General features: G+C 36.6%; 115 protein-coding genes, 5 tRNA genes, 1 pseudogene and 1 CRISPR repeat array (1 of these 122 running past the window's edge). Of the genes and pseudogenes, 65 read left to right on the forward strand and 56 right to left on the reverse strand.

The window, feature by feature from the left end; all coding sequences use genetic code 11:
- Nucleotides 1-168: 168 nt before the first annotated feature.
- Nucleotides 169-4,137 carry a hypothetical protein gene (locus ACZBKJ_RS02115; protein ID WP_463199272.1) on the reverse strand — a complete coding sequence of 1,323 codons (3,969 nt, stop codon included), beginning with the start codon at nucleotides 4,135-4,137 and terminating at the stop codon, nucleotides 169-171.
- Nucleotides 4,138-4,411: 274 nt separating this feature from the next.
- Here ACZBKJ_RS02115 and ACZBKJ_RS02120 point away from each other — a divergent pair, with 274 nt between their 5' ends.
- The 31 genes from ACZBKJ_RS02120 (at nucleotide 4,412) to ACZBKJ_RS02270 (ending at nucleotide 21,230) form a co-directional block, all read left to right on the forward strand.
- Complete coding sequence (locus ACZBKJ_RS02120) at nucleotides 4,412-4,600, forward strand: hypothetical protein (RefSeq protein WP_463199273.1); 189 nt, start codon at nucleotides 4,412-4,414, stop codon at nucleotides 4,598-4,600.
- A 78-nt stretch (nucleotides 4,601-4,678) separates the two neighbouring features.
- Nucleotides 4,679-4,876: a hypothetical protein gene (locus ACZBKJ_RS02125; RefSeq protein WP_463199274.1), complete on the forward strand. Its 198-nt coding sequence runs from the start codon at nucleotides 4,679-4,681 to the stop codon at nucleotides 4,874-4,876.
- A gap of 58 nt (nucleotides 4,877-4,934) precedes the next feature.
- A complete protein-coding gene (locus tag ACZBKJ_RS02130; RefSeq protein ID WP_463199275.1) occupies nucleotides 4,935-5,588 on the forward strand; it encodes a Rha family transcriptional regulator in 654 nt (217 codons plus the stop codon).
- Nucleotides 5,589-5,607: 19 nt separating this feature from the next.
- Nucleotides 5,608-6,624 carry an RNA ligase family protein gene (locus ACZBKJ_RS02135; protein ID WP_463199276.1) on the forward strand — a complete coding sequence of 339 codons (1,017 nt, stop codon included), beginning with the start codon at nucleotides 5,608-5,610 and terminating at the stop codon, nucleotides 6,622-6,624.
- Nucleotide 6,625: 1 nt separating this feature from the next.
- Nucleotides 6,626-7,042 carry a DUF551 domain-containing protein gene (locus ACZBKJ_RS02140; protein ID WP_463199277.1) on the forward strand — a complete coding sequence of 139 codons (417 nt, stop codon included), beginning with the start codon at nucleotides 6,626-6,628 and terminating at the stop codon, nucleotides 7,040-7,042.
- Nucleotides 7,043-7,116: 74 nt separating this feature from the next.
- Entirely contained in the window at nucleotides 7,117-7,623 is a 507-nt protein-coding gene (locus tag ACZBKJ_RS02145) for a hypothetical protein (protein ID WP_463199278.1), read from the forward strand.
- A gap of 85 nt (nucleotides 7,624-7,708) precedes the next feature.
- Complete coding sequence (locus ACZBKJ_RS02150) at nucleotides 7,709-8,125, forward strand: hypothetical protein (RefSeq protein ID WP_463199279.1); 417 nt, start codon at nucleotides 7,709-7,711, stop codon at nucleotides 8,123-8,125.
- The gene (locus ACZBKJ_RS02155; RefSeq protein WP_463199280.1) at nucleotides 8,125-8,328 is read left to right on the forward strand and encodes a hypothetical protein; all 204 of its coding nucleotides are present in this window, start codon (nucleotides 8,125-8,127) and stop codon (nucleotides 8,326-8,328) included. Before ACZBKJ_RS02150 ends, ACZBKJ_RS02155 begins: the two co-directional genes overlap by 1 nt.
- Nucleotides 8,328-8,804 (forward strand): WDGH domain-containing protein, encoded by a 477-nt coding sequence (locus ACZBKJ_RS02160; RefSeq protein ID WP_463199281.1) that lies wholly within the window; start codon nucleotides 8,328-8,330, stop codon nucleotides 8,802-8,804. Before ACZBKJ_RS02155 ends, ACZBKJ_RS02160 begins: the two co-directional genes overlap by 1 nt.
- A 2-nt stretch (nucleotides 8,805-8,806) precedes the next feature.
- Nucleotides 8,807-8,992 (forward strand): hypothetical protein, encoded by a 186-nt coding sequence (locus ACZBKJ_RS02165; RefSeq protein ID WP_463199282.1) that lies wholly within the window; start codon nucleotides 8,807-8,809, stop codon nucleotides 8,990-8,992.
- Nucleotides 8,989-9,708 carry an FAD-dependent thymidylate synthase gene (gene thyX, locus ACZBKJ_RS02170; protein WP_463199283.1) on the forward strand — a complete coding sequence of 240 codons (720 nt, stop codon included), beginning with the start codon at nucleotides 8,989-8,991 and terminating at the stop codon, nucleotides 9,706-9,708. The genes ACZBKJ_RS02165 and thyX overlap by 4 nt, the downstream gene beginning before the upstream one ends.
- A gap of 128 nt (nucleotides 9,709-9,836) precedes the next feature.
- Entirely contained in the window at nucleotides 9,837-10,070 is a 234-nt protein-coding gene (locus ACZBKJ_RS02175; protein WP_463199284.1) for a hypothetical protein, read from the forward strand.
- Nucleotides 10,067-10,396 (forward strand): hypothetical protein, encoded by a 330-nt coding sequence (locus tag ACZBKJ_RS02180; RefSeq protein ID WP_463199285.1) that lies wholly within the window; start codon nucleotides 10,067-10,069, stop codon nucleotides 10,394-10,396. The genes ACZBKJ_RS02175 and ACZBKJ_RS02180 overlap by 4 nt, the downstream gene beginning before the upstream one ends.
- Nucleotides 10,393-10,623, forward strand: a complete 231-nt coding sequence (locus ACZBKJ_RS02185; RefSeq protein ID WP_463199286.1) for a hypothetical protein — start codon at nucleotides 10,393-10,395, stop codon at nucleotides 10,621-10,623. Before ACZBKJ_RS02180 ends, ACZBKJ_RS02185 begins: the two co-directional genes overlap by 4 nt.
- Nucleotides 10,624-10,821 (forward strand): DUF3310 domain-containing protein, encoded by a 198-nt coding sequence (locus ACZBKJ_RS02190; protein WP_463199287.1) that lies wholly within the window; start codon nucleotides 10,624-10,626, stop codon nucleotides 10,819-10,821. It begins immediately after the preceding gene.
- 69 nt (nucleotides 10,822-10,890) lie between these two features.
- Nucleotides 10,891-11,847 (forward strand): PD-(D/E)XK nuclease family protein, encoded by a 957-nt coding sequence (locus ACZBKJ_RS02195; RefSeq protein WP_463199288.1) that lies wholly within the window; start codon nucleotides 10,891-10,893, stop codon nucleotides 11,845-11,847.
- A 42-nt stretch (nucleotides 11,848-11,889) separates the two neighbouring features.
- Nucleotides 11,890-12,306: a hypothetical protein gene (locus ACZBKJ_RS02200; protein ID WP_463199289.1), complete on the forward strand. Its 417-nt coding sequence runs from the start codon at nucleotides 11,890-11,892 to the stop codon at nucleotides 12,304-12,306.
- Nucleotides 12,307-12,309: 3 nt separating this feature from the next.
- Nucleotides 12,310-12,948, forward strand: a complete 639-nt coding sequence (locus tag ACZBKJ_RS02205) for a Rha family transcriptional regulator (RefSeq protein WP_463199290.1) — start codon at nucleotides 12,310-12,312, stop codon at nucleotides 12,946-12,948.
- Between the two features lie 8 nt (nucleotides 12,949-12,956).
- Nucleotides 12,957-15,107, forward strand: a complete 2,151-nt coding sequence (locus ACZBKJ_RS02210) for a DUF3987 domain-containing protein (protein WP_463199291.1) — start codon at nucleotides 12,957-12,959, stop codon at nucleotides 15,105-15,107.
- Between the two features lie 103 nt (nucleotides 15,108-15,210).
- Nucleotides 15,211-15,528 carry a DUF2829 domain-containing protein gene (locus ACZBKJ_RS02215; RefSeq protein ID WP_463199292.1) on the forward strand — a complete coding sequence of 106 codons (318 nt, stop codon included), beginning with the start codon at nucleotides 15,211-15,213 and terminating at the stop codon, nucleotides 15,526-15,528.
- Nucleotides 15,529-15,572: 44 nt separating this feature from the next.
- Nucleotides 15,573-16,295, forward strand: a complete 723-nt coding sequence (locus ACZBKJ_RS02220; RefSeq protein ID WP_463199293.1) for an antA/AntB antirepressor family protein — start codon at nucleotides 15,573-15,575, stop codon at nucleotides 16,293-16,295.
- 7 nt (nucleotides 16,296-16,302) lie between these two features.
- Complete coding sequence (locus ACZBKJ_RS02225; protein ID WP_463199294.1) at nucleotides 16,303-17,016, forward strand: AAA family ATPase; 714 nt, start codon at nucleotides 16,303-16,305, stop codon at nucleotides 17,014-17,016.
- Nucleotides 17,000-17,494, forward strand: a complete 495-nt coding sequence (locus ACZBKJ_RS02230; RefSeq protein ID WP_463199295.1) for an HNH endonuclease signature motif containing protein — start codon at nucleotides 17,000-17,002, stop codon at nucleotides 17,492-17,494. Before ACZBKJ_RS02225 ends, ACZBKJ_RS02230 begins: the two co-directional genes overlap by 17 nt.
- A 3-nt stretch (nucleotides 17,495-17,497) precedes the next feature.
- On the forward strand, nucleotides 17,498-18,199 hold the full coding sequence (locus ACZBKJ_RS02235; RefSeq protein ID WP_463199296.1) for a hypothetical protein: 702 nt from the start codon (nucleotides 17,498-17,500) through the stop codon (nucleotides 18,197-18,199).
- Nucleotides 18,200-18,262: 63 nt separating this feature from the next.
- Nucleotides 18,263-18,457 carry a hypothetical protein gene (locus ACZBKJ_RS02240; RefSeq protein ID WP_463199297.1) on the forward strand — a complete coding sequence of 65 codons (195 nt, stop codon included), beginning with the start codon at nucleotides 18,263-18,265 and terminating at the stop codon, nucleotides 18,455-18,457.
- Nucleotides 18,458-18,507: 50 nt separating this feature from the next.
- A complete protein-coding gene (locus ACZBKJ_RS02245) occupies nucleotides 18,508-18,861 on the forward strand; it encodes a hypothetical protein (protein ID WP_463199298.1) in 354 nt (117 codons plus the stop codon).
- Between the two features lie 56 nt (nucleotides 18,862-18,917).
- The gene (locus tag ACZBKJ_RS02250; protein WP_463199299.1) at nucleotides 18,918-19,283 is read left to right on the forward strand and encodes a hypothetical protein; all 366 of its coding nucleotides are present in this window, start codon (nucleotides 18,918-18,920) and stop codon (nucleotides 19,281-19,283) included.
- On the forward strand, nucleotides 19,280-19,762 hold the full coding sequence (locus ACZBKJ_RS02255; protein ID WP_463199300.1) for a RuvC family protein: 483 nt from the start codon (nucleotides 19,280-19,282) through the stop codon (nucleotides 19,760-19,762). Before ACZBKJ_RS02250 ends, ACZBKJ_RS02255 begins: the two co-directional genes overlap by 4 nt.
- 37 nt (nucleotides 19,763-19,799) lie before the next feature.
- On the forward strand, nucleotides 19,800-20,093 hold the full coding sequence (locus tag ACZBKJ_RS02260; protein ID WP_463199301.1) for a hypothetical protein: 294 nt from the start codon (nucleotides 19,800-19,802) through the stop codon (nucleotides 20,091-20,093).
- Between the two features lie 11 nt (nucleotides 20,094-20,104).
- Nucleotides 20,105-20,311, forward strand: a complete 207-nt coding sequence (locus tag ACZBKJ_RS02265; protein ID WP_463199302.1) for a hypothetical protein — start codon at nucleotides 20,105-20,107, stop codon at nucleotides 20,309-20,311.
- Nucleotides 20,312-20,369: 58 nt separating this feature from the next.
- On the forward strand, nucleotides 20,370-21,230 hold the full coding sequence (locus ACZBKJ_RS02270; RefSeq protein WP_463199303.1) for a tyrosine-type recombinase/integrase: 861 nt from the start codon (nucleotides 20,370-20,372) through the stop codon (nucleotides 21,228-21,230).
- 15 nt (nucleotides 21,231-21,245) lie between these two features.
- On the opposite strand, the gene ACZBKJ_RS02275 is transcribed toward ACZBKJ_RS02270, so the two are convergent.
- From ACZBKJ_RS02275 to lolA, 21 genes are all read right to left on the reverse strand, one after another.
- Nucleotides 21,246-21,330, reverse strand: a tRNA-Leu gene (locus ACZBKJ_RS02275).
- 138 nt (nucleotides 21,331-21,468) lie between these two features.
- The gene (pncA, locus tag ACZBKJ_RS02280; RefSeq protein WP_463199304.1) at nucleotides 21,469-22,092 is read right to left on the reverse strand and encodes a bifunctional nicotinamidase/pyrazinamidase; all 624 of its coding nucleotides are present in this window, start codon (nucleotides 22,090-22,092) and stop codon (nucleotides 21,469-21,471) included.
- A 6-nt stretch (nucleotides 22,093-22,098) separates the two neighbouring features.
- A complete protein-coding gene (locus ACZBKJ_RS02285) occupies nucleotides 22,099-22,881 on the reverse strand; it encodes a ferredoxin--NADP reductase (protein ID WP_463199305.1) in 783 nt (260 codons plus the stop codon).
- Nucleotides 22,882-23,014: 133 nt separating this feature from the next.
- Nucleotides 23,015-24,496 carry an NADH-quinone oxidoreductase subunit N gene (locus tag ACZBKJ_RS02290; protein WP_463199306.1) on the reverse strand — a complete coding sequence of 494 codons (1,482 nt, stop codon included), beginning with the start codon at nucleotides 24,494-24,496 and terminating at the stop codon, nucleotides 23,015-23,017.
- A 2-nt stretch (nucleotides 24,497-24,498) separates the two neighbouring features.
- Complete coding sequence (gene nuoM, locus ACZBKJ_RS02295; RefSeq protein WP_463199307.1) at nucleotides 24,499-26,211, reverse strand: NADH-quinone oxidoreductase subunit M; 1,713 nt, start codon at nucleotides 26,209-26,211, stop codon at nucleotides 24,499-24,501.
- A 1-nt stretch (nucleotide 26,212) separates the two neighbouring features.
- Nucleotides 26,213-28,075: an NADH-quinone oxidoreductase subunit L gene (gene nuoL, locus ACZBKJ_RS02300; RefSeq protein ID WP_463199308.1), complete on the reverse strand. Its 1,863-nt coding sequence runs from the start codon at nucleotides 28,073-28,075 to the stop codon at nucleotides 26,213-26,215.
- Between the two features lie 3 nt (nucleotides 28,076-28,078).
- Entirely contained in the window at nucleotides 28,079-28,417 is a 339-nt protein-coding gene (gene nuoK / locus ACZBKJ_RS02305) for an NADH-quinone oxidoreductase subunit NuoK (protein ID WP_463199435.1), read from the reverse strand.
- A gap of 2 nt (nucleotides 28,418-28,419) precedes the next feature.
- Nucleotides 28,420-28,998: an NADH-quinone oxidoreductase subunit J gene (nuoJ, locus tag ACZBKJ_RS02310; RefSeq protein ID WP_463199309.1), complete on the reverse strand. Its 579-nt coding sequence runs from the start codon at nucleotides 28,996-28,998 to the stop codon at nucleotides 28,420-28,422.
- On the reverse strand, nucleotides 28,995-29,543 hold the full coding sequence (gene nuoI, locus ACZBKJ_RS02315; RefSeq protein WP_463199310.1) for an NADH-quinone oxidoreductase subunit NuoI: 549 nt from the start codon (nucleotides 29,541-29,543) through the stop codon (nucleotides 28,995-28,997). Before nuoI ends, nuoJ begins: the two co-directional genes overlap by 4 nt.
- A gap of 1 nt (nucleotide 29,544) precedes the next feature.
- Nucleotides 29,545-30,585, reverse strand: coding sequence for an NADH-quinone oxidoreductase subunit NuoH (gene nuoH, locus ACZBKJ_RS02320; protein ID WP_463199311.1), 1,041 nt, complete (start codon nucleotides 30,583-30,585; stop codon nucleotides 29,545-29,547).
- On the reverse strand, nucleotides 30,585-33,554 hold the full coding sequence (nuoG, locus tag ACZBKJ_RS02325) for an NADH-quinone oxidoreductase subunit NuoG (RefSeq protein WP_463199312.1): 2,970 nt from the start codon (nucleotides 33,552-33,554) through the stop codon (nucleotides 30,585-30,587). The genes nuoH and nuoG overlap by 1 nt, the downstream gene beginning before the upstream one ends.
- Nucleotides 33,555-33,571: 17 nt before the next feature.
- Nucleotides 33,572-34,960, reverse strand: a complete 1,389-nt coding sequence (gene nuoF, locus ACZBKJ_RS02330; protein ID WP_463199313.1) for an NADH-quinone oxidoreductase subunit NuoF — start codon at nucleotides 34,958-34,960, stop codon at nucleotides 33,572-33,574.
- 62 nt (nucleotides 34,961-35,022) lie between these two features.
- Entirely contained in the window at nucleotides 35,023-35,532 is a 510-nt protein-coding gene (gene nuoE, locus ACZBKJ_RS02335; RefSeq protein WP_463199314.1) for an NADH-quinone oxidoreductase subunit NuoE, read from the reverse strand.
- Between the two features lie 283 nt (nucleotides 35,533-35,815).
- Entirely contained in the window at nucleotides 35,816-37,009 is a 1,194-nt protein-coding gene (locus ACZBKJ_RS02340; RefSeq protein ID WP_463199315.1) for a PilT/PilU family type 4a pilus ATPase, read from the reverse strand.
- 79 nt (nucleotides 37,010-37,088) lie between these two features.
- Nucleotides 37,089-37,715 (reverse strand): LysE family translocator, encoded by a 627-nt coding sequence (locus tag ACZBKJ_RS02345; protein WP_463199316.1) that lies wholly within the window; start codon nucleotides 37,713-37,715, stop codon nucleotides 37,089-37,091.
- A gap of 1 nt (nucleotide 37,716) precedes the next feature.
- Nucleotides 37,717-38,445: a YqcI/YcgG family protein gene (locus tag ACZBKJ_RS02350; RefSeq protein ID WP_463199317.1), complete on the reverse strand. Its 729-nt coding sequence runs from the start codon at nucleotides 38,443-38,445 to the stop codon at nucleotides 37,717-37,719.
- Nucleotides 38,446-38,450: 5 nt separating this feature from the next.
- On the reverse strand, nucleotides 38,451-40,196 hold the full coding sequence (gene nuoC / locus ACZBKJ_RS02355) for an NADH-quinone oxidoreductase subunit C/D (RefSeq protein ID WP_463199318.1): 1,746 nt from the start codon (nucleotides 40,194-40,196) through the stop codon (nucleotides 38,451-38,453).
- Between the two features lie 87 nt (nucleotides 40,197-40,283).
- Nucleotides 40,284-40,754 carry a hypothetical protein gene (locus ACZBKJ_RS02360; protein WP_463199319.1) on the reverse strand — a complete coding sequence of 157 codons (471 nt, stop codon included), beginning with the start codon at nucleotides 40,752-40,754 and terminating at the stop codon, nucleotides 40,284-40,286.
- 21 nt (nucleotides 40,755-40,775) lie between these two features.
- Entirely contained in the window at nucleotides 40,776-41,441 is a 666-nt protein-coding gene (locus ACZBKJ_RS02365; protein ID WP_463199320.1) for a NuoB/complex I 20 kDa subunit family protein, read from the reverse strand.
- A 117-nt stretch (nucleotides 41,442-41,558) separates the two neighbouring features.
- Entirely contained in the window at nucleotides 41,559-42,191 is a 633-nt protein-coding gene (gene ndhC / locus ACZBKJ_RS02370) for an NADH-quinone oxidoreductase subunit A (RefSeq protein ID WP_463199321.1), read from the reverse strand.
- 209 nt (nucleotides 42,192-42,400) lie between these two features.
- Nucleotides 42,401-43,060: an outer membrane lipoprotein periplasmic chaperone LolA gene (gene lolA / locus ACZBKJ_RS02375; RefSeq protein ID WP_463199322.1), complete on the reverse strand. Its 660-nt coding sequence runs from the start codon at nucleotides 43,058-43,060 to the stop codon at nucleotides 42,401-42,403.
- A 199-nt stretch (nucleotides 43,061-43,259) separates the two neighbouring features.
- Between lolA and ACZBKJ_RS02380 the strand changes: the two genes are divergently transcribed.
- A complete protein-coding gene (locus tag ACZBKJ_RS02380; RefSeq protein WP_463199323.1) occupies nucleotides 43,260-43,565 on the forward strand; it encodes a CopG family transcriptional regulator in 306 nt (101 codons plus the stop codon).
- A gap of 7 nt (nucleotides 43,566-43,572) precedes the next feature.
- Here ACZBKJ_RS02380 and ACZBKJ_RS02385 read toward each other — a convergent pair whose 3' ends face one another.
- The 6 genes from ACZBKJ_RS02385 to ACZBKJ_RS02410 form a co-directional block, all read right to left on the reverse strand.
- A complete protein-coding gene (locus ACZBKJ_RS02385; protein ID WP_463199324.1) occupies nucleotides 43,573-45,141 on the reverse strand; it encodes a D-alanyl-D-alanine carboxypeptidase/D-alanyl-D-alanine-endopeptidase in 1,569 nt (522 codons plus the stop codon).
- Complete coding sequence (locus ACZBKJ_RS02390) at nucleotides 45,141-45,428, reverse strand: polyhydroxyalkanoic acid system family protein (protein WP_463199325.1); 288 nt, start codon at nucleotides 45,426-45,428, stop codon at nucleotides 45,141-45,143. Before ACZBKJ_RS02390 ends, ACZBKJ_RS02385 begins: the two co-directional genes overlap by 1 nt.
- A gap of 29 nt (nucleotides 45,429-45,457) precedes the next feature.
- Nucleotides 45,458-46,027 (reverse strand): dCTP deaminase, encoded by a 570-nt coding sequence (gene dcd / locus ACZBKJ_RS02395; RefSeq protein ID WP_463199326.1) that lies wholly within the window; start codon nucleotides 46,025-46,027, stop codon nucleotides 45,458-45,460.
- 128 nt (nucleotides 46,028-46,155) lie between these two features.
- A complete protein-coding gene (gene grxD, locus ACZBKJ_RS02400) occupies nucleotides 46,156-46,497 on the reverse strand; it encodes a Grx4 family monothiol glutaredoxin (protein WP_463199327.1) in 342 nt (113 codons plus the stop codon).
- A gap of 61 nt (nucleotides 46,498-46,558) precedes the next feature.
- Nucleotides 46,559-47,035, reverse strand: coding sequence for a 2-C-methyl-D-erythritol 2,4-cyclodiphosphate synthase (ispF, locus tag ACZBKJ_RS02405; protein ID WP_463199328.1), 477 nt, complete (start codon nucleotides 47,033-47,035; stop codon nucleotides 46,559-46,561).
- A 19-nt stretch (nucleotides 47,036-47,054) separates the two neighbouring features.
- Nucleotides 47,055-47,426 (reverse strand): hypothetical protein, encoded by a 372-nt coding sequence (locus ACZBKJ_RS02410; protein WP_463199329.1) that lies wholly within the window; start codon nucleotides 47,424-47,426, stop codon nucleotides 47,055-47,057.
- 99 nt (nucleotides 47,427-47,525) lie between these two features.
- Here ACZBKJ_RS02410 and mnmA point away from each other — a divergent pair, with 99 nt between their 5' ends.
- Entirely contained in the window at nucleotides 47,526-48,692 is a 1,167-nt protein-coding gene (gene mnmA, locus ACZBKJ_RS02415; protein ID WP_463199330.1) for a tRNA 2-thiouridine(34) synthase MnmA, read from the forward strand.
- A 110-nt stretch (nucleotides 48,693-48,802) separates the two neighbouring features.
- Nucleotides 48,803-51,002: direct repeats of the CRISPR family, unit length 28 nt; unit sequence TTTCTAAGCCACCTATGCGGTGTATAAC.
- Nucleotides 51,003-51,163: 161 nt separating this feature from the next.
- Here mnmA and cas6f read toward each other — a convergent pair.
- From cas6f to ACZBKJ_RS02465, 10 genes and pseudogenes are all read right to left on the reverse strand, one after another.
- Entirely contained in the window at nucleotides 51,164-51,766 is a 603-nt protein-coding gene (gene cas6f / locus ACZBKJ_RS02420) for a type I-F CRISPR-associated endoribonuclease Cas6/Csy4 (protein WP_463199331.1), read from the reverse strand.
- A 100-nt stretch (nucleotides 51,767-51,866) separates the two neighbouring features.
- Nucleotides 51,867-52,883, reverse strand: a complete 1,017-nt coding sequence (csy3, locus tag ACZBKJ_RS02425; protein WP_463199332.1) for a type I-F CRISPR-associated protein Csy3 — start codon at nucleotides 52,881-52,883, stop codon at nucleotides 51,867-51,869.
- A 35-nt stretch (nucleotides 52,884-52,918) separates the two neighbouring features.
- Nucleotides 52,919-53,869 carry a type I-F CRISPR-associated protein Csy2 gene (gene csy2, locus ACZBKJ_RS02430; RefSeq protein ID WP_463199333.1) on the reverse strand — a complete coding sequence of 317 codons (951 nt, stop codon included), beginning with the start codon at nucleotides 53,867-53,869 and terminating at the stop codon, nucleotides 52,919-52,921.
- A pseudogene (gene csy1, locus ACZBKJ_RS02435) lies at nucleotides 53,866-55,008 on the reverse strand (type I-F CRISPR-associated protein Csy1); the annotation flags it as partial. The gene csy2 and the pseudogene csy1, both read right to left, overlap by 4 nt.
- Nucleotides 55,009-55,020: 12 nt before the next feature.
- Complete coding sequence (locus ACZBKJ_RS02440) at nucleotides 55,021-55,239, reverse strand: hypothetical protein (RefSeq protein WP_463199334.1); 219 nt, start codon at nucleotides 55,237-55,239, stop codon at nucleotides 55,021-55,023.
- Between the two features lie 38 nt (nucleotides 55,240-55,277).
- Nucleotides 55,278-58,676: a type I-F CRISPR-associated helicase Cas3f gene (cas3f, locus tag ACZBKJ_RS02445; protein WP_463199335.1), complete on the reverse strand. Its 3,399-nt coding sequence runs from the start codon at nucleotides 58,674-58,676 to the stop codon at nucleotides 55,278-55,280.
- Between the two features lies 1 nt (nucleotide 58,677).
- Nucleotides 58,678-59,628: a type I-F CRISPR-associated endonuclease Cas1f gene (gene cas1f, locus ACZBKJ_RS02450; protein ID WP_463199336.1), complete on the reverse strand. Its 951-nt coding sequence runs from the start codon at nucleotides 59,626-59,628 to the stop codon at nucleotides 58,678-58,680.
- 93 nt (nucleotides 59,629-59,721) lie between these two features.
- Nucleotides 59,722-61,560: a glutamine--fructose-6-phosphate transaminase (isomerizing) gene (gene glmS / locus ACZBKJ_RS02455; RefSeq protein ID WP_463199337.1), complete on the reverse strand. Its 1,839-nt coding sequence runs from the start codon at nucleotides 61,558-61,560 to the stop codon at nucleotides 59,722-59,724.
- 146 nt (nucleotides 61,561-61,706) lie between these two features.
- Entirely contained in the window at nucleotides 61,707-62,057 is a 351-nt protein-coding gene (locus ACZBKJ_RS02460) for a protein tyrosine phosphatase family protein (RefSeq protein WP_463199338.1), read from the reverse strand.
- A gap of 89 nt (nucleotides 62,058-62,146) precedes the next feature.
- Nucleotides 62,147-63,472, reverse strand: a complete 1,326-nt coding sequence (locus ACZBKJ_RS02465; protein WP_463199339.1) for a BaiN/RdsA family NAD(P)/FAD-dependent oxidoreductase — start codon at nucleotides 63,470-63,472, stop codon at nucleotides 62,147-62,149.
- 104 nt (nucleotides 63,473-63,576) lie between these two features.
- Here ACZBKJ_RS02465 and pgsA point away from each other — a divergent pair, with 104 nt between their 5' ends.
- Nucleotides 63,577-64,230, forward strand: coding sequence for a CDP-diacylglycerol--glycerol-3-phosphate 3-phosphatidyltransferase (gene pgsA, locus ACZBKJ_RS02470; protein ID WP_463199340.1), 654 nt, complete (start codon nucleotides 63,577-63,579; stop codon nucleotides 64,228-64,230).
- Nucleotides 64,231-64,246: 16 nt separating this feature from the next.
- On the opposite strand, the gene ACZBKJ_RS02475 is transcribed toward pgsA, so the two are convergent.
- Complete coding sequence (locus tag ACZBKJ_RS02475; protein WP_463199341.1) at nucleotides 64,247-65,938, reverse strand: formate--tetrahydrofolate ligase; 1,692 nt, start codon at nucleotides 65,936-65,938, stop codon at nucleotides 64,247-64,249.
- 601 nt (nucleotides 65,939-66,539) lie between these two features.
- Here ACZBKJ_RS02475 and petA point away from each other — a divergent pair.
- The 24 genes from petA to ACZBKJ_RS02595 all read left to right on the forward strand — a co-directional run bounded on the left by petA (nucleotide 66,540) and on the right by ACZBKJ_RS02595 (nucleotide 89,262).
- Nucleotides 66,540-67,124, forward strand: a complete 585-nt coding sequence (gene petA / locus ACZBKJ_RS02480) for a ubiquinol-cytochrome c reductase iron-sulfur subunit (protein WP_463199342.1) — start codon at nucleotides 66,540-66,542, stop codon at nucleotides 67,122-67,124.
- A 22-nt stretch (nucleotides 67,125-67,146) separates the two neighbouring features.
- Nucleotides 67,147-68,364: a cytochrome b gene (locus ACZBKJ_RS02485; protein WP_463199436.1), complete on the forward strand. Its 1,218-nt coding sequence runs from the start codon at nucleotides 67,147-67,149 to the stop codon at nucleotides 68,362-68,364.
- On the forward strand, nucleotides 68,364-69,113 hold the full coding sequence (locus tag ACZBKJ_RS02490) for a cytochrome c1 (protein ID WP_463199343.1): 750 nt from the start codon (nucleotides 68,364-68,366) through the stop codon (nucleotides 69,111-69,113). Before ACZBKJ_RS02485 ends, ACZBKJ_RS02490 begins: the two co-directional genes overlap by 1 nt.
- A 285-nt stretch (nucleotides 69,114-69,398) precedes the next feature.
- Nucleotides 69,399-69,635, forward strand: coding sequence for a hypothetical protein (locus ACZBKJ_RS02495; protein ID WP_463199344.1), 237 nt, complete (start codon nucleotides 69,399-69,401; stop codon nucleotides 69,633-69,635).
- A gap of 86 nt (nucleotides 69,636-69,721) precedes the next feature.
- The gene (locus ACZBKJ_RS02500; RefSeq protein WP_463199345.1) at nucleotides 69,722-69,916 is read left to right on the forward strand and encodes a hypothetical protein; all 195 of its coding nucleotides are present in this window, start codon (nucleotides 69,722-69,724) and stop codon (nucleotides 69,914-69,916) included.
- Between the two features lie 37 nt (nucleotides 69,917-69,953).
- Nucleotides 69,954-70,556, forward strand: coding sequence for a hypothetical protein (locus ACZBKJ_RS02505; RefSeq protein WP_463199346.1), 603 nt, complete (start codon nucleotides 69,954-69,956; stop codon nucleotides 70,554-70,556).
- A 118-nt stretch (nucleotides 70,557-70,674) separates the two neighbouring features.
- On the forward strand, nucleotides 70,675-71,298 hold the full coding sequence (locus ACZBKJ_RS02510; RefSeq protein WP_463199347.1) for a glutathione S-transferase N-terminal domain-containing protein: 624 nt from the start codon (nucleotides 70,675-70,677) through the stop codon (nucleotides 71,296-71,298).
- A complete protein-coding gene (locus ACZBKJ_RS02515) occupies nucleotides 71,285-71,704 on the forward strand; it encodes a stringent starvation protein B (protein WP_463199348.1) in 420 nt (139 codons plus the stop codon). The genes ACZBKJ_RS02510 and ACZBKJ_RS02515 overlap by 14 nt, the downstream gene beginning before the upstream one ends.
- 50 nt (nucleotides 71,705-71,754) lie before the next feature.
- Entirely contained in the window at nucleotides 71,755-73,764 is a 2,010-nt protein-coding gene (metG, locus tag ACZBKJ_RS02520; protein ID WP_463199349.1) for a methionine--tRNA ligase, read from the forward strand.
- Nucleotides 73,765-73,779: 15 nt separating this feature from the next.
- A complete protein-coding gene (gene dinB, locus ACZBKJ_RS02525; protein WP_463199350.1) occupies nucleotides 73,780-74,874 on the forward strand; it encodes a DNA polymerase IV in 1,095 nt (364 codons plus the stop codon).
- Nucleotides 74,875-75,019: 145 nt separating this feature from the next.
- Nucleotides 75,020-76,603, forward strand: coding sequence for a peptide chain release factor 3 (locus ACZBKJ_RS02530; RefSeq protein WP_463199351.1), 1,584 nt, complete (start codon nucleotides 75,020-75,022; stop codon nucleotides 76,601-76,603).
- 17 nt (nucleotides 76,604-76,620) lie between these two features.
- A complete protein-coding gene (locus tag ACZBKJ_RS02535) occupies nucleotides 76,621-78,147 on the forward strand; it encodes a subtype B tannase (RefSeq protein WP_463199352.1) in 1,527 nt (508 codons plus the stop codon).
- A gap of 22 nt (nucleotides 78,148-78,169) precedes the next feature.
- On the forward strand, nucleotides 78,170-78,997 hold the full coding sequence (locus tag ACZBKJ_RS02540) for a DUF3298 and DUF4163 domain-containing protein (protein ID WP_463199353.1): 828 nt from the start codon (nucleotides 78,170-78,172) through the stop codon (nucleotides 78,995-78,997).
- Between the two features lie 37 nt (nucleotides 78,998-79,034).
- Complete coding sequence (locus tag ACZBKJ_RS02545; protein ID WP_463199437.1) at nucleotides 79,035-80,537, forward strand: anthranilate synthase component I family protein; 1,503 nt, start codon at nucleotides 79,035-79,037, stop codon at nucleotides 80,535-80,537.
- 129 nt (nucleotides 80,538-80,666) lie between these two features.
- Nucleotides 80,667-80,742 (forward strand) — tRNA-Thr (locus ACZBKJ_RS02550).
- A gap of 27 nt (nucleotides 80,743-80,769) precedes the next feature.
- Nucleotides 80,770-80,853 (forward strand) — tRNA-Tyr (locus ACZBKJ_RS02555).
- Nucleotides 80,854-80,869: 16 nt separating this feature from the next.
- Nucleotides 80,870-80,943, forward strand: a tRNA-Gly gene (locus ACZBKJ_RS02560).
- A 16-nt stretch (nucleotides 80,944-80,959) separates the two neighbouring features.
- Nucleotides 80,960-81,034, forward strand: a tRNA-Thr gene (locus ACZBKJ_RS02565).
- A gap of 164 nt (nucleotides 81,035-81,198) precedes the next feature.
- Nucleotides 81,199-81,519 (forward strand): hypothetical protein, encoded by a 321-nt coding sequence (locus tag ACZBKJ_RS02570; RefSeq protein ID WP_463199354.1) that lies wholly within the window; start codon nucleotides 81,199-81,201, stop codon nucleotides 81,517-81,519.
- A gap of 92 nt (nucleotides 81,520-81,611) precedes the next feature.
- Entirely contained in the window at nucleotides 81,612-82,793 is a 1,182-nt protein-coding gene (locus tag ACZBKJ_RS02575; protein WP_463199355.1) for an efflux RND transporter periplasmic adaptor subunit, read from the forward strand.
- 11 nt (nucleotides 82,794-82,804) lie between these two features.
- On the forward strand, nucleotides 82,805-85,852 hold the full coding sequence (locus ACZBKJ_RS02580; protein ID WP_463199356.1) for an efflux RND transporter permease subunit: 3,048 nt from the start codon (nucleotides 82,805-82,807) through the stop codon (nucleotides 85,850-85,852).
- 170 nt (nucleotides 85,853-86,022) lie between these two features.
- Nucleotides 86,023-87,249 carry a phosphoglycerate dehydrogenase gene (serA, locus tag ACZBKJ_RS02585; protein WP_463199357.1) on the forward strand — a complete coding sequence of 409 codons (1,227 nt, stop codon included), beginning with the start codon at nucleotides 86,023-86,025 and terminating at the stop codon, nucleotides 87,247-87,249.
- Nucleotides 87,250-87,362: 113 nt separating this feature from the next.
- On the forward strand, nucleotides 87,363-88,715 hold the full coding sequence (gorA, locus tag ACZBKJ_RS02590) for a glutathione-disulfide reductase (protein WP_463199358.1): 1,353 nt from the start codon (nucleotides 87,363-87,365) through the stop codon (nucleotides 88,713-88,715).
- Between the two features lie 46 nt (nucleotides 88,716-88,761).
- A complete protein-coding gene (locus ACZBKJ_RS02595; RefSeq protein ID WP_463199359.1) occupies nucleotides 88,762-89,262 on the forward strand; it encodes a hypothetical protein in 501 nt (166 codons plus the stop codon).
- Nucleotides 89,263-89,534: 272 nt separating this feature from the next.
- On the opposite strand, the gene ACZBKJ_RS02600 is transcribed toward ACZBKJ_RS02595, so the two are convergent.
- The 5 genes from ACZBKJ_RS02600 to ACZBKJ_RS02620 all read right to left on the reverse strand — a co-directional run bounded on the left by ACZBKJ_RS02600 (nucleotide 89,535) and on the right by ACZBKJ_RS02620 (nucleotide 92,505).
- A complete protein-coding gene (locus ACZBKJ_RS02600) occupies nucleotides 89,535-89,819 on the reverse strand; it encodes a hypothetical protein (RefSeq protein ID WP_463199360.1) in 285 nt (94 codons plus the stop codon).
- 25 nt (nucleotides 89,820-89,844) lie between these two features.
- Nucleotides 89,845-90,258 carry a hypothetical protein gene (locus tag ACZBKJ_RS02605; RefSeq protein WP_463199361.1) on the reverse strand — a complete coding sequence of 138 codons (414 nt, stop codon included), beginning with the start codon at nucleotides 90,256-90,258 and terminating at the stop codon, nucleotides 89,845-89,847.
- Nucleotides 90,259-90,288: 30 nt separating this feature from the next.
- The gene (locus tag ACZBKJ_RS02610) at nucleotides 90,289-90,867 is read right to left on the reverse strand and encodes a hypothetical protein (protein WP_463199362.1); all 579 of its coding nucleotides are present in this window, start codon (nucleotides 90,865-90,867) and stop codon (nucleotides 90,289-90,291) included.
- 19 nt (nucleotides 90,868-90,886) lie between these two features.
- On the reverse strand, nucleotides 90,887-91,261 hold the full coding sequence (locus ACZBKJ_RS02615; RefSeq protein ID WP_463199363.1) for a hypothetical protein: 375 nt from the start codon (nucleotides 91,259-91,261) through the stop codon (nucleotides 90,887-90,889).
- A 434-nt stretch (nucleotides 91,262-91,695) separates the two neighbouring features.
- A complete protein-coding gene (locus tag ACZBKJ_RS02620) occupies nucleotides 91,696-92,505 on the reverse strand; it encodes a Cof-type HAD-IIB family hydrolase (RefSeq protein ID WP_463199364.1) in 810 nt (269 codons plus the stop codon).
- A gap of 154 nt (nucleotides 92,506-92,659) precedes the next feature.
- Here ACZBKJ_RS02620 and kdsB point away from each other — a divergent pair, with 154 nt between their 5' ends.
- Together kdsB and ACZBKJ_RS02630 are read left to right on the forward strand one after the other, a co-directional pair.
- Nucleotides 92,660-93,433 carry a 3-deoxy-manno-octulosonate cytidylyltransferase gene (kdsB, locus tag ACZBKJ_RS02625; RefSeq protein ID WP_463199365.1) on the forward strand — a complete coding sequence of 258 codons (774 nt, stop codon included), beginning with the start codon at nucleotides 92,660-92,662 and terminating at the stop codon, nucleotides 93,431-93,433.
- A gap of 3 nt (nucleotides 93,434-93,436) precedes the next feature.
- Nucleotides 93,437-94,483, forward strand: coding sequence for a DNA polymerase III subunit (locus tag ACZBKJ_RS02630; RefSeq protein ID WP_463199366.1), 1,047 nt, complete (start codon nucleotides 93,437-93,439; stop codon nucleotides 94,481-94,483).
- A 20-nt stretch (nucleotides 94,484-94,503) separates the two neighbouring features.
- Here ACZBKJ_RS02630 and thyA read toward each other — a convergent pair whose 3' ends face one another.
- The 4 genes from thyA to recG all read right to left on the reverse strand — a co-directional run bounded on the left by thyA (nucleotide 94,504) and on the right by recG (nucleotide 101,382).
- Nucleotides 94,504-95,346: a thymidylate synthase gene (gene thyA / locus ACZBKJ_RS02635; RefSeq protein WP_463199367.1), complete on the reverse strand. Its 843-nt coding sequence runs from the start codon at nucleotides 95,344-95,346 to the stop codon at nucleotides 94,504-94,506.
- 23 nt (nucleotides 95,347-95,369) lie between these two features.
- Nucleotides 95,370-96,245: a prolipoprotein diacylglyceryl transferase gene (gene lgt, locus ACZBKJ_RS02640; protein ID WP_463199368.1), complete on the reverse strand. Its 876-nt coding sequence runs from the start codon at nucleotides 96,243-96,245 to the stop codon at nucleotides 95,370-95,372.
- Nucleotides 96,246-96,285: 40 nt separating this feature from the next.
- Nucleotides 96,286-99,189 carry a DNA polymerase I gene (gene polA / locus ACZBKJ_RS02645; protein WP_463199369.1) on the reverse strand — a complete coding sequence of 968 codons (2,904 nt, stop codon included), beginning with the start codon at nucleotides 99,187-99,189 and terminating at the stop codon, nucleotides 96,286-96,288.
- 96 nt (nucleotides 99,190-99,285) lie between these two features.
- On the reverse strand, nucleotides 99,286-101,382 hold the full coding sequence (gene recG / locus ACZBKJ_RS02650) for an ATP-dependent DNA helicase RecG (RefSeq protein ID WP_463199370.1): 2,097 nt from the start codon (nucleotides 101,380-101,382) through the stop codon (nucleotides 99,286-99,288).
- A 433-nt stretch (nucleotides 101,383-101,815) separates the two neighbouring features.
- Here recG and ACZBKJ_RS02655 point away from each other — a divergent pair, with 433 nt between their 5' ends.
- Together ACZBKJ_RS02655 and ACZBKJ_RS02660 are read left to right on the forward strand one after the other, a co-directional pair.
- Nucleotides 101,816-103,039, forward strand: coding sequence for a type II secretion system F family protein (locus ACZBKJ_RS02655; RefSeq protein WP_463199371.1), 1,224 nt, complete (start codon nucleotides 101,816-101,818; stop codon nucleotides 103,037-103,039).
- A gap of 3 nt (nucleotides 103,040-103,042) precedes the next feature.
- A complete protein-coding gene (locus ACZBKJ_RS02660; RefSeq protein WP_463199372.1) occupies nucleotides 103,043-103,930 on the forward strand; it encodes a prepilin peptidase in 888 nt (295 codons plus the stop codon).
- Nucleotides 103,931-103,998: 68 nt separating this feature from the next.
- On the opposite strand, the gene ACZBKJ_RS02665 is transcribed toward ACZBKJ_RS02660, so the two are convergent.
- On the reverse strand, nucleotides 103,999-104,307 hold the full coding sequence (locus tag ACZBKJ_RS02665) for a PepSY domain-containing protein (protein WP_463199373.1): 309 nt from the start codon (nucleotides 104,305-104,307) through the stop codon (nucleotides 103,999-104,001).
- Between the two features lie 133 nt (nucleotides 104,308-104,440).
- Entirely contained in the window at nucleotides 104,441-106,171 is a 1,731-nt protein-coding gene (locus tag ACZBKJ_RS02670; protein WP_463199374.1) for a proline--tRNA ligase, read from the reverse strand.
- Between the two features lie 110 nt (nucleotides 106,172-106,281).
- Between ACZBKJ_RS02670 and ACZBKJ_RS02675 the strand changes: the two genes are divergently transcribed.
- Nucleotides 106,282-106,944, forward strand: coding sequence for a DUF4230 domain-containing protein (locus ACZBKJ_RS02675; protein WP_463199375.1), 663 nt, complete (start codon nucleotides 106,282-106,284; stop codon nucleotides 106,942-106,944).
- Between the two features lie 121 nt (nucleotides 106,945-107,065).
- On the opposite strand, the gene ACZBKJ_RS02680 is transcribed toward ACZBKJ_RS02675, so the two are convergent.
- From ACZBKJ_RS02680 to coaBC, 5 genes are all read right to left on the reverse strand, one after another.
- Nucleotides 107,066-108,250 (reverse strand): acyl-CoA desaturase, encoded by a 1,185-nt coding sequence (locus ACZBKJ_RS02680; protein ID WP_463199376.1) that lies wholly within the window; start codon nucleotides 108,248-108,250, stop codon nucleotides 107,066-107,068.
- A gap of 121 nt (nucleotides 108,251-108,371) precedes the next feature.
- Complete coding sequence (locus ACZBKJ_RS02685; protein WP_463199377.1) at nucleotides 108,372-108,848, reverse strand: hypothetical protein; 477 nt, start codon at nucleotides 108,846-108,848, stop codon at nucleotides 108,372-108,374.
- A complete protein-coding gene (rph, locus tag ACZBKJ_RS02690) occupies nucleotides 108,842-109,564 on the reverse strand; it encodes a ribonuclease PH (protein ID WP_463199378.1) in 723 nt (240 codons plus the stop codon). Before rph ends, ACZBKJ_RS02685 begins: the two co-directional genes overlap by 7 nt.
- A gap of 94 nt (nucleotides 109,565-109,658) precedes the next feature.
- Nucleotides 109,659-111,365: an AMP-binding protein gene (locus ACZBKJ_RS02695; protein ID WP_463199379.1), complete on the reverse strand. Its 1,707-nt coding sequence runs from the start codon at nucleotides 111,363-111,365 to the stop codon at nucleotides 109,659-109,661.
- A 174-nt stretch (nucleotides 111,366-111,539) separates the two neighbouring features.
- Nucleotides 111,540-112,817, reverse strand: coding sequence for a bifunctional phosphopantothenoylcysteine decarboxylase/phosphopantothenate--cysteine ligase CoaBC (gene coaBC / locus ACZBKJ_RS02700; protein WP_463199380.1), 1,278 nt, complete (start codon nucleotides 112,815-112,817; stop codon nucleotides 111,540-111,542).
- Between the two features lie 178 nt (nucleotides 112,818-112,995).
- Here coaBC and nhaA point away from each other — a divergent pair, with 178 nt between their 5' ends.
- Both nhaA and ACZBKJ_RS02710 read left to right on the forward strand, forming a co-directional pair.
- Nucleotides 112,996-114,213 (forward strand): Na+/H+ antiporter NhaA, encoded by a 1,218-nt coding sequence (nhaA, locus tag ACZBKJ_RS02705; protein WP_463199381.1) that lies wholly within the window; start codon nucleotides 112,996-112,998, stop codon nucleotides 114,211-114,213.
- A gap of 173 nt (nucleotides 114,214-114,386) precedes the next feature.
- A complete protein-coding gene (locus ACZBKJ_RS02710; protein ID WP_463199382.1) occupies nucleotides 114,387-115,232 on the forward strand; it encodes a M15 family metallopeptidase in 846 nt (281 codons plus the stop codon).
- A gap of 27 nt (nucleotides 115,233-115,259) precedes the next feature.
- On the opposite strand, the gene smc is transcribed toward ACZBKJ_RS02710, so the two are convergent.
- A protein-coding gene (gene smc / locus ACZBKJ_RS02715; protein WP_463199383.1) for a chromosome segregation protein SMC crosses the window boundary here: on the reverse strand, nucleotides 115,260-115,343 show its 3' portion. 3,513 nt of this gene lie beyond the right edge of the window; only the last 84 of its 3,597 coding nucleotides appear in the window; its start codon lies off the right edge, out of view; its stop codon occupies nucleotides 115,260-115,262.

Below are 115,343 nucleotides of genomic sequence, written 5' to 3' on the forward strand. Positions count from 1 at the left end.
TGATATTAATAAATATCTAGCTTTTTGTGGATTATTAGATAAAAACTGTTTGATTTCAGCTTTATTTTTAAATACTTTAGTAATTCTTAATACGGATTTGTCCATACCAAGAATTTTATTACCGTTATTATCAAATACTTCTAACCCAACAGACATTTATTACTCTCCTCACCATAAACCTAAACGCACACGTAGTGTATTATTGGCGTCATAAACTAGTAATACTGTATCTTTAATCTCAAGTCTTGCACCTGATTGTGCTGATTTAAAATGACCTATATTTGCTGATAATGCAGATAAGTTACCAATACTTGCTTTGTTTATTTTAGCTACATCAATAGACCCATTCTGTATATAAGCACTGTTAAGGTATGTTCCAGCAGGAACATTAACTCCATTAACATTTTGTGGGGTAGTATAAACAGTAAATAGCTTTCTATTGTTATTTGGATTGCCGATATAAAATTGGTCAGCGTTAATACCAAAACGACTAGTAATACGACCATTTTGTAATTCGCTTATCAACCCATAGCCACTTATTACACCATTATTATCAACAGTAATGGCTTTAACTGCTTTAATACCATCTATAGACTTTGTTTGTTCTGTAATCTTACTGGATTGATTATTAAGATTGGTTTGTAGTTCAGTGGTTTTTGTAGCTTCTGTTGTTATACGTCCATTTACTCTATCTACTGTTGTTTTTAAATCATTTAGTGCTGTTGCACTGGCTTTATTAGCTACATCAGATGATGACGGTGTTTGTTCCCAGTCCAGCCATCTATTATCAGTCCAAAGTCTTGTGTATATGTTAGAAGCATGATTATCTGCCCACACAGTTTGCTTAATGCGTGCATTATTGGCTTTATCTACAGATACATAAACCCAATTTATTACAGGTGCATTAGGGTTGTTGCTTTGTTTGATAAAATAATTACCCTGTTCTTTTAGATTATTTAAATCAGTAACAGTAGTAATCTCTTTCCATTTAGTGCGATTATCCACTGAATCCAGACTAGCTTGTAATTGTGTAAATTTTTGACTACTAGCATTATCTTTAGTTGCTTGGGTTTGTTTAAAACTATTTAAACTAGCATCTACAGATTCAATAAGAATATTAGTGTCTTCAGGTGCAGGAGACCAATCAGTCGCTACATTCCCACGCTCTAGCTTTATATGCTTGTAATTTACATCAGCAATAGAACCATACTCAAGGATAAGTGATAGAAAATCCTTGTTATCTAGGTCAGGTACAGTAAGTGTAGCACTATAACGATGATAGTTTGTATTAACACGTACTGTGGCTTTAGTTTGTACAAAACCTCCACTTATGCGATAACATCTAATGATGACTAATATATCGGTAGTGGTATTTGCAAAGGCATCAAAAGATACTGTAACTTTATCACCTGCTTGTAACTCTTTAAGTACTGGGTTGGTGTTTTTATTAGCTTGTGTACCCTCTTTTGAGTTTTGTGCAACAGATTTCCATTGACTACCCCCATTAGGTCGCACTTTAATTTCATTCCCTTCACTGATAGCATTACTAACGTTATTGCCAAAAAACGAATACCAAGATGTTTGTCCTGTACCTAACTTTGGTTCAGAGGTTTGTAAAAGTAAATTACGACCACCAACACTCAAATTACTAAACTTGCTATTCAATTCAGTTTTAGCTAAAGATAAAGCAGAATTAACATCAGATACCGTTCTTTCTATCTGGTTTAACTTACCTGATGTAGTGCTATTTGCTGTTGAGAAATCGCTATTTAAACGTGTTAAACGTTCTGATAACGCATTATCTGCATTAATTCTAGCCTGCTGTTCAGTAGTTAAAGCACTATCTGAAATTCTTTTATTTGTATTTACTTTATCATCTACTTGTCTATAGCTAGCTGTTAAAGCATTAATCTGTTGAGCCAATGATTGCTCTTTATTGTTTAGTGTCTGTGTTAAGCTAGTTATTTTACTATTGGCTTCTTGTTTAACAGCATTATCTGCTGATTTATATGCAGATGTTAATTCAGCCAATTTAGTTGTTAATGCTTGTTCGTGATTAGATAACGAATTACTTAAATTATTAATATTACTATTAGCACTGCTCAAACCAGTATTAAACTGATTAGTTAATTCCAATTTAACTGTACTAATGGATTTAGTTGTATCTGTATCTACTTGTTGTAATGCAGTAATCTTAGCAGTTATATCATTTTTATCATTGATTTGTTTGGCTTCTAATTCTGTAAGTTTTTGTGCTGTAGCACTATCTGCTGTAGCTCTTGCTTGTTTTTCTTCATTAACTAACGCATTAATTTCTTGATTAGTTAATGACTTTTCCCAATTACTCCAAACAGTATTTGTTTTAGTTCGTGTATAACGAATATTAGGTGTATTACTTTGCCAAAGTGTTTGGGTAACTGTGTTAGTATCCACACCATTAACCATAACATATAAACCACCTTGATTAATTGGTGCTGTAGGATTACTACTTGCTTGTAAGTAATGATTACCTGTAGCAATTAATGTATTTAGATTTACTGGTGTTGTATGCTTAGTCCAGTTTAATTTAGCTGTTAAAGCATTAAAACTTGCAGAAAGTGTTGTATTACTTTGACTAAGTGATTCTGTTTTAGTTGTTAAAGTATTTTCAACACGTCTAAGTTCTGCTTGGTTATTCTCTAAAGTAGCTTTTAATGTTGATAGCTTTTGAGCTAAGTTAGCATTTTCTGTACTGTGTACTTGTTTAAACTCTTCTAGTTTTGCATTAGACTTAGATATAACATCTTCATAAGCAGGTGTCCAAGCAGTAGCTACATTACCTAACTCTAGTTTAGGTTTACTTAGTTTAATTGGTTGGTTTGTCTGAATATTTTTTACTATAAGTTTAATGTGATTTACAGCTTTAAACGTCTTAGCAGGGGTTATTGTTTTATAAAACCTACCTTTAAAGTATTCAGTAAGTGTAGCTGGAATGAAACCAACAGAATTATCAAGGAAAGTAACTTTTAATTCTAAACCAACAAAAGAATTATTATTTAAAGTAAAACCATCAGAATCAACATCAAAAGATAGTGTTAAAACATGTAAGCTAGTCCAGAAATAGTCTATAGGGTCAAAGGATAAAGAATATAGCTCATTAGTTCTACTGGCTTCATTTGCACTTACTGTAAGTGTTCTATCACTATCTAGTATAAGGTTTCTACCACCAACACTAATATTACCTAAACCAGTCTGTAATACGTTTACTTGCTGTGCTAATGCTTCTCTGTTATTACTAATAGTTCTTTCTAATTGAGTAATCTTACTTAAAGTATTATTGTAGTTACTCTCTAATACATTTATCTTATGTGTAGCAGTTTCTAATAAATTAGATTTAGTTTGTATTTCTTGATTTACTTTACTAATAGCTGTTAATTGGCTTTGATTAAGCTCTGATTTAACTTGGTTTATCTTAGTGGATAAAGTACCTTGTAAGGTAGTATCTACTTGCTCTAACGTACTTATCTTACCTTTAGCATTACCTAACTGACTTTCTAAATCAGCTATTCTAGTTGCTTGTGCTTGGTTACTATTAGCGATTGTTTGTCTAACTTCACTAATCTTAGCAAGAATAGACTTTCCTACTTGAGCTTTAACTTCATTTAATTGTTGTGAAACAGCTTCATTGTTCTCTATGATAGTTGTATTAATCTGTGAGATAGATGCAGACAGTTGATTTTTACTTACTTCAAGAGCAGTTATTGATTGTTTATGTGTATCTGTATTTTGTTTTAAGATACCTAAATCTCTTATAGAATTTCTAATGCTATTAGCATTATTTTCTATACGTTCACCTAGTTTATTAATACTAGCTTGAACATTACTAAGGTCTATAGTAACTTCATTAGGTTTAACAACACCAATAATCTCCATGAGTTTATCTCTATTGATAACCCTATTAACACCTCTTTCTACCAAATCATCTGGTAATTCAGTAGGTATTCCACGATTTACTAAGTTTCTTAACCTTACTTCAGGTCTATAATTAATACTGGCTTCTTGTTGCTCTATATAATTACTATCTAAAGTTTGATATGGAGTATTTCTATCTAATTTAGATAAGTAATCTTCAACAGTTGGTTTTGGTTTAATAGTCATGATTGTTTCCATTATTTTAAAATGATAGAATATTTATCACCATATCCGCACTTCGTGCGGTTTGGTGCTTGTTTTGAAAAATATGTTTTAAGTGGCATAAAACCTAAGCTATGAGTAGGTGAAAACCATAGCAGTAATTGATAAGTACGTTCCTTTTAGGCAATTACCGTTTAAGCTCTACGATACAGAGCTTTATTTATCTTTATCATAAAAGCAATCCAATGATAAAGATAAATAATTTTTAAACAAACTTTCTTAACTAACTGGAGGTAATATGTACCCACTATATAGAGATAAATCTATTAAAGATATTTTAGAGTTACCTGATGAACAACTACTAAAAGATTTTAAACAGATGTTAGAAGATTTAGATAAAGCAAAAGATTATGGAATTAAACAAATAATTCCAATTAATGATACTGGATTACATCTTGGTTTAGATACTAAAGGGGATTGGCTTTGATGTAATATTATATTTAGGTGCAGTAGGATTAATGTTATTACATCTTATTGCTAGTCCAAATTATTTTTAGAGAATACTATGAATTACATTTTATCTGAATATTTTGAACAAGTGTTGTATCTTAGTGAATTATTAAATATAGATAGTAGTAATATTGATACAATTATTTGTAAAATAAACCAAGAAAAATGCTTTGAAATCCAGAATAAAAAAGCTGTCAAAAAACATATTAATAAAATGATTGAACAATTAGAATTAATAAAAACAGTGTCGTAGTATTAAAATATTTATAAATACCCTTTATGGGTATTTTTTTTTGTACAAGGAAAATATTATGAATACCTATATGGTAGATACAGCTATTAATATAGCAATAAACCAAGCAAGTCAAAAACAAGTAATGTCTAGTCGTGAGATTGCTGTATTGTGTAATAAACGCCATTCTGATGTTAAACGCGATATTAGTGTTATGTCAGAACAGTTAGAATTAGATGTGAACAAATTTGCTCATATCTATTTAGATACCCAAAATCGCCAACAAACAGAATATCTACTGGATAAGGATACTTGCCTTTGCTTAGTAGCTGGTTATAACGCTAAACTTCGTATGGCAATTATTAAGCGTTGGCAAGAGTTAGAACAAACTAAACAAGTTGTTGCTTTACTGCCTCAGACCAAATTAGAAGCCTTAAAAGCCTATGTGGCTGAAATAGAAGCTCATGAACAAACCAAACAACATTTAACACATCAAAAAGAATGTGCAAAACTTGAAAATGGTAAATCCATTTATGGAGCAAGTTTAAAACAAGTTAATAATAAGTTAAACACCAACTATCATTGGAAGCCCTTACAACAATGGTGTGATGATAATGATGTATTTCCTGAAACCATTTACCCTAATGGATATGACAGTATCTGTGTACGAGTATACCCAACCCAAGCATGGGACGATGTATATCAAGTAGATTTAAATCAATTATTTGTTTAGACCCTAATGGAGAACATTAATGTTTGAAAAATTCCCAAGTATTAAGCAATATCGTCATACTGTTAAAGAACTAACAGAGCGTATTCAGTTTGTAGGTAAAGATGAAAACGGTAAAGCAATCTATGACGAGACCAAGTTACTACCTACTATTGGATTTTTACAGACTGTGAAGATTCACGGCACAAATGGTGGTGTTATTTTATTTAAAGATGGTACTATTCGCACTCAAAGCCGTAACCGTTTACTTGACCCAGTTAATGATAACAATGGTTTTGATAAATGGGTTGCAGAGCGTGCTGATTGCTTTAAAGAAATCGTCACTAAATTATTTAGTGCTTTTGGTTTTATGGATAAATTTATTATTTATGGTGAGTTTACAGGAGAGAACATTCAAAAGAATGTAGCAGTATCTCAAACACCAAAATCATTTTATATATTTAGCGTGATTGGTTTTACTGACGCTGATAAATTAGAATATTTTAATTTAACAAAGTCAGATTTATTTGATTATCCCCAACAGAATATTTACTCAATTCTTCAATTCCCACACCAACAAATTAATATTGATTTAAATCGTGCAGACGAATACATCCCAATCTTACAAGACATTGCCCTAGTGATTGAAAATGAATGCCCTGTCGGTACATTTCATGGTGTTAAAGGTATCGGTGAAGGTGCAGTGTTTACAGCTTATTATGATGATATTGTGTATCGCTTTAAGATTAAAGGTGAGAAGCATTTAGTCAGTAAAGCCAAACTATCGTCCAATTTAGATAATGTAATGGTTGCTAATATCCAAGAGTTTGTAGAGCAAGTGGTTATATCAAACCGTCTTGAACAAGGCATTGAATATATGAATGAAATGCAAATCCCTACTGATATTAAACATACTGGTGATTTTATTAAGTGGGTTGTTAGTGATGTACTTAGAGAAGAAAGCGATATTATCACAGCCAAAGGCTTTGAAAAGAAATTAGTTAATCAAGAAATTTCTAAAAAAGCCAAGCGGTTTTATTTTGAAAAGATTGGAGTGTAGTATGAATAAATCAAAATTAATCAATATCCTAACCCTAACCAAGATGTTTCTTGATGGGCTTGCTCAAACATCTTTTGCTCATGAATGTGAAGCCACACTTAATACTGATGATGGGGACATTCAAGGTTCATTATATGAAATAGCTTATGTTATTAGCTCACTAATTGATGATGTCAAAGATTGGGTAGCTGATGAGAATGAATTAGATGGTTGGGCAGACATCAAAGAGCAATTGCCAAACAAAGACGGCAAATACCTTGTCCACTACCAAACCCAAGTGCTATGCGATGGTAAGTATTTACCAAAATTTGATGTTGTTAATTATTCATCTTGTATTCGCCATTTTGACTTTTATCATGACCACATCACTCATTGGCAACCACTACCCCAACCACCACAGCAGACAAAACGTGGATAGAATAACCGCTCAGAAATTTGCAGATGTGTATGGCATTGATAAAATAAAATAAATCATTTACTGTGAGTATAATTATGAATTTACTAGATTTTGTTAATAAAGAAGATTTATCCCTATTACCTGATGGTTTAGAAACTAAGTATGTTTTTAAAGATTGGTTTAAAGATACTTTTTTATATGAGTCAAAAGAAACTATGACTCATATTTTTATTGAACATCCTTATTATTATTCTGTTTTAAGACATACAATGACATTAAGACAATTAATAACTATTAAAGCCAATGACCAAAAGATAAAAACTCTTAAGAGTACAATGACACCTTATGATATTGTTAAACGTATGTTGGAGTTAGGACACAGTTGTGTACCTTGTATGGTAGATTCACTACCATTAAAATTCAGTGATATGAATAAAAGTACTCTAATAAAAAAAGTTCAAACAGATTCTAGGGGTAATACTGTTTTTGTAAGTACAAGTGGATATTATTGGAATTATGGTTATCCATTTGATAATAAGACACATAAACAAATTATTAGTTATATTAATGATGACAATATTTTATTAGGTGATTATGAATGACTATTTCAAAATCTACGGTAGTATTATTTATAGTATCTAATTTACTTAATTTTATCTTTGGATTAGTAATCGGAGTATATTTATTATGAAACACCCACATGCAGAATTAATGGCGTTGTATGCAGAAGATGCTTTACACACAGATAAACCATACCTAACATGGCAAGTGCAAAAGAAAAGGGAAGGTGATTGGATTAATCTAACCCAACACCCTACTTGGTCTATTGATGACTTATATCGCACTAGAAAAGTAACTTGGGGTATGTATTGTTTTACACAACCAATCTCTAAAAAAGATGCTCAAAAATTGAAAAAGGGTTTAATTTACTTTACTGTAGATTTAAGCAGACCAGAATTAATTAATAATTATATTTGGCAAGGTAGTGTTAGTGATTTCAATAGAGTAGAGCAAAACGTTGTACATCTTACAGAAAACAGTGCATATAATCATGCAAGTGCTTTACAAACTCTGAATAAAAGATTACTTAATGGGAATATTTAATGAATGGAATTAATATACTCATTGGTGTAATTATTATGTTTTGGATTATTTTATCAGTAGCTTTAATAACATTAGCATTAGCTGATACACAGTTTATTAATCAATGTATGGCTAATAATAGGTATGTTGATTTAAGCTATACCGATAAACTAAACCAATGCAAACAAGCATATGAAATATTTAAATATAAGGAATTAGATTAATGAAATCTACCCTAGAACAGATAAAAGAGTCTCTATACCCACTAATAAACCCATGTAAATACATAAGTAACTTAGCAGGTAAAGGTTCAGTTAATTGGATTGCTGTTGATAAATTACTCAGTAATCGTTACTGGTTTATTGAGAAAGCACAAGCTGTATTAGACATACTACCAGAAGACTCTGGTAGTATATCTGATGGTTATCATACATTTAATGAATTATATGAACACAGAATGCACTTATTTGCAGTTATCTGTAATCAAAATAAAGAGTTAAGTTGGAAATCTAAATTACACCATGATAATACAATGTATGATGATTATTTCATCGTTGGTATCACAACACCACAAGGTAATTACACATACCACTATCATATAGACTATTGGGATATGTTTAAAGTAAAAGAACTGGATAAAGCCCCAGAATATGATGGACATAAACCAAGCGATATTATTAGATTACACTCAATGGAGTAACTATGAACATTAAAGCTCTTTATCAAATAGGGGATATTGTTAAAGTATTCTATAGCAATGAAAAGATGATGGTTACAGGCTATGTATTTAATGATAAGGGTTACTTAGTTGAATACGAGCTTGTACCAGTTAGTAAGATTTTATATTGTACCGAGAATGTTATTACAGGTTTGGAGAATAAAGAATGAACGTAACTTATATAGACCACATGGGAAATGATAACTCTGTTGTAGATAGTGCAAGAGTTTCATTCGCAAAGCAAGCTAAAAACTATATAGATGAAGAAAACACTAAATTAATCCAATATCTTGCTAAACATAAGCATGAAATACCTTTTGCACATACAGCAATTACAGTGCGTGTAGAAGCACCAATAAGCATTAGAACACAGTGTTTTAAGCATAAGATTGGTTTTGTTGAAAATGAATGTTCACGGCGTTATATTAAAACAACACCTAAAGTGTTTGTACCAACGTTTCGTACTGCACCTTCAAAGAACATGAAACAAGGTAGTGGTGAAGAAATCACTATTGTAGAACCTTATTCTTTTGATTTTATTGATGGTAAAAAAATTAAAACAGAATACTCTAGTTATACACAAGAAGCCATTCAGTCAATGTATAGAGGTGTATGTAATAAAGCAATAGATATGTACAATCTCATGGTTAAACCAGTAAATGAAGGTGGTTTAGGTATTGCACCAGAACAAGCTAGATTTATATTACCACAAGGTGCTTTAACTGAATGGATTTGGACTGGTTCTTTATTAGCTTTTGCAAGGTTTTATAAACTTAGAACAGATAAACATGCACAAAAAGAAATTAGAAACTTGGCTTATATGGTAGAAGACATCATAGAACCATTATTTCCTATCTCTTGGAGAGCATTAACCAAAGGTGTATAACATGTTTAAAATACATAATATATTTATTTGGTTTAAACAATTATTTTGTAAACATGAATATAAAAGACAAGACTTCGGTATTGTCTTTTATTATTGTGCTAAATGTGAAAAGGTTATAGAAATAGATTATGATACAGATAAATGATACTAAAGAAAAACTAAGTGATTTAGATTTACTATTGATAGAAAGAAGTGCTTATTTACAGGTTTTAGACGACTTTCCAATAGATTTTATGAGTTGGTTTACTCTTGTAAAACTAGAGCGTGAAATAGCTGTTAAATATGGAATATATTACCCTACTAAATATCCATTTGGTTTTAACTGGATTGCTAAAATTTACGTAACGAGACATCTAAAATGAAATACAAAGGATATTATCAATTCCCGTTAGCAGGTGCTGAAACCAGAGAAGAATTTTATAGTACTTCTTTTGGTACTGAAGACTTTGCTAATCCAAGAAAAAGATTTCAGATATTTAAAAAACCAAGACAATATAAAATAGATATTGTTTTAGTAAACCAAGATAAAGATACTGAAATTACAGAGTATATTCCTGAAGAAAAATTAACTAAAGAAGAATTAACACAGTTATTAAAGGTATTGGCAAGAAATTCATTGAATGATGTAGAAGATACTGATAACCTTATTAACCTATATGAAAGTTATTTTAGGATTAAAGTACTATGAAATACATATTAAAACCTTTAAAACAATTTAGACAGCATGATGGTTCATTATTAGTAGTAAGCCCAACACATGAATATATTATCCGTGATAAACAAACTAATTACAGAAACCTACATTCAAACCAAGTAGGTATTAAGTATTGTAAAAATGAAGAAGAGTGTTTACACTGGATTAAAGATATACATGTTCCTAGTAAATTAAAAGAATATTTTTATGTGAGTAAATAAATGAGTAATATTAACCCAAATCACTATAAATCACATCCATCAGGTATTGAGTGTATTCAAATTACTGAACACTTTAATTTTTGTTTAGGTAATGCTATTAAATATATTTGGAGAGCTGGATTAAAGAACCCAGAAACCAAAAAAGAAGATTTACAAAAAGCTATTTGGTATATTCAAAGAGAGTTAGAAAATAGTTAAATATATTTAATATACAGAAAGCTATTCTAGGTTTAGAATAGCTTTTTTTTTTATTTTGGAGTAATAATTATGATATACACAAATAATCACAATATACCTTTAGCTTTAGCTGTCTTTTTAGCAACCAATGATTATGATAAACATAATTCTATCAGTGCTACAACACTATTAAAACCAATTAAACAAATTATCCTATCTCAAAGAGTGCAAGATAATCTTATTGATATTAGTTCATTGGTTTCAGCCAGAATGGGTAGTGCTATTCATAGTGCTATAGAAAATGCTTGGAAAGAGCCTAAACAAGCTCTACAAGCGTTAGGATATTCAGATAGTATAATTGATAGGATTGTCATTAACCCTAGCTTAAACGAGCTTACAGAGCATTCTATCCCTATTTATATGGAGCAAAGAGTGTATAAAGAATTAAATGGATTTAAAGTATCAGGTAAATATGATTTTGTAGCAGAAGGTAGGGTACAAGATTTTAAAAGTACCAGTGTATATAACTATTTAAACCAATCCAATGTAGAGAAATATAAATTACAAGGAAGTATTTATCGTTGGCTTGCACCAGATATTATTACTAAAGATGTAATGAATATTCATTATATATTCACAGATTGGAGTAAAGTTGAAAGCATTAAAAATAAAGATTATCCAAATAACAGAGTATTAACTCAATCCATTCCATTACTTAATTTATCTGAAACAGAAAACTATATTTCTAATAAATTAAACCAAATAAGATTGTACTCACAAGCCAATGAAGAAGACATACCAGAATGTACTGATTTAGATTTATGGCGTAAACCTACAGTATATAAATATTATAAAAATCCTAACAGTTCAAGAAGCACTAAGAATTATGATAATTCATCTGACGCATATAATCATTTTGTTAAAGATGGTTCTATTGGTTTAGTTAAAGAAGTAAAAGGTCAAGTAACTGCTTGTAAATACTGTCCTGCATTTAGTATCTGTAAACAAAAAGATAGATATATTAATGATGGTTCATTGATTATATAACCGCACTTCGTGCGGTATTGTGGTTTTTTTAGGCTAAATATTATGAAACTTTTAAGAGATTATCCAGAAAAGATATTAATTGGTAAAAACCAAGAGAATGAACCAATCTACTTTTACAGACCATCTTGGGATTGTGATTGGTATTGGGGATTTGGTTATATTGGTAATGGTAGCTTGCATACACATTTAAATTCATTAGGTAAAAATAATCTATATGAAAATATAAAAAATTATTTTAGTGAGTTTATATTACAAGATAAAGATTTATGGTTATTTTGTGAATATGTTATGACTATTTACGCATTGCGTCCATACAGTGAAGTTATTCGTCGTGGTGGTAGTTATTATTCAGATAATCCACATAAAGATGTAATTAAAAATCCAGATGAATATAAAAGAATTAACAATGAACTTATTCCTTTATTGATTGATGAAATTTATAAACTTTTAGGGGTTTAATTTATGAATGAACTTAGTTTGTTAAACCAAATCTGTATAACCAGTTTAGATATTGCAGAGTTAATAGGTTCAAGACATGCCGATGTTAAACGAAGTATTGAAAGATTGATTAAATCTGAAGTTATCAGCACTACGCCATTGGCACAGTGCGTACAAACCAAAGGTAATAATAGAACTTATGTTACTGATTATTATAAATTTATAGGTGAACAAGGCAAAAGGGATTCAATCATTGTAGTTGCTCAAATCCGACCAGAAGTAACTGCGAAAATTGTTGATAGATGGCTTGAATTAGAAAACCAAAATAAATTACCTACTACATACATTGAAGCACTACAACAACTAATACATAAAGAACAAGAGAAACAACAACTCATTGAAACCAATACCACATTACAAGAACAGAAAGAACAAGCAAAACTAAGAAATGGTGAAAGTATATTAGGAGCTAGTTTAAAACAAGTAAATACTAAATTAAATAGTAATTATACTTGGCAACCACTACGAAAATATTGTAGTGAAAATGAATTAGAACCTAATGTGATTTACCCTAATGGTTATGATTGTATTCCAATTACTGTCTATCCGTATGAAGCATGGCTTAATGTGTATGAATTGGATTTAAATTTAATATTTAACTAGGAATTACAATGAAACAATATCACCCATTATCTGAACAAATAGTGAAAATATTACAAACCAGAACACAAAATACCAATCCACTGTTCTTTAGAGTAATAACTGCTTTTTATCTAACCATGCTAGCAAGTCATATGCGTATAGGCATCAAAGGTTGGATTGGTAAAGGAACAATTCCTATTAATATGTTTGCTATTAACTTGGCTTTATCAGGTTCTGGTAAAGGTCATAGTATGAGTACCCTAGAACAAGAAGTCATTAATAATTTTCAAACTGTATTTACAGAAAGAACTTTCCCTATTACATCTGAAAGTAATTGTGAAGTATTAGCTAGTAAAAGAGCTACTAAAAATGGTACAGATTTAGACGATGAAATGGCTAAAGTAACTAAAGAATTTTATTCATTAGGTGCTTTATTATTTAGTTTTGATAGTGCTACTACACCAGCAATTAAACAGATGAGACAGAAGTTACTGATGGCTAATGCAGGTAGTTGTAATCTAATTATTGATGAAGCTGGTGCTAATTTTAGTAGTTCTATTGAAGCCTTAAACACTTATCTTGAATTGTATGATAAAGGTTTATTAAAAGAAAAACTAACTAAATCATCTTCTGATAATGTACGTTTTGAGCGTATTAATGGTTATACACCTGCTAACTTACTTATGTTTGGTACACCAAGTAAATTATTAGATGGTGGAAGAACAGAAGAACTGTTTTATGAAATGCTTGAAATGGGTTATGCAAGACGTTGTTTCTTTGGTTTTAGTGATAAAACTAGTAAAGCAAACAACCAATCTGTAGATGATGTTATGAAACAGTTATTTGATAATAATGATGATGATGTCATTGAAGATATATCAGACCAACTGTCTCTTTTAGCAGATTTAGCTAACATGAACAAAACACTCAAATTAACCCAGAATAGTATTAAACATTTATTAACTTATAAAATAAACTGTGAAAATAAATCCAGACAATTAAGTGATATAGATGTAGTTAAAAAGAGTGAATTAGAGCATAGATACTTTAAGGTATTGAAGTTAGCAGGTACATATGCGTTTATTGATGCTAGTGATACGATAGAGCCAATACACTTAGATTATGCTATTAGTTTAGCAGAAGACAGTGGAGAAGCATTTACAGCACTATTAACACCACAAAGACCTTATACCAAATTAGCAAACTATTTAGCATTAATCAAAGAAGAAGTTACTTTAGCAGATTTAGACACTGATTTACCTTACTTTAAAGGTTCTAAAGCTCAAAAAGATGAATTGATTACTATGGCTACTGCTTGGGGTTATAAGAACAATATTATTATCAAAAAATCTTATGTTGATAATATTATGTTTTTACATGCAGATAGTATTCAAGAAACCAACACTGATAAATTAATTGTTAGTTATACCAACCATAGTGATATGACTACAGGTTATAACAATGATTTAGTAAGTTTTGATAACTTACCTAAGTTATTTAAAGCCAATGGTTATCACTGGCTTAATCACCATCTAAAAGATGGTTATAGAAAAGAAGATAATTGTATTGTTGGTTTTAATACTTTGGTTTTTGATGTTGATGGTACATGTTCTTTAAATACAGCTATGTTGTTATTAAAGAAATATAAAGCTATCTATTACACCACTAAAAGCCATACAGACCAAGTTAATAGATTTAGAATTGTTATACCTACTAATTATACCCTTAAATTAGATGCTAAAGACTATAAAGAGTTGTATAACAATATTATTAATGATTTACCCTTTGAAGTAGATACACAGTGTAGTCATAGAGCTAAAAAATGGTTAGCAAATAGTAATACACAAATACATGTAACTGATGGTGAATTATTTGATGTACTACCTTATATCCCTAAATCCAGTAAAAATGATGAAAGGGTTAAATCCATTGAAAGCCAACAAGATTTAGATAGATTGGAAAGATGGGTAATGAATAATATTGGTGATGGTAACAGAAATAATATGTTATTACGCTATGCTTTATTACTTATAGATAGTGGATTTGATTTTGCTAATATCAAAGATAAAGTTGGTTCACTTAATAACAAACTAGCAGACAAGTTAGATGAATTAGAGCTTACTAACACAATCTATCACACTGTAGCAGGTAAGTTAGCTAGTTTAGGTAGATTACAGTAGTGAAAACGCACTTCGTGCGTTTTTGCGGTTGTTTTTAAGGTAACAATAAATAATATAAATTTATTTTATATTATTTTAATTTTTTAAATCTATTGGAGATTTTATGACAAATTCAGATAGTAATATTACTTTTAGTTTTAGTCAAGCTATTGAGTTTTTAAAACAAGGTAATAGAGTAACTCGTAAAGGTTGGAATGGTAAAGATATGTACCTGTTGCTGATTAATGGTGAAGCCATTCGTTATGCTGTTAATCAGGCTTATGGTGATGGTAATCTTGATAGCGTAGGTTTACCTGTTCTTGATGCTATCTACATGAAGACAGCAGATAATAAACTTGTAGCGTGGCTTGCCAGTCAAGCAGATATGTTATCAAATGATTGGCAAATTGTAGGTGTAAATATTGTACAAACCAGTCTATAAAGCCAATGTATAAACATTGGCTTTTGTTATAAGGAAAATTTTTTATGAACCCTTTAATCACATTACATACACAAAGTATTAATTCTCAAGAATTAAATACGGTTAATGCAAGAGAATTACATTCATTTTTACAGAGTAAACGTCAGTTTTCTGATTGGATTAAACAACGTATTATTGATTATAATTTTGTTGAAAATCAAGACTTTATTAGTTTTTCACAATTTTGTGAAAAACCTAATGGTGGTCGTCCAACAACTGAATACTATATTACTTTAGATATGGCAAAAGAACTTTCTATGGTTGAACGTAATGAACAAGGTAAACAAGCTCGTAAATACTTTATTGAGTGTGAAAAGCAATTAAACCACATTATACCAAAGAGTTTACCAGAAGCACTTAGAGCATATGCTACTGAAGTAGAAGCACATGAAAAAACTAAACAACAATTACAAGAAGCTATCAAAACCAAGTCTTATATTAATGATAAAAAGACAGCAAGTATAGCAGGTAAATTGAGAGGTACAGTTAAAGAATTAAACCATGTAAAAACTATGTTAGGTGGTAGTAAACATGGAGCTACTATTAACAAGGTAAAGAAATTAACAGGCATACAATATAAATGGCAACCATTAAACCAATGGTGTGTAGATAATGACATCATACCATTAACGATTTGTCTAAATGATTGGGATACAGCAGAAGTTAAAGTATATCCAGCTCAAGCATGGTATGACGTACATAATATTGATTTAACTAAACTATTCTAGGTGATATATGAACGACCAATTAGTATTAATTAGTGGTGTAAGTAGCACTGGTAAAACAGCATGCTTACGCAATTTAGAGAATGTTTTATACCTTAATTGTGAATCAGGTAAAAAAATTTCATTTAAAACCAAAGGATGTTGGAAAGAAGTAATTATTACAGACCCTTACCAAGTGTATGAAGGTTTTGAGTGGTCTGAAAGTCAAGAAGATATTAAATACATTGTTATTGATGGTTTGAACTACTTAATGGATATGTTTGAAAGTGTGCATATTATTGGTAGTTCTAATACTATGCAAGGTTGGAGTAATTATGCACAGTATTTTAAAAACTTAATGCAACAATATGTAGCTAAGTCTAGTAAAAATGTTATTTTTACTGCACACACTAGAAGTCAGCTTAATGAAAATGAAATGGTTATTGAAACTAAAGTACCAATTAAAGGTAGTTTAGCTAATACTGGTTTAGAAAGTTATTTTAGTACAGTTATTAGCACTAAAAAAGTTAAACTAGATGTATTAGAGAATTATAAAAATGATTTACTTACTATTACACCTAAAGAAGAAATGTTAGGTTATAAATATGTATTTCAAACTCAAGTAACTAAAGAAACTATTCATGAAAGAATGCGTAGTGCTATGGGATTATTTTCTGATGAAGAAACCTATATTGATAATGATGTAAAACTGGTAATGGATAGATTACATGAGTATTACAGCTAATGAATTAAATAATTTATTAGATTATAATATTGATACTGGTTTACTTACTTGGAAAATAAGACCAAATAAACGTATATTTGCAGGAACAGTAGCAGGTAATAAAGATGGTTATGGTTATATTACTATAACCATTAAAGGTAAAAGCTATTTAGCACATAGACTTATTTGGATTATGGTTTATGGTTCATTAGATAATAACTTAATTATAGACCATATAAACCATATTAGAGATGATAATAGGTTAGTTAATTTAAGAGCTATTACTAAAGCAGATAATGCTAGAAATAGAACTAAACAAGATTCTAATCTACAAGAAACAGGTATTTGGTATTGTAAACGGAGAAAAAGATATGTAGCAGAAATTACTTATAACGGTAAGAAAGTTTATCAAAAAACTTTTAAAGATATTGATACAGCAATTAAAGAACGTAAAGAGAAATCAATAGAACTTGGTTTCCATATTAATCACGGTGAATAATTTATGAATATGTTAGCAAATTTAAAAACTCAATCAGACATTCAAGAAAAAGATACACTAGGTAAAGGTAGTTACTTATTAGATAGTGGTGTTTATGATGCTACTATTAAATATGCTTATCTTAAACCAACAGCTAAAGGTGGATTAAGTATTTGTGTTGGTTATACTACAGATGGTTCTGAACATTCTGAAACCTTTTATGTTATGAATGATAAAGGACAAAACTATTATGAATTTAATGGTAAAAAATCCTACTATAAAGGGTTTTCTGTAGTAAATGATTTATCTTTATTTACTACTCAAAAAGAACTATCACAACTATCTACTGATAAAAAGGTTATTGAAGTTTATGATTATGAAACTCAAAAGAATAAACCAACAGAAGTAGATATGATTGTAGGTATGATTGGTAAACCAGTTAAATTAGCTGTATTAAAGCAACAAGAACCTAAGAAAACTAATAATAATGGTACTTGGATTGAGACTGATGAAACCAAAGAAACCAATGTTATTAGTAAAGTATTTCACCCAACAAAAGAACTTACTGTAGCTGAAGTTAAATCAGGTGTAACAGAACCCACATTCATTAATAAATGGAAAGAAGAGTGGGATGGTAAGGTAAATGTTATTGGTGCTAAAACCAATAGTAATACAACTAATTCAACTAAATCTGTAGCACCTAAAACTTCTTCACTATTCAGTTAATTAATTCAACAACACAAACCAGTAATATTATTATTACTGGTTTTTTTTTATTAAGGTCTTATTATGCAAATTACTACTCTTAATTCTTTTGCCTACTTTTATGATATTTGGTTTAACGAAAAAGTAGATGAAATTGAAAATTTAAAAAATGTATTTCCAGATAGTGTACAAGCACTTAATGAAGTGCTAAGACTATTAGAAGAAAAACCAATTAATCCAGAATTTCATATTAATGTTAATTGGAGCAATATTAATTAACACTTAATAAACTAAATAAGGTATATTAAATTTTTTAACTGGAGTAATTTATGTCTGAAAATTTAATTACCTTATCACGCAATGAAGCTAATGTTCTACAAACCTTTGTTAGTCAAGTGGATTATTGGTTAAGTGTTTATGGTGATAAAGCCAAACACTTAGAAATTCTTTACTTTCCAGAAGATGATGGATTTGATGTCATCAATGGTGAAGAAAATAATGGTATCTTAAAACGTAATCGTATTACTGCTTTTAGAGCTGATTTACTGTCTTGGGGTACACAACAAGTTAAAGCACTAAAAGGCTGGAATAGTGAGTTTACTGTTACTGGATTTGCGTGTGTTTATAAAGACAATAGATTTAGTATTACTTGCCAACTACAAGACAGTAATCCAACTGTATAAACAAATAAACCAACAAAGCCACTCTATTTAGAGTGGTTTTCTTTTAAGGAATATTTATGAAAATATTAAACCTAACTCAACATGTAGCAACTAAAGACCAACAAGAATTTGGTGTTATTGAACCAGTAAATAAACAAGAAGTTAAAGAACTTTTAACCTTTCATACATTACCAACAAAAAAAGAAATTGTTAATAAAGCCATTGGACTGGTTACTATTGCTGTAAATAGTAATGTAGAAGCAGTAATGATTGGTGGTGCTAGTTACTTAATGGGAACTTTAGAAAGTATCTTTTCTATTTATGCACCAGATATTAAAGTTTTACATGCTTTTTCAGAACGTAAAGTAGTAGAAACTCTTAAAGAAGATGGTACTGTAGAGAAAAGTACTATATTTAAACACACTGGTTTTGTAGAAGTATGATTGTTCTTGGTTTTGACCCTAGTTTATCTAACTGGGGTTATTGTAAAGCGTTTATATCTGATTCTGGATTAGAGTTTAAAGAGTATGGTGTTATTCAAACTAAACCAGATAAAAGAAAGATTAAACAAAATATTAAGGACTATGAACGCTGTCAGTACTTATATAAAAACCTACTACCTTTACTTGATGGTGTAGATGTAATCTGTGTGGAATTACCTACTGGAAGTCAATCTAGTAGAGCTATGGTTTCATATAGTGTCTGTATCGCTCTAACAGCGTGTATAAGCACTACTAAACCCAACATAAGGATTATTACCCCAAAACAAGTTAAAGAGCATACAAACGCTGTAGATGGCTCTAAAGAGCATATTATTAATTGGGTTAAAGATAAATACCCAAATTTAAAGTTACCTTGTAAAACCAAAGCTGAACATATATGCGACAGTATTGTAGCAATACATGTTGGTATGGATTTATAAGTAATGAATCAATTAATTAAATAAAGGTAAATAAATTATGAAAAAACCTGAATTAGCTATAGAAGCATTGAAAGATGCTTTTGGTGGTTTGTCTAACATACCTAACAATGTTTATATACAATCTGCTGTAGGACTGCTAAACAACTCTTTTAATGCTATTTTTAATAATGCAGAGTATCACATTACAACTTATGCAACTGAGTATTACCATGCTGTTAATCAAGAAATGTTAAGTCGTGATTGGGATTTTGGAATTACATTAGAAGACTTTGTTAATCAAGTAAAAGAAGGTTTTTATACCTTACACCCATCTTTAAAACCAACTAAGTAATAGGAAACTTTATGAAAATTATTCTTTCTAGCACCGACTTAAACCAAGTAATCACTAACTATATTCGTTCATTTGGTTTAAATACAAATAATATTAACGTTGAATTTATTAACAACGAAGCTATTATTGAACTTAACCCAACAGAAGTACAAGATACTGAAAAATCTGATGAACCTACACAAGAGCTTCCTGAAGTATCTGAACCTTTATTTGGTTAATTAAGATATAGTTATAAAACCCATTAGATATTCTAGTGGGTTTTATTTTGAGGTGTATATGAAAACATTTTATGAGGTGTGTCAATTATATTTAAAGTACAATCAATCCAATAAACAAACTAAGAATACTTATAGTAATATCTTAACCCATCACTGGTATATGTTTAAAGAGTTACCTATTGATGAAATTACAGTACATATGGTACTAGAAGAGTTATATAACAAAGACTTATCAGATAAATATATAAACCAAATACTAATACCACTAAGGGGTGTATTTAATCTTGCTGTTATGTTTGAATACATAACTAAAAATCCAATTGATAATATTAAAAACAGGAAGATACAACATGAATTACCTGACCCATTTACTAAAGAAGAAATGGATAAAATATTAAATTACTTAAAAGTACATTCATCAAAGAATTGTTACTTATTTTATGAATTATCTTTTTGGACTGGATTAAGACCTAGTGAAGTTTTAGCCTTAACAGCAAATGATATTACTGACAAAGGGTTGTATATACATAAAAGTAGAGTACAGGGTTATGAAAAGAAGGTAACTAAAACTAAAGTATCAAGATTGGTTTTATTTAATGATAGAAGTTTACATATCATTAATCAATTACCAAAGTCTGGTTATTTGTTTACTGTACCAGATACTTTAAAACCTTATAGAGATAATGCTCATTTTAGATATTATTTTAAACAAGCATTGCTAGATAGAGAAATACGTTTAAGACCTTCTTATAATACTAGACATACTTATGCTACCTTACTTTTAATGAATGGAGTTAATCCTATGTTTGTTGCAAATCAATTAGGGCATAGTTTAGTGATGCTAACTAATAGATATGCTAGATGGATTAATAGTAACCAAGATAAGTTAGAATTGGACAAAATAAAAAACCTGCTCTAAAGCAGGTTTTATATATGGTGGGGACGGAGAGACTCGAACTCTCACGGGTCGCCCCGCTGGAACCTAAATCCAGTGCGTCTACCAATTTCGCCACGTCCCCATTTTTATGTAACTACCAAATTGACTATATGGTAATTTGTTACTTGATGGTGCGTATTATATATATTTTTTATTTTTTAGCAAGTATTTTTTTAAAAAAATTTTAAAAAAATTTTAAAAAAATTATATCCTATTGAATTTAAAATAAATTTTTTGAATCCGAAAATTGTACACCTTGAGCAATCATCGTTTCTTTTGCTTGCGCTAAAGAATCATTGACATCGATTGCCATGCATGCATCCAAAACAACCGTACATGAGAATCCAAAATCTACTGCATCCAATGCCGTCCATGCTACGCAAAAATCAGTTGCAATCCCAACGATATACAAATCGGTTATTTTACGTTCACGTAAATAACCTGCCAACCCAGTTTTAGTTTGTCTATCTGCCTCCATAAATGCTGAATAACTATCAATATTGGCATGAAACCCTTTTCTGATGATAAGTTGAGCTTTGGTTGCTTGTAAATCACGATGAAAATCAGCATCTGATGTACCTTGGACACAGTGGCTATTCCATAAAATTTGCTCGCCATAATCTAGTGTAATCACATCAAATGCTTTACGGTTTTGATGATTTTGATAAAAAGAAATGTGATTGGCTGGGTGATAATCTTGAGTCAAAATCACATTATCAAATCTATCTATCAAATCATTAATCGTTGGAATGATTTTTTGTGAACCCAAAACCGCTAAATTGCCATCAATAAAGCCATTTTGCACGTCCACCACAATCAGTGCTGAAGTTTTTTGAATTATCATAACTACCTACCAATAATTTTCTACTGCAATATTGCCGACACTGCGGCGATTCATCGTTAAACCTTTATTTTTTAAGGCTTCTTTGGTATCATCAACCATTTGAGGATTACCGCATAACATAACATGGTCAGTATCAGGATTGAATGTTAAAGCTGCTTTTTGTTCCAGAATACCACTTGTAATCAAAATTGGCAAACGCTGATTTAACGCGCCTTTTATGAATTCACGTGTTACAACTGGCACAAACCTAAAAGTTGGTGAATTTTCAACCAATGGCGCAAAATCTTGTTGCAATGAATGAATTTTATCCAAAAAAGCCAATTCATCTGCGTAACTAACGCTATAAACCAAGACAATATTTTGATAATTTTGCCACGTTGTTAAATCTTGCAAAATTGATAAAAAAGGCGCAACGCCCGTACCTGTTGCCAATAGCCATAAATTTTTTGGAGCGGGCTGTAAAAACCTATCCAATGTTAAAAAACCAAAAGGTTCAGGATTCAGATACAGCGTATCACCGACATTTAGATACTGTAATTGCGAAGTAAATGCTCCATCAGGCACAACTACTGAGAAAAAATCCAAAAACTCGTCGTACGGCGATGAGGCTACCGAATATGCTCGAAAAATTGCTGAATCATCCGTGTTTTTTGGAACGATACCCAGACGCACAAACTGCCCAGCCGTAAAGCGAAAATCTTGTGGTCTAGTGGTACGAAAAGAGAATAATTTTGGAGTGATGGTGGTTTTTTGAAGTACTGTGATGGTCAGTGCATTTTGATCAGACATAAGAAAACTAAGTAACCGATAATAAATCTCATTGTAAAAAAAACCTTAAAAAAAAACAAGTGCAAAACCTAAGCTTCACACTTGTTTGGACTTGTATTGTTTTGTTGATGTTAAAATTTGATTTACTTTTTTATTATCCACGAGCAATAAATTGAGCGATTTGTAATAAGCCGTTTGGAAAAATGCCCAGCACCACAATGATAGCTGTGATAATCAAAAGCATAACCCCGCCTGCTTGCACGCCCCAATGCTTATCGGCATCAAATTCAAAATTGGCAATGGGTTTTTGAAATAGACAAGTCAAAAATTTAAGATAGTAGTACAAACCCAAACCACTGCCCAAAATCACCATACCCGCTAGCAAAAATTGCTTGCCTTGAATGGTGGCAAAAATCACTTGGAATTTGGTGATAAATCCTGCCGTTAACGGAATGCCCGCCATGGACAACAGCATGATGGTTAAAACCGCTGTCAAAGCAGGTCGCCGCCAAAACAGTCCTTGATAAAATTGCATTTGGTCGGCTTCACCACTAGAAGAATTTTTGGTGAATTGACGATATGGGCTTGACATTAACGTGATTACCCCAAATGCCCCAATGGACGTTAAAGCATAAACTGCCATATACACAGTCATGATTCCTGCACCATCAACCCCAAGCCCAAATAAAACCGATAAAACATAACCAATATGAGCAACCGATGAATACGCTAAAAGACGTTTTAAATTGCTTTGGCGTATGGCAGACAAGTTACCAAACAAAATAGACAGCACTGTCATGATCAATAAGACGGTCAACACAGGTGACAATCCCCAAGATGCGGTTAGTAATAAAAAACGCACCAAAAGCGCCATCATAGCCACTTTACTTACACTTGCCAAAAATGCGGTTATTGGGGCTGGCGCTCCTTCGTAAACATCTGAAACCCAGTGATGAAATGGGGCGGCAGATAATTTAAACGCTGTTGCCACAAGCATCATGACCGCGCCTAATACAAACAAAGAAGACATCTCATGGCGACTAAACAGTACTGAGATTATTTTTGAAAATTCAAGCCCGCCAACATCGGCAAAAATAAATGCCATACCCATTAATAAGGTTGCTGACATTGCTGCTGATTGTATCAAGTATTTTAAACCCGCTTCCAAAGAACGCGTTCGCAAAAAAGTATAAGCCAACATCCCATACATAGGTACAGACAACAGCTCAAGCGACATAAAAAACGCCGCCAAATGCGTAGCGCTTGTCATCAGCATCGCTCCAAGCGTGGCGATAAGCATTAACAAGTACAATTCATCTTTATTGTCTTTTAAGGTGTGAAAATAACCATAAGCCAAAGTACAGCACGCCAATGATGCAACCAAAATTACCGCAATATTCACTTTGGCAAAATTATCCATGGCAAACATTGAAATGTCTGAATAATCAACGTGCCAAAATCCAAAAATTTGCAGCAAAAGTGCAGCAAAAGCCACATTTAATCCAACAACACTGATGGTTGCTGACCAAAAATGAGAACGCTTGATTGCAATGTTAATCATCACCATTAAGGCGGTCAGCGCCACAACCACCATTGGGGCAAATGAAATCAGAAGCGACATTAATGAATGATTCATGATTATTCTCCTTGCCCAAATTGCGATGTTTGCTTATCCAATTCACCTGCTGGATATTCATACAATTGTCCATCTTGGCGGTTTGCTTTTTGGCTTAGCTCGTCTATTACACCCTGCATATCAATAATTTGTCTGCCATAAATAGGAGCTGATGGCGCTATTTTTTGATGATAGGCTGCACCGATAAAACCCATCGCCTGATTTGATGCATTTAAAATCGGTTGCGGGTAAAGACCCATCCATAAAAGTCCAATTGCCAAAATACTCAACAAAGATAGTTCTCGTTTACTCAAATCTCTGAGTTTTCCGCCATAGGCTTTGGCAACTTCTTGGCTGGTATTTTTACCAAACAAGGTTTGATAAATCATAATCAGTGCATAAAGTCCTGCAAAGACAAAGCTTGCCGCTGCAATGATGGTAAACATTGGGTATTTAGCAAATGACCCTAAAACAATTAAAATCTCACCAACAAAATTACCCGTGCTTGGAATGCCTAATAAAGCAGCACTAAAGAACATCAAAAATGCTGGCAGATAGCGAAATTGCCCCCACATACCGCCCATCAAGCTCATATCACGAGTATGTAGGCGTTCATACACCTGACCTGCCATAATAAATAATGCCGCACTGGATAAACCATGAGCCAGCATTTGCACCATTAAACCCTGTAAAGACACTAAAGAGCCCGCATAAATTGCCAAAATGACAAAACCCATATGCGAAATACTGGTGTAAGCTAAAAGTCGTTTGATATCGGTTTGAGCAAATGCCAAAAATGCGCCATAAAATACACCGATTAAACCCAAAACAATGGCAATTGGCGCAAATTCAGCAGATGCATTGGGAAATAATGGTAATACAAAACGCAACAAACCAAACGCCGCTGTTTTAATCAAAATCCCCGCCAAATCCACAGAACCTGCGGTTGGAGCTTGGGCGTGAGCATCAGGAAGCCAGCCATGCAACGGAAATACAGGCAATTTTACGGCAAAGCCAATAAAAAAGCACAGCATGATGGCGTATTCATATTGTCCTAAATTGACTCCTAACAAATCTTGATAATCAAAACTTAAAACACCCGTACTGCTAAACTGTATCAGTACCAACATAAAAATGCCAATCAGCATAATCAGCCCAGATACTTGGGTATAAATGAAAAACTTTTTAGCGGCATATTCTTTGGTTTTGCCTGAAGTGGCATCATGACCCCATAACGCAATCAAAAAGTAAATTGGTAAGAGCATCATTTCCCAAAAGAAAAAGAATAAAAATAAATCGATTGCCAAGAATACGCCAATAACACCGCCTAAACTCCATAGCAAATTTAGGTGAAAAAATCCCACACGGCGAGTGATTTCACCCCAAGAGCAGCCCACTGCCATCACGCCCAAAAATGCGGTTAGAGCAACCATCAGTAATGACAAGCCATCTGCCGCTAAATGAAAATTAACCCCCATGGCGGGTATCCAAGGCACGATAAACTCAGCTATCCATGGTAAAGATTCTTTGTCCACCATGCCCTGAGTGGCTAAAAATTGTCCAAAATTGCCATGATTCCATAGCATCAGACTCATTGCAAATGTCATCAACATGCCAATTAAGGCAATCCATCTTGGAAGGTGCGCATCTATTTTTTCAATCAGCCAGCACAAAAACCCTGTGATAAAAGGCGTGATTATCAAAAGCGGCAATAACCATGATTGTACACTATTCATTTTACTTCACCATCATCATCGCAAGCACCAACATAATTGCCAGCCCTACTGCCAAACTAACAGCGTGTGAGCGCAACAGCCCTGTTTGTGTTTTTGATAATCCCAACGATCCTAAATTTGCCAAAGCAGGTAAAATATTCCAAACTTTATCTACAGGGTCAGATTTTAACCAATTTGATATCACCAAAAATGGTTTAACAAATACGATATTATACAGCGCATCAAAACCCAAACCATGATAACACCAGTAATAAATCGCCCCGCCAATGGTTGAACGTTTAAAGCAAGTCAAGATTTTGCCATGATTAAGCACATAAAGCACATAAGCGGACATTAGTCCAAATACAGTTGCTCCCACCGCTAAAATTTCAGCAGTGTGTTTACCGTGGGCTTTCCCTGCTTCAACGAATTGCTGCCCAATTCCCATTGGTAGTACATTTGCTAAAGGCGGAGAAATCAAAGCTCCTAGTGCGGTTGATAACAGCAGCAAAACAATCAAAGGCATGGCGTAACTAAAACCAGATAGCGTATGGGCTTGGGTTTTTTCTTGACCAAAAAACACCAAATAAATCAAACGAAACGTATAAAATGCCGTTAAAAACGCCCCACAAACACCCGCCCAAAAAAGTCCAGTTTGTCCTGCAGCATAGGTTTCCCAAATAATGGCTTCTTTGGAATAAAAGCCCACGGTAATAAATGGCAAAGCCACCAATGCACCACCGCCCACTATAAATGACCAAAATACCAGTGGAATTTTTTTACGCAATCCACCCATTTTAAAAATATCTTGTTCATGATGCGTTGAAATAATGACCGCTCCAGATGCCAAAAAGAGTAACGCTTTAAAAAAAGCGTGGGTCATCAAATGAAAAATTGCCGCTTGCCAAGCGCCAACGCCAAGCGCCATAAACATCATGCCCAGCTGGCTCATGGTTGAATAAGCCAAAACTCGCTTAATATCAGTTTGTGCCATCGCACAAAATGATGCCACCAGCATGGAAACTGCACCAATACCACCAACCCAATATAATAAAATTTCAGGGGTTAGTATAAACAACGGATGCATACGAGCAATTAAATAAACTCCAGCTGTCACCATCGTTGCAGCGTGAATCAGTGCTGATACGGGCGTAGGACCTGCCATTGCATCGGCAAGCCAAGTATGTAGGGGGATTTGAGCAGATTTACCAAATGCCCCGCCAATCAACATAGTCGTTGCCAAAACCGCTGTTGGATTGTTTAAAGTTAAAACTTGTGGCGCGGTGGTAATAATGGTATTTATATCCAACGTGCCAAATTCACGAAATAAGACAAACAGTCCAATTGCCAAAAATACATCACCAATACGAGTTACGGTAAACGCTTTAATTGCCGCCTTGCCATTATCGCGATTATGATAATAAAAACCAATCAAAAGATATGAGCAGATGCCCACGCCTTCCCAGCCCAAATAAAGCAAAAGTAAATTATCTGCCAAAATAAGCAGGAGCATACTGGCAACAAATAAATTTAAATAACTAAAAAAGCGTGCAAATCCATCTTCACCCTTCATATACCAAGATGCAAATACATGGATTAAAAAACCAACACCAGTTACCACGCCAAGCAAAGTTGCGGATAAACCATCCAAATACAAAGCGAATTTAGGTGCAAACTCACCCACTTGTAGCCACGTCCATAAAATTTGCGTGCTGGGATTTTGATTGGCGTTTATAAATCCTAAGATACTAATGCTTGCAAAAATAGCTGAAAGCCCAACACTGCCCACACCAATAAAAGTTGCTACCTTTTCACTTAAACGGTCGCGACCAATAGCAAGGAGCAAAAAACCAATCACAGGAAAGATAAAAGTCAGTGCCAACATACATTACCCCTTTAATTGACCGAGCAGATTGACGTCAAGACTTTTAAAACGATGGTAAATTTGCAACAAAATTGCAAGCCCAATCGCTGCCTCAGCTGCCGCCAATGTCAGCACAAAAATAAACATGACTTGACCGTCAGGATTACCCCAAGCATTACCGCCCACTACAAAAGCAAGAGCAGCAGCATTCATCATGATTTCAAGACTCATCAACATAAATAAAACATTGCGTCTTGCCATCACGCCTGCCAATCCTATGACAAACAAAATCGCAGATACAATTAGCGCGTGGGATACAGGCACCGTAGAAACTGGGATTACCGATAAAGTTTGTATTGCCATTATCATACATCTTCTCCCTGATTGGTTGTTATGGATTGATTTTGAAAATGGCTGATATTTTCATCATCCAAGGCTTTTTTACCCAAATGATATGCTGCCACCAAGGCTCCTAACAATAAAAATGCTGCCACTTCTACCAATAAAACGTATTGGGTAAATAAATGAATACCAACCGCCTTAGCATCAACAACCTCTGAATTAATTTGTCCAAGTCCTTCTGATGAGCCGCCAATCATCCCAATCATAACACTAGCAATCACAATCATTAAACACGTCGGCATTGCCCAAGCACTAGATGACATCCATTGTTTTTCAGTTTGATGATTTTGACTGCCAAGATTAAGCATCATGATGACAAATACAAACAGCACTAAAATTGCTCCGGCGTAAACAATAATTTCCAAAACACCGGCAAAAGGTGCGCCCAAATAAAAGAAGATTCCTGCTACTGCCAGTAAAGATACAATCATGGATAAAATAGCATGCACAGGATTGGTATGGACAATCACCCTAAAACTAGCAACAATGGCAGCCAATGCCAATGCATAAAAACCCAAATTAGCAATATTTAATTCCATCATGGCAATAAACTCCGAATATCAATCGGTGCACTTTCATTTTGATGTGAGCCTTTAGGTTTGTCTTTAGTTGCCATGCCCGTTATCCGATAATAATTATATTCTGGATATTTACCCGTACCACTAATAAGCAGATGGTCTTTGTCATATACCAAATCTTGACGGCGATATTCACCCAACTCAAAATCTGGCGTCAGCTGAATGGCAGTAGTTGGACAAGCTTCTTCACACATACCACAAAACACACAGCGAGAAAAATTAATCTGAAAAAATTCAGGATACCAGCGACCATCTTCTCGCTCTGCTTTTTGCAGGCTAATACAGCCTACTGGACACGCTACCGCACAAAGATTACACGCCACACAGCGCTCATCACCATCAGGGTCGCGAGTCAATACAATACGACCACGAAAACGTGGCGGAACAGGCACGGGAGTTTCAGGATATAAAATCGTATCTCTTTTTCTGGTGGCATGGCTATTTACCATCCACATAGAACGCACAATGGTAAAAATCCCTAATGCGGTATTTTTTAAGGTTGCAATCATCTTATCCCCCTTGCACTGCCAATATCACGCCTGCTGTTACAATCAGATTAACAAGCGTAACAGGCAAACATACTTTCCAACCAAAATTCATAACTTGGTCATAACGTGGGCGCATCAGTGAGCCCCTTGCCAAAATAAACATGGTCATAAAAAAGAGCGTTTTAATTAAAAACCAAAATACAGGTGGGATAAAAGGAATATCAAGATTAAATGGAGCAAGCCAGCCCCCAAAAAACAAACAAGTCATCAATGCTGAAATCACCACTACATTGACATATTCACCAATAAAAAACATACCAAACTTCATGCCAGAATACTCCACATGATAGCCTTCAGCAAGTTCTTGTTCGGCTTCTGGCTGGTCAAAAGGATGTCTATGAGTTACGGCAACGCCTGCCACTACAAAACACAAAAATCCCAAAAATTGTGGGATAACATTCCAAATTCCTGTCTGCGCAAGTACAATATCTCTTAGGTTAAATGAGCCTGCCATTGCTACGACGCCCATTAAGGATAATCCCAAAAAAACTTCATAACTGATGGTTTGGGCAGCTGAACGCAGTCCACCTAAAAGACTAAATTTGTTTGCTGAAGCCCAACCACCAAACATCACCGCATACACTGCCAACCCTGCCATTGCAAAAAAGAATAAAATGCCAATATGCCAATTGCTTGCCCCTAAAGTTGGGCTTAGTGGAATGATTGCAAAACTTGCCAAAGCAGTAAACATTGCAATGGCAGGAGCGAGTGTAAACATAAATTTATCAGCAAATTTAGGCGTCCAGTCTTCTTTAAAAAAGATTTTTAGCATATCTGCTACAAGTTGTAATGAACCTTGCCAGCCAACACGGTTTGGACCATAGCGGTCTTGCCACAATGCCAACATTCTTCTTTCATAAACAATCATTAAAGCAGCGGTAATAACCAATCCTAAAAAAATAATCAGAGCTTGGGCTACCATAAACATTACTGACCAAGTCTCAAAACTTAAACTATTGACCAAAAAATTTGGTACATCAGGAATGCTTTGAATCTGACTCATTAGATACGCTCCTGTATCAAATTATTATTTGTCTTGGTAGCACTTTGATTTACCAAGTTGGTATTAAATGTTGCCAAACTTGAAACTGGTTTGCTTGTTGCGTTTACCAGCTGTTTTTTGTAAATCGGCGTGTATATTTTATCGCCACCTTTTTTAACACAAGCAGGTAAATAGCATACTAAAGGCACCAATCCAACAGGATAACCAATGCTGTCTTCTGCCAAATATGGTACAATTTTTACAGGCAAACTGATGTGATGTTCATGCTGGCTAATGGTTAAAACATCACCATCTTGTAATTGCCATTTTTGCGCTTCATCTTGTCCAATAAACCAAGCAGCCGGTTTGATAACTTCAGCTACCACAGGTGAAGCCTGGGATAAATTGGAGCTGGCAAATATATCATAAACTGGCACAAGACTTGCTTGACCTGTTTGGAAATCACTTTTTGGAGTTTGTGGCACAACAAAAGATACATAGTCATGCTCAAGCCTTGGCATAACATCAAACACACGCACACCTACATCGCCACCTTTTAAACGACCGCCAACTTTATCTTGATATTTATTCCATGCCTGCGGTGAATTCCACCCAGCACTCCACGCAAAAGCTGTTACTGAAACGGCTGTTTTATCGCCAACATAACCTTCCATTGAAAATGTCAATGCCGTATCGGTATCCTTAGGCTGCATAGGCTCATGCACTGAAATTTTAGCACGCATGGACGTACGCCCTGAATAACGACGGGGCTGACGAGCAATTTTTAAACCTGTAATACGATAATCTGCTTCTGGAGCGGTTTGCAAAATCATCGATAAATCAGGCAATTTAGCGATTTGTGCTGCCACATCATCCAAATGCTGGCACTGATTTTGAGTATTTAAAATTGTACTGGATAACGCAAACAGCCAGCGCCAACTGTCTTTGACGGTTGAATCTGGCACATAATAGGCTTTATCATACGCTGCAAAATACCGCTGCATTCGTCCTTCGGCAGAAACCATCGTGCCATCGGTCTCGGCAAATGTTCCAGCAGGCAGGACAAAAGCGGCTTTATCATGCCAATCACAATACTGATGGTCAATGACGATGATGGATTGATTAAACAATTTATCCTGTAAGGGCTTTGATAAATCGCGTAGTTCGTTTTCCACAACAATCGCCACATCAAACGTTTGTGCCAACACTTCTTCCAAGGCTTGACCGCCAAGCAAACTTACCCCAACGCTATTTGCTTCTGGCATAACCAGATAAATACCTGTTTTTGATAGATAATTTTTTAATACATCTTGAAGTTTATTATTTTGTGCATCATTTTCCTGCAAAATATTTTGTTGCAGCTTTTCTTTGATGATTTGACGTTTTTTAGTCAAATTTTGTGCTAAATAACCGGTCGCCTGTAACAGCATTTGCGATGACAAACTGCTGCCGCTGATTAAAAGTGGTCTATTTGCTAGCAATAAATCACAAGCAATTTTTTTGGCAAGATTATCAAGATTATCAAGATTATCTTTAGAGATTGTTAAGATTTGCGTTAAATCATCTGGCAGCGCCAAAATTTCATCAGCAACCTTTATACCCAAATCCACAATAGACGCAATGTCTGCCACTGCCGATACCTTGGCAACGTCATTTAGTTTGGTATCAATAACCCCAGCAATATAAATTGGACTGTAATGGTTTTGACCAATACGTTTGACAGGTTCAGCAAGCCAAGTGGGTGTCTTAAGGTTTTCTGCCATTTTTTTGGCTTCATTTTTGGCAGCTTGTCGAACTGACAATGCCACTCTTGGGGCAGTTTGAGTTAAATCTTCACCCAAAATAAACAAAGCATCTGATGTTTCTACTTGAGCAAGTGATAAATTATCCACCGCCTGATGACGCAACAACTCAATGCAGGTTTTGGTTAAATTTTGCGTGTGCAACAATTCGCCTGTACTGTAATTTTCTGCGCCTACCAAACTCTTTAGAGCAAAATTACTTTCAAGGCTAGCACTTGCAGAACCAATACCAATCACTTTTTTATTAACCAAATATGGTTTTAAAAATGCCGCTACGCCATCCAACGCTGCATCGGCAGTTAGCGATTTTGATGCGCCTGTCGTATTTTGGGTTGGTGTAATTGGTCTATCGCCACGATTGACAAACCCATAAGAAAACCGTCCCCTATCGCATAAAAAATAACCATTAACATCGGGGTTATAGCGATTTTCAATACGTCTTAATTCACCATAACGCTCGCCTGCAGAAATGTTACAGCCAGTTGAACAGCCCTGACAAATACTTGGAGCATACTGCATGTCCCATTTACGATTATAACGGTCAGAATGTGTTTTATCAGTAAATACACCCGTTGGACAAACTTCAGTTAAATTGCCGCTAAATTCGCTTTCAAATTGCCCTTCGGTATCACGCCCAAAATATACTCGATTATTGGACGCATATACTCCAAAATCAGTACCGCCAGCGTAATCTTTATAAAAACGCACACAACGATAACAAGCAATACAGCGATTCATTTCATGATTAATAAACGCTCCCAAATCTTGATTGTGGTGGGTACGCTTAGTAAAACGATAACGTCTAGCACGATGTCCAGACATGTAAGTCATATCTTGCAAATGACAATGACCACCTTCTTCACAGGTTGGGCAATCGTGCGGATGATTGGTCATGATATATTCAACAATATGTTTTCGAAAAGCTTTGGCTTCAGCATCGTCAATTGAAATATACATTTGGTCGCTAGGTGCAACCATACACGACATTACCAATCGTCCACGCCCTGACTTCACATCTTCTTCGTTATTAAATTGCTTGACGGCGCATTGACGACATGACCCCACCGAGCCTAAGGCGGGATGATAACAAAAGTATGGTAAATCATATCCCAAGGATAATAAGGCTTGTAATAAGTTGTCTGAACCATCAACTTCTAGGGATTTCCCATCTACATGAATGACTGCCATTTTTCCCCCTGTGTTGTTTATTGATGATTGTGTTTGATTTTTTGGTCAAATTCATGGCGAAAATATTTTAATGCGCTCATTAAAGGCTCCATAGCTCCCGGTGCGTGAGCGCAAAATGTTTTTCCAAGCCATAAATCACGGGTTAATTCACTTAATTTTTCCACATCATCTGTTTGACCGTGACCTGTATCAATGGCTTCTAAAATTTTTACACCCCAAGGCAATCCATCCCGACATGGTGTACACCAGCCACAAGATTCGCGTTGGAAAAATTTTTGTAAATTTTTAGACAGTGCAACCATATCTTGGGTTTCATCCACCACCATCATCAAACAGGTTCCTAACCGCGAACCTGCCTTCATAATCGGGTCAAAATCCATAACTAGGTCAAGATGTTCATTGCTTGCGGTCAAAAAGTCGGTACTAGCGCCACCTGGTAGCCAGGCTTTTAATTTTAGTCCATCTTGCATTCCGCCTGCAAGTTCAATCAACTCACGAGCGGTATAACCAAAGGGTAATTCCCAAAGTCCTGCATCCTTAACGCGACCAGAACAGCCCATAATTTTTGTGCCGGGCGTAGTGGATTTACCTTTTTGTTTGGGTAAATCTAAATACCAGTCCACTCCGTTCATTAAGATGGCAGGCATGTTGTTTAGGGTTTCTACATTATTGACGACGGTTGGTCGCCCCCAAGCACCTGATACTTGAGGAAAAGGTGGTTTGGTACGTGGGTTTGCTCTACGACCTTCTAAACAATTAATAAGTGCCGTTTCTTCACCGCAAATATAACGCCCTGCCCCTGTATGAACATGCAATGAAAAACTAAAATCGGTACCCAAAATTTTATCGCCAAGTAAATTATGAGCAAGCATTTCATCAATTGCCGCTTGCAGACGCTGTGCCGCGATGATATATTCACCGCGAATAAAAATATAGCCTTCACTTGCACCAATGGCATAAGCGGTGATAAGCATACCTTCTATTAGCTGAAAAGGAATTCGTTCCATCAAAAGACGGTCTTTAAACGTTCCGGGTTCCATTTCATCAGCATTGCAAATCAGATAACGCACGCCTCCATCTGGTGGAGTCATAAATGTCCATTTAAGCCCGGCATTAAACCCTGCACCCCCGCGACCCCGAACATTGGCGGTTTTTATCATTTCACCAACTTCTTTTGAAGGTTTAGTAAGAGCATTTTTTAAGCCTTTAAAACCATCTAAACGCTCATAATCTGCCAAAGTCAAAACAGCGTCTTGATGATACAATCGCCACGTCAATGGATGAGTCAAACTGGTAGGCGCCTCACCGTCTTTTAACCCCACTGCATAAATTGGAATTCGCTGACGGTTTAACTGACTTGGAGCTTTGCCTTGGTTTTTGGCGATGATTTGCTCATGAATGTTCATCAAATCTTCCTTTTTTTCAAACCTTTGTCATAAGTGGCAAATGTTTTATGAAATTTATACTATCAAGCATATTGCTGTAAAACAATGGCTACTTCTTCTGGAGTAATTGGCCCATACGTATCTTCATCAATCAAAACTGACGGCCCTTTATCACAGTTTCCCAAACAGCAAATTGGCAATAAGGTAAATCGTCCATCAGGCGTAGTTTGCCCATATTCAATGTTTAACTGACGCTTAAACTCTTTTTCCACTGCCTCAAAACCTGTTAAATAGCAGGCGATTGAATCGCATAACAATATCACATGACGACCCACAGGCTGACGATAAATGCGATTAAAAAATGTTGCCACACCTTCAACATCACTTGGCGGAATATCCAGCATATTAGCAATGGCGTTAAGTTGAGCATCATTTATCCAGCCGCTGCGTTTTTGGACAAGTTTTAAAGCATCCAGCACGGCAGCACGGGCTTGGGGATAATGATGAATATATTCATTGATGCCGCGGATTTCATCATCAGTTAAAATGGCATGAATATCCACCTTAGGGGATTTATCAGTTACAATTTTCATAAAAATACTTTTTATTGTTGGATAATTTTAGCGCTTGCAAACTAAAGCTAGCTATTTTAAGGTTAAACATCTAAAACTTGACAAGTAAGCTAGTTTAACCAATTTAAAATCTTTTCATAACTCACCACTGTTAAAATCAAACTTTGATAAGTTTTAAAACATCCAATATAGTAGGATTATCTGTATCAATTTAGTGACGAATATACATTTTTGCATCATCTTAGGTTTTAAGTTTTTTTGACACAAACAAAAAACCTCACGCAATTTTTTCACTCAACTTGATTTATTTACTTGCTATATCTTCTTTGGTATCTTCGTACAAAGACAATGCCGATGCCGTTTCTTCTTGTGCTGCTCGTGTGCCTTTTAATTTAATCTGCAAACGAAGTTCATTGGCAGAATCGGCATTTCTAATCGCCTCATCATAGCTAATCGCCCCTTCGTTGTACAAATCAAATAAGGCTTGGTCAAAGGTCTGCATGCCCACTTCACGACTTTTGGTCATCACCGCTTTTAATTCGTGCATCTCACCTTTTAAAATCAAATCTGCAACCAATCGTGTATTAAGCATAATTTCCACCGCTGCCCGTCGACCTTTTCCGTCCTCAGTACGAATCAGCCTTTGGGAAATGATGGCTTTCATATTGCTGGATAAATCCATCAAAAGCTGCTGACGACGTTCTTCTGGGAAAAAGTTGATAATGCGGTCAAGGGTTTGATTTGCGTTATTAGCGTGCAATGTGCCAAGACACAAATGCCCTGTTTCGGCAAAAGCAATCGCATGCTCCATAGTCTCAGTATCCCGAATTTCTCCAATCAAAATCACATCGGGCGCTTGGCGCAGAGTATTTTTAAGGGCGTGATGCCAAGAGTGGGTATCCACGCCGACTTCACGATGGGTGATCATGGATTTTTTGTGTTTATGTACATATTCTACGGGGTCTTCTACAGTGATGATATGCCCTGCACTGTTTTCATTACGATAATCAATCATCGCTGCTAAAGATGTGGATTTTCCAGACCCTGTGCCGCCAACCACAAGAACAAGCCCACGCTTTTCCATAATCACATCTTTTAACGTGCTGGGCAATTTTAGTTTTTCAAAATTGGGAATCTCAGCAGCAATGGTACGAATCACCATACCCACTTGTTGCTGCTGAACAAATACATTCACCCGAAATCTTGAAACCTCTGGCACATTGATAGCAAAATTACACTCCATTTCACGCTCAAACTCATCTCGCTGATAGTCATTCATAATGCTATAAGCAAACAGCTTGGTTTTATCAGCGCTTAATATTTGTTTACCTAATGGCTTCATCAAGCCTTGATGTTTTACACTTGGTGGAAAATCAGCGGTAATAAACAAATCTGAGCCGCCAATTTCCACCACTTTGGTCAGCATGCTAAACATAATGGCTTTGGCTTCGTTTAGGGTTTCTTCGGCAAAGGCTAATAAAGATTCTTCGTTGTGCATCGTTTTCACTTACATTATAAACTTTTAGACTATTTTATCTGCAAGTTTCATACTCATTTTAATACATTTGAATTATATTTTATTTAAATAAAATTTGATAAATTGCTGTACAGGCAATCATAATCAATATTAAACTGCAAATTCTACTTGTCCAAGCAATAAAACCTTTATGCGATATTTTACTAAAAATCATGCCATATAAAGATAAAATGGCATAATCTAATAATATCCAAATACTGGTTAAGATTAAAATTGTCAATCCTTTATTATCACTGATATGAAAAAATAAAGGAAAAAAGGCAATAAAAAATAAAATATCTTTGGGGTTGCTAATTCCCACCAAAAACCCTTGTTTAATATATTTAAATAATGGCTGTTTGGATTGGTTTTGAGTATTTAATATTAAATCAGTGCTATCAAAACTATCTTTTAATATACATCCTGCAAAATAAATCAAATAAATACTACCAAATAAAGTCAGATAATTTAAAAGATGTTCATTAATTGCAAAAACACCATATAAAACCAAAAAAGAAATCAAAATCAGAATTAATGATGCTAAATTTGTCCCAATAATAGTGAATAAACTGGCTAAAAATCCTTGTCTAATGCCATTATTGACCACCATTACCGTAACAGGACCTGGGGTTGATAAAAACAAAATCACAGCACCGATAAAAGCAAATAATACTGAAATATCAATCATTTTATCTCTTCTTAACTGAATGATTTTTCAAATAAATTGGACAATTGGTGTTATCCAAAGCTCCTTCTTCATACAGTTGATATTGTCTCCATTCAAGATTATTTCTATCACCGAAAAAACCCAATTCGGGTGGATAAGTATCAGTTTGATTAAATAAACAAATTCTTTCCCTAATATGATTTCTTATTTTTAACCCCTTAGACCTATTATATGGAGCTACTAAATCAAATACTTCTCTTGGATTGATAATTAAACAAATATCATCACTCAAATTTCTACTTTTTAATTTTTTATGTTTAGAGCAACTGATATTTATAAATAATTGTACGTCATTAAAATATAGACACCATTTAAAATCGTAGACATCTTTTGTTATATCATTATTCCAAACTTTTGGGTCGTTATCAATCAAATATTGAATAAAATTCCAAGCGGTTTTATGCTGGCTTTCCAAATCTAAACAATCAGATTTGATAACAACAATTAAAGGGGATAAAACTCTATCTAAAACATCGGTCTTTTTTAGAAATTCAGTGTAGTTAATTAAAGAGTTAAAAAAATCAGAATAGCCATTATCAGAACAATCACAAAAAGCCCAAAACACTGTTCTCTTTTCAATAGCTTTTTTTGCAAAAACACAAGGAAATAGCTCATCACCAATTTGTGATAATATCAATGATTTATTACGTTCCTGCCAATCAATATCAATATATTTTTCAGATTTACTCATAACACTTACCTATCACAATCCGCCATCACAATATCAATACTTGCCAAATAAATAATGGCATCTGACACCAAAGAGCCGTTAATCACGCTCGGCATTTGTTGCAAATGAGCAAAGGTTGGCGTACGGATACGCGTGCGATAGCTCATGGTTGAGTTGTCAGAAGTTACATAATAACTATTGAGTCCTTTTACCCCTTCTACCATGCACGCACTCTCACCAGCTGGCATCACAGGACCCCATGATACTGATACAAAATGATTAATCAAAGTTTCAATATCTTTTAGAGTTTTATCTTTTGGTGGTGGTACAGCCAGAGGATGTTCAGCTTTATAAGCTCCGCTTGGCATATTATCCAAACATTGACGAATAATACGTAGTGATTGGCGAATTTCTTCAATTTTTACTAAACAGCGGTCATAGGCATCGCCGTTATAAAACACAGGCACATCAAAGTCAAAATTTTCATAACCCAAATAGGGGCGAGCTTTACGCAAATCAAAATCGATGCCTGTAGCACGAAGCCCTGCTCCAGTTACACCCCACGCCAAGGCTTGTTTGGCATCATATTGAGCAACGCTTTGCGTGCGCCCTTTAAGTACGGTATTGGTCATGGTGGCTTTATAGTATTCATCAATGCGTTTTGGCATCCAATCCAAAAATTCACGCACCAATCGCTCCCAACCATTTGGCAAATCCATCGCCGTTCCACCAATTCTAAACCAGGCAGGGTGCATACGATAGCCAGTTACTGCCTCAATAATATCATAAGCCTTTTGGCGGTCGGTAAACATATAAAATACAGGCGTCATACCGCCAGCGTCTTGAATAAATGTTCCCCAATACAAAAGATTGTTGGTAATGCGAAACAATTCACTCATCATAATCCGAATGGTTTTGGCACGGTCTGGTACGGTAATACCGGCTAGTTTTTCAACTGCCATAATATAGGGTAATTCATTCATCACCCCACCCAGATAATCAATACGGTCGGTGTAGGGAATGAATGAATGCCATGTTTGACGCTCTGCCATTTTTTCAGCACCGCGATGGTGGTAACCAATATCAGGAATGCAGTCTATAATTTCCTCACCATCAAGCTGCAACACCAAACGAAACGCTCCATGCGCTGAGGGGTGGTTTGGACCAATGTTTAAAAACATAAAATCTTCATCGCGTCCTGAACGTTTCATACCCCATTCTTCAGGAATAAAACGTAGATTTTCTTGTTCAAACTGCTGTTTGGCGGTGTTTAAAAAATATGGTGTAAATTCGGTAGCACGAGCATGATACTCCTTACGAAGCGGATGCCCTTCCCAATATTTAGGCAACAAAATTCGCGTCAGATGTGGATGTCCATCAAATACCACACCAAACATATCCCACACCTCGCGTTCATACCAATTGGCATTTGGGTAAATTTTGGTGGCGCTTGGAATGGATTCATTGTCTTTTAAGGCAACTTTAACGCGAATATCGCTGTTACGTTCTAAACTCATCAAGTGATAAAAGACTGTAAAATCACTGTCGGGCAATCCATAACGATGCTGACGTAGCCTTTCATCAATTACGGATAAATCTACCAACATAACATAAGGTTTTGGCAATGTGCGCAACGTCAAAAGCACATCCAGAACATCTTTTTTATCCACCCAAATCGTTGGAATACCATCTTGTGTGGCTTGCTCGGTAAATTGGTGTTTTTGTGCCAAAACCGTCAAGATACTAAAATCGTGAATATGATTAACGCTCATTGTTTTATACCTTATTTAAGCAATGATTTATTCATTAAATTAAATCCATTTAAAAACACAACCCACTTAAAAACTTAGCCAATTCATTTATTCCACCCAAATATCAAGTTCTTGGGCAAGTTTTAGCAATTTTGGTTTGTCTGTTTTATGAATGAGATAAAAATGCACATCATCACCATCGCTCCAAATATGTAACAAGCTAAATGGTGTTTGTTTTTCTAATTTATCAATTATATTGTCCATTTCACCAGCGTATTCTTCATCAGTAATCACAAAAGGCGCTTGAGTGTATTGGCTAATATATTGACTTAAATCTTCACAATAAAACTTCCAGTCATCCAAATAACATGGAAATAATTTTTCAAAAATCAAAAACAGACAAAATGGTTTTTGTGAAACATCAGCAGTCTGACCATCATCACCTAATAACTGTTTAAACCGTGCTGTGTCTTGGTAAATCGCTTGATACATCACTTGAGCACGCATCAATACATCACTATCAAGCTGATATACACGATTGATAAGCCCTAAAAACTCTTTAAAAATAGTTAAATTCATCGCACTTCTAACCCATCAAGCTCATTCAATATTATCAGGGCTGCGCAAATTGGTTACAGCAATGCGACTGGCATTTTTGGTTTCTCTTTGAGCAGGCATGATTGGCTGATACACATTTTGCTCCAAATGAATGCCTAGTGGACGACGCTCATGAGTAATGGAATCTTGCAAGAGCATTAAAGCCTGAATCAACGCTTCAGGGCGTGGCGGACAACCGGGAATATACACATCCACAGGAATGATTTTATCCACGCCCTGTACTACTGAATAAATATCATACATACCACCCGAATTGGCACATGCGCCCATAGAAATCACCCATTTGGGTTCTAACATTTGCTCATACAAGCGCAATATCACAGGTGCCATTTTAATAAAACAGGTTCCAGCAACAATCATCACATCCGCTTGACGAGGACTGGCACGAATAACCTCCGCCCCAAAACGTGATAAATCATGCACGGCAGTTAATGTTGTGGCATATTCCACATAACAGCAAGACGTACCAAAATTAAAGGGCCATAAAGAGTTTTTGCGTCCCCAATTGGCAGCAGCATGAGTTAAATCTGATAATTTCCCCAAAAACACATTTTTTTCTACCTCTTGCTGAATGTCATCAACAATGGTGCGATTTTGGTGAGGGTAAATGCTTTTGCTGTCATCAGCCTTTGTGAGAGTGTATTTCATAATTATTTAGTCTTATACTGTATTTGCTTAGTACTGTAATGGCTTGATTAAATAGAAACAATTAAATAGAAACAATAAACCAAAACTCAATAACAAAACCCTGCTAAAAGCAAGGTTTTATTGGTGCGTTGTATTTTTTAATTGTTTGACTTCTAGAGGCTCATTAAAATCCATACTCGTAATACGACCTGTAGAATTAATGTGGTCAATATTAGCCATATGAGCTTTATTTTTTGCAATGTCATTAGAGACATTGATTTGCCCTGATGACTGAGCGGGTACTTTACCTGTTGGGTCAGTGTGCAGTTCATCAATGCCATTAAACGCAGTGATTTTTGCCAAATCAAAATCCAAAGGACGCTCAGTAATGCGAGGTTTTTTACCATATTTATCGGCAGGTGACCAATTCATTGCCCCTAAACGCAGTTCATACAATAAGCCAATAAATAAAATTACAATAAAAATACTAGCGGTGGCAAAACCTACCCAACCTACTTCACGTACGCTGACAGAATAGGCATATAAAAATAAGGCTTCTAAGTCAAAAATAACAAAAAAGATAGCAACTAGATAAAATTTAGCCGACAAACGAATGCGTGCCGAACCTGCTGGCAATACCCCTGCTTCAAAGTTTTCTTCTTTTTGAGAACCTGATGAACGTCCACCCAATAAACGTGGGACGATAAGCATGAATGCAACAAGACCAGTGGCGGCTAGCAAATACGCAATGGCTGACCAAATGGTGGACATAAATCACCTCATGTGATTTAAAATAAAAACGAAAGCCTATTATAACACAAATTCAAAAAACACCCATAAAACTGTAACCTTTTCAGCATAAAAAAATGACAAACCCAAGTTTTGTAACTTGGGTTTTTTGTAAATAAATTTAACAAATTGATAGCTATCAACAAATTGTCATTGCCAGATTTATTAACACGTTACCAATGTTAAATTGATTATTGATTAATCACCTCAACGCCCGATGGCACGCTAAAACTAAATTGATTGGCGGCAATTTTTTTGTTAATGTTAATGTTGGTAAATTTAATGGTGGTTGTTTGCCCAATATTATCATTTAACACTATCATAACAGGTTTACCGCCATTAAAAGCAATAGATAAATCACGAAAGTTCGCTGATGATGTTTTAGGTGTTAAAACATAAAAGTTTTTTTGGTCATTGGGCTGACTGATTTTAAAACTATGGCTAATTTGATTGGGATTACCTGATAATAATAAAGCTGGCGTATCGCCAAATTGACTGTTCAAAGATTGTTTAGTTACTTGTGCCAAATCCTTATCATAAATCCAAAGCGTACTGCCACTGGTTACAATCAACTGTTCAGCAGGCGATTTAATTTCCCAACGAAACTGATTTTGGCGTTGTACCGCCATCACGCCACTAAAATTATTCTTTTTATTGCCAGCTTGAGTAGTTTGTGAAAAACTGGCGGTCATAGAACGCACACCTGTTAAAAGTTTATTTAAATTTTTAACAGCGGCTTCTTCGCTGGCAGCAGCTGCATAACTGGTTGTTGCCAAAGGCAAACTAAGACTTGCAACCACACCAAAAGTAACTGCTATTTTTAAGGATGTACGAAAGATAATATTTGACATTTGTTTATAATCCTTACAAAACAAGTAAATAAGTAGAGGCATTTTGCCAGTTTTTTGTATTGCAATCTATAAGTTTTTTGCAATTTTACCAAAACAATGTTGCTAAACGTTTATTAGTGTCAGTAAAAACTACCAATTTATTGAAAGCCTTGCTAATTATTGCTAAGATAATGCTATTTATATCACTTTAGGGGAAATTATGCTTTCACCAAAAATCAAAAATCAATTCTCAGACCACCCTCAAACCATCATGCGACCTGTGCCTTTAAAATTATCCGAAGAAATTATCGGACATTTAGAACACACCATGGGCGAACATGGCTTTAACACCATACAAGGACTGATTCGGCTATACATTCGGCAAGGGCTAGACCGAGATAATTGCAATTATACGCTTGCCAATGATGTTTTGTTTATTGAAGAACTGCGCAAAAAAGGCGTTAGCCAAAAAATCATTGATGAAGCTCTAGTGAATGTTAATAAAAAATGCCAAAGTGAATTTTAGTTGCGTTTTAAAAGCTCGCCACCACCGCCAGCATCTCATCAAGCACTCCAACCGCCCGACCACTGGCACTCGGAGCGTTAATCATCCCAACTACAACATACATGTTGCCTTTGGTGTCAAGTACATAACCTGCCATACTGGTTACGTCATCCAAGGTACCTGTTTTAATAAATGCTCTACCAATCGCAGGATTTAGATGGTTTCTTTTGGCAAGTTTTGCCATCGTGCCTGTTTGTCCTGCTATTGGCAAAGACGCTTTAAAAATTTCAAATTCTGGCTGACGATACATATAATCCAGCAATTCACCCATTGCATATACTGATATTTGACAATCACGGCACAGACCCGATGCCCGACTCATGATAGGTGGTGGACTTTTTAGGTGTTGTTGCCACCAATTATTAATATAGCCAAACGTCTTTGGATAGGTACTGATTTTTTCATTGACCGTTAAAGGTAACGATAAAGCCACCTGTTCAGTCATCACATTATTAGAAAACTGATTAATTTGATAAATTTGCGACGCCAAATTTTGTGATGGATAACTGATAATTGGCAATCCTACTAGAGTTTGTGGTGAACTGATAGTATAAACCTTACCAGTAAAATTTGGGTCATATTTCTGCCACATTCCTTTTACTGCCTTGACTGCAAATACATCGCCATCACCAAAATTTATCCATTGAGTCATGCGCCCACAGGTAGTTTTGGCTTGTCCAGTTGGTAAAAGCTCAGATATCGTCAAACGAAAATTTGGCTCACTATCACACGCGCCACCCTGAGCTGGTAAGGTTTTTGGAAATTTAAAATCTGAAAGTGGTGGCAAAACCTGTACAGCAATTTGACTATTATCTGTTGGCATAAACCCTAAAACTGGTTTGCCAAATTTATCCAACTGACCTGTATTAAAGGTTTGACCAGATGGTAACATGTCAATTTCTAGCGTACCAAAATTCACCAAAAAAGCATTGGGCTGGGCATTGTATGCACGGGCTCCATGACCGTCAAAAGCGTTACTGTCTCTTGCTACACCAGAAAAAGCAGAATTATCAATAATGATATTACCATTAATATGACGAATGCCTTTTTTAGGCAGATAACCCAACATGGCTTTTAGGCGCTCATGGGTCATAGATGGGTCGCCTTGAGCTTTGATAATAATATCGCCATACAAAGTCTGATTAACCACCAAACCTTTTTGGTAAATGTATGTAAACCAGTGATATTGGCTACCCAATTTATCCAACGCAATTGCCGTAGTAACCAGTTTTTGAGTGGAAGCAGGTGTGCGTAATACTTCTGAATTAAAATCAATTATTGGCATCTGACCATTAACTGGTTTTACCCAAATACTAATTTGGTTATCCAAAAGACTGATTTGCGACATTTTTTCGCGAATACTGGCAGGTAAGCTGTTTTTAGGGAAAGCTTCAGAAGGTTGAATGCTGGTAGTGCTAATCTGTGATGGTGCTGACTGATGAGTTGGACTGTTATTACCATTAGCAAAAGCAGTTGATAAAAAGGCACCGCCAAACATCAGCAGTGCAATTTGTAAACATTGAGTGATTCTTTTCATCAGGCAAAAAACTTATCCAGACCCGCTTGAATGCTATTAATAATAGGCGTTTTTAAAGGTTTTGCCAAAAATGCCAAATCTGCTTCAAATACTACTTTATCTTTGGTCAGGATTGCGCGTCCATCAACACCCGCTTTTTTAATGGCAGCGGTATCACCATCATCATTTTCTTGATAGTCAACATTTAAACCAAATTCACGATTAGCCTCTTCTAACCACTTTTTAGCTTGGGCGCGGGCAGTGTCAAAATCTAAACTGTGATTTTTTTCAATATGAATGTCAGCCATATTAAACTCTTTAAAAAAATAAATAAAATCTAGGTCTTAGGAAGTGTTACGCCTGTTTGTCCCTGGTATTTGCCACCACGGTCTTTATAGGAAGTTTGGCAAACCTCATCGCTTTGGAAAAATAGCATCTGTGCCACGCCTTCGCCCGCATAAATGCGCGCTGGCAAATTGGTGGTGTTACTAAATTCAAGCGTTACATGACCTTCCCATTCTGGTTCTAAGGGAGTAACATTAACGATAATTCCGCAGCGAGCATAAGTGGATTTACCCAAACAAATAGTTAAAACATCTCTTGGAATTTTAAAATACTCTATTGTGCGAGCTAATGCAAAGGAATTTGGCGGAATGATACATTCATCACCAACAATATCGATAAAACTTCTTTCATCAAAATTTTTAGGGTCAACGATAGCAGAGTGAACATTTGTAAAAACTTTAAACTCATTTGCACAGCGAACATCATAGCCATAACTTGATGTGCCATAACTGACCAATTTTTCACCACGCTCATTGTAACGTACTTGTGATGGCTCAAAAGGAGAAATCATACCAAATTCTTCTGCCATTTGGCGTATCCAGCGGTCGGATTTAATGGACATAAAAAGATTATCCGTATTATCAACTAAAACAAAAACAGGTTTGCCATTATATCACAGTTGAAAAAATATAAAATAAAAACAAAAAAACGGTTAATTTTTAACCGTTTTTTATATAGCAAGATTGGTGATTATTCTGGAAGCTCTGGGCTAAATTCTTCCACTAATGGCTTAAGCTCACCTGATTGATACATTTGTAAAATAATATCGCTTCCGCCAATAAGTTCGCCATTAATCCATAATTGAGGAAATGTCGGCCAATTTGCGATGATTGGTAGCGTTTGGCGAATTTCTGGATTCTCTAAAATATTCACAAAAGCAAATGGGCGACCAATTTGAGTTAAAACCTCAACTGCACGAGCTGAAAATCCACACTGGGGAAATTGGGGCGTGCCTTTCATATAAAGCAATACTGGGTGCTTTTTAATTTGTTCTTCAATCATGGCTTTGGTTTGAGGGTTGATGTCGGTCATCACATACTCCATTAAAAACAGTTAGGCTATTATAAAGGTTAAGCAAACTTTTTTAAAGGCTTTACTTCTTAAGTAGTAGCACCACACAGCTGGCAAAAATCCCTTCCTCACGCCCTGTAAATCCCATTTTTTCGCTGGTTGTCGCCTTAATGCTGATATTTTGCTTGGGCGTTTTTAATACGTCAGCAATGCATTGGCACATTTTATCATTATAAGGGGCAATTTTTGGTCGCTCACACACAATCGTAATGTCTGCATTACCCAAAACATAGCCCTGATGCTTAATTAGGGTGTAAACTTGGTCTAACAAAACTTTGCTGTCTGCCCCTTTAAATTTAGGGTCATTATCTGGAAAATGCTGTCCAATATCACCCAAAGCCAATGCTCCAAGCAGGGCATCACACAAAGCATGTAAGACCACATCGCCATCGGAATGCGCTAAAAGCCCTTTGTTATGAGGAATTTTTACGCCACCTAGTGTTACAAAATCACCCTCACAAAACGTATGGACGTCTAAACCTTGACCAATTTTTATCATAATTACCTTTTTGAGTTATTTATTCGATCAACTGACTAATACACAATGAATCTTGGCGACCTATGACGGTACATTTATTGGATACTTGCTTATTTTCATCCAACTCATAAATTTGGTTGTCTTTGATTTGATAATAATATGTCTCGTTCTTTTCTTGGATTTTTAACGGATTGGAAAATTTACCTTTAAAATAAGTGCCTGTACCTTGACAACCATGATATTTTAAAGAAACTTCACCATTTTTCTTAATAGTAATGCTTTCTTTTGTGCAATTACCGCCTGCCATATTAAAATAGCGAGTGCCGACAAAGGGTAAATCACTGGTTTTTGCATAAGAAATTTGCACAAAAGACAAACAAACGGCTGCAACAATAAAGGCTTTTTTTATCATTTTTACAAGTTTTTTTAATTCAATTGATTGCCTTGAATTTTACCTAAAAAGTACAATATAGTCCAGTATATTTTTATTTTTTATAGATTTTTACAGACAATGAAAGCATCAAAAGCATTTACCCTAGCGGACGTTTTAAACGAGCACCCCAATAAAGATTATAACCAAATTAAAGTTATTGTCGGCATGTCTGGCGGGGTTGATTCATCAGTTTCTGCTGTTTTATTAAAAGAAATGGGCTTTTGTGTGGAAGGCTTGTTTATGAAAAACTGGGAAGAAGATGATGGAACTGAATACTGTACTGCTCTAACTGACCTTGCTGATGCGCAAGCAGTTGCTGATAAAATTGGCATTCCTTTACATACCGCCAATTTTTCTATGGAATATTGGGAGCGAGTTTTTGAGCATTTTTTAGACGAATATAAAGCGGGTCGAACGCCCAATCCAGATATTTTGTGCAATAAAGAAGTAAAATTTAAAGCATTTTTAGATTATGCTCTAACATTGGGCGCTGACTATATCGCCACAGGACACTATGCTAGACGTGGTTTTGCGGTAGATGGCAAGGCGACACTTTTGCGTGGACTGGATAACAATAAAGACCAAAGTTATTTTTTGCATGCCGTCAGTGGCGATAAAATTGCCAAAACACTGTTTCCAGTGGGCGAACTTGAAAAACCAAAAGTGAGAGAAATCGCTGAAAAATACCAACTAGCAACTGCTAAGAAAAAAGATTCAACAGGTATTTGTTTTATTGGTGAACGTAAATTTCGAGATTTTTTACAAACCTATCTTCCTGCCCAATGCGGCGACATCTATACCGATGATGGTATAAAAATTGGTACACATGAAGGTTTGATGTACTACACCATCGGGCAACGTGGCGGAATTGGAATTGGTGGCGTTTCAGGTCGCCCTGAAGAGCCTTGGTTTGTTTTACATAAAGATTTGGCAAATAATCGCTTGATTGTTGGACAAGGGCATGACCATTTGTGGTTACAAAGCACCCAATTGACTGCTTATAAACTGGACTGGGTAACAAAGCCGCCAAAAACTGATAATACAGGATTTGTTTGTACCGCCAAAACTCGTTATCGCCAGCCTGACCAGATGTGTAGAATATTTTTAGAAAATGATTGTGTCAAGGTGATATTTGAAGAACCACAACGAGCTGTAACTTTGGGACAGTCAGTGGTATTTTATGATGGTGATATCTGCTTGGGTGGTGGTGTAATTAATGGAGTAAATGCCAAAATTGGTACATAAATTTGCATAACACCCTGATCAGTAACTGCAAAAACTGCTTTATTAATAACAAAGCAGTTTTTTGTTGATTAGGCAAAGGATGACAAGTTAAAGGAATAATCAAATTACAACCTATCAGTCACCTATGCGGTGTATAACGTGTTATGCAACACCATAATACTTTTTATAGTTTTCTAAGCCACCTATGCGGTGTATAACGATCAGGGTCATGGCTTTGTAATCAGTGTGGGGTTTCTAAGCCACCTATGCGGTGTATAACACGGCTTTGAGCCTTGATGATGAACGCTTCACTTTCTAAGCCACCTATGCGGTGTATAACCAATTTCTAGGGGATTAAGACTTTTCCTTTTCTTTCTAAGCCACCTATGCGGTGTATAACAATAATTTTCCTCTGACTAGGTTGGGTTTGATGGTTTTCTAAGCCACCTATGCGGTGTATAACCATGAGTGATATGTCTTGCTACCTTAGTGTAGTTTCTAAGCCACCTATGCGGTGTATAACTTATTTAACAACATGAGAAATAGCCACAGAGTTTTCTAAGCCACCTATGCGGTGTATAACATCGTACCGCCGCTTATCATCGCCGCTTCTCCTTTCTAAGCCACCTATGCGGTGTATAACTAGATTTTGATGATGATGGTATGCCTTTTTAGTTTCTAAGCCACCTATGCGGTGTATAACTCGCTAATGCGCAATGGTTTCTTGCGCTTTGTTTTCTAAGCCACCTATGCGGTGTATAACATACAAATAAAAGATACTTTCGAGACCAGTGACTTTCTAAGCCACCTATGCGGTGTATAACAGACCTTAGAAATAAATAAGGTCTTCGAAAGTTTTCTAAGCCACCTATGCGGTGTATAACATACCCTCTTATCCCCAAAATCTCGGATATTTTTTCTAAGCCACCTATGCGGTGTATAACTGTACACACGTAGTTATAGAAATCCCTCGCAGTTTCTAAGCCACCTATGCGGTGTATAACCCGTGTTGCTCCGTCTCATCAGCACTCAATAATTTCTAAGCCACCTATGCGGTGTATAACATCTGACGTATATGCGGCGTTCCTTACTACCAATTTCTAAGCCACCTATGCGGTGTATAACGCCCCCCGTTATCCCAAAAATCTAGGATATTTTTTCTAAGCCACCTATGCGGTGTATAACACGGTTTTTTTATACACATTGTGTCTAAAAAATTTCTAAGCCACCTATGCGGTGTATAACTCCGATGCGTGGTGTAATTTCTTGACTAGTAGTTTCTAAGCCACCTATGCGGTGTATAACGCTTTATCACGCACCCTATTTGTCGTAAAGTCTTTCTAAGCCACCTATGCGGTGTATAACAAGATGGATTTAGAAGTACCTAATTCCTTACAATTTCTAAGCCACCTATGCGGTGTATAACTTACTGCGTCTGCTTATTTCGTCACCACTAATATTTCTAAGCCACCTATGCGGTGTATAACATCGAAGACCTAAGTGTTTCGCTTCCATTAATTTTCTAAGCCACCTATGCGGTGTATAACTTATTATCCTAGCTACCCCCCCGCCCCTCGTTTTCTAAGCCACCTATGCGGTGTATAACCGGCATTGGGATAATTTTTGGGGGTGCTGCGTTTTCTAAGCCACCTATGCGGTGTATAACTTTTGATGCTCTAGCTTCAAAGTCGCGGATACTTTCTAAGCCACCTATGCGGTGTATAACCCTGTCTGATAATCTCCTGCACGCGGAAATTATTTCTAAGCCACCTATGCGGTGTATAACGGTAAATTTATTAACTCTTTGTTTCCGCTCGCAGTTTCTAAGCCACCTATGCGGTGTATAACATATCGCCAAAAATCCCCGTAAGCTGCCCAATTTTCTAAGCCACCTATGCGGTGTATAACAGTTGGGGCATGCAGTTAAAGATGCAAACGGGATTTCTAAGCCACCTATGCGGTGTATAACAGTGCGGGACGCTAATGGGCGGGCGTATAATCTTTCTAAGCCACCTATGCGGTGTATAACACCTATGCGGTGTGTAACAGAAGTTATTAAAATTTTCTAAGCCACCTATGCGGTGTATAACTCTGAAACCACATTCACTCGTCCAGACAATGTTTTCTAAGCCACCTATGCGGTGTATAACGACGATGGTAGTGTAAACTGTAAAACTATGGATTTCTAAGCCACCTATGCGGTGTATAACGCGACCTTAGCTGTTATCTGTCTCCAGAGGATTTTTCTAAGCCACCTATGCGGTGTATAACAGCGAACATAATAGCAACAATCCTTATTAATCTTTCTAAGCCACCTATGCGGTGTATAACAGTGAATTTTATATTAAAACTCTATAAAGTTCAAGGTCTTAAAATAAAATATACCATTTTACCCTTTATTTTTACTAGTTTATAACCCATTGAATTACATATATTTTTTTTAAAGTAAAAAAATAAGGGTTCTTACCCTTATTTGATGAGTCTAACCATGATTACCAATGCGGAACGGTTACGCCTTCTGCTTGTTTGCTCATACCATAGCTGTTAAATTCCCCCAATACTTCTTTGTCCGTCATTTGTTGACAAATTGTTAATTGAAAATCTTGTTTTGTGGTTTGACTATTTAATTGAATAAATGGATATTTTTTATTCTGCCGTTTATGAATTTTGCAATGCGTCAACGCCTCTTTAAAGCTAATGCCTTTAAATTTAGCAAATTTTTCAGCCGTTTTATGTATATTATCAGAGCGGTAACGCTTCACTATGACAAATTTAGTTACCTTATCATCCACTGAATGAATTGCCTTAATATGCACATAATCATTCAAACGCTCAAGCCATTTACAAATATCAAGTTTGATTAAATCATCACGATGATGGGCAAAAATTCGCAGTTTATTTCCCAATGTGCTTATAGTTTTATCATCCGTTTGGCAATATTGATACTGTGGGAAACTAATACCAATGTTGTCAATACCATGTTGATTTTTAATATCGGCCAGCGCAATATGCAGTTGAGTAAATACTTTTGTCCATAAAAAATAAGGGCTGACTTCTGCATCGGGCATTAATGTGATTTCTTGGTAAAATTTCATAAATTTTTCCTAAAAAAATAAAATTCGCTTATCAAAAACCACCATCTGAAAGGAGTGTTACCCCCTTTCAAATTTAGGTTTTGGTTTTATGGCTAAAATATTACTCTTTACCGCTCGCCCCAAATACACCGCCTCGAATCAGTACCGCCATCACGTAATGCTGATTTTCTAAATCGGGCTTTTCATCCTTTAAAACCCACGCATCAAAGAGCGAATAAAAATCTTGTTTTTGTTTTGGCTGACGAAATGCCGTTCCGAGTGTTGTTACCGTACCATAGGTTTCAATAGCGATTGGGAAATTAGATTCTGGATACCAAGTATCAATTGTACGAATGGCATTACCAATTTTTTGAGAGTGCATGCCCGCCTTATCATTGACTTTATAAAGTTCTTTGCTTTTATTTTTATCCTTGTCTAAAATCAATTCTTGAGATGGATAAACTTCCTGACCATAACCAACAACTGCATAGGCTTTAATGTTTAAAATCACAAATGCACTACCTAATAAACCTTGCTCAATCCAATTTGCCAAGGTTGCCAAATCATCGTTTTGGGTATCAAAATGATGGATGGAAATGCTTTTAGCATCAAATGTTAAAATTTTTTCTTGACCATCCAATTTACAACGAACTTCTACAGTGATTTTTTCAGCACCAACACGGTTACGCCATAGCCAGCGAGCATTGGCAATATTGGTTGCATAACGATGCGCTAAAGTTTTTATACCTTGTTCTTGTTGATATTGTTGCACAACTTGCAATAGTTTTGTTTGGTATTCTGGCTCATTACACACATTAGGTTTGCCATCAAAAGGTAATACTTTTAGTGTATATGACACAATCAAAGTGTCGTTGTCTTCTGATAAAGACGCCCAGTCTACTTTTTGTAAATTGGCTTTTTCAATTTCATTATCTAATTTAGCAGGGTCATTTGCAATGGCATTTTTTTGACGATTGCTAATGGTGCCACGCAATGATTTTTCTTGTACGGGTACAGATGTAATTTGACTGTTTGGATTTTGACTGTCTTTTTGGGTAAAGACTGCATCAGAAACATCCAATTTACGTTCAAACGCCAGTACAGATGGTACGGTTAATTTTTCAGTTGGTTTACTCATAAAAAACTCCATTATTGAGTGTTAAAAATTAAATATTAAAATGATAATTCACTGTTTTGGGTTAATAAATACAAGCCATTTTCATCGTATGTTTGTCGCCAAAAGGCAGTTTGCATACAATTGGTTAAATGATGCGGATACACCCATTTACCCAAACCATAAACGGCTTCCACATATTGACTGCAATATTCTGGATTGCGAACATTTGCCATTTTACCTGAATCAAACTGTTTACTGATTGCCTGATAACCCATAGGCATTGGCACAAGCCAGCCACAACCTGTTTTAACTGATTGGGTATGCCATTGAGTGCCATTATTTTCATCAACCTTAGGAATATGATGGAGTGTACAAACATCCAAAAATACATCCAGTGGTGTAGTGCTTGGGTCTTTATCTTGAGACTTAGCAATCAAGTCAGCAAATTCATCACTTGCATCCATCAGTACAAACGCAGGCATGAGCATTGGTGCAATGTTACATAATTTTTCAAAACCAAAATACTGCACAGGATTAGTTGTTGCCATCGCCATTACGCTTCCGCCAGCAATTCTTTGCTGAAAAATGGCTTGTGATATAAATTGGGTTAATTCCTTAATTGTATCTTCACAAAGCTCGTCATCAGAACAAACTTCAACCACAAGGCTAACTTGCAAATTACATTTACCCTCCTCAACAATAGCAGCAGTTCCACCATCTTTTTTTAAGGGGTTACGAGTTTGGATAAAAGTATAATCACGATAACGATTGACGCGGTAAACCTTTGGTTGGCAATCATAACAAGCCACTAGCACCCCGCCTAAAGATAGATGACCAAATCGAGAATCCGCCATTATTTTACGTGATAAAGCATGAACTGCTCCTGTAAATCCTGTAATGGCAGGAAAACCGTAAGTCAAAGGTCCTGAAATGGTATTGGCATCATCAATTTTTATCCGATTTAATAACAGATAGCCTACGACCATTTTCTCTGATAAATCATTCATAAAAACACCCCTTTGCCTGCGCGCTGATAAAAGTCTTGCATTTCTTCAATTTCTCGTTTCCATTCCTTATGTTCACTGTCAGCAAAATCAAATTTTAAATCTTGAAATCTTTTACGCAATTTATCATTTAGCCAAGATGCAAAATCGTTTAAAATTTCTTTTTGCCAATCATTTTTAGTTTTGCACAATAAAAATTCCTCCTCACCTTCTAAATCCGCGCGATATGGGTCTAGCCATATTTTTTGTTCTAAAGATAGATGATAATCTCTTGACCAACCTGCGGGCTGATTTTGCAAATAATGTGCAATACCAAAGATGGTGTGCAAAATGCGGTCTATGGCATCTTTTCGTTTATCGCGCACATGGATGTTATTTTTAGTATCTTGCACAACTTGTACAATAAACTCAAAATCATCTTCAACATGATATTTTAATTGCTCGCTATGAAAAAAATTTTCGGTAAACTTTGATAAAGCAAACATTTGTCTTTTTTGAATTTTTGGCGGAAGTGATGGTAACAAATAATTACGTCCGCCTTGCCTTACCGTCAGCTGACTGATGTTTTGTGGCTTTGACCCACCAAGATTTAATATTGCCATATTTGGCATGCTAAGATAAGGCGTATGATCAGCCCCGAGTTTAAAGCGATTTTCAAGAGCTTTTTTATTTTCATCAGAATATCTTAACTGATTTATTTTCTGATAAATCTCATAAGACAATACTGATGGGTGCAATGGTATAATATTGACATACTCTAAAGCATTCACACAATCAACAGTTGTATCATTTAACGCCCAAAGTAACTGCTTATTACGCTCCTCAGTAGCAGGATTAATAAGTTTATTTTCTAAGGCTTGTTTAAATTTTGCATGATAAAAATTTGCCACATCTTTATCGCAAGATAACGATGCAATAAAATCTGCATTATCTGATAAAATTAAATCACGTACCTTTACCCCATCGGTCACATCAAAATCAAAAAATGAAGCCAGTGGTAAAGCTGCTGCATTACCATTAGCGTCTAATGCTGGCTTATCAATACTATGAGTACCAATCAAAGTCTGAACAAGTAGCTGTCTGGGGACGAAATTCACGTTATCGCCTTTGGCAAAAGGATGAACGCCCTTAGAAATATGTGTGCCAAATTTGAGTTATTTTGCCATGGTGTTTGCCGCTAAATTCAACCAAGTATCTTGATTAAATTTTTGTTTAATCTCCTGAATTTCTGTTTGTAATTTAGTCGCCTCTTTATCATTGCCGTTGTTTTGAGCAAAAATAAGCTGTTTGCTTATTTTTTCTGTTTTTGCATCAATTTGCTGACTTAAAAATCTACTGATTGCCGTTTTAACAGATTCATTTATGGTCATCATAATAACTTCCTTAATCAATGTTTTAAGAAAATAATGTTTTAAGAACTCAATCGCTCCGCCACCACACCCAAAAATGGGCAAAAATACCATCTATCATGATAGGACGCATCAGCAAGGGTTACTCTGCTTAATGCTATCGCCAAAGATGATAGGCTTTTTTCTGGAAAATAACTTTGCAAGTATAACAATTCATCATAAACATCTCCATCAAGCCAAGTATCTATTTGTGAGTTTTTATACTCAAAATCTATTGGTTGAATATAACTGTTATGCTTATTGGCATGTTGTATGCCTTTTTTGTAAACATCTTCCAAAGCATACACATCAAAACCATCGTCATTTTCATTAATTTGTCTGGGAATCAATACCCATTCTTGTTCCTTTGTGGGGTTATGACGAAATGGCGATATTTGTTGCAAATGGGTGTGTAGCCGATTCGATACGCCTTTGTCTCGCCAGTAAGCATTTACATAATTGGTTTTTTCTTGATTAAACAAGCGATTCATCAAGCCATGTTCAAGCTGTATTAAGCTTTGAGGTTTATTTTCAATTTTGTCTGCAAAAATACGAGAACGAGCGTCTATCTGGTTAAGTATATTAACATCAATTAATGCATGCATATCGTATTTGGTTAGCTTATGGTTTTGAGTTTCAAAACCAGGTCGAGTAAACACGGGTTTTTGTCCGCCTTGTTGTAAATAACGGATATTATGATTCAGTATTAAAAGATTGTTCTGTAGAGCTTGTTTTTTGGGTCGATGTCGCCACACTCGCCCTGCCAGTTGAATAATTGAACGCATGGAACTTGGCTCAATAATCGCCCAGTCATAATCGTGGTCGCGACCCACTTCTGCTAAAGGTGTTGCCAATACCATAAAAATATGATGTTTTGCATTACTTTTAGTCATTGCTTGATAAATTTTATCATGCTTAAAAATTTCTTGTTCATTGGTTTTTCGTGTCAATATTTTATCCAAAGAACGCTCTAGCTGATTTCTAAGTATCAGTGGCTGCCTTGCATGGTAACAAGCAACATGAATGTAAGTATCTAAATCAACCAAGGCATTTTGCAGGTAAAAAGCAATGCGTACCAACTGCTTAATATTGGCAATTCTTACCAAACCAACATTTATGTTTTTACCTGATTTTTGACAAGTTACATGATAAGAATGATGTAATAAAACCGCCCCATCAATAATTTTTTGTCCAAGTTGAGTATAAAATTGAGCTTTTTTATCCTGATGGTAAACAATAGACACGGATAAAATCTGAGCTTTATGACGAACAGGCTGTTGTTGTAAAAACGCGACTCGTTTTTTAATAAATTTTTGATGATTCTCAATAAAACTTTCTTTATCAACACATTGTTGGATGATGGCACTATTTTTTTGTTCATCAAACCATGCACAAATAACCTTTGGGACTGGTTTATTTTGGCTTTGATTAAATAATTTTCGTCCGGATGCGTAACTTTCAAACAGTCCCTTTACCAAATCAGGTGGTAACGTTGCAGATGACAGCACTATTTTTGAGCCCATCATGCCTGCTAGATGCACTAGACGAGCCAGTGCCGGCAAATCATGATAATCAAAATCATCAACCTCATCCAAAATCAAATCACTACTTAACAAACGAAGCATTGGAGCAATATAGCCACCACCACGCCTGCATTCACTTGCTCCAATCAAATGGTCGATGGTGCAAGTTACTACAGGCGAAAATAACAAATCCCGTGTTTTGATATTGGTTAACAAGGTATCAATGTTCAACTTGCTCAGAGCATAATGGTCAATCGTAGAATCCACAAAACCATCAACCAATTCGTCAGCTGATTCACTTCCAAAAATACCATTAACGCAGTCATCATTGACTTGTTGATTTTTCTGTTCATCGGTAGAAAACAGCTGATGCGTTTGACCACCGCCCACCAAAATCGCCAGCTGTTCACTGGTCAATTGTAAATCCTTTCGCAAATTCAATCCTGTTTGTAATGTCAATACCCGAAGCCCCAAAGCAATGGTAAATCGCGCGCCTTCCTGCTGATTTGACAAAGCGTACATAATTCGAGCATTAGCAATGGTCTTTCCAGTACCCGTAGACGCCATATTAATTCCAAAAAACCCATGAACATCACTATCATTTTGTACACTTTGTGCAATTTTGTAGGCGTAATTTTGCCAGATAAAACGATCAATAACTGTATTTTGATTTAAAACACGATGATTTAAAAGTGTAGGCAATTGTTCACTGATAATGGGTAAATGATGGGCAAAGTGCGCGGTAAAAGCTGCCACACCCAGTAAATGCTCATCTAAAAACTGCTTAGGCTGACGAGTTTTATTGTTGGTATTAGCGGCTAAAGGTAAAGAAGATTTGGCTAGTAAACGGCGAGAATCGTTTTGTGCTAATGACGAATAATTATGGTCAGCGATCATTAAACAAAGTCTAGACAAATAAAGTAAGATTGCATTATCAATAGGTTTATTTTGATTGGATAAAGTCTGCAGCGTTTGATTTTGTAAAGCTTTTTTTGCCCAACGCTTTAGCCCGCTTTGCCACTTTTTACTCACAATCACGCATTGATTAAATTGCCAAAAATCTTTAAGTGATTGATTATTTTCAAAAGCTTGAGGATTTTTTACCCAAAAATTTTTGGCAGCAAAATCAGCATACACCCGAGATAGTGAATATTCAAAAGACAAACGTGATGTAGGATGAATTTGAAATTGATGGCGTTCTTTATCCTTTAAAAACACCTCTTTTAATGGCGGCAAACGATGATGACTAACAACCAGCCACAAAAGCCACTGCATCAAAGGCGGAATTTTTGATAAATCGGCTTTTTCCAATTCATCAGATAACAGATAAGTATTTAAATCGGATACATCGTATTTTTCCAACCATGTATCAATTTGAATAAAACGCTCAAAGCATTCATTATCATTTGTACAACCCTGAATTAGCCAAAGTAAACATTTTAAAGAAATCCATTCGTGCCGATAAGGGTCGCCTGTTTTACTGCCTTGTATTAATTTTTTTTGAAAACCAATGGTTGATTTACCGATATCGTGAAAAAGAGCCGCTAACGTTGCGATAATTTCAATAGCGCCAATATACTGCCAATCGTGTTTCCATGAAGTTTTTAAAATATCTCGCTTAGTGCGATTAACAGGCACAAAACCAAATTCATTAAATCGCTGGCGATTGCCGACAATCCATAAAAGCTCACTGTGTTTACGAGTATGAAAACGATAACAACTTACAGCGGTATTTTTACTAGCTGTGCGAGCAAGTAGTTTTTTTACCATTTGCAAACCATCTTTGGTAATAACGGTTTGCCATGTATTATCGCCAATGCGATTAGCAAATGCATCCAGCACCAAACGAGTGCGTACCAATGCTTTTTTCTGACATTGACAGATAAATGTAACAATCATATCAATCCCCATTAAAATATTGAGATGCGCTCTTTACTTGCTCAAACATATAATCCAACGCTTTATGTTCAGTAAATTTTTGCAAAAGTTTTTGACGAAATTCCTGCTCGCTAAACCCATCTTTAGCACACACAAATGCCCATGGCAATACAATGGCATCCTTAATTAAATCCGCCACATCAAACACCAATGCTCCACGTCTTGTTTTGCCATGCATAACAGCAAATCCATGTGGAATGCCAAGCACCCATAAAGTCGTTGCGGCAAGCCCATAGGCTAAATAATTACCATGATTCAAAAAATTATTCGCACAATCCCCAGCTTCAGGGTCTCGCACAAACATTAATCCCAACCGATTTGATGCAAATTTGTAAAACTGTTTGGTCATGGCAGCTTCAGATAACAACAACTCATTTACACAAGTTGCCGTTGTGATTTTTTGGATAAACAATTCAAGAGTATTGACAATATCCAAATTATTGACATCAAATCCTATTTCTTTTAACTGCGTATCTTTTGACCAAACTTTTTGAATAAATTCAATGCGTTTTTGTTGAACTATTTTGGCAATCGTTAAACGTTTTTGTTCATCAAACCAAAATGATAGCCAGTTTTGCACATATTCTGTTGGACGATATTCATTTTGTGGAGTCAGCCATTCAATTTGTGTTCCAGAAAACAAAGGGGTTGCCCCACCCCCACAAAAGCCTACTAAAACACCTGCTGCCGATAACATTCGCATCGCCGCTTGAGTGATGGATGTTCCTGAACCTAATAAAATACAGGTTGTATTGGCAATAGGAATGTTATAGTACTGATTTTCATATTTTGTCTCAGTCAAATATAAAATTCGCCCATCTTTTTGCATAACACGACAATGCTCTAGATAAAAGAGGTTTGCTCGCTTTGAATGCAAAATTGCTTTTAAGTCACTAGGTTTTAAATAATTCATATGCGCGCTTTTATTTAATCAATTTGTTATTTCTTTAAATTTAAATTGCCCAATAACTAAAATCGCCCCAAAAAACTTTGGAGCGATTTCATACTATTCCACCGTAACGGATTTTGCCAAATTCCTAGGTTTATCCACATCCGTTCCCCGAACCAAAGCAACATGATAAGATAGCAGCTGGACTGCGATGGTATGCACAATTGGCGATAAAACCCCAATATGGCGCGGAGTACGGATAAGATGAATGTCATCTGTTTTTGTAAATTCACTGTCCAAATCTGATAAAACAAACAGTTCGCCACCTCTTGCACCCACTTCTTGCATGTTGGCTTTGACTTTATCAAGCAAATTATCATTCGGAGCAATCACCACCACTGGCATATTTTCATCAACCAACGCTAAAGGCCCATGTTTCAGCTCGCCTGCTGGATACGCTTCAGCGTGAATGTAGGTTAATTCTTTTAATTTTAATGCCCCTTCTAAAGCGATAGGATAGTGAATACCACGCCCCAAAAACAGTGCCGATGGTTTTTTGGCAAATTTTTGCGCCCATGTGATTAACTGTGGCTCTAAATTTAAAGCGTGCTGAATACTACCTGGCAGCTGTCTTAAATCCTCAAAATACGCCGCTTCTTGCTCATCATTGACATGATGATAAAGTTTACCCAACGTTACCGCCAAACCAAATAATACCACAAGCTGAGTTGTAAAAGCCTTCGTGCTTGCTACACCAATTTCAGCACCTGCTCGAGTATAAATTGTCAAATCACTATTGCGTGGTAGTGCCGATTCCATCACATTACAAATTGATAAACTGTAAGTATGACCTTGGGCTTTGGCGTACTTTAACGCTTCCATCGTATCAAGCGTTTCACCAGATTGACTAATGGTAATAATCAGTTCATTTTTATCAACAATCACATCACGATAGCGATATTCACTCGCAATTTCCACATCACAGCGAATTTTTGCAATGCTTTCTAGCCAGTATTTGCCTGTCAGCGCTGCATAATATGAAGTTCCACAAGCTAAGATTTTAATACTGCTTATTTTTCTAAAAATATCATCTGCTTGTTCACCAAAATTTTCTGCCACAAACCCACTATTTAAAAAAATTTCCGCCGTATCAATAATGGCTTTGGGCTGCTCATAAATTTCTTTTTGCATAAAATGGCTATATGGTCCAAGCTCTAGTGATGCTAATGATAATTCTGAAGTTTTTTTGTTGCGAATGGCAGGCTGACCATTTTTGTCCTGAAGTTTTTTCACGCCTTGTGCGGTTAAAAGTGCAATATCGCCATCTTCTAAATAACTGACTTCACGAGTAAATGCCACCACTGCAGATACATCGGACGCAATAAACGTTTCATCTTTTCCAAATGCCACTAGCAAAGGGCAACCCATGCGAGCAACCACCATTTCTTCTTGGTTTTCAAGACTTATCACCCCAATGGCATATGCTCCATGAAAACGCTTACAGGCAACTTGTACTGCTTGATATAAATTATGTCCATTATTAACGTATTCATAATGAACACCATGAGCAATCACTTCGGTATCGGTCTGTGATAAAAAATCATAACCTAAGTTTTGTAAACGAACGCGTTCTGCTTCAAAATTTTCAATAATGCCATTATGCACCACCGCAATCAAATTTTGCGAAATGTGCGGATGAGCATTGGGTTCGGTAACCCCACCATGAGTTGCCCAACGAGTATGGCCAATCCCCAAATGTCCTGTAAGCCCAATTTCCTTTGCAGCATTTGCCATCTGTGATACACGGCCCACACGACGAACTCGAGTCAGTTCATCGCCAGTATGTACGGCAATCCCCGCCGAATCATAGCCTCGGTATTCTAATTTTTGTAACCCATCAACCAAAAAATCCACAACATTTTGATGGGTACGGATTGCACCAACAATACCACACATATTTTACTCCCAGTTGTTAATGATAAATTTTTGTCATTATATCAAATTACTGATTGCAATTTGTTAAATTATAAAACCCCAAAGTTATAAACTTTAGGGTTTTAAACAATTTAAAGTTCAGTTTTAAAGTCTAGTTGGGTTAGAAATCATTCTTCATCCAATAAATCATGTTCTTTAGCAGCAGTTAAAATCATGGTTGAACGATTGCCTGTGCGACAAAATATGTGCAAAGGGCGCTGTGTGGCATTAAAAAAGTCAGCAAACGCCTGCACATGATTCATATCCATCATACCACCTGAAAATGGAATGTGAGCATAGGTAATGCCGCAATCACTGCACGCTTTTTGAATTTCATCCGATGTAGGCTGACCTGCCTCTTCGCCATCTGGACGATTATTAACGATGCTTTTTACACCGTCTTTGGCAAGTTCTTTTACATCATTTGGGGTGATTTGCCCTGAGATGGTAATGCGAAATTCGGGAGCAATATCATTCATAAATTCACCTTAAAAGCACGTTTTCATTTAAAACGATTATAGACAGCTTAAAAAACAAATGCAACCTTAATTTCGCATTCTAAATACATCTAAATTTTAGTCATTGCACTTGCACACGCGTAAGCGCTTGCCCATGCCCACTGAAAATTATAACCGCCAAGTTGACCTGTAACATCCAATACTTCACCAATAAAGTACAAATCATCAACCAATTTACTTTGCATGGTTTTACTGCATACATCCGCCGTATCCACACCACCTTTAGTCACTTCAGCAACTTTATAACCTTCTGTACCTGATGGTTTGATTTTCCATGCGTTTAAGGTTTTACCAAGCTGCGCCAATTGACTGTCTTTAATATTTGCCAGTTCAACATCTTTAACTTCTTGCCAAAAATAAAATTCCAAAGCAGATAATAATTTTTTAGCAAAAAATGGTGATAATACTTTGCGAATAAGTTGCTTGGGTTGAGATTTTTTATTTTTAATTAAAAAATCAGCAATATTGATATTAGGCAATAAATTAATAAAAATTGACTCTCCCAATTGCCAATAATTTGAAATTTGTAAAATTGCCGGCCCTGATAAGCCTTTATGAGTAAATAACATGGGCAAATTAAATGTTATTTTTGAATTAGATACTTCAATGTCAAGACTAATGCCACTTAAATTTTTTAATAATTCACCCAATTTGTCAGTTAAAGTCAAAGGACAAAGTGCAGGATAGGTATTGATTATATTATGTCCAAACTGTCTGGCAATTTGATAGCCAAAAGCACTGGCTCCAAGTGTTGGAATGGATAATCCCCCTGTTGCTATTACCAAGGATTGGCAAGTAATGGTTATTGGTTGTGAGTTTGTTTTATTTTTTTTGGTTGGGCTGGTTTTTATAAAAAATTGGTGATTATGACAGCTTTTTTCAGTGGTATTTTTTTCAATTTTATCAATTTGAGTATTTAACAAGATGTGTACTTGATATTGATGACACTCTTGTAAAAGCATATCCAAAATATCTTTTGAGCTGTGATTACAAAATAATTGTCCATGTGATTTTTCATGAAACAAAATACCATATTGATAAACATACATCAAAAAATCATCAGGTGTAAAGTTTGCCAATGCTGAACGCACAAAATGAGGATTTTGACTGATAAAATTTTCAGGGCCAACATCTAAATTGGTAAAATTACAACGACCGCCTCCTGACATCAGTATTTTTTTACCTGCTTTATTGGCATGGTCCAAAACAGCTACCGATTTTCCTGACCTAGCAATTTGGCTGGCGCAAAATAATCCACTTGCTCCTGCTCCAATAATCACAACATCAAAATTCGCTGAATTGGTTGTATCCGATTTTTGGAAATTTTTAGGTTGAGATGATGGTTTTTGGTGTGATTGTTGCATAAAAATTGACATAAAAACTCAATTATAAATCAGCTATTGTATCAATAAACCATAATTTTATACAAAATAGAGTAATTTTGCGGTATGATACGCCATCTTTAAGATTTTTATTTGCCATGACTGAACAAAAAACAGACAAAAGTCAGCCTAGCATTTTTAATTTGCCCAATAATTTAACCATTGCTCGCATTGTGATGATACCTTTGTTTGTGGCAATTGCTTATTACCCGCCTGCACTTGGAATTGGCATACCCGCCATTCCTGACAACGCCATTGCCCGACTTGGCATGATGGAATACAGCAATAATTTATTACGGCATTTTTTATTAACACTGATATTTGTATTAGCAGCAATTACAGATTGGTTAGATGGCTATTTAGCTCGCAAAATGGGCATCACTTCTGCATTTGGGCGATTTTTAGACCCTGTAGCGGACAAACTGATGGTAGCGGCAGCACTGATTATCTTAGTACAATGGCATCCCAATATCGTCATGGCAATTTCGGCAATTGTTATTATCTCAAGAGAAATCGCCGTTTCTGCCCTGCGTGAATGGATGGCAGAGCTTGGTAATCGCACCAGTGTTGCAGTCTCATATGTTGGCAAACTAAAAACTGCATTTCAGATGACCGCCATTACAGTGTTTTTATTAAACTGGCAAAGCCTTGAAATGCTTGGATATTGCCTGATGGTGATTGCGGTTGTGTTAACACTTTGGTCAATGATGATTTATCTAAAAGCTGCTTGGCCTTATTTGACTAAATCATAACAATAAATCACAATCGTTAAAATAAACCAACAATTTGCCCATCAATCACATCCATTTTGACCGCTGATGGCACTTTTGGTAGACCGGGCATTCTCATCATATCGCCGCATAACACTACCAAAAAGCCAGCTCCACTGGCAATATCAATTTGGCGTACTGTTAAGGTAAAATCCTCTGGTCTGCCCAAAAGTTTGGGGTTGTCCGACAAAGAATACTGGGTTTTTGCCATACAAATCAATAAATTATCTAAACCAAGTCTTTTGAGCCGATTGATATCTGCCAACGCTTCTTTGGTAAAGTTTACTGCCTTTGCGCCGTAAACTTTTTGGGCGATGGCGGTGATTTTTTCAGCAATAGAATCATTTGCATCGTAACTAAATGAAAAATTATTTGGTCTATCAATCAGTTGTACAACCAAGGACGCAAGCTCCCGCGCCCCTTGACCGCCCTGCCCCCAAACATCGACTACAAAAGCTTCAACCCCTATATTCTGACAAGCCCGCTTTACTAAAGACAATTCAGCATGACTGTCTGAACGAAAACGGTTAATTGCCACCACACACTCCACGCCAAAGACGGTTTTGATGGTTTCAACGTGTTTTAATAAATTAGGCAGTCCTTGCTCTAAAGCAGATAAATTTTCTTGCCCCAAGTCATCTTTTGCCAAACCGCCATTGTATTTTAGGGCGCGCACTGTTGCCACAATCACGCAAGCACTTGGATGAATACCACCAACACGGCATTTGATATCACAAAATTTTTCTGCGCCCAAATCTGCGCCAAACCCAGCCTCAGTAACTACGACATCCGCCAAATGCGTTGCCGTATTGGTCGCCACTAAAGAATTACAGCCATGAGCAATGTTGGCAAAAGGTCCGCCATGCACCAATGCCGGTGTGCCACCAATGCTTTGCACTAAATTGGGTTTAAAAGCATCTTTTAATAAAGCCGTCATTGCTCCATGTACGCCCAAGTCTTTAGCAAAAACAGCTGTATTATCAAAACGGTAAGCAACAATCATCTCACCCAAACGTCTTTTTAAATCATCTAAATCCGTTGCCAAACAAAACACCGCCATGACTTCGCTAGCAACAGTAATATCAAACCCATCAGGACGGATAACCCCATCAGTTGATTTACCAAGACCGCTCAATATTTGGCGAAGCTGACGGTCATTCATATCCAAAACTCGTCGCCAAACGACTTTTTTAGGATTAATGCCCAGTTCATTACCTTGATAAATATGATTATCAATCACTGCCGCTAAAAGATTATTTGCTGACGTAATGGCATGAAAATCGCCTGTAAAATGCAAATTAATATCTTCCATTGGCAAAATCTGGGATTGACCACCGCCTGCTGCACCGCCTTTAATACCAAAAACAGGTCCTAAAGATGGTTCGCGCAAAGTGATTGCCACTGTTTTATTTTGCATCTTCAAAACTTCTGATAACGCATCAGCAAGCCCAATGGTTGTGGTCGTCTTACCCTCACCTACTGGTGTTGGATTAATGGCAGTTACCAAAATAATTTTACCCTGTTTGTTGGGAATGGTTTTTAGGCTGTTTAAATCAATCTTAGCTTTGTAGCGTCCATATTGCTCAATCGCATTATCATCCAAGCCTAATTTTTGAGCAATCTTTATGATTGGTTCAGCATTTTTTAGGGCATTTTGTGCAATCTGCTCATCGGTCAAAAATACATCCATCGTAAACATCCTTAAACTATAATTGTAAATTTGTCTATCTTAGCATAAAAAATCAAAGCAAACTTTAAAACTCATATAAATTTGACAATTTTTAGACTGATTTTAGAATAAATTTTAATCAAATTCTGATTTACTAAAATTTACAATAAAACAATTGATTTTTTATTTTAAATATGATTAAAAAAAATACCTTAAATTTACCGATTTAGTGATAGTAATCAATTTTTTCAAAAGAAGTTTATTTTCTAAATTTTGTGTTATTGCATTTAGCATCGATAATTTTTTGGTAACTTATGGTTTTTAGTTCTTTTTTACAAATAATTCCACAAATCGGGTTTTTGCCAGCAAATAAATCTTAATGATTATCATTTATAAAAATAATCCAAAAAATTACGGGATTTTTAGGCTTTTTGTGAATTTTTTATAACTTTTTTACAGAAGTTTGTACGATAAGAATTTATTTTATGTTGAAAATAGCTTAAAATAGGCACGTTTAGTAAAAAATTAGGCACAGCAAATGTGGATTTAATGACAGAGCTGTTTTGTCATAGCCATACACCCAGTATGGGATTAGCCCCATCTTTTTCTGGAGGAAGTTTTAATGAGCCATGCCGAAGGCGTGAATATTAAACGCCGTAGAGTCCTGATTGCATCTACCGCTGTCATTGGTGCAGCTGGTGTTGGTGCAATAGCCACCCCGTTTGTACGTTCTTGGTACCCTAGCGCCAAAGCTGAAGCTGCTGGCGCTGCTGTTGTTCAAGACATTAGTGGTATTGAAAACGGACAAATGATTACTGTTAAATATCGCGGTAAACCGATTTTTGTGGTCAAACGTACCCAAGAGATGGTGGCAAATTTAAGTAAAGTAACCCCAAAATTAAGCGACCCTGAGTCCAATGCATCTGTTCAACCTGAATACTGCAAAAACGAAACGCGTTCTATCTCACCAGAGATTTTAGTGGTTGAAGGCGTTTGTACACATTTAGGTTGTGCGCCTTCATTTCGTCCTGAGGTTGGTGCAGCTGATTTAGGCGGTGCTGATTGGTTTGGCGGATTTTTCTGCCCTTGTCATGGTTCTTTGTACGATTTATCGGGTCGTGTTTATAGTGGCGTTCCCGCCCCTTTAAATTTGCCGATTCCAGAGTACAAACTAGAAGATACCATCTTAACCGTTGGGGAGTCGTGATATGAGTGTTGCTAAAAAATTTATGAGTTGGGTAGATGCTCGTTATCCTGCGACTGAGACCTACGAATACCACATGTCAAAGTATTACGCACCAAAAAACTTTAACTTTTGGTACTTCTTTGGCGTGTTGTCCATGGTGGTATTGGTCAATCAGTTAGTAACCGGTATTTGGCTCACCATGATGTTCAACCCCAGTGCTGAAGGGGCTTTTGCTTCTTTAGAATACATCAACCGAGACGTAAAGGCTGGTTGGTTAATTCGTTACATGCATTCAACGGGTGCATCGGCGTTCTTTATTGTCGTTTATCTGCATATGTTCCGCGGATTTATGTATGGTTCTTACCAAAAACCTCGCGAGTTAGTGTGGCTGATTGGTATGGGCATTTATCTGTGCTTGATGGCTGAAGGTTTCTTTGGGTATCTACTGCCTTGGGGTAATATGTCGTTTTGGGGTGCTCAAGTTATTCTAAACTTGCCTGCTGCTATTCCTGTGATTGGTCCAGGTCTTGCTGAATGGGTTAAAGGTGACTACATCATCTCTGGTATTACCTTAAACCGCTTCTTTGCTTTGCATGTGATTGCGATTCCTTTGGTGTTGGTTGGTCTAGTGTTTATGCACCTTGTTGCTTTACACCATGTTGGTTCAAACAACCCTGATGGGATTGACATCAAAAAACTAAAAGATAAAAACGGCGTGCCACTTGATGGCGTACCTTTCCATCCTTACTACACCGTACATGATATGGTTGGTATTGTGGTATTCTTTATTTGCTTTTTTGCGGTAATCTTCTTCTTCCCAGATGGTGGTGGTTATTTCCTAGAAAAACCTAACTTTGAAGTTGCCAATGCCCTAAAAACACCTGCTCACATTGCTCCTGTTTGGTATTATATGCCTTATTATGCAATGCTTCGTGCAACGCCTTCGATGTTTGGTTCAGCACTACCAGGCGTAATTGTCATGGGCGCAGCAATTGCTATCTTGTTTGTACTACCTTGGCTTGATCGTTCGCCTGTGCGTTCCATTCGTTATAAAGGTGCTTTATCCAAAATTGCTTTAGCGATTTTTGTAGTTAGCTTCCTGATTTTAGGTTATTTGGGTGGTATTGCATCGTCTACGACCGCCACCATTGTCGCTCGTATTTGTACCATTCTTTACTTCTTGTATTTTATCCTAATGCCATTTTATACCGCGATGGAGACTTGCAAACAGCCACCAGAACGTGTTACAGGGGGTCACTAATGAAAGCATTTAACCTAAAAAATCATCTAGGGAAAATTGGTGCTGGCGTGTTATTGACAACTGGCATGATGTTTGGTTCATCCGCTTTAGCAAGTGGTGGTGATGGTTGTGGTACTTACGACACTGGTGAAAAAAACGCTGAAGGTCAAGCCATCACCCAAACACTGGCTTGTAGCACAGCCCCCATTGATTTTACCAATAAAGGTTCACTACAACGTGGTGCAAAAACCTTTATGAACTACTGCGTGGGGTGCCACTCTGCTCAATATGTGCGCTACTCACGTATTGCTCAAGACTTAGAAATCCCCAAAGAGTTGGTTGAAAAATACCTTATGGTAACCACTAACCAAATCGGCGACCACATCACTGCCAAAATTGACCCAGAAGTACAGGGCAACTGGTTTGGTGCTGCGCCGCCTGATTTATCGCTAGAAACTCGTCTGCGTGGTGATGACTGGGTGTACACTTATCTATTAAGTTTTTATGAAGACCCAAGCCGTCCTTGGGGTTCTAACAACCTAGTATTGGCAAATGCTGCCATGCCTCACGTGCTTCACAATATGCAAAAAGAGCTCAGTGAAGATGAATACAGAAAAAATGTAGGCGACTTGGTAAACTTTATGGCGTGGATGGCAGAACCTGTGCGTCATGACCGTAAAATTTATGGGGCGTTTGTGATTTTATTCTTGCTTGTTTTATTAATTCCTGTTTACTTGCTAAACAAAGAATTTTGGAAAGATGTCAAATAAATCACCACATTATTACAAAACCGACCATAATGGTCGGTTTTTTTATTTTTATAAATTAACCCAAACCATTGATTATAAAATAATACAAATACACATCCAATAAATCTGCTGATTTTTCAATAATACTCATTTATAACCTTTACATACATAGCGATAGGACATTTTAGTATTGGATTGGGATGGAGATATTTTAATCGTGGTTGATTAGCTTATGAAATTGTGCTGCCCTCCTGTTAAGTTTTATATAATACCCACACAACATAGTTAAACAAAAAGGAAAATGTTATGAGAAAAATCCTCACTTTACTCATGATGACTGCCGCATTTGCCACAGCGCAAACCACATTTGCTGGAGCAGCAGAAATTGGTAAAACTAAAATGCAATGTGTTATTCTAAATAATGGTAAAGTTACTAAAAAGACACCTTGTATTGCTACAGGCTATGTGCACGCTGGAGCAGCTTATGGAGCTGGGTCAGGTTGGACTTTTAGACCATCAAAGGTTATGGAAAAATTACTGTAGACACCAGCATTTACATTCTTTATGATGCAAATGATAATATAATCCTAGATAAGAGTGGGGAGCCTAAATATGAAGCAAATACTTTGATGAATAAAAAAGATGCTATCATGCGTTATCGGATGCCAACTACTTTTAAAGTTTTAACCAAGAAACAAGAGGAGCTTTATTACAATGGCAAACTAAAAAATACCAAAGGTAAAACAATAGAACCCTATACCTGTTTACATCAAAAAAACAAACCAAACTTTGAGTTTTGTTTTGATGCAGGTTTTCCAGGTTAGTCAATTATTTATTATTATTTATTAAGTGGTATACTATATGAATAGATTTTTTAAATACGCCTTAACTACTTTATGTGTTGCTACAAGTCCTACAGCAATAGCAGCGGATTGGACACCTGTTTTTAAATCATGGGAAAATGGCTGCAATAGTTCCTCAGTGGAAGACTCTTTATTAGAATCCCTTGGTTATGATTATTTTGACAGTGATGCCTATTTCAAAGCATTTGATAATAATGGTTTTTTTAAACTTGCAGGTCAAAAAAATCACGCTAAATTACAAAAGTTATTCACTAACAATGCTGCTAAACAAGGTAAATACCCCAAGGTCAAACTTCCTTATCGTAATGACTTGGGTAAAGCGGTCTTATCAAGAGACAATGAAGGCAACATTGAAATTTCCATTCCATTAAGCCATGCTAAATTATACAATCACAGTATTGTCAAATATACCAGGTACTTTGTTCCTGACACTGATGTTACTGGGCAATACATTACCTTTGGCGCTATGAGTAATGCTGATTACCAAAAACTTAAACAAATAAAGATGAAAAAATCAACTGGCGATGATTTGGAATATCGTGCCAGTTTTAATAAAGATAGCAAAGGCACGGTAACTCTTGTTTGTGATTTTAGCACCTAAAACACCACTTATTTAAAAACAGTCTGTTGCCCACAGGCTGTTTTTACCTCAAGCATGACAACTAAAGACTTTTTAGCAAAATTTTGCTAAACTGTGTCCTTTTAAGTTGCCTTTGTTTGTGTCACATTCTGCCCTTTTACCCACCCAGTTTGTCTTATATGCTAATGATGGTTATGCTAGTCATATTGTTAGGCTGCTTTTGGCAGAAAAACAGCTTAATTTTCATCTCCAAATCATCCAAGACGATTTCCCCGATGTATTGGCTGAGCTTAATCCCTATGGCACGCTACCAATTTTAGTAAGTCGTGACTTAGCATTGTATGAAATCAATGTAATTTTTGAATATTTAGAAGAGCGTTTCGCCGCTTATTCACTTTTACCCGCCGACCCAAAACAACGCGCCATAATACGAACACTGGCATGGCGAATACAAAAAGATTGGTTTTATTTAGGTGATGATTTACAATTACACATCCACGACACAACCAAAAAAGATTTTGCTGATATCTTTGCCACTTTATCACCCATTTTTGGAAAATACCCTTTTTTTATGAATGACCAATTTAGCTGGTGTGATGTGTTATTATTACCTCTTTTGTGGCGATTGCCCAAAATGGGGGTAACACTACCTAAAAAACACTGTCAAGCGCTACTTGATTATCAAAAACGTTTGTTTAGTCGTCCAAGTTTTCAGCAATCTATTAAACATCCAACACAGGAACAATATTATGAGCAGCTCTAACAACCAAGACACAACACTTAGTCCAAAACGCCCCTATTTTTTACGTGCCATGCACGAATGGCTAACAGAAAACAATTTTACACCCTATTTAATGGTGGATACCACCAATGAGCAGGTTATCGCCCCAAAGGGCTATGATGCCGATGGGCGTTTGGTTTTAGCAATATCGTATCAAGCCACCAAAGATTTATTTATAGACAATCAAGCAATCAGCTTTGCCAGTCGTTTTGGTGGTGTATCACACGATATTTGGGTGCCAATGGCCGCAGTTATAGGCGTTTATGCCAAAGAAAATCCTGAGGAAGGATTGTTTTTTGACCCATCAGAATATGATAATTACACACCAAAAACTGATGATACACCACCGGCACCGCCCAAAAATGGTGGACATTTAAAATTTGTATAATATAGCGTTACCAATATTGGATAAGATGACAAAATAATAAGTAGGTAGATATGAGCAGAAAAATTCTTGTAACCAGTGCTTTACCCTATGCCAATGGACCAATTCATTTAGGGCATTTGGTTGAGTACATTCAAACCGATATCTGGGTGCGTGCCATGAAATCTTTAGGGCATCAGGTAACCTATGTATGCGCAGATGATGCACACGGTACAGCAATCATGTTAAAAGCTCAAGCCAATGGCATTACCCCAGAACAACAAATCGCTACTGTCAAAGCCGAACACGAAAAAAGCTTTGCAGGATTTTATATTGATTTTGACAATTATCATTCCACGCACAGTTCAGAAAATGAATTTTTCAGCCATCAAATTTATACAAAGTTGGCGAGTCAAGGTTATATTTTTACCAAAGATGTTGAGCAATTATTTGATACTGAAAAAGGTTTATTCTTAGCTGACCGTTTTGTCAAAGGCGAATGCCCAAAATGCCATACCAAAGACCAATATGGCGACAACTGCGAAAATTGTGGGACGACTTATAATGCCACTGAACTGATAAATCCCTACTCCACCTTAAGTGGACAAAGTCCAGTTATTAAATCCAGTAAACATTATTTTTTTGATTTATCACAATTTAATGATTTTTTACAATCTTGGACAAAAGACAATAAACGCCTTCAGCCATCCATTGCCAATAAATTGGATGAGTGGTTTACATCGGGTTTAAACCCTTGGGATATTAGTCGTGATGCACCCTATTTTGGTTTTAAAATTCCCAATACACAAAGCAACGAACCTGATAAATACTTTTATGTTTGGCTTGATGCTCCAGTTGGCTATATGGCAAGTTTTAAAAATCTATGCGACAAAACTGGGCTCGACTTTGACGAATATTTTAATAAAGACAGTCAAACTGAACTGTACCACTTTATTGGCAAAGACATTGTTTATTTTCATGCTTTATTTTGGCCTGCAATGCTTTATGGAGCAGGCTATCGTACACCAACCGCCATCAATGCCCATGGATTTTTAATGGTAAATGGCGAAAAAATGAGTAAATCTCGTGGTACTTTTATTAAAGCCGATACCTATTTAGAAGCGTTAAGCCCTGAATACTTGCGTTATTATTTTGCCAGTAAATTAAGCGCCAGTGTCGAAGATATCAACCTTGATTTAGATGATTTTATGCAAAAAGTCAATTCAGATTTGGTAGGAAAAATCGTCAATATCGCTTCACGTTCCGCTGGTTTTATCCATAAAAATAGCAATGGTGTTTTATCTAAAACTTGCAGTGAACCCGAACTTTTGGTCGATATTATTGCCATTGGCGATGAAATCGCTACCGCTTATGAAGCCCGTGAATTTTCTCGCGCTATACGTCTTGTGATGAACGTTGCCGATAAAGCCAATGAATACATTGACACTAAAAAGCCATGGGCATTAAATAAAGAAGCGGACAAACAAGCTGAAGTGGTTGATATTTGTTCAGTTTGTTTAAATATCTTCCGTCAACTTGTGATTTATCTTGCGCCTGTATTGCCAAAACTTGCCGAAGATGCCAAATTATTTTTAAATATTGATGAGTTAAGTTTTGCCAGTCGCCATAATTTACTACTGGGTCATACCATCAACACCTTTAAACCCCTAATGAATCGTATTGAAAAAGAAAAAATTGACATCATGGTAAATGCATCTAAAGAAAATCTAAGCCCTCAAGCTTCTAACACAACAACTGAATATATCGGGATTGACGATTTTGCAAAAGTTCAAATGACAGTTGCTCATGTTTTAGCGTGTCAAAAGGTCGAAGGCGCAGATAAGCTGTTGCAATTTAGTCTTGATGTTGGTGAAGATCAACCTAGAAACGTCTTTAGTGGCATTGCCAAATTTTATCAACCTGAAGAATTAACGGGTAAAAAAGTGATTTGTGTTACCAATCTTGCACCAAGAAAAATGAAGTTTGGTATATCAGAAGGCATGATTTTATCTGCTGAAAAAGATGGGCAATTGCAAGTGGTGATTTTGCCTGATGATATGAAGATTGGGGCAAAATTAGCCTAAACTTTTCATCATCAAGTGGTACACAAACAAAATTCTGGCAGAAAAATCATACATATCGATATGGATGCTTTTTTTGCCAGTATCGAGCAAAGAGATAATCCAGATTATCTTGGCAAACCTTTGGTTGTTGGTGGTAATCCTGATGGGCGAGGTGTGGTAGCGGCGGCAAGCTACGAAATACGACCATTTGGTGTACGTTCAGCGATGAGCTGTTATGAAGCCAAAAAACGTTGTCCACACGCCATTTTTGTACGCCCACGTTTTGATGTGTACCGCCAAGTTAGCCGTAAAATCCAAGAAATCATGCTTACCATTACGCCTTTGGTTGAACCTTTATCACTGGATGAAGCCTATTTAGACGTTACAGGACAGTCACATTTTCAAGGTTCGGCAACCTTGATGGCAAATCATCTGCGTCAAAAAATCTGGGAAAGCACTCATTTGACAGCATCAGCAGGCGTTTCATTTAATAAAATGCTGGCAAAAATCGCATCGGACGTTAATAAGCCCAACGGCATTTTTGTAATTACGCCCAATATGGCAGATGATTTTATTGACCGATTGGCAATTGAAAAATTTTTTGGTATTGGAAAAGCTAGCCAAAAAAAGTTGCATAATCTAAACATTTATTATGGTCATCAATTTAGACAGCTGCCTTTAGAAAAACTTATTGAACTGTTTGGTAATAAACGCGGTATTTTTTATCATCAAATTGCTCAAGGAATTGATATAAGAGAGGTTTTACCCAATAGAACTCGAAAATCCATTGGCACAGAGACCACCTTTACCCATGATTTAACTGATAAAACGCAAATTTTTTACCACATCGGTTTAGAAAACCAAAAAGCTTTTGATGAATTAAATCGTCGTGGGTTATGTGCTTATTGCGTTACTTTAAAAATTAAATATGGCAATTTTCATCAAATCACCCGCAGTCATACTCAAAAACAATCCTTTACAAGTGCAAAAGCAGCCCTATTTTGGCTGGAAAAATTATTTTTAGACACACCCGAAGAACTGCCCATTCGCCTAGTTGGGGTTACATTTTCACATTTAGCAAAAAAACATCACGAAAAAATTCAGCCAGATTTATTCGCTGATATCATCTAACTTTTTGTTTATATAAATTCAATTTTAATCCACCAATAGGAAACTAAATGACGTAATTTTTATGAATGTGTGTACAGTTCATCACATACAAAAGCCATCAAGCTATGCTATAATTTGTCATTTTCTATAAAATATAAACAATATCATGAGTCAATATCTATCACAAATTCAAAATCGTCGCACATTTGCCATTATTAGCCATCCTGACGCAGGTAAAACCACGATGACTGAAAAACTGCTACTTTGGGGGCAAGTCATTCAAAAAGCAGGCGAGGTTAAAAGCCGTAAAACTGATAAACACGCAACCAGCGACTGGATGAGCATGGAACAAGAACGGGGAATTTCCATCACGACATCCGTTATGCAATTTCCTTACGCCAATCATATGGTCAATCTATTAGACACCCCAGGGCACGCCGACTTTTCAGAAGATACTTATCGCACATTAACGGCTGTGGATTCTGCCTTGATGGTAATTGATGGCGCAAAGGGCGTGGAAGAGCGCACCATCAAACTGATGGAAGTATGCCGAATGCGAGATACGCCTATTATCAGTTTTGTCAATAAACTTGACCGCGAAATTCGCGACCCATTATCGTTGTTAGATGAAATTGAAAATGTTTTAAAAATCAAATGCATACCCTTTACTTTTCCAATTGGCATGGGGCAGGATTTTGTTGGAGTGTATCATATTGGTAAAAATAAAACCTATCTTTACAAAAAAGGCTTTGGTGGGCAAATCACAGACATTGAAACCCGCGATGGCTATGATTATGCTGATATCAAGGAGCGATTGGGTGAGCTTTTATGGAATGATTTCACTGAGGGCTTGGAACTGGCTCAAATGGCTCATGAAGATTGGGATAAAGATGAATTTTTGGCAGGTCGACAAACACCCGTACTTTTTGGCACCGCGCTTGGAAATTTTGGGGTAAATATGGTGTTAGACACTTTAACCGCTTACGCCCCGCCACCAAAAGACCATCAAGCTATTGAACGCATTGTAAAAGCCAATGAACCTGAATTTACAGGGTTTGTATTTAAAATTCAAGCCAATATGGACCCCAAACATCGAGACCGAGTTGCCTTTATGCGTGTATGTTCTGGACGTTATGAACGTGGCATGAAAATGAATCACGTTCGACTAGGTAAAGAGGTGCGAGTATCGGATGCACTGATGTTTTTGGCAGGCGACCGAGAAGCTTTAGAAGAGGCGTATGCAGGTGATATTATTGGTTTACACAATCATGGCACCATTCAAATTGGTGATAGTTTTACCAGTGGTGAACTTTTAAACTTTACAGGCATTCCACATTTTGCACCTGAATTGTTTCGTCGTGTGGTTTTAAAAGACCCTTTAAAATCCAAACAATTGCAAAAAGGGCTTCAGCAATTATCCGAAGAAGGGGCAACTCAAGTATTTATGCCACAAATTAATAATGATTTGATTTTGGGGGCAGTGGGCGTGCTACAATTTGAAGTGGTGGCGCATCGTTTACTTGAAGAATACAAAGTTCAATGCACATTTGAACCTGTTTCTATCGCTACAGTGCGCTGGGTGCATTGTGATGATAAAACTACATTTGAAAAGTTTAAGAAAAAAGCCCACGACCAATTATCGGTTGATGGTGGTGGTTATCTAACCTACCTTGCGCCCAGTCGTGTTAATCTACAACTCATGCAAGAGCGTTATCCTGAAGTGGAATTTCGAGCAACTAGAGAACATTAATCATTGGATACCAAACTATGAAACATGCTTTAAAAACAATAACCGCAATTGCAAGTCTGACGCTATTTGGGCTTGCTTTAGCTTCGTGTGTTAATGTTCAAACACAACCCCAGCAAGACTCTCCCACTTTAATTTTTAACCAAAACGCCTACCAAAAAAAGCAGTTTGTTTTTGATAATAAAACCATTCAGGTGCGTGCTTATGAAAACATCCCTTATGTTGTTAGCCCTATTGAGCCTGATTACCAATTGATAAATATTTACATTCCAGAAGAATATTTTGCCAACCAAACAATCAATGGCTACACCAAAGACACCGCTCCAATTTTTAGCCCTAATGCTATTGGTGGCTATATGCCTGCCAAACCTATGGATTTAAGTGATAAAAAAAGTCCTGATGGACAAGTTTCGCCCAGCAGTGTCCAAATGGCATTATCACGTGGTTATATTGTAGCAAGCATAGGTGCGCGTGGACGAACATTGCAAAAAGATGGGGTTTATACAGGAAAAGCCCCTGCAGCAATTGTGGATTTAAAGGCAGGTATTCGTTATCTTAAAGCCAATGACAAACAAATGTTTGGTGATGCAAATAAAATTATTGTTAATGGCACATCAGCTGGCGGGGCAATGACAGCCCTTTTAGGTGCAACTGGCAATCATCCAGATTACGAGATGGAATTACAAAAAATTGGTGCCATTCGCGCCAAGGATAATGTTTTTGCGGTGTCCAGTTATTGTCCAATTACCAATCTTGAAAATGCCGATGCTGCCTATGAATGGCAAATGAATAAAATTAATGATTACAAAAAAATCACCAACGAGTCTTTAGATTATCAAGTAAAACGAGAAACCATTAGTGGTACATTAGACAAAAATTCTCAAGACATATCCTTACAACTCAAACAAAGTTTTCCAAAATATATCAACGGGTTAAATTTAATTGGTAAAAACGGAAACCTAACTTTAGATAAAGATGGTAATGGTACATTTAAAGATGAGATTTTATATTATTTAAATCAATCTGTTAATAAAGCACATAAAGACGGCATATCGCTATCAGAATATACATTTTTAAATCAAAAAAAATCCATAGAACCATATTATATCGCTAGTTTTGATGATTTTTTACAAACCTATTTAGGTCGCCAAAAAATACCGCCTGCATTTGATGCGCTGGATTTATCCAGTGGCGAAAATAATTTATTTGGCAGTGATACCATTGATAGTCGTCATTTTACCAATTTTGCCAAAACTTTTGACAATCATCACAAACACGCTCCCAAAAATACTGTTAAATTAATGAATCCAATGAATTATCTTGATGATAATAACGCAGAGATTGCACAATATTGGCGGATTCGTCATGGCGCAAAGGACGCAGATACGGGATTTGCGATATCAGTTATATTGGCTACAAAATTACAAATGAACCATAAAACTGTTGATTTTTTTATGCCATGGAATCAAGGTCATGGCGGCGATTATGATTTAAATGAATTATTTGATTGGATTGACAGCATTTCCAAAGAAACCTCAAAAAAATAAATTATGTTATGATGAGTTAATTATGATGAAAAAACATTTCTTAATTGCACTAGCAAGTCTAACAATTGGTATAGCACCTTTGTCTACTCATGCCAATACATTTGTCGTAAGTCAAAAATCTCTTGAATTTGATGAATATCCGTATGAATCTTGTGGCGAAACGTGTCCAGAAATAGATTACAGCTTTATTGATACCGGTTATAACTGGTTGGATGCGATTATTAATAAAGATGTGGTTTTGGGGTTATCTGGTTATATTGAAGAAGGCAGCTCTGAAGATAAGGAATGGCAAGCATTTAAAAATATTAAAAATCCAACCGATAAACAGCTTGCCAACCAAACCACTAAGGCAATCAAAAAATTTTCTAATGAAAATGCAGAGTGGATAAAAGAAGATAAAGACAATTCTCCTTTTTCGATGCGTTCAGTACCAAATTATCTTGGTAATAAGCAATTAAAAAATGGAAATCACTTGGAGTTATTTTCTATTAACAATTATCAATATTTAGGCGGAGCGCATGGATTGCCAACGCTTGGTTATTATGTTTTTGATATGAATAACAAAAAACTATTAGAACTGGATGATGTTATCATATCAGGAAAAAAATCAATTTTAGAAAAACTTGCTTATGAAGCCTATATTAAATATTTACTTGATAATGATGTAAATCCGGATGATATGGCTGAAACATGGGAATTTTATTTAACTGATAATTTTAGTTTTAATAAAGATGGCATAACTTTTTTATATCAACCTTATGCTATTGGTCCTTATGCCATGGGAATGCCTGAATTAACCATCAAATATCAAGATTTAAAAGGTGTTATCAAAACTGAATATTTAGATTAATCTTTTAAGCGAATATTAAGGAAAATAAATCATGAGCATGATAACCAAACAACAGTTTTATGAATTAAAAAAACAAGGGTTTAGCCACATTCCCTTAATTAAAAAAAAGCTTACAGATGACAAAACCCCTGTTTCTGTATTTGCTGCATTGCGTCAAATAAATCCAAAAGCCTATTTATTTGAATCCGTCGTTGGTGGAGAAAGATTTGCTCGTTATTCCATGATTGGTCTTGGAAAAGGCGTTTATTTTGAATATCAAAATGGCATCATGAAAACAACCAGTGAACTTGTGGGAATTCAAAGCATTAAAACTGACAAGCCTTTTGAAATCATTCGCACTTTTATGGCAAATTTTCGTATGCCAGACCAAACTATCATTTCCCAATTACCAGCCTTTAGTGGTGGCTTAGTGGGTTATTTTGGTTATGATTTAATACGTACCATTGAGCCAACTGTTGGTGATTTAAACAAACCCAATCCGATGGGGCTACCAGATTTGTGGCTAATGCTTTCTACGGAAGTTGTAGTTTTTGATAATCTTGAACATACATTATCCATTGTGGTTTATGCTAATGCCGATTTTGAGAATGGCTACGAAGACGCTTTAGCCAAATTAACCATGATTGAAAATGCCTTAGAATCACCCCCCAAATTAACCTGCACTCCAAGACCTGTACCAAAGTTTATTTCCCAAACAGGACAAGAAAAATTTTGTCAAGATGTTGAAAAAATTAAAGAATATATTTTAGCAGGTGATGTCATGCAGGTTGTTCCCGCCCAAAGAATGACTGCTGAATTTGATGGCGACCCTTTAAGCGTTTATCGAGCATTACGGTATTTAAACCCATCGCCTTACTTATTCATTCTACATGGTGAAAATTTTGGTGAAAATGCATCTGGTTTTGATATTATTGGCGCATCACCAGAAATTTTATCACGCATCGAACATGGCAAAGTTACTGTCAGACCTCTAGCAGGCACCAGAGCCCGAGGCAAAGATACCCAAGAAGATTTAGCGCTGGAAAAAGAACTGCTGTCTGACCAAAAAGAAATTGCTGAACATTTAATGCTGATTGACCTAGGACGTAATGACGTTGGCAAAGTCTGCGATATTGGCACGGTTAAAGTCACTGATAAAATGTTTATTGAACGTTATTCTCACGTCATGCACATTGCCAGTAATGTAGAAGGAAAAATTAAACCCAATTTAGATGCTTTAGATGTTTTTTGTGCAACTTTTCCAGCAGGTACACTGACAGGTTCTCCAAAAATCCGAGCCATGCAAATTATTGACGAAATAGAACCCGTTCGCCGTACCGTTTTTGCAGGAGCAGTTGGTTATTTGGGCTGGGGTGGCAATATGGATACAGCGATTGCGATTCGCACAGCGGTCATGAAAGATGGCAATATTCATGTACAAGCAGGAGCAGGTGTGGTCGCAGATTCTAATGTATTATCTGAATGGGAAGAAACCAATAAAAAAGCTATGGCGATTGTTAAAGCGGTTGAGTTGGCATGTCAAGGTTTGGAAATGTCATAGTAGTTTAAAAATTTTATTTTATAAGTTATTGATTCACTTGTAAAATTAAAATTTTTTAATCTTTTTTTAAAAAAATGCTTGCATCCAAGAAGAAATTTGCTATAATACGCACCACTTAGGAAATATACCGCCGGCTTAGCTCAGTAGGTAGAGCAACTGACTTGTAATCAGTAGGTCGCCAGTTCGATTCCGGCAGCCGGCACCATTTTCTACAGTATCCAATACATCTATTGGTGGGGTTGGGGAGCGGTCAAACCCAACAGACTGTAACTCTGTCGCGAAAGCTTCGAAGGTTCGAATCCTTCCCCCACCACCATATTTCCTACACCTATGCGGGTGTAGTTTAGTGGTAGAACCTCAGCCTTCCAAGCTGATGGTGCGGGTTCGATTCCCGCCACCCGCTCCATATTATACAATCATTCGCTCTTGTAGCTCAGGGGTAGAGCACTCCCTTGGTAAGGGAGAGGTCGCGAGTTCAATTCTCGCCAAGAGCTCCATATAGTAATAATCTCTAAGTATTGATTTACTTGGGGATTTTTTATTGATTTTAAATACCAAAATTCTTAAACAAACCTACTAACATAAGCAATTAACATCATTACAAGAAATTACACTTGTGATATTATGGCTATTATGTTGTTTATTTTTTAGGATTATGATAATGAATCGTCTATTTTATTTAACTGTATTAGCTGCCATGCTTTGTGCCTGTACTATCACTGCAAGTGATGATGTTTACACCACACCCAAACCCATTATCACCCAACCTACTTCTACTGTGGTTGTCCCTGCTGCTATCGTCATCAATGAGAAAAAAGATGATGCCATGTATGTTTGTACTTTAAAAGCCTTTACATCTACCTATAAATCTGAAAATGAAAGCAAAGGCAAAGCCAAACTTAGTGTTAAAAAACAGTGTTTAAACGAATTTAATGAAATGTTTTGTCAAGACAAAGACATCAAATGTAGTGAATATAAATAGATGATTTATCTGCCAATTTGAATAGTCTGGATATTGACAATCATATTGCTTATGATAAAATTAGTCTGAAATATGACAATTAATTCATTCTTATGAACAAACTCAGTGCTACCAAAAAATCCCCAGTGTTTTGGGTGGCTGTTTTTGCCACGCTAATCATTGGGGTACTAATTGGACGATTTAGCCAATCCAACACACCCTCACCCTTATCAAACGATACTCACAAAAAACCTCAAACCAATAATTCAGAACAACAAAAAGCCGTTGCTATGATGGTGGAAGCCGCGACACCCATACCTGTGGAAGTGACTGAGACGCTCGATGCAACAGGCATTATCCATGCTAAGGATACTGCCGAAGTAAGCGGAAAGTTAACAGGAACAACGATTGAAAAGGTGTTGGTAGATGTTGGCGATACGGTAAAAGTAGGTCAGGTTCTGGCGGTACTCGATAGCCAAGCACTCAAGGATACACTCGTACAAGCTGAAGCTGATTTGGCTTTATCACATGCCAATTTAAAAAAGGCTGAAGCTGATTTAGCCAGAGTTGAGCCTTTACTTAAAATTGATGCGATTAGTCGTCAAGAAGTGGATAATTATCGTACTATTTTGGCTCAAACCAAAGCAACCATTACCTCCAATGAAGCTCGCCTCAATAACGCCAAAACCAATTTAAAAAACACCCTAATTGTCGCCCCAGTATCTGGCATCATCAGTAGTAAAACTGCTGAGGTTGGTTTACTAGTAAATGGTTCATCGCTATTTAGCATCATCAAAAATGGTCAATTGGAGTGGCGCGCAGTCATTGACCCTAAAGACGCTAGCAAATTATCTGGTGGTCAATCTGCCGTCTTAGCTTTAAATAACGATGAATCCATCACTGGAAAACTCAGCCATTTATCACCAACAGCGGATAATTCGCGTCAGCTGATTGCTCATGTACTACTACCAAATAATAAAAAAATTAAAGCAGGAATGTATCAAGCTGGACAATTTATTTTATCCTTTGAACAAAAATTAACACTGCCAGTGTCCGCAGTAATGACGACTGATGGTTATGATTATGTTTGGGTTTTACATCCTAACACCAGTCAAAACACCTACACCGTCAAACGTGCCAAAATTACCACCCACAATAGAATTGGCGATAAAATCGTTGCTGAAATTGATAAAAATGCAATTGTCGTTGCTAAAAGCACCAGTTTTTTATCTGAAAATGACATCGTTGGTGTTGCTTTTATCAATAATCAAACTGTTTCTAATGAAGTAAAATAAAGGCAGACTTAATGAATTTTTCTGCATATTCTATTAAAAATCCGCTAGTAGCGATTTTATTATTTAGTCTGCTAACTTTGGGTGGGATACTTGGATTTTCTAAAATGAAAATCAAACAATTTCCTGATATCAGCATTCCCAAAATCAATATCAACATCAGCTATGCTGGAGCAAGTCCTGTACAACTTGAAACTGATATTGCCAAAAAAGTTGAAAATAAACTTACTAGCTTAGAAGGCGTCAAACACATTCGCTCCACCTTGCAGACAGGCAGCGCATCCATTCAGGTAGAATTTAATCTAGAAAAAGATTTATCTGAAGCCTTGGAGGAAGTGCGTTCAGCAGTTGATGAAATATCAGGCAATCTTCCTGCTGCGGCTGAAAAACCTGTGATTACCAAAATCTCTACTGCAAATTTTCCTGTGGCAAGCTATGCCATCAGTAGCGATACTATGGACAGTGCTGAATTGTCTTGGTTTATTGATGACACATTAAACAAGCGTTTATCTGGCGTCAATGGCTTGGGGTCGGTAAGTCGGATTGGAGGGATTGAGCGGCGCATCATTGTGGCTGCCAACGACACCACATTAAATAGCTGGAATCTACCCATTAATGCCCTAGCCAATCAAATTGCCAGCATCCAAAGCGATGCAACAGGCGGACTTGCTAAAATTGGTGGAGGTGAGCAAACCATTCGAATTTTAGGAGCAGCAAAGAGCATTCAAGAATTATCCAATCTACCCATCAACACTCCCAAAGGAGCTAGCCGACTTGGTGAAATCGCCAGTATATCAGATGGTTTTGCCGACTTAAGTAGTCAAGCCCTACTCAATGGTCGGTCAGTGGTGGCGATGAACATTACTGCTTCACGAACTGCCAGTGAAGTAACTTTGATTCAAGACGTAGATAAAGCTTTAGAAAAATTAAGCCAAGAATTGCCTTACATTAAAATCACCAAAATTTATGATAATTCTGAACCTGTTGCTGAAGATTACAAAGCCAGTATTCAAATGTTAATTGAAGGCTGTGCCTTAGCGGTGATTGTGGTACTGCTATTTTTAAAAGATTGGCGAGCAACTTTGGTGGCCGCAGCAGCACTGCCTTTGTCTTTAATTCCTACCTTTTTAATCATGCATCTATGTGGGTTTAGTCTTAATATTATCTCACTTTTGGCATTGTCTTTGGTCATTGGCGTTTTGGTTGATGATGCCATTGTAGAAGTTGAAAACATCATGCGTCATCTGCATATGGGCAAAACGCCCTACGAAGCCGCCATGGAAGCGGCTGATGAAATCGGGCTTGCGGTGGTCGCAACGACGTTTACTTTGATAGCTGTGTTTTTGCCAACAGCATTTATGGATGGTGTAATTGGACAATTTTTCCGTCAATTTGGTTGGACGGCAGCAATTTCTGTGTTTATTTCACTGATGGTGGCACGGCTTGTTACACCAATGATGGCAGCTTATATCCTAAAAGCCAAACCGCCCAAAGATGAAAAAACTGGCAAAATCATGAATGGTTATTTATCAATTGTTCAATGGACCTTAAATCACCGCTTGGTTACCGTGATTTTAGCAGTCAGTTTATTTATTGGCTCTTTATCGCTGGCAAAAATGCTTTCTGGCGAATTTGTACCACCTGATGATGCCAACCAAACCCAAGTTAGTTTGGAGCTAACCCCTGATGCTATCCTTGATGATACCGTACGTATTGCTCAAATGACCGCTGATAAAATTGCTCAAATACCCGGAGTGGATTCTGTATTTATTGCTGCAGGTCGTGCCAGTACTGGCGGAGATGAAGGTTTAGCAGGCGCTACCAATACCGCGACTTTAAATATTTCATTAAAACCACGAAAACAAAGGGTTAGCAAATTAGAAATTGAGCATCAAATAAGCCAAGCCATCAAAAGTGTACCATCAGCACGTTTTACCGTTGGTCAATCCGCAACGGGCGATTCAGGTTATGGGTTTTCTTTGGTTTCAGATAATTCACTGCTGCTTGAACGCACAACTGAAGACGTACTTAAAGCCATTAGAGAGTTACCAATTGTCACTTCGGTAACCAGCAGCAAGCCTCTTCCCAAACCCGAACTTGCCATTTTACCCAATGCTTTAAATATGGCAGATAAAGGGGTTACTACGCTTGACTTAGCAAACACCCTGCGCATTGCTACATCGGGCGATTACACTCAAGCCCTACCCAAACTTAATTTAGACACTCGTCAAATACCCATTGTTGTCCGATTATCCGATGATGTCCGACAAAGTGAAGGTGCCTTAAAAAACTTATACATTCCCAGCAATATCAGTAGTTTAGGTTCAGTAAAAGTATCTGAAGTAGCAGATATCAAGTTTAGTACAGGTGCTGCCCAAATTGACCGCTTAGATCGAAATCGTACTGTTAAAATTACTGTGCAATCAGCCGCTGAGCTCGGTGAAGTCGTCAAACAAGTTAAAGAGCTTAACATACTGCAGAATTTACCCGATGGCATTACTTTGATTGATGAAGGGCAAGCCAGCGAAATGGCTGAATTATTTACTGGTTTTGCCATTGCCATGGCGGTTGGGGTGTTTTGCATTTTTGGAGTATTGATTTTATTATTTCATAAAATCCTACAACCTTTTACCATTTTAATCGCATTACCTTTATCTGTTGGCGGTGCATTATTTGGTTTGGTTATCAGTGGCAGTACATTATCCATTTCATCATTGATTGGTTTTATCATGCTAATAGGGATTGCTACCAAAAACTCTATTTTATTGGTTGATTATGCCATCATTGCTGAAAAAAATGGCATGGATAGAGTCTCTGCTCTGCTTGATGCTTGCCAAAAAAGAGCCAGACCCATCATCATGACATCAATTGCAATGGGTGCGGGTATGCTGCCTTTGATTCTTGGAATGGGTGATGTTGATGACAGTTTTCGAAAACCGATGGCGATTGCTGTTATTGGCGGACTGATTACATCAACTGCGCTTAGTCTTGTGGTAATTCCTGTAATTTATACATTAATGGAAGATTTTAGTGGAATGTTTAAACGCAAAAAATCCGCTTAATCAATCTAAGAGATTGAATTTTTAAGCCAACCTGATTTATCGTTTTAATCTGAAAAAATAATTCAGCAAAATTTATTTTTGCTTAATATAATTTGTAAAAAGGCTTTACAAAGCCGGCTTAATGGGTGTATAAATATAACACCTATTTATCCACCGTAAAAGGAAATATTATGACGTTGTCATTAAATAAAGATAAAATCCGTTTTTTACTCTTGGAAGGTGTTCATGATAATGCCTTAAAAGTATTAAATGGTGCAGGCTATACCAATATTGAATATCTAAAAACTGCGCTTGATGAAGCTGAATTGATAGAGAAAATCAAAGATGCTCATTTTGTTGGCATCCGTTCACGCACCCAGCTTACTCGCAAGGTATTAGAATCCGCCGAAAAACTGATTGCTATTGGCTGTTTTTGTATTGGTACCAATCAGGTGGACTTAGAAGCTGCTTTAGAGCTTGGTATTCCTGTTTTTAATGCCCCTTATTCTAATACCCGTTCTGTAGCTGAATTGGTGCTTGCCGAAACCATCATGCTAATGCGTGGCATCCCCGAAAAAAATGCCGTGGTTCATCGTGGTGGCTGGAATAAATCTGCCAAAGACAGTTATGAAGTACGTGGTAAAACCATAGGGATTGTCGGTTATGGTTCGATTGGTTCTCAATTGTCTGTACTTGCCGAAAGCTTGGGTATGAAGGTAATTTATCACGACGTTGTTACCAAATTACCTTTGGGTAATGCGGTGCAAGCTGCCAGCCTTGATGAGCTTTTGGAGCAAGCAGATATAGTTACACTACACGTTCCTGATTTGCCAAGCACGCGCAACATGATAACCAAAGAGCAATTTGACAAAATGAAAGATGGCGCATTTTTCATTAATGCTGCCCGCGGTGGCTGTGTTGATATTGATGATTTGGCGGCTGCCTTACAAAGCAAAAAACTACTAGGAGCGGCAATAGATGTATTCCCCAAAGAACCAAAATCTGCCGATGAAGAGTTCTTTTCGCCACTGCGCGCCTTTGACAATGTGATTTTAACCCCTCATGTTGGCGGCTCAACCCAAGAAGCTCAAGCCAATATCGGATTGGAAGTTGGTGAAAAATTCGTAAAATATTCCGACCAGGGCGATACCACCAGCGCCGTAAACTTCCCAAATGTTTCTGTTCCTTTCATTGAAGGTACTCATCGTTTGCTGCACATTCATAAAAACGTTCCAGGCGTGTTATCACAAATTAATGCCGCATTTGCCAAAGCAGGTATTAACATTGCTGCTCAATCAATGTTGACTCGAGGTGATGTTGGTTATTTGGTCATGGACGTTGATGACCACGATTCAGAAAAAGCTTTAGAACGTTTAAAAGCGGTTCCTGAAACCATCAAAGTACGTGTATTATTTTGATTGATTTTTTAAATTATTAATATCAATATGTAGAGTCATTTAATCCTAAAATGACTCTCTTTTTATGTTAAAATGCTAACAATTTTTTAATTTAACTGTATTATGGTAATACTATGAAACATTATGATTATCTTGCCATTGGTGGCGGCAGTGGCGGCATTGCCTCCATCAATCGGGCGGCAAGTTACGGCAAAAAATGTGCAATTATTGAAGCTAAACACTTAGGCGGAACGTGTGTTAATGTTGGCTGCGTACCCAAAAAAGTCATGTGGTACGGAGCAAATATTGCTGAGGCAATTTATAAATACGCTCCTGATTATGGATTTGACATAGATGTTAAAGGATTTGATTTTGCAACATTGGTTAAAAATCGTACAGCTTATATTGATAGAATTTATACATCCTACAACAATGTACTAACTAAAAATGGGGTCGATGTCATTACAGGCTATGCTAAATTTGTCAACAAAAACACTGTAGAAGTTAATGGAGAAAACATCAGCGCCGACCATATTTTAATCGCGGTTGGTGGCACGCCTGCTCGTCCTGATATTCCTGGAGCTGAATATGGTATTGACTCTGATGGTGTTTTTGAATTGCAATTACTGCCAAAACGAGTAGCCATTGTTGGAGCAGGTTATATTGCTGTTGAAATTGCTGGTGTATTTAATGCGTTAGGTAGTGAAACACATTTATTTGTGCGTAAAGACCGTCCACTGCGTCAATTTGATGGCGATATTGTTGATGTCCTAACCAAAGTTATGGCGGATGATGGTCTAACTTTACACACTCACGCCACCCCTAAAGAAGTCATCAAAAACCTTGACAATTCTATAACCTTGGTATTAGAAGATGGTCGCACCCAAACCGTGGATGCATTAATTTGGGCAATTGGCAGAAAGCCTCTAACCCAAGATTTAGGGTTGGACAATGCCGGTGTCTTGACCAATACTCAAGGCAAAATCATGACTGATAAATTTCAAAACACCAATGTTTCAGGTATTTATGCTGTTGGTGATGTGATTGAAAATGGCATTGAATTAACGCCAGTTGCAGTTGCTGCAGGTCGCAGATTATCTGAACGCTTATTTAACAAAAAACCAGATGAGCATTTAGATTACACTCTAGTGCCAACTGTGGTATTTAGCCACCCCCCTATTGGCACTATTGGACTTTCTGAAGATGCTGCCAAACAGCAATTTGGTGATGATAATGTCAAGGTTTATCAGTCTAACTTTACCCCAATGTATAGCGCCATCACCAATCACCGCCAACCATGTCGCATGAAACTAATTTGCGCTGGCAATGATGAAAAAATTGTTGGTTTGCACGGTATTGGATTTGGAGTGGATGAAATGATTCAAGGGTTTGCTGTTGCCATTAAAATGGGAGCAACTAAGGCAGACTTTGATAATACGGTTGCCATTCACCCAACGGGGGCAGAAGAGTTTGTTACCATGAGATAAATTTTAAAGCCTCAAATATTATTTGGGGCTTTTTAGGAAGAAAAAAATGAAAAAATTGACATTAATCTTATTATGCAGTATTCCTTTATTGGGATACGCCAATAGCGACCAACACTTATCAGAACTTACAACAAAAGAAAAACTATTGCTTGGTAGTTGGCAATGCAAATCATCACCCAATTTTGAAAAGAAATATAATGCTACAATATCTGCAACTTATCAATTTTTACCAAATCACATATTAAAAGTTTCCAAAATCAGCAAAGAATCCAATGATGCTATTTACCGCATTGACACCGAAAAAACATGGGGGTTACTTCAAGAGGGTAAACTCACTCTGATTGTTGGACAAAATATTTCTTTGACTTACTTTGATAGTCAAAATTCCAACCCTGAAACAGACGAACGATTAAAAGAATTTGCCTCAGATACTTATATGTATTACTCGAACATCAACCAATTGGATGCAAAGACTTTTAACTTTGGTTATATCGATGCTTTTTGGAGTGAATTTGATGTTTTTCGCTGCCAGCGTATTCAACAATGAAACTTTAGATTAAACAATCAATCCCAGCGTCTTAAGACCTTTATAAATCCCATCCTCATCATGGCGTGAGTAAATAAAAATCGGCAATTGGGGTGGATAAAATGATTCAAGGGCTTGCTATTGCCATAAAAATGGGCGTCACCAAAAAAGGATTTTGATAATACAGTTGCCATTCACCCAACGGAGCAAAAGAGTTTGTAACTATGTGTGAATAAAAAGATACCCCAAAATTTAATAATTTTGGGGTATGAATTTAGATGGCTGACTTATCATTATTTAATCAAGTTTTTAATCAAACCTACGATGCCCTTATTTTTGGCACGGCGAGCCTTTGACATTCTTTCAGCGATTTCCTTGCCTTCTTTGGTTCTTAAATCCACCTTGCCATCTGAACGTCTCTTTACTGTTGATGTTCTGTTTGTGGTGCTTTTCTGAGTAGTGATTTTATTTACTCCAGTCTTAGCAAGCCGAGCTTTTTTGGCGCGCTCAACCAATTCTTTATATTCTTTGGTGCGTTTATCCACCTTACCGCTTGCAGTCTTTTTAATAGTACTCATATAATACTCCTCTCTTTTTACATGTTCAGTTATTATCTTCCACTTCAATGACCAAATCATCCATTTCATCAACAAAATCATCAAAAATCTGACTGGCTCTATTATCAGATAGACCTAAAATATCTGCAAATGCAAAATAATTTGATAATTCATCCACACTAATCACGCCATCAGCAGCCAAAACATCAAGACAAATTAACAAAACTGCTTCTTTATCAGTAATAAACTCACCTGCTTTTGCCAAATGGCCGTTGAATGTATCGTCATCCATTGCTGAGAGTTTTTCAATTTCACTGACAACAGCTTTTTGTAAATCAGCAAGTTGCAACTCATTAGATAATTCTAAAATGCACTGCTCAGCAACATCATCATAACCCTCTTCGCTAGCCATGATTGACGCACCAATAAATGGGGCAAGCAGTTTGCTTGTTAATGCCATACATATACTCCTAAAAAGTAAAACGATATCTTAAGCCTGTTTTTGCATTACGACAGTTTGATAGGCTGCTTTGGCTTGGACTTGATTAGTGCCTGTGAATTTATCGTAAGCAAAATAAGCTACAACCGCCAAAACAACCACCAATATAGCCCACACCCAAATTGGCAGACCTTGTGATACTTCTTCGAGTTCAGCATACTCATAGTCAATATGATAGCCTAAATGGTTGCCAGAAACCTTTCCAACTTCACCATAAATATCAAATCTAGAAAGCTCTTTTTGCAGGCGTGCCAAACTTGCAGCTGTCCACATTTTACTAAAAGCAACTCTTTGCCCATTACCTAATACGAGCCATTCATCATTTTTAGTAAAACAAGCATTATCATTGATAAACCAGGAATTATTTGCTTGTTTTTCGTAAGCAATATCATCAGCGGTATAAAACAGCTCACTCACACCTGCGTCAGGGCATATGCGTTGTTTAGAGAATTGGGTTTTTAGCTCCATCAGTGTTGTTTGAGGATGCATTTTAAGATAAGCAGCCATCATACCCAAAGCCGTCCGGTTTTGGCTTTTGCCAATGACATTTGCCTGTGTAATATACGTCATGATAAATACTTCCTTATACTTAAGAAAGTGCATCAATCAATTTTGAACCAAACTGACGAGTTGTCCAATTATTATCATAAGCCATCCCCACTTCTTCGGCAATTTCTCTTAATGCTCCTTTGGTATTAGCATAAAGTTTAAAGCTATCAATGCTACCATCACCTAAAACACGAACACCATATTCACCAAATTGTGCAATACCCTGATTACCATATTCTTTGATAAGTTTGCTACCAAATTGACGGGTTGTCCAATTACTATCGTAATCAAAACCAACGGCTTCAGCAATAGCTCTTAAGCTTGCAATGACATTGCTGAATCTGCGCAACACCTTAATACTACCACTATCATCTTGATAGATAAGATATTCTTTATAAACTGCTTTTTTAGCCATAATAGCCTCCATGATTAAGTGAAATTTATTGTGTTAAAAACAAAATCTATTACAAATTCTACCCCCCCCCCCCCCGCAAATTTGTCAAAAATCAACCGATAAAATGTATAATTTTTATAATTTAATGGTATAAAAAGTGTTAAAAAGTATCGTAATGGGTAGGTAAGTATTTAGTTATAATAAAAATAGTTATCTGATTTGGGAAATTTACAAAAAGAAAGAGAATACTAAATTTGCCTTTGGATAGATTTAGGTGGCTTTTGCAACAGAGAATATTTTATAGACATGCAAATTAAAGGTATTTGCCTAAAGTACGTTGTATTTTAATCATGACAGTCAAATGAATTAGCAGCACCACACTTAATTTGGGTTACACTGAGGATATATGCACTAGATTTAGTGTATTTATGTATACAAGTGAACTAAATAATAAATCAGCTGATGAGTCCAAATGTTAAAAGCCCCTGATAAATCCCATCCTCATCATGACGTGGGCAAACAAAATTAGCAACTTGTTTTAAAGCGTCATGACTATTACCCATTGCAACGCCAAAACCAGCATATTGCAACATCTCCACATCATTCAACCCATCACCAAAAGCCATGGTTTCACTAGTCTTTATGTTTAATTTATCTAAAACTTGTTTGATTCCCCGCGCTTTTGAGGCTTCTTTTACCAAAATATCCGCCCCGCTGTCATGCCAACGTACGGTTTTTAGAGTTTCTGGCAATTCAAGCGTAATTTCATCATCTTGATAAAACCCAAGCATCTGATACACTGGCTGATTAAAATCAAAAGCTGAAATTTGGCGATAGTTAATATTTAAAGAATTTAATGCGTCTGTCATTTGTTTAGTTTTTCCAACACATAAAATCTCATGCTTGGTCATATAAGCATAAGCAATTTGATGATTTTGTAAAGATTTGGTAATTTGTTTTAGATACCTGCTAGCTATTGGAAAATCCATAAATTTTTTATGTTGATATTCAATATATTGACCATTAATTGTAATTAACAAATCGATATGAAACTCTTTTATTAACTCATTGATACTATTTGGAAAAATAGATATTCCTCGACCTGTGGCAATGGCAATTTTAATATTATTTTTTTGCAAATGATAAAAAGCATCTTTTACACTTTCTGGCACAGCATCTTTTTCTTTAATATACAATGTTCCATCAATATCAAAAAAGATAATTTTTGGAGGGTTTTTAAATAATTGATTTTTAAATAACTGCATGAGATTTCTCTTATTTATTTTTGTTCATTTTTTATCATTTTTATAATATTCACCATCATACGAACAGTTTTGCTATTACAACAATCGTGTTAAAATGGCACTCGTTTGTATTATATCATGCTGATTTTATCTTTTTGGTGAATTTAGGTGTCTTATGTCAAAAATCCATATCGTTATCCCTGCCCGTTATCAATCATCACGCCTGCCTAAAAAACCACTTTTACCTTTACATGGCAAACCAATGATTTTATGGACTGCTCAAAAAGCCATGCAGGCAGAGTTTGCTGATAGCGTATGTGTTGCCACCGACCACGACGAAATTTATCAAGTCTGTCAAAATGCCAATATTCCCGTCATCATGACCAAACAACATCCGTCAGGAACTGATAGATTAGCTGAGGCCGCCGAACTGCTTGGTTTTGGCGATGATGATATTGTGGTAAATATGCAAGGTGATGAACCACTTGTGCCGCCCCAGCTTTTAAAACAAGCAGCAGATTTGCTCTTAGAAAAAACAGATTGTGTCATGGCAACTTTATGTGAAGCAATTGATAATTTTGAAGATTTTTATAAATCATCGGTGGTAAAAGTTGTTAAAACGCCCGATAATTACGCATTGTATTTTAGTCGCAGCCCTATACCTTATGACCGTGATGGGCAGCTTAATAACGCACTGGGTCAAACACCTAAAAACGCCTACCGTCACCTAGGGTTATATGCTTATCGCAGCAAACTTTTAAAAGCATTTCACAAATGGCAAGTTGGCACATTAGAAAGCTTAGAAAGCCTTGAGCAATTACGTATCTTAGAAAATAACCAAAAAATCGCTATTGATGTTGCTAAAGTCTGCCTACCTTTAGGTGTGGATACTGCCGAAGACTTAGCAAGACTCAACGCTCTATCACTGGATGAATTTTTGGCTTATTAACTCATGAATGATTATCCTGATGATGTGGCAGCAAATACGGATATATCGCCTTATTTTGCACCACTTTTGCCGTGGCAAGCTGCACTTTGGCGCACAGTTTGTCAAAACTATCATATGCAAAAACTGCCCCACGCTCTTTTAGCTGGGGGCATTTCAGGCATTGGCAAACACAGTTTTGTTTGGCGGCTGACAGCTTGGCTTTTGTGTCAAAATAAACCACTTGATGAATACAAAGGCGCTTGCGGCTATTGTCCAAGCTGTCTTTGGCTAAAAGCTGGCACACACCCTGATTTGCTGGTATTACCACCATCAAGTCGGGTTGGAGAAGCCTTTGAAGAAACACAAATTAAAATTGATGATGTGCGTTTTTTGCAAGAATACAGCCACACCAAAGGGCATGGATTAAGACTCATTGTACTAGATAACGCTGAAAATTTAACCACAGCTGGAGCAAATGCTTTATTAAAAACACTTGAAGAACCCCGTTTTGGCGTGCATTTAATTCTTATCAGCAGCTATCCAAGCCGCCTACTTCCCACCATTAAAAGCAGATTGCAGACATTACCACTAACACCGATTCATCATTTAGATGCCAAAGATTATCTAAAGCAAAATTTACCTTCTGATATTTGTCATTTGTCTGATATGTTACTAACTTTGGCAGAAGGTGCGCCTTTAGGAGCTTTATCACTACCTAATATGCCTTGGTTTGATAAGCGCGCATTGTGGGTAAAAACTTTTGTCGCACTGCAAAAAAAGACAAGGGCACCAATTGCTGCCAGCAGCTACTGGCAAACTGTGCTCAGCTTTGATGATTTTATGACCCTAACTCGCCTGATGCTACTTGAAGTTTTACGCATTTATCTAGGTTTTACTGGTATACACCAAGATATTGACATTAAAACCCTACTTCAAGATACACCACCGCCATCTTTAGAAAATCTTTATCAGTTAAATGATGAACTCAACCAAATGACCCAAGCCATCTGGCAAAATGTCCAGCCCAAATTAGCTTATGATGAACTGATGGTGCGTTTGGCAGACTTATAACTTTGTGGTTTTAAACATTGTTAAACTGAAACTGCCGCTTTAATCGCTGGATGCGATTGATAATCCATCAATTTAATATCGCTACTTTGAAAAGCAAAAATATCATCAACATTGGGATTGAGCCAAAGCTGACACAGTGGCAAAGGTTGGCGCGTTAGCTGTAGATTTGCCTGCTCAAAGTGGTTGCTATATAAATGAGTATCGCCACCTGTCCAAATAAACTCACCCACACCAAGTTCGCACACTTGGGCGACCATATGAGTCAAAAGAGCATAACTGGCAATATTAAACGGCACACCTAAAAATACATCGGCGCTGCGCTGATAAAGCTGACAAGATAATTTTCCATTTGCCACAAAAAACTGAAATAAGGTATGACAAGGCGGCAAAGCAACTTCGCCTGCTTCTTTAGGATTCCAGCCAGAAACAATTAAACGGCGTGAATCAGGATTGGTTTTGATTTCATTAATCAACCAAGAGATTTGATCAAAACCATCTGCAAGATAACTGCCATCTGCATTTTGGCTTGCCCCAAAATTTCGCCATTGATGACCATAAACCGCCCCCAAATCGCCCGCTCGTCTCCCAAAACGTGCCGTTTGTTTGGCAGTTGCCCATTCATCCCAGATGGTTACTTTGTTATCTTGCAAAAATTTGACGTTGGTATCGCCTTTTAAAAACCACAAAAGTTCAATCACAATAGAATGAAAATGCACTTTTTTTGTGGTTAATAACGGAAACCCTTTATTTAAATCAAAACGCATTTGATAACCAAAAACCGAACGGGTGCCGGTACCAGTACGGTCGGATTTATCTGCGCCATTTTGTAAAATATGGCTTAGTAGATGTAAATATTGCTTCATGGATTGCCTTAATAAATCAAATATTAGGATAATTTTTGGTCGTAAATGGGGTTTTTGTAGGCTAAAATCATTAAAATTACGCCCAAAATTATCATTGGTAAACTAAATAACTGCCCCTTACTCATCCAGCCAAAAATCAGCTCATAACCCACATCAGGCTGACGGAAAAACTCAGTTATAAAACGGCTGGCGCCATAACCCAATAAAAACAATGCTGAAATGGCGTAACGAGGACGCGGTTTTAAGCTAAATAACCACAGAATGATAAACAGTAAAACACCTTCAGTAAATGCCTGATAAAGCTGCGATGGGTGGCGTGGCAATAGCAAATAGCCGCCAATTTCGTGGGCAATGGTGGAAAGATTAGGGTCTAAAGTCAAAAGCTCATTATCTGCTGTAGCCGCTTGTGGAAAATACATCAAATACCCATAGTCACCAGAGGATACTCGCCCCCAAAGCTCGCCATTGATGAAATTACCAATTCTTCCAAAAAAAAGTCCTGTTGGCACACAAGGAGCGATAAAATCCAGTACAGTAAAAACGGATTTTTTGTATTTTTTGGCAAACCAAAACATTGCAGTCACCACACCCAAAAAACCACCATGAAAGGACATGCCCCCTTCCCATACTTTAAATAAATATAGAGGATTGGATAAAAATTCATCAAAATTATACAATATGACATAACCAATCCGACCGCCCAAGATTACGCCCATCGCTCCAAAAAACACAAGGTCGGATATCATGTCAGCATTAAAATCATCGCGCCGTTTACTACGATATAAAGCCAGTCCATAAGCAAAAGCAAACGCCAATAAATACATCAGCCCATACCAATGCATTTGAATAAAGCCCAAATCTAGGGCAATAGGGTTAAACTGTGGGTGTACAACAGCCATATTATCTCACTTTTTGTTTGTTGTTTGATTGATTTATCAATTAATGGGCTTCTTGCCAGTTATCACCCACACCAATTTCAACCACTAAAGGCACGCGAAAATCAACCTGCCACCCTAGCGTTGCGGCTGTATCTGTTAGTACGTTTTGCATAGCGTTTTGAATTAATTGACCAATTTGATCAGTAGTACTTTCATCAACTTCAAAAACCAATTCATCGTGTACCTGTAAAAGCATTAACGCCTTATCTTTTGGTAAAACTTTATCCACTGCAATCATAGCAAGTTTGATGATTTCTGCTGCTGACCCTTGCAAGGGGGCATTAATTGCAGCACGCTGAGCGGCCTCTTTGGCGACAAAATTGTCCGCATTAATATTAGGTGTGTACAATTTTCGCCCTAAAATCGTTTCTACATATCCTTGATTTTGAGCAGTGTCTTTGGTTTTTTGCATATATTGGCTAATTTCTGGATATCTGGAAAAATAGCGTTTAATGTATTCTTTGGCTTCATCGTTACTCACACCAAGCTGTTTGGCAAGCCCAAAAATACCCATACCATATAATAAACCAAAATTAATCGCTTTAGCAGCCCGACGCTCATCGGCACTGACATCTGATAACTGTTTATCCATGATTTCAGCTGCTGTTGCTTGATGAATGTCTAAGTTTTGTTTAAATGCCTCAATCAAGTTAGCATCACCACTAAAATGCGCCATCAATCGCAGTTCAATCTGAGAATAGTCTGCTGATAGAATTTTGCGGCCCTTTGGAGCGATAAAAGCTTTACGAATGTTTCGTCCTGTGCTGGTGCGAATTGGAATGTTTTGTAAGTTTGGTTCGGATGAAGATAATCTACCCGTACTGGTCAAGGCTTGATGGTAATTGGTATGTACTCGACCTTGTTTGTCAGCCGCCTTTGCCAGCGCTTCAGTGTAAGTGCTTTTTAATTTTGCCAACTCTCTGTATTGCAAAATTGTCTCAACCAATGGATGGTCGATTTTTGAAAGCACTGATTCTGAAGTAGAATATTGTCCTGTTTTGGTTTTTTTACCGCCTTTGATGCCCAATTTTTCAAATAAAATCTCCCCAAGCTGTTTTGGAGAAGCCAGATTAAAATCCACGCCTGCAATCTCTATGGCTTTTTTTTCTAAAGCAAAAATTTCTTCATCAAACTTTTGTGATAATTCATTTAAAAAACCACCATGGATTAATACGCCATTTTCTTCCATTTGGGTTAAAATTTTTGCTACGGGTATTTCTATTTTTTGTAAAAGCTCATTGGCATTTTTATCTTTTTGCAAATAACTATCAAAAATACTAAACAACCGATAGGTAATGTCTGCATCTTCACAAGCGTATTTACTGGCTGTTTGAATATCTATTTTATCAAAGGTTAATTGCTTTACCCCTTTTCCTGCAACATCTTCAAAGGTTGTGGTTTGAATATTTAAATAATGTTTTGCCAAATCGTCCATATTATGGTAAGTTGCTGTGCTATTAATCACATAGCTTGCCAACATAGTATCAAAAAACCAATGATTTAATTCAATACCATAATTTTTAAAGATGTGGCTATCGTATTTTAAATGTTGCCCAATTTTGCCAATGTTTGGGTTTTGTAAAATGGGTTTTAAAGCTGATAACACCATCTGCAAAGGCAATTGTTCTTCTAATAACAAATCAAAATCAGCTGTATGCCCAACAGGAATATAAAAACCCTCATAATTTGCCAAACTGATACTAATACCAACCAGCTGTGATTTTTGCCAATGTTTGCTGGTGGTTTCGGTATCTATTGCAAAATATGCTGCTTGCGACAGTTTAGCCATCAGTTGCTCAAAATCAGCTCGTGTATCAATGGTTTTATAAATAGGCGCACTATCGGGCAAAGATGGTACTTTTAGGGTGGATAAATCATTTTGTTTAGTTGTGGTGAATAAGTTTTGAGCTGGTTGTGATGTATGATTTTGTGTTAGATTGTTTTCGGTATAGTTTTCTAGCAATTTAACGGTTTGCTTAATTTCAGTTCTAAATTCTAATGTCTGATACAACTGATGCAATTCTTGCACACGAGCAAATTGCTCTTTTGTTGATACGGCATCACAGATATCCAGTTTTAATGCTGAAAAATCAATTGACAAATCCAAATTAGTTACAATGGTTGCTAATTGACGATTTAAAGGGATTTCATGTTGGTGCGCAATAAGACTTTTGCCCACGCTACCCTTGATATCATGAACATGCGCAATGATATTTTCAATATTATTGTATTCATCCAACAGTTTTGCGGCGGTTTTTTGTCCAACTTTTGGAATGCCAGTAATACCATCAACACTATCGCCCATCAACGTTAAATAATCGGCAATTTGAGTTGCATGAACGCCAAATTTAGCAAATACCGCATCTTTATCAATTACTGTACCTTTAAAATTATCCTCCAAAACTACCACATCATTCACCAGCTGCGCCATGTCTTTATCACCCGTTGAAATCACCACAGGATGTCCCAAAACGCAGGCGCGATAAGCCAATGTGCCAATAATATCATCTGCCTCATAACCTTCAAACACCACCATCGGAATCCCTAACAATTTGATAAGCTGATGAATAAAGGGAATTTGTTTTACCAAATCATCTTCCATCGGTTTGCGATTGGCTTTATAGTCTTTAGATAGTTGATGACGAAATGTAGGTGTTTTTGTATCAAAAGCAACTGCCATATAGGTGGGCTTATGTAATTGTATTAACCGATTTAAAGCGGTTAAAACACCTCGAATGGCATTGGTGGGTAGCCCTTGAGAATTTTGAAGAGGCGGCAGCCCATGATAACAACGGAACAAATAATAAGACCCATCAACCAAAACTACAGGCGGTTTTTGGGTATCAACATGGCTGACATCAAGATGAGCAAGGCTTGGAATAAGATTTTGAGAAATGACGGTCATGATTGTAGCTATGTGTCGCTGATTAAAATTGTGGTCATTATATATCACACCTACAAATTTTGCTTTAATTAAGTTAAATTAAAAACAAATTTAAATCTAAGCGTGGCTATATGATTTATTTTCTGGTAACCATAAATTCAAAATTGATTCTATTAGGGGCTGTTTGTCCGTTTGGTGGATGAGATTTTGAGCAATAATTTTTGCTTGGTCTAATAACACATCATCACGTACTAAATCTGCCAGATAATAATGCATATCGCCAGTTTGTTTTTTACCTAAAAGCTCGCCAGCACCACGAAGCTGCAAATCTTTTTGAGCAATCACAAAACCATCTAGATTTTCTTTTAAAATATTCAGTCGCTGCATACTGATTGGCGGCAAGGGCATTTGTGCTAAAAGCACACAAAAAGACTGGGTTGCGCCTCGTCCCACCCTGCCACGAAGTTGATGCAGCTGTGATAGCCCTAAACGCTCTGCATTTTCTATAATCATCAATGATGCATTTGGCACATCAACTCCAACCTCAATCACTGTCGTTGCAACCAAAAGCGAAATATCACCTTGCTTAAAAGCCTGCATGACTGCTTGTTTTTCAGCGGCTTTCATTTTTCCATGCACTAGCCCCACTGAAATATCCAAACGATTTTTCAGCTCTTGATACAAAAGTTCAGCTGACTGTATGTCGCGCCCAAGCGATTCTTCCACTAAAGGGCATACCCAATAGGCTTGTTTACCTTGTTTGCAGTTTACCCATACCCGCTCAATCACATCATTGCGTCGATCTCGATTGATGATGACAGTTGTAATTGGCGTACGGTTAGCAGGCAGCTCATCAATTACAGAAACATCCATATCACCATACAAACTCATTGCTAACGTCCTAGGGATGGGCGTTGCCGTCATTGCTAGTTGGTGCGGTATAATATCACTTGCACTTTTACCCATCAGCTTTAATCGCTGCTCTACGCCAAAACGATGTTGTTCATCAATAATAACCAGCCCAAGATTGCTAAAACTTACTCTATCAGAAAACAAAGCGTGTGTGCCAATGATGATTTGCACTTGTTTTTGGTCAATGGCATCCATCTGAGCTTGACGCTCTTTGGCAGATTGCTTGCCTAAAAGACAACCCACACCAACACCAAACGGCTCAAACCACTGTTTAAAATTTAAAAGATGTTGCTCTGCCAAAATTTCAGTAGGCGCCATTAACACCACTTGCAATCCTGCATCAATCGCATGGCAGGCGCAAATTGCCGCTACCAATGTCTTACCCGCGCCAACATCGCCTTGCACAAGTCGCAACATGGGCTTATCGTGGGTGATATCTTTAACCACGTCATCAATCACTCGCTTTTGAGCATTTGTCAAACCAAATGCTAAATTGTCTATTAATGCATCTGCTAACAGGCTTTTTTTAGAACAAATCGGCGCTTTATGATGCTTAAGATGATTTCTTTGCAGTAAAAATGCTAATTGATGCGCGGTAAATTCTTCTACAATGATTCTTTGACATGCTTGATGCTGCTTATTTTTTAATTGATTAATCATCACCAATTGCTCTTGCAAATTAGCAAGGGGTTTGGGAAAGTGTATGGTATACAAAGCCTGCATTAAATCCCCTTGAAAGGGTAATTTTGCTTGTTTAAACTCATCATCGTTTAAATGCGCAAACACCCCAGCAGCAGCCGATAATGCTAGCGAGATTAATTGGCGAATTTTATTTTGGTGAAGCCCTTTAACTGAAGGATAAACTGGCACAAGCCCTTCATCTAATTTTTGTGTGCCTGTAATAAAGTAGTCAGGATGAATAATTTGAGTGCCATACTGATTGATTTTAATCTCACCAAAAGCGGTAATATTTGCGCCAACTTTCATGGTTTCACGAGTTTTACTGGAAGTATGAAAAAATTTTAACTCTAATTTTGCTGTATTATCATCCAAATATGCGCTCAGTCCATTCGCCCCTGTTTTTAATTCCGTAATTGTTCCACTTACCAAACAACAAACCCCATCAATCACGCTTGCAATTGGCACAATATGGCTTTTATCTTCATAATCTCTTGGGAAATGCATCAACAAATCAAATATCCGATAAATACCCAAGTTGTTTAACTTAGTCGCCAAAGCTGCACCAACTCCTAAAAGATTGGTAACAGGCTGATTTAAAGGATTTTTTGAATAAGTATTCATACGGTTTAACCATGATTAATAAATGTATAAAATTGTAAAGAGATTAACCAAAATTAACAAGTTATATCTATAAAATAATACTCTTTTGTATAATGTTAGCGTAGTATAGTTTTTATACAAAATTAATTAAACAACTCGCAACAAAATAATTGGACAATCATCAGTTTGATTGCAATTCAGCACCAAAAAACCACCGTTTATTTATTTATTGATTTTAAATAGGATAAACGGCAAAAACAGGTTCATCAAACCTTCGTTATTGGTTTGAAACCAAGCCCTAGACAACGGTATAATGGTTGCTTATTGGCATCTGCCTAAATTGGCTATATTTACAATAATATTACTCATGGTGTAGAATGCCAACCTTATTTATACATTTTAACAGTTTATTTTAATAGTTTAGAAACAACTAAAAACAACAAGAGAATCACAGATGGCAAAAGTAGCAACTGAACAATTACTGGATTTTAAATACACAGGCACAAACCGACGCGGACAAAAAGTCAGTGGCGAAACTACCAGTAAAAGCATTGAATTGGCTCGTGCCCAACTGCGCAAACAAGGCATTGTGATTGATGACATTCGTCCAAAACCAAAGCCTTTATTTACTTTCAAAAAAGCCATTAAACCCCTTGATATTGCCATTTTTGTCAGACAACTTGCCACCATGATGAAGGCAGGTGTACCTTTAACACAATCATTTGAGATTGTTGCTGATTCTCTTGAAAACCCCAGCATGAAAGATTTGGTGTTAAAAATCAAAGCGGATATTGAAGCTGGTAGTAACTTTGCAACCGCCCTGCGCAAACACCCAAAATATTTTGATGATTTATTTTGTTCTTTGGTTGAATCTGGCGAACAATCAGGTGCTTTAGAAACCATGCTTGAGCGTGTGGCAACCTACAAAGAAAAAAGCGAACTATTAAAAGCCAAAATCAAAAAAGCTATGAAGTACCCGATTGCGGTTATTGTTGTTGCAATTATTGTAACGGCGATTTTGCTGATTAAAGTTGTGCCTGTTTTTGCTGAGTTATTTGGCTCTTTTGGTGCAGAATTACCCGCCTTTACTCGTCTGGTAGTCAGCATGTCTAACTTTATGGCGGCGTATTATATTCCAATTTTTCTAGCACTGGGCGCTATTATTATTGCGTTTTCACAAGCTAAAATGCGCAGCAAAAAATTTCGTGATTTCTTAGACCGCCTTTCTTTAAAAATACCTATCTTTGGCAATATTGTCTATCAAGCTATTATTGCTCGTTTTGCCCGCACATTATCGACTACGTTTGCGGCAGGTGTACCTTTAATTGACGCACTTAACTCAACCGCTGGAGCAACTAATAACGTCATCTTTTATGATGCAACCCAAAGAATTAAGGAAGATGTTTCCACAGGTCAACAATTGCAATTTGCCATGAGAACCACCAACCTTTTTCCTAGTATGGCAATCCAAATGGTGGGTATTGGTGAAGAAGCAGGTAGCCTAGAAGAAATGCTTGACAAGGTCGCTACTTATTATGAAAACGAAGTGGATAACGCAGTGGATGGTTTAACCAGCCTAATGGAGCCAATGATCATGGCATTTTTAGGGGTGGTGATTGGTGGCTTAGTTGTCGCAATGTACCTACCAATTTTCCAAATGGGCTCTGTAGTTGGTTAGTTTATGGACACTTTAAGCCTTCTATTACAAAATCAATCCACTGCTTTATTCTTGGCCGCTGTTTTTGGTCTATGCGTGGGCAGTTTTTTAAATGTGGTCATTTATCGCACACCACTAATCATGAATTACCAGTGGCGAAAAGAGATTGCTTGGTATCTAGATACTCAAGATGATTTTAATAAAAATGCGGTTCATCACATCACCAATGTCATTCAAGAAGATATTCCTTTTAGTTTATCTTTTCCGCCATCGACTTGCCCAAACTGTGGGCACGCAATTCGATTTTATGAAAATATTCCCATCATTAGTTGGATAATTTTGCGTGGTAGATGTTCTGATTGTCAAAATCGCATCAGTTTTCGTTATCCTTTGGTGGAATGCATTACTGCTATTTTGTCAGTTTTAGTAGTTTACACACTTGGAGCTAATTTATCTGGTCTTTTTGGTCTATTTTATCTATGGATTTTAATTGCTTTAACTGGCATTGATTTTGATACTCAGCTTTTGCCTGACCGTTTGGTTTTTCCTTTGGGCATGCTTGGTCTAGCAATTAATACTCAAAACATTTTTGTCTCTACTTCCGAATCCATTTGGGGGGCATTAGTTGGCTTTTTGTCATTTTGGAGCATTGCCAATCTTTATGCTCTTTTAACCAAAAAAGAAGGGATGGGCACTGGTGATTTTAAATTATTAGGTGCTTTAGGAGCTTGGGTTGGCGTTGGCTTATTACCTTTGATTATCTTATTATCCGCAGTTTTTGGTTCAATTGTTGGCTTGATTTTGATGCGATTATCTGGAGAAAGCAAACCCTTTGCCTTTGGTCCTTACATTGCTCTTGGTGGTATTATTGCTCTTCTTTGGGGTAATGATATTATGCATTGGTACTTATAAAGCATCAAAAATAAAATAGGTAAACCCTTATGGATTTACCTATTTTTATGATTTATTGATAATAAATATCAATCCCAATCCCAATCGCGACGCTCGCTAATAATTCTTAAATCAGGATAACTCATTTTGATGTCATATTTGGCATTGCCTTTCCATGCTTCAATGTCAAAAATAGGTTTGCCACGCCAATCATCTACATCCAAATCACTGATGGTATAACCTTTTTGAATCAAAATAGCCTCTGCTCTTTTTAAGTTAGTGTGATAATTTGGATCTTGATAGACTTGGTTTTCAATGTAATCACCAGCGTAAGCAGTTGTTACACAAGCACCAGCACCTAAAACAGCGACCAACAATAAATGGGTTAGTTTCATCATAAACTCCTTAAACAGGTTTAAAAAGATTGCTTAACTTATGCGCCTATCATAACAAATAAAAGACAGTAAAAACTTAGCGAAATTTAGAAAATGCTTAATTTTACCCACAATTTGTTAATTGTGTTGTTGTTCATTAAACAAACATTGCCAAAACTTCATCCAAATCTAATATCTTTTTGTCGCCCGTACTGCGTTTGGCGCATTCATATTTGCCTTCTACTAAATTGCGTTCTGATACCACAATTCGATAAGGAATACCAATTAGTTCTAGGTCTGCAAACTTAACACCAGCTCTTTCATCACGGTCATCAAGTAATACGTCCACACCTTGATTTTTAAGCATCTGATACAACTCTTCTGCTTTGGTTTCAGCACTGCCATCTTTAGATTTCATTGGCACAACCGCAACACGAAATGGTGCAATACTATCTTTTGGATTTGGTGTGTCCGCCCAAATAATGCCTTTTTCATCGTGATTTTGTTCAATGGCGGCAGCAACAATGCGACTTACTCCAATGCCATAACAACCCATCATTAAAGTAACTGGCTTACCCTCTTTGCCTAAAACACTACAATTTAATGCTTTGGAATATTTATCACCCAATTGGAAAATATGCCCTACTTCAATGCCACGTTTGATTGTCAGCACTCCCTGACCATCTGGAGATTTATCGCCATCAATGACATTACGGATATCAACCACACGAGTGATGGTTGCATCACGATTCCAATTCATACCTTGGGTATGTTTATGCTCAATATTTGCTCCGCAAACAAAATCACTAAGTACACTGGCACTTCTATCCACAAAAACAGGGATGTTGTATTTTGCTAAATCAACACTGATATAACCCTTAATTAAACCTGCATCTTTAATTTCTTCTTCGTTAGCCATTTCAAAGGGCGAAGCAACCTCGGCAATTTTTTCAGCCTTGATTTCATTAAGCGTATGGTCACCACGCAAAACAAGTGCTACCAATTTTGGCATCTCTGGATTTTCTTCAGAATAAGCACCCTTTACGATGAGCGTTTTTACTGTTTCAGACAGTTTGATATTTAGATGTTTGGCAACTTCTTCACACGTTGGCATATTGGGTGTATCCACATCAAGTCGTTCTTTGCTTGGATTTTGCAAAACGTCTGTACAAATTGCTTCAGCAAGTTCTACATTTGCCGCAAAATCTGAGCTGTCTGAAAAAGCAATATCATCCTCACCACTGTCAGCAAGCACATGGAATTCATGTGATGCAAATCCGCCAATAGAACCTGTATCTGCTTGCACAGCGCGGAATTTTAAGCCCAAACGACTAAAAATTCGACTATAAGCACCATGCATGTCATCATAAGTTTTTGCCAATGATTCTTGGTCAATATGAAAAGAATAAGCATCTTTCATAGTAAATTCACGAGCACGCATAACGCCAAAACGTGGGCGAATCTCATCACGGAATTTAGTTTGTATTTGATAATAACTAACCGGTAATTGTTTATAACTTTTTAATTCATTTCTGGCAATATCTGTAATCACTTCTTCGTGTGTTGGCCCTAATACAAAATCACGTTGGTGACGGTCTTTAAAACGCAACAGTTCCGCCCCATAATCTTGCCAACGTCCTGATTCTTGCCAAAGTTCAGCAGGTTGGGTTACAGGCATCAGAAGCTCTTGAGCATTAATTGCTTGCATCTCTTCACGGATAATTTGCTCAACATGCTTTAACACTCGAAGACCCATTGGCATCCATACATAAAGCCCAGAAGCAAGTTTACGAATCAATCCTGCTCGAACCATTAATTGACTTGAAACAATATCAGCATCGTTAGGCGTTTGACGTAAAGTAGCGAAGGTAAAGTTACTGGCTTTCATAAAATCACTTGAAAATAACAACAAAATTTGTGTTATCTTAAAGTAAAATTTAGGTAGGTTGCAAGAAGTTTTTTATTTGTTCATCGCATTTTTCACATAATGGAGCATTTATGCAAGAAAAACGCTTTTTTTTATCATGGTCTTTTTTTATCGTTAGCATTCTAATTTGTCTTATTAGTATCGCAATTACTGTTTTTACTATGTCATCTTTTCACCAAAAAAATACTAAGGTTACTGCTGTTAGTAAAGACGGAGTTATTCACGAAATTCAAAAACTGGGGCGCTTGCAATCAACTGCTTTTGGAGTTGATACCGTCATTACTGCAAGCAAAGAAGGCACATGGCAAAAGCTCTGGCAAGATGAACAAAAAGGTCTTTTTGTTGCGCATGGGCGAGTGCTTGCTGGTGTAGATTTGGCTAAAATAACTCCACAAATGGTAGAAATTACCCCAAAAAACCCAAATGATGCTACAACTCAAATTACTATCAACTTGCCTGCACCTGAAATTTTTGCAGTGTATTTGGATAATTTGGAACTGTATGATTGGCAAACTGGTTTATTTGGTGTAGTTAATAATGACCCTGAAATTTTAGAACAAGCTCAAAATAGCGCCAAAAATGAAGTATTAAAAAAAGCCTGCCAAGGTGAGATTTTATCCATTGGAGCTGAAAGTGCTAAGGAACAAATTAAGCGCCTATTTGCACTGACTGACATTCATGCTACAGTCACTATTGAACAGCCCCAAAATTGCACTTTAACTCAACCCTCATAAGAAGCATTCATTATAGAAAAAAACCCTTTGCCAATATCGGCAAAGGGAGGTGGAGAAAACATTGAGATAATCAGGCAACTAAAACATCCATGTTTCTTTATATGTTATTTGATTTTTAAGTTTATTTAGTAGTTATCGCTTTACCTTTTAACTGCAAAAACGCTTGTTCGATTTGTAGGCTATGTTCGCGAATTTTTTGCTCCACTTGAGCAAATTGTTCTTTTAATTTTTCATCAGCTTCATGCAAACGATTAGCGAATTCTGTGCGTTTTAATTCTATAGCTTGAGCTTTTAGAGCATGCCATTCTTCTACAGTTTTTGTAAAGGCGTCGTATTCAGCGCTAATACGTTCTTTAAAGGCTTGCAAATGGTCATCTAAAGATTTTTCGCCTTTTACAATACGTTCTTGCGCTTGTTTGAACTGCATAATGACTTCAGCGTGTTTGATGGTCAAATCATCAACTCGTTTTAAATCCTTGGCAAGCCCAATTTTTGATAATAGCGCAATCAACCACTTAGTTGGGTCATATTGCCACCATTTCACACCATTACGATAATCGTATTGGAAATAATGGTGATAATTGTGATAGCCCTCACCCCAAGTAAACAGTGCTAAAATAGCGTTATCGCGAGCGGTATTCGTATCTGTGTATGGGCGTGAGCCAAACATATGGCAAAGCGAGTTGATAAAGAATGTACAATGATGAGTTAGAACCATACGAAGCAGTCCAACGATTAAAAATGCACCCAAAACATCATTAATCAGTAAACCCACAGCACCAACAACAACAACATTGGTTAAAATGACCCAAAAGCCATAGTATTTATGTTGTAAAGTTAAAATTTTATCTTTTTTTAGGTCAGGGATGTTTTTATAGTCATATTGCCCACTTGGATATTTATGCAGCATCCAGTCCATATGACTAAACCAAAAACCGCGGCGAGCTGAGTACGGGTCTTCAAACTCATCATCCACATGACGATGATGGCTGCGATGCCCAGAACACCAATCAAACGCAGAACTTTGTACTGCTAAAGTTGCTCCCAATAGTAAAAAATACTTAATAACTGGGTGAGTATCATAAGCTTTATGTGCCCACAAGCGGTGATAACCTGCGGTAATTGACAGTCCCGTCCATGCCATAAAAAACGAAAACGCAATCCACAAAGCAGGTGTGGTGTCATGCGTCCATAAATACCAAGGTACTAATATCAAGGCAAGAAGTGGGGTGGATAACAGCACAATTGCTGGAATCCAGTTTACAGGTGGGTTTTCGTAGTCTTTTGGATTATGAGAAACAGTCATACAAAATATTCTCGTTTACAAGTTTAAAGCATTGTAGCACAAAAATATAAAAAAGTGAACGTTTATTCACGAAATTTCAAGGGATTTTACAATTTTTCCCAACCAATTGTAACAAGATTTTTCAAACCATTGAAACGTCGTTATTATCATTTAAACGAATCGTTTTAACCCGTTTTTGCAACATCCTACCTTGTAAAACACACTGGACAATTTCCAACTCTTTTTGATTTTCAAACCCCACAAAAACCCATTTTCTGCCCAAATCCTCAATATTTAATGAGTCATCACAAATGCTGATTTGGGCATCTTGGGTCAGTTTAATGGTTTGATTTTGTAGGGCAATCTGGCTATTTTTAATAACAACTGTACCTGTGGTAATCACGACTTGTTTGGATAATTTATGTTTATAAATATTAAACCCAAAAATCAAACATGCCAAGCCAAAAAAGGCTAACAGTGTTGTCTGTATAGGGGAAGTCATTGCAATAATTGCCACCAAAATTGCACAAACAACCAACACTGACGAAAACAAAAACAGTGGGTTTTTGTCTTTGCCATCCAAGGTAATTTGCACACCATCTTCCAGCACTTTTAGCATGGTAAATCCAAGGCTTGTTTTTGAGCATAAATCAACTGTGTAATGCCTTCTTTAGCAAGCGCGAGCATGGCTTGATTTTCCTCCCATGTAAATGGCGCTCCTTCAGCTGTACCTTGAATTTCAATAAAACCACCCTTTTCGGTCATTACCACATTCAAATCTGTATCACAATTTGAATCTTCTTTATAATCCAAATCCAAATACGCTTGACCCGATTGAATGCCGACAGATACCGCTGCCACCAGTCCCACCAAAGGGTCGCTATTTAATTTTCCCATGCGCTTCATGGTGTTTAATGCATCAACTAACGCCACCGCTGCCCCTGTAATGCTAGCAGTGCGTGTACCGCCATCAGCCTGAATGACATCGCAATCTACATAAATCGTATTTTCGCCCAATTTGGATAAATCCAACATCGCCCTGAGTGAACGTCCAATCAATCTTTGGATTTCTTGGGTGCGTCCTGACTGTTTACCCTTAACGGCTTCTCTTTGAGTACGTACGCCTGTTGCTCGTGGAAGCATTCCATATTCGGCAGTAAGCCAACCTTGACCCTGACCTTTTAACCAACGTGGTACGCCAGCTTCAATACTTACATTACAAAGCACTTTGGTATCCCCAAAACACACCAATACTGAGCCTTCGGCATGTTTGGCATAGTGACGACTAAAAGTGATGGGGCGTAATTGATTTAATGGGCGGTTATTGTGTCGCATAATAAAGCTCGATTGATGATAGTTTTTACCATTGTACTTTTGAAACATCATTTTAGCAATTTAAAAACCCACTTTTTTAAGTGGGTTTTTATCATTATTTGGTTTTAGCAGCTTCTAAAGCTCGTAGCTCTTTGCGTAAAATCTTGCCTACATTGGATTTTGGCAATTCTCTTACAAATTCAATACGTTTTGGGCGTTTATAACCTGTTAGATTTTCTTTTGCCCACGCTCTAATTTCTGCTTCGCTTAAACTTTCATCCTTACGTACAACAAAGACTTTTACCGCTTCGCCACTATGGGCATCAGGTATACCTATCACGCCACATTCCAATACTTTTGGATGTTTACTAATCACCTCTTCTACTTGGTTAGGATACACATTAAATCCAGAAACCAAAATCATATCTTTTTTACGGTCAACGATTTTAAAGAAGCCACGTTCATCCATCACACCAATATCACCTGTGCGAAAATAACCATCTTTAGTCATGGTTTTTTCGGTTTCATCAGGACGATTCCAATAACCTGCCATCACTTGTGGTCCTTTGGCACAAATCTCACCCAATTCACCTTGCATCACAGGATTGTCATTATCATCTAACAAAATAATATCGGTTAAAGGCAAAGGAATGCCAATTTTACCCGTATGTTCACCGGGTGGATTTAGCACCAAAACAGGCGAGGTTTCAGATAAACCATAACCTTCTACGATATAATTGCCAGTTAATTTTTCCCACGCATTAGCGGTATTAGGCAACACCGCCATGCCGCCGCCTAACGATAAACGTAAATTACTGTGGTCTAATTTTTTAAAGCCTTCATGATGGGCTAAAGCATTAAATAGCGTATTAACCGCAGGGAAAAACACAGGTTTATATTTAGCAAATTCTTTAGTCAAAGCATCAAAATCGCGAGCATTGGTAATTAAAAGCATACTAAATCCTGCTTTCATACCCAAAAGCGCACACGCAGCAAATGAAAAAATATGATACAGTGGCAATGCAACCGCGATGTATTTTCCAGTTAAATCTTCATCTTTTGGAAAAACATGATAAAAAAACGGCAAAAATTGTTCAGTGTTGATAATCAGATTTTGATGGGTTAGCATTGCGCCTTTTGCCACACCAGTTGTTCCACCAGTATATTGCAAAACTGCAACATCACTTAATGTCATCTGAGGACGTTGGTAACTGCTAGCTGGGCTATGATTTAAAGCGTCTTTAAAAGTGATGTGGTTGGGAATATTCCAAGTTGGCACCATTTTTTTAATATAACGCACCACAATATTCACCAAAAGGCCTTTTAAACCCATCATGTCGCCAATACTAGCAATCACAATATGTTTAACCTGCCCTTTGTTTTGTACCTTTTCAAAAGTGTGAGCAAAGTTTTCCACAATAAACAAAGCTTTGGCTTCACTGTCTAACAGCTGATGTTCAAGTTCATAGGCGGTATATAAAGGATTGACATTTACTAAAACCATGCCCGCACGAAGCACGCCAAGCATAGCAATTGGATACTGTAAAATATTTGGCATCATCAGTGCTACTTTGTCGCCTTTTTGCAATCCGATTGACTGCAAATAAGCGGCGATTTGGCGACTGTAGGTATCCAGTTCAGCATAGGTAATGGATGCCCCCATGCAAGTAAACGCAATTTTATTTTTATGTTTGGCGAAATTTTGTTCAAAGCAGTCCAATAAAGATTCTACGCCATCAGGCAAAGCAGCAAATTCTTGAATACCATAATCTGCATAAGTCTTATGCCAAGGACGTGAAGCTGGAACAATAAAATCTTGCATGGAAATTTTCCTATTTTGGAATAAACAATCGTTTATTAAATCAAGCTATTTTATTAAAAAATAACCATAAATTGTATTCAAAGGTAGCTATTATAAAACAAATGTTCTGCAAAACCAATCTACAAAACTACAAACACAAGTTGTATTGACAAATCATTTACAAACATCAAAGATTTATTGCTCATTTATTGCCAAAAGCTCACTGATGCAAGTTACCAGCTGTTTAGCAATTTCAAGCTTTGGGGCTTTGGTTAAGTTTTTAGCTTCTTTGTGATATTTTTCAGCAAAAAATACACTCATTGCATTATCATCACTACCAAAACCAATTTGTTTATCCGATACATCATTGCATGCTATCATATCTAGATTTTTAGCGATTAACTTGGCTTTAGCGTAATTTTGCGTGTCTTGGGTTTCAGCAGCAAAACCAACCGCTAGAGTTTTTGGGTGCGTTTGAGCAATATGGGCTAAAATATCTGGGTTTTTAATCAGCTCCAAAGTCAAACCTGCCACATCTTGGGTTTTTTTAAGTTTGTGAGGGGCGATGGTTGCCATTTTATAATCGGCAACGGCAGCACTGGCAATAAAAATATCCACCTTTTGAGCGTCAAAAATTTTTTGGCAGCAACTAAGCATTTCATCAGCACTACCAACAATCATTCGCTGAATGCCTATTGGTGTTGGCAAATTGACTTTTTTGCCACACACTAAAATAACATTTGCTCCTGCATTTTGACACGCTTTGGCAACTGCAAAACCCATTTTTCCTGATGAATAATTAGACAAAAAACGAATAGGGTCAATAGGCTCTAAGGTTGCACCTGCGGTAATTACTACTGTTTTTCCCGTTAAAGTTTGTGGCGTAGATTTTTTAGCAAGTTTTTGTTCAATATATTCACACAAATATTCAGGCTCTGGCAAACGTCCAGCGCCTACATCACCACACGCCTGCTCGCCACTATCTGGATTTATCACATCAAAACCAAACTCAATGAGTTTTTTTAGATTATATTGAGTGATGCTGTTTGCCCACATTGCTTGATTCATTGCAGGCGCTACAATAATTGGAGCAGTTGTCGCAAGGCATACCGTTGTTAAAAGGTTATCCGCTATTCCATTAGCCAATTTAGCAAGCGTATTGGCAGATAGCGGAGCAATCACTACCAAATCTGCCCACTTTGCCAGCTCAATATGCCCCATGCCAAGCTCTGCTGATTCATCTAAAAGCTCAGTATGTACCTGATGGGTGCTCAAAGCCTGCATGGTTAAAGGAGTGATAAACTCACAAGCCGCTTTGGTCATCATCACTCGTACATCTGCTCCATTTTTTATCAAAAGTCGTACCAAAAATGCAATTTTATAACATGCAATTCCGCCCGTTATACCAATCAAAATTTTGGCTTTGGGCAAAGGTTGAATGGTTGATAAATCATGATGATTATCTGTTGTCATTATATAATTCCACATTCAATTGAAAAAATAAGCGCCCTATTATACTGTAAAGTTTTGTCATAAAATTGGCTTTAACGATTTTTTTACCAAATAAATCATAAAAAGCCTTTAGGGTTATTAGTTTTTGTGATATATTTTTAAAGTAACTAATGAACCCATTAACCAAAAAGGAGATATCATGTCTATTGCTCGTATCAAAGCCTTTTTTGAGTTGGAGGCTGCAGGTGGCATTGTTCTTGCCCTTGCAGCCGTACTTGCTATGATAGTTGCCAATTCACCACTGCACGATTTATACCACGCATTTATTCATGCTCCTGTTTCAGTGCAAATCGGTCAGTTTAGTATTGATAAAGATGCTCACCACTGGATTAATGATGGTCTTATGGCAATATTTTTCTTTTTGGTGGGACTGGAGTTAAAACGTGAAACTCTAATTGGTGAATTATCAGACATCAAACAAATTATTTTACCTGCTTTATGTGCTATTGGCGGCATGATTACTCCAGCGTTAGCTTACACTGTTTTTAATCATCACGACCCTAATTTGATGAAAGGTTGGGCAATTCCCACCGCCACTGATATCGCTTTTGCCATTGGCGTTTTAAGTCTTTTAGGTAATAAAGTTCCCAACTCTTTAAAAGTATTTTTGGTATCCATTGCTATTTTTGACGATTTGGGTGCCATTATTATCATTGCACTATTTTATACTTCAGAATTATCTTGGGTGTCTTTAGGGATTGCAGCCGTTTGTTTGCCACTTTTATTTTTATTAAATCGCATGAATACTGTACGACTAACTCCTTATTTATTAATTGGGTTGATTTTATGGGCGGCGATGTTAAAGTCAGGTGTTCATGCAACACTTGCAGGCGTGTTATTGGCGTTTTTTATCCCACTAAAAAACACCAAAGACCCTGAACATTCACCACTAGAAGAACTTGAACACGACCTTCATAATACCGTTGCTTTTGGTATTTTGCCATTATTTGCGTTTGCCAATGCGGGTATTTCTTTGGCTGGAGCCAGTTTAGACAGTTTATTTCATAGTGTACCTTTGGGAATTGGGGTTGGGCTTTTAATTGGTAAGCAGTTGGGAGTGATGATTCCACTGCTTATTTTTATCAAATTAAAACTTGCCAGTTTGCCCAAAGGTACAACCATGATGCAAGTTTATGGCGTATCTTTGTTATGTGGCATTGGCTTTACCATGTCATTATTTGTAAGTGGATTAGCCTTTGGTAGTGATAGAGATGGTTTTGACCCTCGATTAGGCATTATTTTGGGGTCGCTTATTTCTGGCATTTTGGGCTATTTGGTTTTACGCGCTAACATCAAAGATGCTTGCCACCCAACATTTACCAAAAGTGAAGAGGCAGGCTATTTGAGCAATCATTAATGTTTTTAAAATGACCAATTAACCCATTTATTTTTTATGTTCTTTTTTTATACAAAAATTGACCTTTATGGTCATTTTTTGTTTTAATTTAATTTATTTTTATGAAAGATTTTATTCAAACGTATTTAAAATATACAGTATTAATTGGAACTTTGTCATTAAGCCATTACACCATGGCAAATTCTCAAATTCTTGAAAATCAAAATGTAACAGTCAAAACACTGCAGCCTAATGAAGATATTATATCTTTACATCATAATGCACCATGGACAACCAAGATTGGTTTGGCAAAAAACCGTGAGCTAGCATCCACAATTGAAGAAAAAACCAATCACAACAACCTTAATAATGATATTGATACACAAACTTTTATTAAAAATAAAATTATTGATTTGCTGGAAAAATCATTAAAAAACACACAAGAACAATCATCAAAAGATGCAGACAGCAAAGATTTGGATGAAAAACTTAACAATGATGATTTTGGTGAATGCCATCCCCAAGCCTATCAGGTTGGTATTAAGCATTTTAAATATGCTGAAACCAAAAAAGAAGATTTGGTTTGGAGCGGTTATGGCGTAAAAAATCATCGTAAATATCTTATTCATAAACAAGCCAAACCTGCTTTGGATGAAATGATAAAAGCTGCAAAAAAAGATGGGGTTACTTTAAAACCCAATTCTATTTTTAGAAGTGTCAATCGCCAAAAACAAATTATTGAACACAAACTAAAAACCCAAAAACCTTATGATGTTTATCATATTTCATCACCTGCTGGATATTCTGAACATCACACAGGGTTAGCAGTTGATTTCAACTCAATTGACAGCACTTTTGACCGTTCTTCTGCTTACCGCTGGCTTCTTAAAAATGCTGAAAAATTTGGCTTTGAACAGACATTTACTCAAGATTATTCAGAATGGAGTGGCGTATCCGAAGAATCTTGGCATTGGCGATATATTGGCAAAAACGGTGAATTTGCATATATTTTTCAAGCCAGCATCAATCGCCAATGCTAAAAGATTTAGTATGTAAGTTGTGTTAATTTATACATCTAGATATTGCTGTGCTTCTTGTAAATTCACTGTAACTAACTGAGAAATGCCCGCTTGTGGCATAGTAACGCCTTT

This window comes from Moraxella sp. I5G, assembly GCF_055193055.1.

Bases quoted from the DNA above. Each gene is read 5' to 3' on its own strand.
- ACZBKJ_RS02500 (WP_463199345.1), top strand. From the start codon at position 69,722: ATGAATAAAAAAGATGCTATCATGCGTTATCGGATGCCAACTACTTTT.
- nuoL (WP_463199308.1), bottom strand. From the start codon at position 28,075: ATGTTGGCACTGACTTTTATCTTTCCTGTGATTGGTTTTTTGCTCCTT.
- ACZBKJ_RS02270 (WP_463199303.1), top strand. From the start codon at position 20,370: ATGAAAACATTTTATGAGGTGTGTCAATTATATTTAAAGTACAATCAA.
- ACZBKJ_RS02255 (WP_463199300.1), top strand. From the start codon at position 19,280: ATGATTGTTCTTGGTTTTGACCCTAGTTTATCTAACTGGGGTTATTGT.
- ACZBKJ_RS02675 (WP_463199375.1), top strand. From the start codon at position 106,282: ATGCAAGAAAAACGCTTTTTTTTATCATGGTCTTTTTTTATCGTTAGC.
- nuoJ (WP_463199309.1), bottom strand. From the start codon at position 28,998: ATGATGGAATTAAATATTGCTAATTTGGGTTTTTATGCATTGGCATTG.
- ACZBKJ_RS02495 (WP_463199344.1), top strand. From the start codon at position 69,399: ATGAGAAAAATCCTCACTTTACTCATGATGACTGCCGCATTTGCCACA.
- ACZBKJ_RS02195 (WP_463199288.1), top strand. From the start codon at position 10,891: ATGATATACACAAATAATCACAATATACCTTTAGCTTTAGCTGTCTTT.
- ACZBKJ_RS02230 (WP_463199295.1), top strand. From the start codon at position 17,000: ATGAGTATTACAGCTAATGAATTAAATAATTTATTAGATTATAATATT.
- ACZBKJ_RS02245 (WP_463199298.1), top strand. From the start codon at position 18,508: ATGTCTGAAAATTTAATTACCTTATCACGCAATGAAGCTAATGTTCTA.
- ACZBKJ_RS02145 (WP_463199278.1), top strand. From the start codon at position 7,117: ATGAATTTACTAGATTTTGTTAATAAAGAAGATTTATCCCTATTACCT.
- ACZBKJ_RS02340 (WP_463199315.1), bottom strand. From the start codon at position 37,009: ATGCACAACGAAGAATCTTTATTAGCCTTTGCCGAAGAAACCCTAAAC.
- ACZBKJ_RS02595 (WP_463199359.1), top strand. From the start codon at position 88,762: ATGAAAAAATTGACATTAATCTTATTATGCAGTATTCCTTTATTGGGA.
- nuoE (WP_463199314.1), bottom strand. From the start codon at position 35,532: ATGAAAATTGTAACTGATAAATCCCCTAAGGTGGATATTCATGCCATT.
- ACZBKJ_RS02200 (WP_463199289.1), top strand. From the start codon at position 11,890: ATGAAACTTTTAAGAGATTATCCAGAAAAGATATTAATTGGTAAAAAC.
- ACZBKJ_RS02180 (WP_463199285.1), top strand. From the start codon at position 10,067: ATGAAATACAAAGGATATTATCAATTCCCGTTAGCAGGTGCTGAAACC.
- ACZBKJ_RS02580 (WP_463199356.1), top strand. From the start codon at position 82,805: ATGAATTTTTCTGCATATTCTATTAAAAATCCGCTAGTAGCGATTTTA.
- ACZBKJ_RS02515 (WP_463199348.1), top strand. From the start codon at position 71,285: ATGAGCAGCTCTAACAACCAAGACACAACACTTAGTCCAAAACGCCCC.
- ACZBKJ_RS02380 (WP_463199323.1), top strand. From the start codon at position 43,260: ATGCTTTCACCAAAAATCAAAAATCAATTCTCAGACCACCCTCAAACC.
- thyX (WP_463199283.1), top strand. From the start codon at position 8,989: ATGAACGTAACTTATATAGACCACATGGGAAATGATAACTCTGTTGTA.
- nuoF (WP_463199313.1), bottom strand. From the start codon at position 34,960: ATGAACATTCATGAGCAAATCATCGCCAAAAACCAAGGCAAAGCTCCA.
- petA (WP_463199342.1), top strand. From the start codon at position 66,540: ATGAGCCATGCCGAAGGCGTGAATATTAAACGCCGTAGAGTCCTGATT.
- ACZBKJ_RS02190 (WP_463199287.1), top strand. From the start codon at position 10,624: ATGAGTAATATTAACCCAAATCACTATAAATCACATCCATCAGGTATT.
- ACZBKJ_RS02210 (WP_463199291.1), top strand. From the start codon at position 12,957: ATGAAACAATATCACCCATTATCTGAACAAATAGTGAAAATATTACAA.
- ACZBKJ_RS02575 (WP_463199355.1), top strand. From the start codon at position 81,612: ATGAACAAACTCAGTGCTACCAAAAAATCCCCAGTGTTTTGGGTGGCT.
- ACZBKJ_RS02540 (WP_463199353.1), top strand. From the start codon at position 78,170: ATGATGAAAAAACATTTCTTAATTGCACTAGCAAGTCTAACAATTGGT.
- ACZBKJ_RS02115 (WP_463199272.1), bottom strand. From the start codon at position 4,137: ATGACTATTAAACCAAAACCAACTGTTGAAGATTACTTATCTAAATTA.
- nuoH (WP_463199311.1), bottom strand. From the start codon at position 30,585: ATGAGTCAGATTCAAAGCATTCCTGATGTACCAAATTTTTTGGTCAAT.
- cas3f (WP_463199335.1), bottom strand. From the start codon at position 58,676: ATGATTGTTACATTTATCTGTCAATGTCAGAAAAAAGCATTGGTACGC.
- ACZBKJ_RS02605 (WP_463199361.1), bottom strand. From the start codon at position 90,258: ATGGCATTAACAAGCAAACTGCTTGCCCCATTTATTGGTGCGTCAATC.
- ACZBKJ_RS02350 (WP_463199317.1), bottom strand. From the start codon at position 38,445: ATGAGTAAATCTGAAAAATATATTGATATTGATTGGCAGGAACGTAAT.
- ACZBKJ_RS02125 (WP_463199274.1), top strand. From the start codon at position 4,679: ATGAATTACATTTTATCTGAATATTTTGAACAAGTGTTGTATCTTAGT.
- nhaA (WP_463199381.1), top strand. From the start codon at position 112,996: ATGTCTATTGCTCGTATCAAAGCCTTTTTTGAGTTGGAGGCTGCAGGT.
- ACZBKJ_RS02160 (WP_463199281.1), top strand. From the start codon at position 8,328: ATGAAATCTACCCTAGAACAGATAAAAGAGTCTCTATACCCACTAATA.
- ACZBKJ_RS02215 (WP_463199292.1), top strand. From the start codon at position 15,211: ATGACAAATTCAGATAGTAATATTACTTTTAGTTTTAGTCAAGCTATT.
- ACZBKJ_RS02150 (WP_463199279.1), top strand. From the start codon at position 7,709: ATGAAACACCCACATGCAGAATTAATGGCGTTGTATGCAGAAGATGCT.
- ACZBKJ_RS02505 (WP_463199346.1), top strand. From the start codon at position 69,954: ATGAATAGATTTTTTAAATACGCCTTAACTACTTTATGTGTTGCTACA.
- ACZBKJ_RS02465 (WP_463199339.1), bottom strand. From the start codon at position 63,472: ATGTCAATTTTTATGCAACAATCACACCAAAAACCATCATCTCAACCT.
- ACZBKJ_RS02225 (WP_463199294.1), top strand. From the start codon at position 16,303: ATGAACGACCAATTAGTATTAATTAGTGGTGTAAGTAGCACTGGTAAA.
- grxD (WP_463199327.1), bottom strand. From the start codon at position 46,497: ATGACCGACATCAACCCTCAAACCAAAGCCATGATTGAAGAACAAATT.
- ACZBKJ_RS02240 (WP_463199297.1), top strand. From the start codon at position 18,263: ATGCAAATTACTACTCTTAATTCTTTTGCCTACTTTTATGATATTTGG.
- ACZBKJ_RS02220 (WP_463199293.1), top strand. From the start codon at position 15,573: ATGAACCCTTTAATCACATTACATACACAAAGTATTAATTCTCAAGAA.
- ACZBKJ_RS02265 (WP_463199302.1), top strand. From the start codon at position 20,105: ATGAAAATTATTCTTTCTAGCACCGACTTAAACCAAGTAATCACTAAC.
- ispF (WP_463199328.1), bottom strand. From the start codon at position 47,035: ATGATAAAAATTGGTCAAGGTTTAGACGTCCATACGTTTTGTGAGGGT.
- ACZBKJ_RS02260 (WP_463199301.1), top strand. From the start codon at position 19,800: ATGAAAAAACCTGAATTAGCTATAGAAGCATTGAAAGATGCTTTTGGT.
- ACZBKJ_RS02385 (WP_463199324.1), bottom strand. From the start codon at position 45,141: ATGAAAAGAATCACTCAATGTTTACAAATTGCACTGCTGATGTTTGGC.
- ACZBKJ_RS02680 (WP_463199376.1), bottom strand. From the start codon at position 108,250: ATGACTGTTTCTCATAATCCAAAAGACTACGAAAACCCACCTGTAAAC.
- ACZBKJ_RS02615 (WP_463199363.1), bottom strand. From the start codon at position 91,261: ATGGCTAAAAAAGCAGTTTATAAAGAATATCTTATCTATCAAGATGAT.
- ACZBKJ_RS02610 (WP_463199362.1), bottom strand. From the start codon at position 90,867: ATGACGTATATTACACAGGCAAATGTCATTGGCAAAAGCCAAAACCGG.
- polA (WP_463199369.1), bottom strand. From the start codon at position 99,189: ATGACCGTCATTTCTCAAAATCTTATTCCAAGCCTTGCTCATCTTGAT.
- ACZBKJ_RS02570 (WP_463199354.1), top strand. From the start codon at position 81,199: ATGAATCGTCTATTTTATTTAACTGTATTAGCTGCCATGCTTTGTGCC.
- nuoI (WP_463199310.1), bottom strand. From the start codon at position 29,543: ATGATTGCAACCTTAAAAAATACCGCATTAGGGATTTTTACCATTGTG.
- ACZBKJ_RS02165 (WP_463199282.1), top strand. From the start codon at position 8,807: ATGAACATTAAAGCTCTTTATCAAATAGGGGATATTGTTAAAGTATTC.
- lolA (WP_463199322.1), bottom strand. From the start codon at position 43,060: ATGTCAAATATTATCTTTCGTACATCCTTAAAAATAGCAGTTACTTTT.
- coaBC (WP_463199380.1), bottom strand. From the start codon at position 112,817: ATGACAACAGATAATCATCATGATTTATCAACCATTCAACCTTTGCCC.
- cas1f (WP_463199336.1), bottom strand. From the start codon at position 59,628: ATGAATTATTTAAAACCTAGTGACTTAAAAGCAATTTTGCATTCAAAG.
- ACZBKJ_RS02235 (WP_463199296.1), top strand. From the start codon at position 17,498: ATGAATATGTTAGCAAATTTAAAAACTCAATCAGACATTCAAGAAAAA.
- glmS (WP_463199337.1), bottom strand. From the start codon at position 61,560: ATGTGTGGTATTGTTGGTGCAATCCGTACCCATCAAAATGTTGTGGAT.
- ndhC (WP_463199321.1), bottom strand. From the start codon at position 42,191: ATGTCCACCATTTGGTCAGCCATTGCGTATTTGCTAGCCGCCACTGGT.
- lgt (WP_463199368.1), bottom strand. From the start codon at position 96,245: ATGGCTGTTGTACACCCACAGTTTAACCCTATTGCCCTAGATTTGGGC.
- ACZBKJ_RS02475 (WP_463199341.1), bottom strand. From the start codon at position 65,938: ATGGATGTATTTTTGACCGATGAGCAGATTGCACAAAATGCCCTAAAA.
- ACZBKJ_RS02695 (WP_463199379.1), bottom strand. From the start codon at position 111,365: ATGCAAGATTTTATTGTTCCAGCTTCACGTCCTTGGCATAAGACTTAT.
- ACZBKJ_RS02175 (WP_463199284.1), top strand. From the start codon at position 9,837: ATGATACAGATAAATGATACTAAAGAAAAACTAAGTGATTTAGATTTA.
- ACZBKJ_RS02390 (WP_463199325.1), bottom strand. From the start codon at position 45,428: ATGGCTGACATTCATATTGAAAAAAATCACAGTTTAGATTTTGACACT.
- ACZBKJ_RS02250 (WP_463199299.1), top strand. From the start codon at position 18,918: ATGAAAATATTAAACCTAACTCAACATGTAGCAACTAAAGACCAACAA.
- ACZBKJ_RS02345 (WP_463199316.1), bottom strand. From the start codon at position 37,715: ATGATTGATATTTCAGTATTATTTGCTTTTATCGGTGCTGTGATTTTG.
- ACZBKJ_RS02120 (WP_463199273.1), top strand. From the start codon at position 4,412: ATGTACCCACTATATAGAGATAAATCTATTAAAGATATTTTAGAGTTA.
- mnmA (WP_463199330.1), top strand. From the start codon at position 47,526: ATGAAAGCATCAAAAGCATTTACCCTAGCGGACGTTTTAAACGAGCAC.
- nuoG (WP_463199312.1), bottom strand. From the start codon at position 33,554: ATGGCAGTCATTCATGTAGATGGGAAATCCCTAGAAGTTGATGGTTCA.
- ACZBKJ_RS02655 (WP_463199371.1), top strand. From the start codon at position 101,816: ATGGCAAAAGTAGCAACTGAACAATTACTGGATTTTAAATACACAGGC.
- gorA (WP_463199358.1), top strand. From the start codon at position 87,363: ATGAAACATTATGATTATCTTGCCATTGGTGGCGGCAGTGGCGGCATT.
- thyA (WP_463199367.1), bottom strand. From the start codon at position 95,346: ATGAAGCAATATTTACATCTACTAAGCCATATTTTACAAAATGGCGCA.
- ACZBKJ_RS02410 (WP_463199329.1), bottom strand. From the start codon at position 47,426: ATGATAAAAAAAGCCTTTATTGTTGCAGCCGTTTGTTTGTCTTTTGTG.
- ACZBKJ_RS02535 (WP_463199352.1), top strand. From the start codon at position 76,621: ATGAAACATGCTTTAAAAACAATAACCGCAATTGCAAGTCTGACGCTA.
- ACZBKJ_RS02665 (WP_463199373.1), bottom strand. From the start codon at position 104,307: ATGATGAAACTAACCCATTTATTGTTGGTCGCTGTTTTAGGTGCTGGT.
- ACZBKJ_RS02440 (WP_463199334.1), bottom strand. From the start codon at position 55,239: ATGATGACCATAAATGAATCTGTTAAAACGGCAATCAGTAGATTTTTA.
- ACZBKJ_RS02660 (WP_463199372.1), top strand. From the start codon at position 103,043: ATGGACACTTTAAGCCTTCTATTACAAAATCAATCCACTGCTTTATTC.
- ACZBKJ_RS02620 (WP_463199364.1), bottom strand. From the start codon at position 92,505: ATGCAGTTATTTAAAAATCAATTATTTAAAAACCCTCCAAAAATTATC.
- cas6f (WP_463199331.1), bottom strand. From the start codon at position 51,766: ATGAAATTTTACCAAGAAATCACATTAATGCCCGATGCAGAAGTCAGC.
- serA (WP_463199357.1), top strand. From the start codon at position 86,023: ATGACGTTGTCATTAAATAAAGATAAAATCCGTTTTTTACTCTTGGAA.
- ACZBKJ_RS02185 (WP_463199286.1), top strand. From the start codon at position 10,393: ATGAAATACATATTAAAACCTTTAAAACAATTTAGACAGCATGATGGT.
- nuoC (WP_463199318.1), bottom strand. From the start codon at position 40,196: ATGAGCGTTAATCATATTCACGATTTTAGTATCTTGACGGTTTTGGCA.
- ACZBKJ_RS02155 (WP_463199280.1), top strand. From the start codon at position 8,125: ATGAATGGAATTAATATACTCATTGGTGTAATTATTATGTTTTGGATT.
- ACZBKJ_RS02490 (WP_463199343.1), top strand. From the start codon at position 68,364: ATGAAAGCATTTAACCTAAAAAATCATCTAGGGAAAATTGGTGCTGGC.
- ACZBKJ_RS02485 (WP_463199436.1), top strand. From the start codon at position 67,147: ATGAGTTGGGTAGATGCTCGTTATCCTGCGACTGAGACCTACGAATAC.
- ACZBKJ_RS02685 (WP_463199377.1), bottom strand. From the start codon at position 108,848: ATGCTAAAAGTGCTGGAAGATGGTGTGCAAATTACCTTGGATGGCAAA.
- ACZBKJ_RS02360 (WP_463199319.1), bottom strand. From the start codon at position 40,754: ATGAATTTAACTATTTTTAAAGAGTTTTTAGGGCTTATCAATCGTGTA.
- ACZBKJ_RS02600 (WP_463199360.1), bottom strand. From the start codon at position 89,819: ATGAGTACTATTAAAAAGACTGCAAGCGGTAAGGTGGATAAACGCACC.
- ACZBKJ_RS02365 (WP_463199320.1), bottom strand. From the start codon at position 41,441: ATGAAATACACTCTCACAAAGGCTGATGACAGCAAAAGCATTTACCCT.
- recG (WP_463199370.1), bottom strand. From the start codon at position 101,382: ATGAATACTTATTCAAAAAATCCTTTAAATCAGCCTGTTACCAATCTT.
- nuoK (WP_463199435.1), bottom strand. From the start codon at position 28,417: ATGGCAATACAAACTTTATCGGTAATCCCAGTTTCTACGGTGCCTGTA.
- csy2 (WP_463199333.1), bottom strand. From the start codon at position 53,869: ATGAATGATTTATCAGAGAAAATGGTCGTAGGCTATCTGTTATTAAAT.
- csy3 (WP_463199332.1), bottom strand. From the start codon at position 52,883: ATGAGTAAACCAACTGAAAAATTAACCGTACCATCTGTACTGGCGTTT.
- ACZBKJ_RS02670 (WP_463199374.1), bottom strand. From the start codon at position 106,171: ATGAAAGCCAGTAACTTTACCTTCGCTACTTTACGTCAAACGCCTAAC.
- nuoM (WP_463199307.1), bottom strand. From the start codon at position 26,211: ATGAATAGTGTACAATCATGGTTATTGCCGCTTTTGATAATCACGCCT.
- pncA (WP_463199304.1), bottom strand. From the start codon at position 22,092: ATGATAATTCAAAAAACTTCAGCACTGATTGTGGTGGACGTGCAAAAT.
- rph (WP_463199378.1), bottom strand. From the start codon at position 109,564: ATGCGACACAATAACCGCCCATTAAATCAATTACGCCCCATCACTTTT.
- ACZBKJ_RS02130 (WP_463199275.1), top strand. From the start codon at position 4,935: ATGAATACCTATATGGTAGATACAGCTATTAATATAGCAATAAACCAA.
- kdsB (WP_463199365.1), top strand. From the start codon at position 92,660: ATGTCAAAAATCCATATCGTTATCCCTGCCCGTTATCAATCATCACGC.
- ACZBKJ_RS02290 (WP_463199306.1), bottom strand. From the start codon at position 24,496: ATGAATCATTCATTAATGTCGCTTCTGATTTCATTTGCCCCAATGGTG.
- metG (WP_463199349.1), top strand. From the start codon at position 71,755: ATGAGCAGAAAAATTCTTGTAACCAGTGCTTTACCCTATGCCAATGGA.
- ACZBKJ_RS02140 (WP_463199277.1), top strand. From the start codon at position 6,626: ATGAATAAATCAAAATTAATCAATATCCTAACCCTAACCAAGATGTTT.
- ACZBKJ_RS02135 (WP_463199276.1), top strand. From the start codon at position 5,608: ATGTTTGAAAAATTCCCAAGTATTAAGCAATATCGTCATACTGTTAAA.
- dcd (WP_463199326.1), bottom strand. From the start codon at position 46,027: ATGTCCATTAAATCCGACCGCTGGATACGCCAAATGGCAGAAGAATTT.
- ACZBKJ_RS02530 (WP_463199351.1), top strand. From the start codon at position 75,020: ATGAGTCAATATCTATCACAAATTCAAAATCGTCGCACATTTGCCATT.
- ACZBKJ_RS02630 (WP_463199366.1), top strand. From the start codon at position 93,437: ATGAATGATTATCCTGATGATGTGGCAGCAAATACGGATATATCGCCT.
- ACZBKJ_RS02545 (WP_463199437.1), top strand. From the start codon at position 79,035: ATGATAACCAAACAACAGTTTTATGAATTAAAAAAACAAGGGTTTAGC.
- pgsA (WP_463199340.1), top strand. From the start codon at position 63,577: ATGACTGAACAAAAAACAGACAAAAGTCAGCCTAGCATTTTTAATTTG.
- ACZBKJ_RS02205 (WP_463199290.1), top strand. From the start codon at position 12,310: ATGAATGAACTTAGTTTGTTAAACCAAATCTGTATAACCAGTTTAGAT.
- ACZBKJ_RS02710 (WP_463199382.1), top strand. From the start codon at position 114,387: ATGGCAAATTCTCAAATTCTTGAAAATCAAAATGTAACAGTCAAAACA.
- ACZBKJ_RS02460 (WP_463199338.1), bottom strand. From the start codon at position 62,057: ATGAATGATATTGCTCCCGAATTTCGCATTACCATCTCAGGGCAAATC.
- ACZBKJ_RS02285 (WP_463199305.1), bottom strand. From the start codon at position 22,881: ATGTCTGATCAAAATGCACTGACCATCACAGTACTTCAAAAAACCACC.